The organism is Amycolatopsis sp. NPDC051373, from assembly GCF_040689465.1.
Lineage (GTDB): Bacteria > Actinomycetota > Actinomycetes > Mycobacteriales > Pseudonocardiaceae > Amycolatopsis.
The window spans coordinates 342,146-453,943 of record NZ_JBFBAE010000002.1 but is presented as its reverse complement, the minus strand read 5'-3'; the positions used below and the strand labels follow the sequence as shown (position 1 = coordinate 453,943).

The following is a 111,798-nucleotide window of genomic DNA, read 5'->3' as shown; positions in this document are numbered from 1 at the left end:
GACCCCCGTGAACTCAGTGGTCGGGCGTGACGATGCCGTACTCGTGGATCTTGCGGTAGATCGTCGCGCGCGAGATGCCGAGCAGCTGCGCCGCGCGCGGTTTGTTGCCGTGGGCCTCCTCCAAGGCGCGCACGATCGCGTCGCGCTCGATCGACTCGAGCCCCTTCAGCGGTCGTTTCGCGATGGCCTGATACTCGGCGGGCAGGTCGCTCGGCTGGATCGCGCCGAGCCGCCGGTGCTGCGCGACCTTCTTGAGCACCTGGTAGAGCTGCGCGGTGTTGCTCGGCCAGTCGGCGCGCATCAGCAGGTGCAGCGCCGTCGGCGAGCACGAGAGCCGGCTGCCGCGCGAGAGCTTCGCGAGGAAGAACGGCACGAGCTCGGTGAGGTCGTCGATGTGGCGGCGCAGCGGCGGCACGGTCACCGTGCGCGGGAAGAACGCCAGCGACTCGGCCAGGTCCGGTGTCGTCTCGGCCTCCGGGGCGAGGGTGACCGCGAGCCACGGCGCGTTGGCGCCGTACGCGGTACGCACTTCTTCGAGCACAGCGGAGAACGCCTTCAGCTTCTCGCCGCTGAGCGACTCCAGGTGCTGCACCACGAGCGTGTCGACCGGATCGTCGATCAGGTCGCGCCGGAGGTCGCAGAGCCAGTCGTCCTCCGCCGCCTCGCGCGCGTCGAGCGTGTGCAGCCGGCCGGTCGGGTTGCGCCGCTGGTGCACGCCCTTCGCCAGGCTCAGCTTCCCGGTGCCCGGCTCACCCGCGAGCACGAGCCACTCGCCGCGGCTGTAGCCGGCGTCGACGTCGTGCGTGCAGCGCAGCCACGACGGCGCGGAACCGACCAGGCCCGGCAGGAACATCGGCAGCATCGGCACCGGCACGCCACTCGACTCGGCCTCCGAGACGATCAGCTTCACCGAGAGCACGCCGCCCACGACGTCGTCCTCGTGCTGGCCCGGCACGCGCCGGCAGTGCATCTTGACCTTGCCGCCGCCCGAGAGCGTGACGGTCGCGGTGTTGCGCCGGTACTCCGAAAGCGCCTGCGCGGCGTGCCCGAGCAGGATCGACTGGTCGGCGGAGTTGAGCAGCTGGCGCGCGCTGTCGTTCATCATCACGATGTCGTCGTTGAACGCCATCACGATGCCGGTCGTGCGGCGGCACGCCTGCAGGTAGGACTGGAAGAGGATCAGCTCGCGCAGGTTGCTGTGGGTCAGCAGCGCCTGCTGGATCTGCTCGGCGGTGCTGCGCGCGAGCGCGATCAGCAGCCCGCCCGCGTCCTTGCGCCAGCACGTGAGGTCGACGGCGCCGATCATCTTCCCGGAGATCGGGTGGTGGATCGGCACGCCCGCGCACGCGAGGTTCTCCAGGTGCTCGGCGTAGTGCTCGTGGCCGAACACGTGCGTCGGCTGGTCGTCCTCGAGCGCGGTGCCGATGCCGTTGGTGCCCACGAACTTCTCGCCGTAGCTGAAGCCGGGGACCAGTTCCACCCGTTCGAGGTGGCGGTGCAGGTCGGTGTCTCCGGTGCGCTGGCTCAGCACGGTTCCTGTGGGGTCGGCGAGGATCATGCTGATCGGCTGCCCGTCCAGCTGGTCGCCGAGCCGTTGCATGACGAGTTTCGCGCTGTGGATCAAGGGAGTGTCGAGGTTGACCTCGCCGAGGTAGGGCAGGTCGATGCGATCGGCGGGCACGCGGAAGTGCCGCGACCGCCACCACGAAGCGAGGATCGCTTCGCGGACTTGGTCCGGCTCAACGGTTTCCGACGTCAGAAAGCGGATCCGGGTCCTGGCCAGACCGTCTTCGTCGGGCAGGATCGCGGCCGGATTCGGTGCGACCTGGCGGGCGGGTGGACTCTTCACCACGGCTCGACCTCCTGTCGCTGCCCACGTCGTTGTGTCGCAGTACCGGGTCGTGCCCAGCTTAGGACACGTGTCCAGCGCGGGTCTCACCTTGAGACGCGCTCCTCGCGCGCGTGGGGTTCTCATGGGGGAGTCCGGACGAGCGCGCAGGAGGACCCGAATGGATGAACAAACCGAGGAGACGTACAACCCCTGGACGGTTGTCGACCTGGTGTTCCGCCACCTCGTGGACATCGGACTGCACCCGACGCTCGGCTCCGGCGGCCCGCCCGGTGAGCCGGCCGCGCAACTGCTGCGTGCGCTGGGGATCACGCCGACGGCCGAGGGCGACGTGCGGCTGCAGCACGAGAAGGAGTCACAGCTGGCCGCGCTCCGGGCCGCGATGATGGAGGACGACTGAAAAAATCTCCGCGGCTTGTCTCGTATTGAGACTCGCGGTTCGGCGGGCCGCCCCCTTAATCATGTTCGCAGGACTTCACGCCCCGGTCCGACCGGGTGAACCGGGTACCGCGGTTCGGGCAGGGCGCGCCAGCAGCCGTCGTGGCGCGACGGGTAAGGAGAGACCATGAGCCGCCAGAGCGTGGCGAAAGCCCACCAGAAGATCCAGGAGCTGTCGTGGGAACCGGTGTACCACCAGCCGGTGTCGCACTACGGAACCGATTACACGTTCCACAAGGCCAAGAAGAAGGACCCGCTCAAGCAGGTGCTCCGTTCCTACTTCCCGATGCAGGAAGAAAAGGACCACCGCGTATACGGGGCCGAGGACGGCGCCATCCGAGGCAACATGTTCCGGCAGGTCCAGGAACGGTGGCTGGAGTGGCAGAAGCTGTTCCTGTCCATCATCCCGTTGCCGGAGATTTCCGCGGCGCGGGCCATGCCGCTGCTGTTCCGCACGGTGCCGAACCCGGAACTGCACAACGGCCAGGCGATCCAGATGATCGACGAGGTACGCCACTCGACGATCCAGCAGAACCTGAAGCGCCTGTACATGAACAACTACATCGACCCGGCGGGTTTCAACTCGAGCCTGCGCAACTTCCAGAACGACTACTGCGGCACGATCGGCCGGCAGTTCGCCGAGGGCTTCATCACCGGTGACGCCATCACCGCGGCGAGCATCTACCTCACGATCGTGGCCGAGACGGCGTTTACCAACACGCTGTTCGTCGCCATGCCCGCCGAGGCCGCGGCCAATGGCGACTACCTGCTGCCGACGGTGTTCCACTCGGTTCAGTCCGACGAATCTCGCCACATCAGCAACGGCTACGCCACGCTGTTGATGGCACTTTCCGACGAAAGCAACCACCAGCTGCTCGAGCGCGACCTGCGCTACGCGTGGTGGAACAACCACCGGGTGGTCGACGCGGCCATCGGCACCTTCATCGAGTACGGCACGAAGGACCGCCGCAAGGACCGGGAAAGCTACGCGGAGATGTGGCGCCGGTGGATCTACGACGACTACTACCGCAGCTATCTCGTCCCGCTCGAGAAGTACGGTCTGGTCATTCCGCACGACTTGATCGAAGAAGCGTGGAAGCAGATCTGGGACAAGGGCTACGTGCACGAAGTCGCGCAGTTCTTCGCCACCGGGTGGCTCGCCAACTACTGGCGCATCGACCCGATGACGGACGAGGACTTCGAGTGGTTCGAGTACAAGTACCCGGGCTGGTACGACAAGTACGGCAAGTGGTGGGAGAACTACAGCCGCCTGTCGGTGCCGAACGGGCACAACCCGATCGCGCTGGAAGACGTCGACTACGTCTACCCGAACCGGTGCTGGACCTGCATGGTCCCCTGCCTCGTGCGTGAGGACATGGTCATGGCGGAGGTCGACGGGCAGTGGCGGACGTACTGCCACGAAGCCTGCCGGTGGACCGACGTCGAGGCGTTCCGGCCCACGTACCAGGGTCGCGAGACCCCGAACATGGGCCAGCTCATCGGGTCCCGCGAGTGGGAGACGCTCTACCACGGCTGGAACTGGGCCGATGTGGTGTCCGACATGGGCTACGTCCGGGACGACGGCAAGACCCTGGTCGCCCAGCCGCACCTCGACCTCGACCCGAAGAAGATGTGGACGCTGGACCACCTGCGCCGGTGCCCGCCGCTGCAGAGCCCGAACGTGCTGCTCAACGAGATGACCGCCGAGCAGCGGGCCGCGTTCCAGGACGACTACAACCGCCAGGGTCCGGCGGGACGGCCCGCAAGGGCCGCGTCCTGATCGGACAGATGACCGGTCTCCGCCGGCGATCGGGTGCCGCCTGGACGGTGGTACCCGATCGCCGACGGTGGCGACCCGGGATGTGTGCGAACTCCGGCGTTCAGGCAGGGAAGCGATGGGAAACAAGCACCACGTCCGCTTCGAACCGGTCGGCATCGAGATCGAGGTCGACGAGGACCAGAACATCCTGCGAGCGGCTGCCGAGCAGGGCGTCATGCTCATGCACGGATGCAAGGAGGGGCAGTGCGCCTCCTGCAAGTCGTTCATCCTCGACGGCGACGACGTCGACCACGACCGGTACTCCACGTTCGCGTTGCCCGACTTCGAAAAGGAGGAGGGCTTCACGCTGCTGTGCCGGGCGCACGCGTACGAGGACCTGACGATCGAACTGCTCAACTACGACGAGGAGATGATCCACTCCGGACTGCCGATTCAGGAGGCGGTCGCGGAGGTGGTTTCACTCGAGGAGGTCACGCACGACCTGCGCCGGCTCGTGGTCCGGCTCATCGACGCCGAGTCGTTCAAGTTCTTCCCCGGCCAGTACGTCGACTTCGTGGTCCCAGGACACGAGGCCACCCGGTCGTTCTCGATGGCGAACACCCCCGGCCGGGACTCCCGGCTGCTGGAGTTCGTGATCAGGATCTACCCGGACGGGTTGTTCTCGCACTTCCTGGACACCGCGGTGTCGGTCGGGGACCGGCTCGACGTGTCGGGTCCGTTCGGGGTCTTCACCCTGCGGGACGCGCCCGAGCGGGATCTGGTGTTCCTCGGTGGCGGCGCCGGCATGGCGCCCATCCTCTCGCTGCTGCGGTCCATGGCCGAGCGCGGCATCGAGCGGAAGGCGACCTACTACTACGGCGCCCGCCGCAAGAAGGACCTGTGCTTCGAGAGCGAGCTGACGGCCCTCGAGGACAAGATCCCGGGTTTCCGGTTCGTGCCGGCCCTGTCCGAACCCGAACAAGGTGAGGACTGGGACGGCGAGACCGGCCTGATCACCGACGTGGTGCGGCGGCTCGAGACCGATCTGGGCCGCACCGACGTCTACGTGTGCGGGCCGCCGCCCATGGTGGAGGCGGCCCTGGAACTGCTGCCGGCGCTCGGCGTGCCGGAGAAGCGGATCTACTACGACAAGTTCACCACGACCGGCGATGCGGACGAGACGTGAGTCCGGCTGGGAAACCGACGCAACGACGAGGCCAGTGCCCGACGCGAAGGAATTGGAACCCATGACAACGACGGCTGAACGCAGCGTTCCCAAGCCCGTCTTCACCGATGCCGAGGCGGGCGCCCGCGAGTTCCCGGACTCCGAGGCGAGGCAGTTCAACTACTACACCCCGAAAAAGCGCAAGCAGAGCCACTACGAGGACGTCACCGTCGAGGTGCAGCCCGACCCGCGGCACTACTTGAGCCAGGGCTGGCTGTACGGCTTCGCCGACGGCAAGGGCGGTTACCCGCTGGAGTGGACCGCGCTCAAGGCCTGGGGTTCCGACCGGCCCGTGCCCGTGCGCAGCCCCGGCTCCGGCGGCCAGGGCTACCCGTGGCCGGCCCACGGCTGGCACGAGTTCCGCGACCCCAACGAGGAGTGGGAGCTCACGCTCTACCGCTACAACGCCAACGTGGTGCGCCAGCTCAACCAGAACATCGACGCGGCACGGCAGTCGAAGGCGTTCGAGCAGTGGAACCCCAACTGGGTCAGCTTCGTGTCGCAGCACATCGGCGCGTGGATGCACGTGGACCACGGCCTCGGGCTCTACTTGTTCGCCAACGCCAACCGCCGCGCTCCCACCAACATGCACAACAACGCGATCTCCGTGAACAGCATGCACCGCATCCGCGCGGCGCAGGACCTGGCGCTGTACAACCTCACGCTGTCCGAGGAGATCGAGGGCTTCGACGGCAACGCGCACCTCGCGACGTGGAACGAGGACCCCGCGTGGCAGGGCGTGCGGGAGACCGCGGAGGCGCTCACGGAGATCTGGGACTGGTGCGAGGCGATCTTCGCCGCGAACATCGTGTTCGAGCCGCTCGTGGGCGAGCTGTTCCGCAGCCGGCTCGTGCAGCAGGCGGCACCGGCGAACGGCGACTTCGTGACCCCGACGCTGATCGGTGCCGAGGAGTTCGACTTCTCCGAACGCGACCTGCGCTACACGAAGGCGATGTTCGAGCTGTTGGTCAACGACAGCGAGTTCGCCGACCACAACCGCGCGCTGATGGACCAGTGGCTCGCGGCGTGGGTGCCGAAGTGCCTCTCGGCCGCACGCACGATGCAGCCGCTGTGGTCACAGCCCGACGCGAAGCCCATGCGGTTCGAAGACGGTCTCGACCGCGCCAAGAGCCGCTTCGGCGGCATCCTGTCCGACCTGGGTCTGCAGGCACCGAAGGAGCTGAGCCAGTGACTGTCTTCAAAACCGCGGAAAGCCCGTTCAAGTCCGACAACACCGCGTCGAACATGTGCGGCTTCACCTTGATGAACAACCAGGTCGGCGCGATCATCGCCGAGGTGGTGGGCAAACTCGACAACGTCACCGTCACGCCCCTGCCCTCGATGATCCGCGTGGACGCCGTGGGCCGCATGGACCTCATCTTCGCCGAGGTGGACGAGGCAGCGGGCGAGGAGGAGGGCTGGTTCGACTCGGCGGAGTTCGAGGAGAGCATGTCCACCCACTACGGGCGCATGGTCCACCTCGACGACCGCACGATCATGTTCGCCAACCCCGAGGACGCGGCCGAGTACCTCGACTTCGACCTCGTGGCGCGCAAGTAACGGCACCGATCGCAACACAACAGCACAACTCGGGAGAGCACTCGATTCAGTCCGGGAGGAGCACCGTGTACGAAAAGGACGGCGAAAAGTACTTCGTAGTCGACGGGCATACCCACTTCTGGGATGCCAGCCCCGCCAACTGGGTGTCGGGTCAGGAGGAGTACGCGAAGGGCTGGATCGAGTGCTTCCACGCGTACCAGAGCCTCGGCCCGGCCGAAACCCACTGGCCGATCGAGAAGTTCCAGAAGTACGACGAAGAAACGATGATGTACGACCTGTTCGACGCCGGCCACGTCGACGTCGCCATCTTCCAGCCCACGAGCCTGCGGCAGTGGTACCGCGAAGGGTTCAACACCACTGAGGCCAACGGGGCGCTGGCGGAGAAGTACCCGGGCCGGTTCGTGGTCAACACGAACTGGGACCCGCGAGATGGCGAGCCGGGTCTGAAGGCACTGGAAGAGCGAGTCAAGCGCTGGGGCTGCACAGGTGCGAAGCTCTACACCGCCGAGTGGCACGGCGACTCGCGCGGCTGGAGTCTGAGGGACCCGGAGGCCTCGCGCTACCTGGAGAAGTGCCAGGAGCTCGGCGTGAAGAACATCCACGTCCACAAGGGACCGACGATCTGGCCCCTGGACAAGGACGCGTTCGACGTGAAGGACGTGGACTACGCGGCCACGAACTTCCCGGGGCTCAACTTCATCGTCGAGCACGTGGGGCTGCCGCGGATCGAGGACTTCTGCTTCATGGCCACGCAGGAGCCCAACGTCTACGCCGGCCTGTCGGTGGTCATCGGCGGGCTCATGCACGCGCGGCCGCGGTTCTTCGCGAAGGTGATGGGAGAGCTGCTGTTCTGGGTCGGTGAGGACAAGATGCTCTTCGGCGCCGACTACGCCATCTGGGAGCCGAAGTGGCAGGTGGAAGGCTTCGTCGACTGGCAGATGCCCGACGGCGAGGAGTTCTCCGACTACGGGAAGCTCACGGTCGAGACCAAGAAGAAGATCCTCGGCCTCAACGCGGCCCGCCTGTACGGCCTCGAAGTGCCCGAGGGGCTCGACCTCAAGGCACCCAAGACCGTCGAGGCAGTAGGGGTTCCGTCGCCGTGATGGCGCCCGGTTCCGCCGGCGCGCGCACCGACCAGACCGCCGCGATCACCGCGGCGGTCTGGTCGGCGCTGGGGACCGTGCGCGATCCCGAGCTCGACCGGCCGTTGACCGACCTGGGTTTCGTGGCCAGCTCCACAGTGGACCCGGGTGGGGAGGCGGTCGTCGAGCTGTGCCTGCCGACGTATTTCTGCGCACCGAACTTCGCGTTCCTCATGGTGGCCGACTCCTACGACGCCGTTTCGGCGGTGCCGGGGGTCAGCCGCGCCGTGGTCCGCCTGAAGGACCACTTCGCCGCCGACGTGATCAACAAGGGGGTGGCGGCGCGGGCCGGTTTCGTCGGTTCCTTCGGCGACGAGGCGGCCGACGAGCTCGACAGCCTGCGCGCCGACTTCCTGCGCAAGGCCGTGCTCGCCGGCACCGACCGCGTGTGCCGGTCGATGGTGTCCGGCGGCGTGGCCCGGGAACGCCTGGCGGAGCTCACGCTCGCCGACGCGCCGCCGACGCCGGATCGCGAACGGCTGCGGGAGCGCCGCCGTGAGCTGGGCCTGCCCGGCGGTGACGCGGACCCGCTCGTGCTGGACCCGGGCACGGGCCAGGCCGTGCCGGCGCCCGAGCTGCACCGGCACCTCGGGGTCGCGCGCCTCACGCGCGTGAGCCAGGACGCCAACTCGGGGGTGTGCCGCGGGATGCTGCGCGCCCGCTACCCGGAGGCCAGCAGCATTCCCGAAACGGAGGAGACGCCATGAAGGCGGTCCGGTTGCAAGCTTACCACCAGCAGCCCGTCCTCGAAGAAGTGCCGGAGCCGAAGGCCGCCGGGCCGCTCGACGTGGTGGTGAAGATCGGCGGGGCCGGTGTGTGCCGCACGGACCTGCACATCATCGAGGAGCAGTGGGCCGCGAAATCCGGCGTCGCGCTGCCTTACACGATCGGGCACGAGAACGCGGGCTGGGTGCACGAGGTCGGCTCGGCGGTGACCAACGTGGCCGTCGGCGACACCGTGATCCTGCACCCGACGCCGACGTGCGGGCTGTGCCACGCCTGCCGCGCCGGCAACGACATGCACTGCGAGAACAACGCCTTCCCCGGCATCGACACCGACGGCGGGATGGCCGAGTACCTGCTCACCTCGGCGCGGGCGTGCATCAAGCTCGACCCGGACACGCGCCCCGAGGACGTCGCGGCGCTGGCCGACGCCGGCATCACCGCTTACCACGCCGTGCGCAAGGCGGTGCCGCTGCTGCCCCCGGGCACGGTGTGCGTCGTCAACGGCGCGGGCGGGCTCGGGCACATCGGCATCCAGTCGCTGCGGGCGCTCACCGCGACGACCGTGGTGGTCGTGGACCGCAATGTCGAGGCGCTCAAGCTCGCCGCGGAGCTCGGGGCCGACCACACCGTGGTCGCCGACGGCACCCACGTCGACGCGGTCCTCGACCTGACCGGTGGCCACGGCGCCGAGGTGGTGCTGGACTTCGTCGCCGAGCAGGGCGCGCAGCAGGACGCGTTCGCCATGACGCGCCGTGCCGGCTCGCACTTCGTGATCGGTTACGGCAGCAACATCGACGTGCCGACGATCGACATCATCTCCACGGAACGCAACATCGTGGGCAATCTGGTGGGCACCTACAACGACCTCGTGGAGCTGATGGTGCTCGCGCAGGCGGGCAAGGTCACCTTGCACACCAGGCAGTACCCGCTCGACGCGGCACTCGACGCGCTGGCCGATCTCGACGCCGGCCGCGTGCGGGGCCGCGCCATTCTCGTCCCCTAGCCGATCCGGTCCCATCACACAGGAGGAGCAGCATGGCCAAGGAACTTCGCTTCGGCTCGGAAGCCCGCGACCTGCTGGTGGCGGGGGTGGACAAACTCGCGGAGGCCGTGAAATCGACGCTGGGCCCCAAGGGGCGCAACGTGATCATCGAGAAGATCACCGGTTCGCCCGTGGTCACCAACGACGGCGTGACGATCGCGCGTGAAGTCCACCTGCGCAACCAGTTCGAGAACATGGGCGCACAGCTGGTGAAGGAAGCGGCGATCAAGACCAACGACGTGGTGGGCGACGGCACCACGACCGCGACCGTGATCGCGCAGGCGATCGTGAGCGAGGGAATGCGGGCCATCGCCCACGGCGGCAACCCCGTGCTCGTCAAGCGCGGTATCGACGCGGCGGTGGGCCGGCTCGTCGAGCACCTGGAGACGATGGCGCACCCGGTGAAGTCCGAAGAGGACTACGCGCGGGTCGCGGCGATCTCCGCCAACGACGACGGGGCCGTCGGCTCGGTGATCGCCAAGGCGCTGCACACCGTGGGGGAGAGCGGCGTCGTCACGATCGAGGAGTCGCCGCGCATCGGCATGTCGGTGGAGTTCGTGGAGGGCTTCGAGTTCGACAACGGCTACCTCTCGCCGTACCTCGTCACGGATCCCGGGCGCCTGGAAGCGGTGCTCGACGACCCGTACATCCTCATGTGCAGCGAGAAGATCAGCAACGTGCAGCAGCTGATGCCGGTGCTGGACAAGGTGATGCGCAACCCGCGCCCGCTCGTGCTGATCGCGGAGAACGTGGAGGGCACGGCGCTGTCGATGCTCGTGCACAACCACGTGAACCGCACGTTCCAGGCCGTCGCGATCCGTGCGCCCGGCTTCGGCGACCGCCGGCTGCACAAGCTGGAGGACCTGGCGGCCGTGGTCGGCGGGGCCGTGCTGTCGAAGCACTCGGGGTTCTCGCTGGAGACGATGAAACTCGAGCACCTCGGCCGCGCGAAGCAGGTGCGGGTGACGGAGAACGCGACCCAGATCGTCGGGGGCGCGGGTTCCGCCGAGGCCGTCGAGTTCCGCGTGGGCCAGCTGCGCGCCGAGCGCGACCGCGCGCAGTTCGGGGTCGACGAGGACGTGCTGACCGAGCGGATCGGCGCGCTGACGGGCAAGGTCGCGGTGATCCGCGTCGGCGCCGCGACGCCGGCCGAGCTCAAGGAGCTGCAGCACCGCGTGGAGGACGCGCTCTCGGCCACCCGGGCCGCGATCGCGGAGGGTGTGGTCGCCGGCGGCGGCGCGACCCTGCTGCACGCGGAGAAGGTGCTGACCGGTCTCGACCTCGAAGGCGACTACGCCATCGGCGCCGACATCGTGCGGCGCGCGCTGAGCGCACCGGCAATGCTGATCGCCAGCAACGCCGGGTACGCGGCCGAGGAGATCGTGGAGCAGACCCGGAAGCTCGGCGACGACGAAGGGTTCGACGCGTTGGTCGGACGCTTCGGCGACCTCGTCGAGCTCGGCATCATCGACCCGTTGCGGGTGTGCCGTTCGGCGCTGCAGAACGGCGCTTCGGTCGCCGGCCTGCTGCTGACGACGAACTCGCTGATCGCCGAGGAGCAGACGCCGTGGGGCGGCAGCGCGGCGCTGATGACCGAGTTCGGGCCGCTCGACGAAGGCCTGCACCAGCCCTCGCCCGACGCGAGCACTCCACAGTCGCTCGGGATGGGGCCGTCGGTCGGCTGATCTCCGTTTCGACCACGCAGCTGATCCGGGCCGCTGATCCGGGTTGCTTGACCCCCGCGCACCTCACCCCCGTACGGGTGCGCGGGGGTCTTCCCGTTGAGTGGCACGGAAAGCCGCGAGTGCCCCGGTGAGCGCGAACCGGCCGGGTCCGGTGAACGCGACCACCAGCAACGTCCAGCAGAACAATGCGGCCTGCTCGCCGCCGTTCTGGATCGGCAGCACGTCGTTCGGCGCGTGGACGGTGAAGTAGGCGAAGGCCATCGACCCGGAGCCGATCAGCGCGGCCGCGCGGGTGCCGATGCCGAGGAACACCAGCGTGCCCGCCACGAGCTGGATGAGCGCCGCCCACCAGCCGGGCCACGAGCCGACCTGCGCGGGGGCGTGGGCGCCCAGGAGTCCGAAGAGGGTTTTCACGCCGTGGCACGCGAAGAGGAATCCCACGACGATGCGGAACAGTCCGATCGCGTGGTCGCGGATCGCGTCCAGCCGGTGCATGGTACCTCCACAAAGGACGGTGCCGGGGCGCGGCGGGGCCGACACCCCGGTCGGCTGCCGTAATGGTCCAGACCTATTGGTGCGTGGGACCAGGTATACCGGCTGTGACGTCCGACGCGGTACCTGCGAAAGTGTGGCCTCGCGCGTTCGGGGGTGCTCAGGCGTGCCGCGGTGGCCAGCCGGACTCGAGGAGATCGAATACGGCGTGCATCGCGGCGAGGGGGTCGGGCTCGGTACCGGTGAGGTCGGGGATCTCCAGCACGTAGCGGGCCAATGCCCTGGTCGCCATGTCGGTCGCGGGCACGTCGCTCGCCTCGGCGATCGCTTCGGTCAGCGCGGCTTCGCTCTGGACCCAGAGCTTGCGCGCGTACCCGCGCAAGGCCGGCGTGGTGACGATCAGGGTGCGCTTGCGTTCGTACTCGGGCGGCAGTTCGGCGGCGAACGGCCCGCGGTTCGCGAAGAACCGGCGCAGGGCGGCGAGGACGGACTCGCCCGCTTCCCGTTCGCGCACGGCGGCGACGAGACCTTCACGGCGTTCGGTGCCGTCGTCGAAGATCAGGGCTTCCTTGCCGTCGGGCACGTGGGCGAACAACGTGGCGACGGAGACGTCGGCCGCCTCGGCGATCTGCGCCACGGTGACGTGGTCGTAGCCGTGCTCGAGGAACAGGCGCGCAGCGGCGTCGTCGAGCGCCTGGCGGGTGCGGGCCTTCTTGCGTTCGCGTCGACCGGGGGTGGCGGGCATGAGGCTCACGATAGCTGAAGCGACTCTGAAATTGTAATTACTATGAAATAAGAGTGACTACAGAAATGAGGGCACGCCATGGCCAACCAGTCGACGATCGCGCTGGTGACCGGCGGCAACGCCGGCATCGGCTACTTCGTCGCCGAGCAGCTCGCCACGACCGGCGCCGCCGTGGTGCTCGGCAGCCGCGACCCCGCGAAGGCCGCCTCCGCGATCGGGGCGATCCAGGCGCGAGTGCCCGGCGCTCGGGTCACCTCCGTGCGCCTCGACCTCGCCGACCTGGCCTCGCTGAAAGCCTCGGTCGACGCGCTGGACATGCCGCGGCTCGACGTGGCCGTCCTCAACGCGGGGGTGCTCCTCGAAGGTCCGAAGCGGCGAGAGACCCCGGCCGGCCACGAGCTGACGTTCGGCACCAACCACCTCGGTCACTTCGCCCTCACGGCCCTGCTGTGGCCCCGGTTGTCGGCCGGCCGTGTGGTGACCACGGGCAGCTTCACGGCCCGCTCCGCTCACCTCGACCTCGACGACCTGCAGAGCACCCGCGCCTTCGCGCCGAAGCAGGCCTACGAGCGCGCCAAGCTCGCTCAGATGCTGTTCGGCTTCGAGCTTGCCCGACGTCTCGAGGAGGCGGACAGCGGTGCCCTCAGCGTCGTGGTCCACCCCGGCGGCGCCCTGAACGCCCTGACTCCCTCACGACCGCCGGTGCACTCACGCACCACCGGGCAGCTGCTCCGTGCGGTGCCCGCCGGCGTGCTGCTGCAAGGAAAACACGCGGGCGCCCGGCCGTCCGTGCACGCGGCGCTCGACCCGTCCGTCCGCAATGGACAGCTGTGGGGCCCGCGGTTCTTCGGCCTGCGGGGAAAACCGCGCCTCGAAACTCCGAAAGGACCGCTTGCGGACTCCGCGACCGGCCGTCGGCTGTGGGACCTGAGCGCGGAACTGACGGGCGTGGACCCGGACTTCGTGACCGCGCTCTGACGCGTGATCGGCGCCGGGTGGCGCCCGACGCGCGGTTTGTCTTTCCGCACCGCGACCGTGACGGGCAAGGTACCAGGAGTGGCGGCCCCAGGCGTGGTGGCTCGGGAAACGCCGGTCACCGGGGCGGCCCGGTGACCGGCGTTTCGCGGCAAGGGTTCAGGACGCAGGTGTCACGTCGATGAGGATCTTGCCCGTCGCGCCGTTCTCCGAGGCTTCGTGGGCTTGTGCCGTCTGCTCCAGGGGGAAGCGGTGCAGCGGCAGGCCGCGCTCCTCGCCCAAGCGCAGGGCGCCGTCGGTGAGAGCCGCGGTGACGTCCTCCGCGCCGGCGCGGAGCTTGTCCAGGCCGACGGTGTAGAGGACCAGGAACTGGTAGCGCGAGTTCAGCCACAGGTTGCGGCCGAACTCGAGAGTGATCTTGCCGGTGCCGCGGTCGTCGCCGTAGGCCGCGACGGTGCCGCGGGTGCGCAGGACCTCGGCGTGCAGCCCGGCGTTCGTGCCGGCGGCGACCTCGACCACGAGGTCCACGCCGTCGGGGGCGATCGCCCGGATCTCGGCCGCCAGGTCGCCGGAGGTGTAGCGGAGCGCGTGGTCCGCGCCGGCCGCCCGGGCCAGCGCGGCCTTGGCCTCGGTGCTCACGGTGGTGAGCACCGTCGCGCCGGCCCAGCGGGCGAGCTGGATCGTGGCGTTGCCGACGGCGCCCGCCCCGCCCGTGACCAGGACGGTGCGGCCCGCGAGCGCGCCCGGGGCGAGCCGCGTCGGCCCGTCCTCGGCGACGGTCAGGGCGCGGTGCGCCGTGAGGGCGGGGATGGCGAACCCGGCACCCTCGTCGAAGCCGACCGCGTCGGGCAGTCGCACGAGCCGTTCGGCCGGCAGCACGGTGTACTCCTGCGCCGTTCCGGACGCGGGGGAGTGGGCCGCGGCCAGCAGCACCCACACGCGGTCGCCCGGCGTGAACTCCGTGACACCCGGCCCGACGGCGTCGACCACGCCCGCGCCGTCCTGGTTGGGCACGGCCGGACCCGCGAGCTCACCGGGGCCGCGGCGCGACTTCCAGTCCGTGGGATTCACCGCCGACACCACGATCCGCACCCGGACCTCGCCGGTGCCGGGCTCCGGGACCTCCCGCTCCGACAGCGACAACACTTCCGGCCCGCCGTGGCGGGTGAACGTGACAGCCTTCATCTCTCGTGCAAGCCCGCGCCCCCGCGGGCGTATTCCGCGGCCGCCGGAATTTCCTCCCGCCGGGGCCGCCTCGCCCGGCGCTGTGGCGTGGGGTTTACCCCACACCGGCCGCTGACCGGCCGTGGTGGCTGCTCGATGGCTCCGCGGCCTTCCACGCGCAAGGCTGAAGGCACGAGCCCACACCCGGACCGCTGACGGAGGAGAGAACCATGGCCGCCCTCGAAAAGCCGGACGTGCGCCTCGAATCAGCGGCCCAGGAACTGGCCGGCGCCACAGCGAACCCGCCGTTCCGCTACGAGCTCGGCCCCGAAGCGGCCCGCAAGGTGCTCGACGGCCTGCAGTCGGGCGGCGTGGCGAAGCCCGCCGTCGACGAGGAGCGGCTCACAGTGTCCGCCGCCGTCGGCGATGTCCGGGTGCGGATCGTGAAACCCGACGGCGCCGACGGCACTCTGCCGGTGATCCTCTACGTGGACGGCGGCGGCTGGATCCTCGGCAACGCCGGCACCCACGACCGGCTGGTGCGCGAGCTCGCGACCGGCGTCGGCGCCGCAGTGGTGTTCGTGGAGTACACCCCGTCGCCGGAGGCGCGCTACCCGGTGGCGATCGAGCCGGCCTACGCGAACCCGCAGCGGATGGGTCGCGAGGGCGCCGGCAAGGGCATCGAGGAGGCATACAGGGCCGTCGCGGGCGACTCCGTGGGCGGGAACATGACCGCCGCGCCGGCCTTGATGGCGAAGGAACGCGGCGTCGTCACCTTCGTGCAGCACTCGACGTACTACCCGGTCACCGACGCGGGCATGGACACCGGCTCGTACCGCCGGTTCGAACACGGTCCCTGTCCGGCGGCGAAGGCGATGGCCTGGTTCTGGGACGCCTACCTCCCCGAGCCCGCCCAACGCCGGCAGATCACCGCCGCACCACTGCAAGCGAGCCTCGACCGGCCGGCCGGGCCGCCGCCCGCGTTCCTGCTGGTCGACGAGTACGACGACGTGCTACGCGACGAAGGCCAGGCCTACGCGGCGAAGCTGCGGGACGCGGGCATGGCCGTGACGACAGCGCGCTACGACGGCATCCTCAACGACTTCATGATGCTCGACCCGGTCCGGGACACGCACGCGGCGAAGGCCGCGGCTGCGCAAGCGATCGCGGTCCTGCGGGAGGCCCTGCACTGACAGGGCGTGCCGCCGCCCCCCCGCACAGCGGCGGCACCCGCGGTCCGGCCATTCCCCCCCTCATGGCCGGGCCGCGGCTCGCGGCTCGGCGAGGGTGACCACGCCGCCGCGAGCGTGGGTACGGTGAAGGCCTCCGACACCGTCGGGAGGGTGCCGTGGAATCTCCCCGTGAAGTGCTCGAGCTGATCCTGCACACGGTTCCGCAGCCGGTCTGGGTGATCGACCACGGCGGGGCGATCGTCTTCGCGAATCCCGCGGCCGTGGCCTTGCTGGGCTACGACGACCTGGCCGAGCTGCGCGGGCGGCAGAGCCACGAAACGGTGCACCACCACTATCCCGACGGCTCGCCGTTCCCGGCTTCCGAGTGCCCGATGCTGCGGTCGCGCCAGGCCGGGGAAACCGTGCACAGGGACGAAGACTGGTTCTTCCGGCGGGACGGCTCGATGTTCCCGATCGAGTGGTGGTCGGCCCCGCTGGACCTGCCCGGCGGCCGCGGCGCGGTGCTCGCGTTCGAGGAGACCACGCAGCGCCGTGCGGCCGAGCAGGCGGTACGCGAGCGTGACGCGGCGCAGATCCGCGCGGCCGAGTCGCGCGCCACCGGACGGCGCATCGTCGAGAGCGCGACTGCGGCCCGCCGGCAGCTGGCCCGCGACCTGCACGACGGCGCCCAGCAACGGCTCGTCGCCCTGCTCATCGACCTGCAGCTCGCCCGTGAGGAGTTCGCCGCCGCCCCGGACCGTGTGCCCGGCCTCCTCGAGGAAGCCGTCGAGCACACGCGCGCGGCCATCAGCGAGCTGCGGGAGCTCGCCGCCGGGATCCACCCGGCCGTCCTGTCCGCGCGCGGGCTCCGCTTCGCCGTCGAGACCCTCGCCTCGCGCGCGGCCCTGCCGGTGGTGGTGACCGGCTCGGTCGAGGCGGAGCTCGCGGAGGGAGTCGAGGCGTGCGCCTACTTCGTCACCGCCGAGGCCCTCACGAACGCGGTCAAGCACTCGCGCGCGTCGCAGGTCACGGTGACTCTGGCGGCGAGCGGGCCCCTGCTCACGGTCGAGGTGCGCGACGACGGCGTCGGCGGAGCCGTCGCGGGCGGATCCGGTTCCGGGCTCGCCGGGCTGGCCGACCGCGTCGACGCCCTCGACGGGCGGCTCACGCTGTCCTCCCCACCCGGCGCCGGAACCGTGCTGCGCGCGGAATTTCCCCTCTGAGCACCCGAACTGTGGGGACACCCCCATGGCGGGGCCGGGTGCGGGCGGGGACCCTTGAGCGATGTCGCCCACCGCCCTGATCGTCGACGACGACACCGGCTTCCGGCGCGCGGCCGGGCGTCTGCTGGCCGCTCGGGGCTTCGAGGTCGTCGCCGAGGCGGCCGACGCGGCGCAAGCCAAGGAAGCCGTGCGCACCCACCACCCCGACTGCGTGCTCCTCGACCTCCACCTCCCCGACGGCGACGGCCTCTCGGCCGCCCGCGCGCTCGCCGTGCTCCCCGGCCCGGCGCCCCGCATCCTCGTGACCTCGACCGAGCCACCCGGCTTCGTCGCCGCCGACCTCGCCGCACTCGGGATCGTCGGCTTTGTGGCCAAGGACCACCTGGCGACCGCCGACCTGGCGGCGTTGTTCGGTTTTTCGGCCGCCTGACGGCCGGCGCCTGGTCAGCCTCGTTCGTCGAACGGTTCGTCGCTCCAGCGAGGCCGGGCCGCGACAGCAAGACCAGTGTTTCGGCGACGCGGTCGTGACTCCGTTCCCCCGTCTCCCCGTGATCGTCCACACCGGACTGGATCAGCTCCGGCTCCTCGTCCCACAGCGGCTTGACTCCGGCGAGGGCGGGCGGGAAGGCACGCCCGCCCTCACCCTCACGATCGACTGTCCGGACGCGGGATCGCAAACGCAACCGACATTTCCGGCGCCCTGCCACCAAGGGACGTCAGTTCTGCAGGTACCGCAGCACCGCGAGCACCCGCCGATGCCGGCTGCTCGCCGACTGGTGCAGCCCGAGCTTGCTGAAGATCCCCGTCACGTGGCGTTCCACCGCCGGCACGGTGACCACGAGCTTCTCCGCGATGCCGACGTTCGAGTGGCCCTCGGCCATCAGTGCGAGGACGTCGCGCTCGCGGGGGGTCAGGTCGTCGAGGGGGCTGCCGACGCGCTTGCGCCCGACCAGCCGGGCGATCACGTCCGGGTCGAGAGCCGTGTTGCCCTCGGCGACGCGCCGCACGGCGTCGACGAGCACCGCCGGGTCGGCCACCTTCTCCTTGAGCAGGTACCCGACGCCTTCGGCGCGGTCGCCGACCAGCTCGAAGGCGTAGCGGTCCTCCAGGAACTGCGAGAGCACGATCACCCCGACGCCCGGCTCGGACGACCGGATCTCCAACGCCGCGCGCAACCCGTCGTCGGTCAGGTCCGGGGGCATGCGGATGTCGGTGATCAGCACGTCGGGCCGGCGCGCCCGGACCTGCCGCAGCACGTCCGGCGCGTCCGCGGCCACGGCGACGACCTCGAAGCCGGCGCGTTCGAGGACGCGCACGATCCCTTCCCGGACCAGGGCCTGGTCCTCGCCGATGACCACCCGGATCCGTTCAGCCACCGGCTCACGGTACAGGGGCGCGCCCGTCCGGGCCTGCCCGTGGAACCCGGGCGCCCGGGCGCGAGTGCAGCGCGTGCCGGTGCGGTGACCGGCTGCTGCGCCCCCCCGGATCGACGTGGCGCGCCCCCTTGAGTTTCGGCTAACGACGAGTTACCGTCCGCCTAACCAGTATTCACCTCCCGCAAAGAAGCAGGTGGCCCATGTCCGAAGTGGCGACCAACGCCCCGGCCGGCGTGGCCGGGTCCGCCTACACCCGAAGAGAGCGCGGTCTGATCATCGCGGCCGCGGTCAGCGGCTGGGGGATGGAGTACTTCGACCTCGTGATCCTGTCGCTGGTGGCCGGCGACGTGGGGAAGACGTTCGGCGTCTCCACGGCCGCCGTGGGCGCGGTCTTCACGGCGCAGCTCGCGGCCACCGCGATCGGCGGCATCCTGTTCGGCCCGTTGGCCGACCGGTTCGGCCGCCGTCGCGTGCTCACGTGGACGATCTGGGTGTTCGCGATCGGCACGGGGCTGGGCGCGCTCGCGCCGAGCTTCGGGCTGTTCGTGGTGTGCCGGATGATCGCCGGGATCGGGATCGGCGGCGAGTGGGCCATCGGCTTTGCGCTGCTGAACGAGGCGTGGTCGCCCAAGCGCCGCGGCCTCGCGGGCGGCATGGTGCAGGCCGCGATCTGGCCCGCGTACGCGATCGGTATCTTCGTCGCCGGTGCCGTGCCCAACTGGCGCTGGGCGTTCGCCATCGGCGCGCTGCCGGCGCTCGCCGCGGTCGCGATCCGGCTCGCCTGCCCGGAGTCGAAGCAGTGGCTGGAGCTGCAGCGGGCCAAGGCCGAAGGCCGGCAGGCCGGCACTGTCGTCGCACGGGAGTCCGCGACCGCCGGGCTCGCAATGCTGTTCAAGAAGAACGCGCTGAAGATGGTCGTGCTCGGCACCGTCGTGGTGTTCGGCGCGCAGTACTCCTACTACGTCTACTCGTCCTGGATGCCGACCTTCCTCAAGACCGGCCTGCACCTGGGCGCAGGACCGACGCAGACGGTGCTCTACGTCAGTGCCGCCATCTCGCTCGTCTCCTACATCGCGGCCGGCGCGCTCGGCGACCGGTGGGGCCGGCGCAAGGCACTGCTCGCCTTCGCCTCGGTGCAGCTGGTCGCGTTCATCGCCTTCGCCGTGCTGATCGCCACCGGCGCCGCGACCGGGGCGGTGATCGCGATGTACTTCGTGATCTCGTTCGGGCTGGGCTACTTCGCGGTGTTCGGCACGTGGTTCGGCGAGCTGTTCGCCACGCCGATCCGGGCCACGGGCTCGAGCTTCTGCTACTCGGTGGGCCGCGGGATCGCGAGCTTCGGGCCCGGGATCGTCGGCCTGCTCGCCGCCCGCTACGGCCTCGGCGGCGGCATTTCGACCGGCCTGTTCGCCGTGGCTCTGATGATGATCACCGCGCTGTTCCTGGCCGACCGCTCCGGCCGGGCCATCACAGCTGTGGAATGAGTCGGGAATGAGGAAGGGGAACGACTTGCAGCACCTCTGGAGGGACCACGTCGACGAGCGCCTCGCGCTCGAGGCCCGCGAGTTCACGCGCGAGCACGTGGCCCCGGTCGCGGACGCCCTCGATCGCGACGACCGCTATCCGCTCGACCTCGTGCGGCTCACCGCCGAACGCGGCTGGAACTCGATGACGCTCGACCCGCGCTACGGCGGCGAGGGCCGCCCGATGACCGAGCTGCTCGCCGTGCTGGAGGAGCTCTCGGTCGCGAGCGCGATCCTGGGCATCTCGCTCATCACGATCTTCCAGAGCCAGCGCTGCATCGAGCTCTACGGCGAGGAGTCGCTCAAGGAGCGCTACCTGCCGCGCTACGCCGGTGGGCTGCCCGCGTCGTTCGCGCTGACCGAGGACGGGCACGGCAGCGACATCCGCACGCTCGACACCAAGGCCCACCGCACCGACAAGGGCTGGGTCCTCAACGGCGAGAAGGCCTTCATCACCTCCGGCGCGGCCGCGGAGCTGTTCGTGGTGCTCGCCGAGACCGATGTCGGGGTCTCGACGTTCGCGGTCACCAAGGACACCCCGGGCGTGTCCAGCTACCAGGGCCACGAGGCTGAGACGTTCGGGCTGCGCAACGGCCCGCACGTCAACCTGGTGCTGGAAGACGTCGAGGTGCCCGCCGACCACCTGATCGGCACCGAGGGCCGCGGCCTCAAGCAGGTGATGGTCACCCTCGCCAACTCGCGCACGCTCGCCGCGGGCATCAGCCTCGGCATCGCGCGCGCGGCGTTCGAGGGCGCGCTGCGGTACGTGGACAAGCGCTCCGCGTTCGGCACGAAGGTCCTGGATTTCCAAGGGATCCAGTGGTACTTCGCCGAGCTGGCCGCGCAGATCGACGCGACGCGGCTGCTCACCTACGAAGCCGCGCGCGACCTCGACGCGGGCCGCGACATCGCGCGCTCGTCCTCGTCGGCGAAGCTGCTGGCGGCCTCGCTCGCCACGAAGGTCGCCTCCACGGCGGTGCAGGTGTGCGGTGCCCACGGCACGCGCGAGACCCAGCCGTTCGGTCGGTACCTGCGCGACGCGAAGGCGTACGAGGTGGCCGGGGGATCGGCAGAGGTGCTCAAGAACACCGTCGCGAAGAGCCTGGTCAAGGCCGTCAGGGTGGAGGATCGGTAGATGTTCGCGGCAACACTGAAGCAGCGGTGCGAGACCAGCGGTGACGCGCCGTTCCTGCTGCAGGACGACAAGGTGATCAGCTGGGCCGGGCTGCTCGACGTGGTCACCCGCACCGCGACGCTGCTGCAGAGCAACGGTGTGCGGGCCGGCGATCGCGTGCTGCTCGCCTGCGGCAACACGCCGACGTTCCCCTACCTGTGGTTCGCGCTGCGCTGGCTCGGCGCCACGTGCGTGCCGCTGCACAACCAGGCGACCGGCGCGCACATCCGCCAGGTCGTGGCCGACGCGGGCATCGAGTTCGCCGTCGGCGACACCCCGAGCATCGCACGGCTGGTCGCCGACGCGGGCTTCGACTCCGGGCACACGCTGGGCTTCACCACAGCCGACGAGCTGGAGCACGCCGTGGCCGGCCTGGCGCCGCACCCGATGCACGAGGCGGAACTCGACGCCGAGAGCAGCCTGCTCTACACCTCGGGCACCACCGGCCCGCCCAAGGGCGCGGTGCTCTCCGACGGCGCGTTCCTCGCCGGCGGCCGGGAACTGGCCGACGCGATCGGGATCCGCGCCGACGACCGGATCATGGTGGCGCTGCCGCTGTTCCACACCAACCCGCAGGTGTACGCGGTGATGACCGCGATCGCCACCGGTGCTTCGCTGGCGCTGCTGGAGAAGTTCGAGCCGGCGAAGTTCCTGGACCAGGCGATCCGGTACGAGGCCACGGGATTCACCTACGTCGGCACGATGCTGGCGATGCTCGTGCGCAAGCTGCCCGAGCACATCCCGCCGCACAAGCTGCGCTTCTGCACCGGCGGCGGCGCACCGGTCGGGCTGTGGACCACGATCGAGGACCACGTGGGCGTCGAGGTCCACGAGCTCTACGGCATGACCGAGACCGGCGGCTGGGTCACGGCCAACCGCTCCGGGCAGCGCCGCCGCGGGACCTGCGGTACCGTCCGGCCCGACATGGACCTGGCGATCCTCGACGTGAACGACGTGCCTGTGGCACCCGGCGAGCCGGGGCAGATCTGCGTGCGCCCGCGTGAGGCCTTCGTGCTCTTCGACGGTTACCACGGCAAGGCCGAGCTGACGCTGCAGAAGTTCCGCAACCTGTGGTTCCACACCGGGGACATGGGCGCGGTCGACGACGAGGGTTACCTCGTGTTCCACGGCCGGGCCGACGACATGATCCGCCGAGCCGGCGAGAACGTGCGGCCGGCCGACGTCGAGGCGGCGATCGCCGGGCACCCGGCGGTGGACGAGGTGGCCGTGGTCGGCGTGCCCGACGAGGTCGTGGGCCAGGAGGTCCGCGCCGTCGTGGTGCCGCGCGGCGAGTTCGACCCGCTCGGGCTGCCCGCGTTCCTCGACGGCAAGCTGCCGAAGTTCGCGTGGCCGCGCTACATCTCGGTGCGTCCCGCACTGCCCAAGACGGCGACGCAGAAGGTCCGCTCGGCCCTGCTGCGCACGCACGAATCCGACGACGTCGACCTCCGCGGAGCCCGCCCATGACCGAACCCGTGCTGTTCGAGGTGACCGACGGCGTCGCCGTGCTCACCCTCAACGCGCCGCGCAAGCGCAACGCCATCGACGGCGCGCTGGCCGGCGCGCTGATCGACGCCTGCGAGCGCATCGATGCCGACCTCACGATCGGCTCGGCCGTGATCCAGGGCGCCGGCGGGTACTTCTGCTCGGGCGGCGACCGCGACGAGCTGGCGGCGATCTCGGCCGCACCGGCTTCGGACGAGGGAATCCGCGCCACACAACGGATCTACGACGCGTTCCTCCGCTTCGGCGCGCTGAAGGTGCCGACGGTCGCCGCCGTGCGCGGCGGGGCCGTGGGCGCCGGGATGAACCTCGCGCTGGCCGCCGACGTGCGCGTCGTCGCCGAAGACGCGGTGCTCGCGTCCGGCTTCACGCGCCTGGGGGTGCACCCTGGCGGTGGGCACTACACGTTGCTGACGCGGGTCGTCACGCCGGAGGCCGCGACGGTGCTCGGCGTGCTGGGCGAGTCGGTGGACGGCCGCCGCGCTGTGGAGCTCGGGCTCGCCTACGAGGCGCGGCCCGACGAGGAGGTCGAGCCCCGTGCCCTCGCGCTCGCGGCTCGTGGTGGCAGCGACCCGGCCCTCACTCGGGCGGCGATCCGCAGCCTGCGGGCGGAGGTCGGCCCGCCGGCGTTGAGCTGGCAGGCGGCCGTGCCGCTGGAGCAGAGCGCGCAGCTGTGGTCGTTCGCGCGCAAGGGCTCCGACCGCTGGAAGGGCACCGAGCGCGCGAGCGGCTGAGCCGCGCGCAGAACCTGTGGCCGCGGAACCGGACGGGCGCGGCCGCTGGAGAAGCCGAAGGGCGACCGGCTGAAACACCGATGGCGGGGAAGGACTTTCCGGAGGGGGAGGGTCCACCCCGCCATCGGTGTCCGTCCACTGTGTCTGTTCAAGACAGAGGGTCCGCCTCAGACCGCCACGCTCGTCAGGGCCGCCAGTGCGAGTCCGACTGTCCACTCGGGACGCTCCGGCACCGCCGCGAACCGCCTCGACCGCGCGACGGCGTCGATCAGCTCCATCACCGCGAGGCTTGCGGTCTCGGCCACCGCTTCCTCCACGCCAGGGTTCACCGCCAGCACCGCGCCCACCCAGTAGTCCAGGTAGCGCTTGCGGTCGCGGCGCACGGCTTCACCGAGGTCTTCGGGCACATGGTGCTCCTCGGTCATCCACACCGCGATCAGGTCGCTCTTCGCGATCGCCGTGCGGACGTGCGTGGTCACCAGCCGTTCGAGCACCTCGTGCGGAGTCCCGTCCGAGGCCATCGCCAGCGCGCCGCCCCAGCACAGCTCGTCGGCGATCTCCTCGACCACGGCGGTGAGTACGGCCGCCTTGCTCGGGAAGTGGCTGTAGATCGACGGTCCCGCGATGCCCACGCCCGCGGCGATGTCGTCGATGCCCACGGCGTGGTACCCGCGTTCGCGGAACAGTCTCGCCGCCTCGTCGAGGATCGCGCGGCTGCGCGTGTTCTCCGCCGCGGCCGGTGACTCCCGGTCCACCACGCGGATTTCCGGCAGGCTCTTCGGCGGTTCGGGCGCGAGCAACGTGGCCAGCAGCACGGTTTCCAGCGTCGCCGCGTGGGCTGAGAGGCGCCGCCGCGGCAGCGCGGGCACGCTGTTGAGCAGGCCCAGCGCGGCGCGGATCCGGAACTCCGCCTGGCTCGTGGTCAGTTCTGCCCGTGCGTCCACCAGCACCCGCAGCCACAGGCCGACACCCTCGACGCGCACGGCCACCAGCTCTTCGCGGACCTCGCTCGTGAGGTAGTGGGCCTCCTGGTGCCACAGGCGCACCACGTCCGGGCGCTCCAGCACGACACCGACCACCGAGGTCGCCAGCCGCCGCAGCACCTCGTCGGTTTCGCCGCCTTGGGCCAGCGCGAGCACCTCGCGGTTGCGCCAGGTGAGCACCATCTCCCGGATGGGCTCGGCGAGCAGCCCGCGCTTGTCGGGGAAGTGCTTGTACACCGCGCCGGCGGTGATGCCGACCTGCTCGGCGATGTCCGCCACGGAGACCCCGCCGTAGCCGCGTTCGCGGAACAGCCGGGCCGCGGCCGCGAGCAGCTCGGCGCGGCGGTTGGGACGTGCGGACGGCGAGGACTGCCGCTTCGTCCCGCGAACTTCCGCCCGGCTCACTCGTTCTCCTCATCGCGTCAGCACCCTTCCCACCAGGTTAGCGGGCGCGCGCCGGGATAGCTTCCACAACCGGGCTTCGCCGAGGCGCCACCAGGGCTGCTGGTTCTGGAACTGGACCTGCACGCGCACCTGAACGTCGAGTGGCACGACGAATGTGGTGTCGCTCGCCGACCACGTGCGGGGTGCCCGCGCTCAGGCGGATGAGGACCCGGAAGCCGTAGACCGCCTCGCCGCCCGCGGCGATCAGCAGCGGGGCGACCAGGGCGCAGAAGATCCCGGCGCGCAGGACCGCGTACAGGAGCAGCAAGACGACGCCTGCGGCCAGGAGCGCGAGCCCCGCGGTCGCGCTCAGCCCGACGTCGTCGAGGTGGTGGTTTCAGCCGTCGTTTCGGTGGGTTCCGATGGCGATTCGGTGGTCTCCGCCGGACTGCTCGAAGCTCCGAGCGGGGTGGTCAGGTCGATGGTGTTCGGTTCGAGTTCGTCCCCTTCGCAGTCTCTCCGGTCGCACAGCAGGTGACACCACGGTCACGAGGTTTTCACCACCTCGAGTCCGAAGTGGACCCCAGACCTCGTGGTCACTTGCCGGTGAGTCGCTCCACGAGCGGGGCGAACTCCTCGACGAACGCGCTGTTCACGGTGAAGTACGACACCCCCAGCTCGTCGCGGCGGCGTTCGAGCTCGGCGGCCATGGTGTCGAGGTCCCCGGTGAGCACGGTGAGCGAATCGCGCTCGATGAGGGTTTTCGCGTCGAGGCCGCCGAGGAACCGGCTGATCCACGGCGGCGCTTCGTCGCCCACCACGAAGATGTTGTGCGACAGCTCGAGGTCGTCGGCGCGCGCACCCGCGGCCGCGCGGATCTCCTCGACGTGGCCGGCCATCTCGGCGCGCGTGGTCAGCGCGCCGCCGGCGAGCGTGACGATGTCGGCCTTCGCCGCGGCCAGCCGGCGGGCCTTGGGGCCGCCGGCCGCGATCATCACCGGTGTGTGCGCGGCGCCGTCGAGGCGCCGGACGTGGTCGATGGTCTCGGACACCTGGTCGAGCCGGTCCTGGCCGGAGCCGTAGGGCAGGCCCAGCTCGTCGGCCGCCTGGCGCATCGTGGGCAGGCCGGTGCCGAGGCCGAGCTCGAAGCGGCCGTCGGTGAGCTGCGTGAGGCTGTGGGCCTCCCACGCGGCCGCGCGCGGCGTGCGCAGCGGACTGGCCAGCACGAACGACCCCACCCGCAACTTGGTGGTGACCGCCGCGGCGATCGCCAGCGACGCTGTCGGCGATGGCAGGTTGAGGTTGTCGGGTGAGAGCAGCGTCGAGTAGCCCAGCTCCTCGGCCCGCCGCGCCGTGGCCTGCCACTTCGCGCCGCTGCCGTCGGCCGCCGCGACGACTCCGAACCGGAACGCCTTGTTCGCCATGCAACACCCCCGTAGTCGATGATCCCGATACAACCACCGCCCGGGGTGCGGGTGCCACCACGGCACGTCCTCGCCGGCTCTTGCCGAACCGGCGAGGACGCCGCAGTCAGCCGCGCTGGTACTCCGTCCACGTACTTCGCGTCGAGCAGGCCCCTTGGCCTGCAAAGCCTGCTCGACCAGCAGCACGCTGTCGTGCGCGCCGGGGGTCTGCGTGCTGTCGGCGCGGCGCGGGTCGATCTGCGCGGCCTTGAGCACGGCCTCCATGCTCGCCGCGGGCAGCGCCTGCGTGGCCGCACCGGCCGAAACCGGTGCGGCCACGCCGAGCGCCACCGCCGCGAGCGCAGTCAGTGTGGCGACCTTCCTGAGCATCCCTGTTCCTCTCGTCCGCGGATGAATCCGGGCAAAGAATCATGGAACGGGATACAAGGGACGTACAACTCGAAGGTTCAGGCCGGGTTCAGTCGGCGATCAGCAGCCGGTTCACGGCGAGGGTGACGCCGCGCTCCTGCTGGCGGCGCACGAGCCACCGGCCCGGCGCCACGCCGCTGCCGCCGTGCTCGGGGTGGATCAGGTACGCGGGCGCGGAGTTCTCGAAGAGGGCGATGCCCAGGTTCAACGGGTCGCGGATCGACGGACTCCACTGGCAGGTGTCGGGATCGGCCACCAGTGTGTGCGGATTGCGCCCGTCCACACCGCGCACCAGTTCGACACCGCCGTGCGGCACGGTCTGCCACCACGCGTTGGTGCGCAGTTCGACGGTACGGGCCACGAGGGCGTGCGGGATCACGATCAGGTCGCCCTGGGCCTGCGGCCCGTCGAGCACCGGGACGGCGACCTGGCGTTCGAGGTGGTCCAGCACGTCGAGGCCGGAGCGGTCGAGGAGGTCGGCGAGGCTGACGCCGGTGGTGTCCATTGTGGATTTCGCAGCCATGGTGATCACCTTGGGTGTCTCGAAGGGCTGGAATTCAGAAGAGCGTCAGGTGCGGCGCAGCAGGCCGGTGTACTGGGCTCCGGTGAGCCCGTAGGACCAGCCGGCGGCGTCGACGGGGTCGTCGAACCACGGCGGCACGGACAGTCCGTAGCGGCGGCGCGTGCCGTCGCGTTCCACGGATCCGTTGACGGTGAGCAGCAGCCGGCGCGCGATCATGCCCGGCGCGCGGGGCACGTCGTAGAGCAGCAGTTCGGCGTCCCCGTTGCCCGGGTCCGGTGCTCGCGCGACGAACGTGAGGCCGGCCCGTTCGATGTAGCCGTCCCAGCCGAGGCGCTCGACGGCGCACCGGCGGACCTCGATGTTGCGTTCGGTGTTGACGGCTTCGGCCGTCACGTCTTCGATCACCCACGCCGGCACCGGCGTGCCGTGCCACGCATGAGCGCGCCAGCCGTCGGGGTAGGCGATGGCCGGTCCGTTGGCGGCATGCGTTCGCACCTCGCCGTACGCGGAGCCGGGCACGGGTTCGGTGCGGACCACCACCGGCCGCTCGGTGACCACGCACACGTCGTCACGAGGCCACCACCAACCGCACGAGCGCACGGTTTCGGACCACAGATCGAAAATCCGCTCAGGCTCGCGTCCGAAGTGGACACCGAGCCGGCGGTGGGCGTCGTAGTGCGCCACCCAGTGGGCTTCGTGCTGGCCGTACCAGCCGATCCCGGTCGGCGCGCGCAGTTCGGCCTTGATCGTGCCGGCGACGGAATCGAGGATGCTGCGCCGGACCGACCTGTGGATGCCTGAGTCCAGCAACGAGTCGAGGGAGCCGCGATCGAGCGCTTCCGAGGAATCTTCGGGCAGGACGGACGGTCGCCACGAGTTGTCGGAGAAGCGGATCCTGCGGTTGACCCGGGCGCGCAGATCCGACAACGAGCTGGCCAGGCGGCTTTCCAGCCAGGTCGGCGACCCAGCTGACAGTGGCCGGCTCGGTGGTAGGAGTTTCGCTGCCGCACCAGGGGAATCGACCCACACGAACGTCGGGGGAGGCTGATCGACGAGCTCGTAGAGCGCGCTGATCGCCGCTTCCGCGGCCGGCCGGTCGGCGGGCTCGCAGGACAGGGCGTGGCCGAGCCATTCCGCTCGGGCGGCCTCGGCGAGCTGCCACCGAACCCGTGGCGGGTCAAGGATTTCAGGGTGTTCCAGAGCGCGGGCTCCCGGCCCGCGAGGCGCGGTCATCGCGCGAGGGCGAGCACGCCCTTTCCATCAGACATACCGCGATCATGACAGCGATCGTGGTGACCGCGCAAGCGTTTTGGCCGCCGCCGCGCCGCGTTGGCGAGCGGCGGCGGCCCGGAAGGGTCACTCCGCCCAGGCGGAGTTCTCGATCACGTCGACGAAATCGGTGTGCTTGAAGCCGGGCACGAAGTGCTCCAGCACGTCGGCGTTGACGGTGCCGAACGTCGAGTCGGGACGGTGGGCGAACCCATCCTTGAACGCCTGCAGGATCTGCCGCTTGAAGTCCGGCCGCGGGTGCGCCGCGGTCACGGCCGCGCGGTCGTCGGCGGAAATGCGGTCGAGGTGCAGGCCGAGCACGTCGGTCTCGACGCCCGCGGTGGTGGCGGCGATCTCGGGCGCCATCCGGTAGGGCACCTCCGGCGTGGTGTGCAGCGCGATCGACGTCCACACCAGGTCGGCGTCGGCGGCCGGACGGCCGTGCGCGAGCAGGAACTCCCGGGCCTGGTCGGCGCCGTCGATCTCGAAGCGCTGCTGCTCGCTGCGCCACGGCGGCACGAGACCGGTGTCGTGGAACAGCGCGGCCACGTACAGCAGCTCCGGGTCGGGGTCGATGCCGAGGGCGCGCGCCTGCAGGCTGCCGAACAGGAACACGCGGCGCGAGTGGTTGAACAGCAGCTCGGTGGACTTCTCGCGGATCAGCGACGTCACCTCGGCGACGAGCTCCGTGTCCGGCACGGTGATCCCGGCGATCGTCTCGGTCATCACGACTCCTTGTTTGAAAGCGGTGTTGAAAGCGGGGGTGGTCCTCACAGCCTGTCGCGCGCGGGCCGCTGCGCGCAGTGGCCGGACCGGCCACGAACCCCACCGATAAGGACATCGCTCAGGCGTGCGAGATCCTCCGCAGCACGTCGGTGAACGCCTTGCGCTGCTCCGTGCTCAGCTCTCCCAGCACCGTGTCCTCGGTCTCGGCGACCAGCGGCGCGACCCGGCGCAGCACTCCGGCCCCGTCCCTCGGTGACCCGCAACAGCTTGCGGCGGCGGTTGCCCGGGTCGACGCGCCGCACGACGTAGCCGCGCTCCTCGAGCCGCGCGAGCAACGGCGTGAGCGTGGCCGTGTCGATACGCGTCGCCTCGGCGAGCGCCGCCTGGTCGAGATCGGGGGAGGACCGCAACACCCGCAAGGCGACGTACTGCGGCGGCGTCAGCTCGCGCACGGTCTCTTGCCAGCGCGCGGTGTAGGTGCGCAGCGCCTGGCGCAGCAGGTACAGCGGAGCGTCGTCGAGCGGGCGTTCGCCGCCCTCGGTGTCGTGGTCCGATCCGGTGTCCATGGCTCAAGGCTGCCTCATGCGGCGCGGGCGAACGCGGGCGCCAGGGCGAGGTCCACGGTCGCGCCGCCACTCGCCGGCACCGTCAGCGCCCGCGTCTGCGGCAGGAACCCTTTGGCGACGGCGGTCAGCGTCACGTCACCGGGGGCCAGGCCGGTCAGGTGGAACCGGCCGCGGCCGTCGGTGTCCGATCGCGCCATGACGGCGCCCTGTGGGTCCGTCACGACGAGGACCGCCGCGGGGCTGACGCGACCCGAGATCTCCCCGCCCGGCACGGCCTGTTCCGCTTCCGCGGCTGTGGCGCGGCCGCGTTCTCGCACGTGGCTCAGGAAGGCGGCACCCGCGGACCACGCCAGCAGCGTGAGGACCGGCACAAGCAGGTGGGCGCCCGTGGAAGTAGTCGAGGTCCGACAGCGCGCGCACCGCGGCACCAGGGGGCAGCACGGCCGACACGCACCGCGCCGGCTCCGGCAGGAGGTTCACCCCGAGCACGCCACCGCTGGTCGAGTTGCCGACGGTGAGCAGCAGCAGCGTCGACATCGGGATGCCGATCGCGCCGAACCACGTGCCCAGGGCCTTGGTCGCCAGTGCCGTGGCGGCCGAGAGCAGGCCGAGGGTCAGCGCGAGCGGCGCGAACGGCGCGGGCAGCGCGCCCAACACCGGCCCGGCCAGCGTGGCCGCGACGATCCCGGACAGCACCGCGAACCCCGCGAGCGCCGCCATGCGGTGGCGCAGCCGGACGCGCCGCGCGGCCGCGATGAGGTTCTGCGCCAGCGCGAACGACGCGAGCGTGACGCCGAAGGCCACGTAGAACCCCGACATCCCCTTGCTGTCGAACGCCGAGAGCGGCAGCACATCGGTGATCACCAGCGGCTGCCCCCGGTGCTGCGCGAACGCGCTCACCAGCTTCTCGGCCGCGGACACGGTCGTGGCACCGCTCGCGCCGGCGACGTCCAGCCGCAGGTGCCCGGCCTGGTCCGCCAGCGTCGCGACGGCGTCACCGTGGCTCAGCAGCGCCTCACCCGCCGCCTGGTCGGCGACGGGCACGACGGCCACGGCCGGCCCGGCCGCCCCGGCGAGCTGCGTCTGCAGCTGGGTCCCGGCCACCGCGACGGGCACCTGGTAGGGCCGCGGGCTGCGCTGGAACCCGACGTAGAGGCCGATGAACACGAGCACCAGCAGCAGCGAGATCCTGTGGCCGCCCCGCACCACCAGCGGTGCCGGGCGAGCACGGAAGTCTTCATGTTCGGTTCAACTATTCGTGCACGAATAGTAATGCGGCCGAGCAGGGCGTGACCGCGCGCACACCTCTTCCCGTAGTGAAAACTACCATGTACTGTCAGCTGTCATGAACGCTACAAGGCTGGACGGTCCACAGTGGACGCGGTGACCGTCACCGACTACCACACGGCGGGGGAGCCCTTCCGCATCGTCACCGGTGGGGCGCCGGAGATCCCCGGCGCGACAGTGCTCGAACGGCGCGAGGTCGCGCGGTCGACGCCGGGCATCGACGCGGTGCGCGAGCTGCTGGTGCGCGAGCCGCGCGGGCATTCGGCGATGTACGGCTGTTTCCTGGTGCCGCCGCAAACCGAGGGATCGTTGTTCGGCGTGCTGTTCTGGCACCGCGAGGGTTACTCCACCGCCTGCGGGCACGGCACGATCGCGCTCGGCGCGTGGGCCGTGCGCATCGGCCGCGTCGAAGCGGTGGCCGACGGCGTGACCGAGGTGCCGATGGACGTCCCGTCGGGCCGCGTCACGGCCGCGGTGACGTGCGAAGGCGGCGAGGTGCGGAAGGTGGCCTTCCGCAACGTCGACACGACCGTGCTCGGCCGCGACGTCGAGGTGGCCGCGAAAAGCGGGCCGGTCAAGGTCGATCTCGCTTACAGCGGCGCGATCTACGCGTGCGTGCCGGCTTCCGCGTTCGGCCTCGAAGTGGTCCCCGAGCACCACACCGAGCTCGTGGCCGCCGGCCGCGAGGTCAAGGCCGCGCTCAGCGGCACCGAATGGGCGCGGTATTCCGGAGACAGCCGGCTCAGCGGTGTCTACGGCGTGATCCTCTACGACGACCTCGGCGACACCGCGACCGGGCCGCACCAGCGCAACGTGACTGTGTTCGCCGACGGTCAGGTCGACCGTTCCCCTTGTGGCTCAGGCACTTCCGCTCGGCTGGCGCTGCTCGCGGCCGAGGGCCGGCTGCGCGAGGGCGACGTGCTCACCCACGGCTCGATCATCGGCACCACCTTCACCGGCCGGATCCTCTCGACCGCTGCGGACGGCAGCGTCGCCACGGAGATCGAAGGCACCGCACACCTGGCCGGCGAGAGCGTGTTCACGCTCGACCCGGCCGACGAACTGGGAACGGGGTTCACCCTGCGATGACGAAACTGGCCATCATCGGCGGAGGCAACATGGGCGAGGCGCTGCTCGCCGGACTGCTCGCCGGCACCGAACCGAGGTTCACGGCGGCCGAGGTCGTCGTGGTCGAGCTCGCCGAGGAGCGCGCGGCATACCTGCGCGAGCGCTACGGCGTGGCCACCACGGCGGACGCCGGGCCCGCGATCCGCACGGCGGAAACCGTGCTGCTCACGGTGAAGCCGTACCACGTCGACGACCTGTTCGCCGCGGTCGCGGACGACGTGAACGACAACCAGCTCTTCGTCTCTGCCGTCGGCGGGGTGCGCATCTCGCGCCTCGAAGCGCTGCTGCCGGGCAAGCCGCCGGTCGTGCGCTGCATGCCCAACACGCCCGTCTCCGTCGGCCGTGGGGTGGTGGCGATCAGCGCGGGCACGTACGCGGGCGAGACCGAGCTCGACTACGCGCAGTCGCTGTTCGACCCGGTGGGCAAGGTCGTGCGGGTCGCGGAAACCCGCATGGACGCCATCACCGCGCTGTCGGGCAGCGGTCCGGCGTACTACTTCTTCCTCACCGAAGCGCTGATCGAAGCCGGGATCCTGCTCGGCCTGCCGCGCCCGCTGGCCGAGGAGCTCGTGAAGGCCAACGCCGCCGGCGCCGCCGAGATGCTCCAGGTCCCGGACGCCGACGCGGTGCGCATGCGCGCGGCCGTGACCAGCCCTGGCGGGGCGACGATCGCCGCGATCCGGCAGTTCGAGGAACGCGGGGTGCGCGCGGCGGTGATGGCGGCGATCGAGGCGGCCCACGACCGGGCGGCCGAGATGGGACGCTGAGCCCGGGTCACTCCCGGCCGGGCCGGCGCGCTCGCATGTCGCGGGGCACCAGGGCGGTGCGCAAGGCGGTCAGCAGGTCGATGTTGTCCGAAACGGCCGCTGGGTCCTTGCGCGCCAGCCCGGCCGTTAGGCAGTCGACGACCAGCGTCGCCCCGAGTCCCTCGTGCGTCAGGCCGCTCACGGAGTGCACGGCCGTGAGGACGACGTCGACCTGGTCGCCGAGCGTGGGCCGCAAGGAGTTGGTCACGAGCAGCACGCGCGCGCCGACCGAGCGCGCGTGCTCGACGAGTGTCTTGACGTCGTGCAGGAGCCGGTCGGGCACGCACAGCACCACGACGTCGTTCTCCTTGAGGCGCAACAGGTCGTCGGCGAGCCGGAACCCCGTGGCCGACGTGCTCCAGGCCCGCCGGCCGAGCCGGTGCAGGCGGGTCACGAGGTACTGCATCGGCAGCTCGGACGGGCCGAGGCCGTACCCGAGGACCTCGGCCGCGGAGTCCAGCAGGTCGACGGCCGCGGTGAACTCGGGGTCGGCCAGCAGCCGGCGTGTCTCCGTGAGGCGCTCGACCGACTCGGTCAGCACCTGGTCGAGCAGGGCGTCGGTGTCGCCGCCGGTCCGCTCGATGCGCTCGCGCAGGCGCGTGGCCGGGTTGGTGTCGCCGACGACGTAGCGGCCCACCACGCGCTTGAGCTCCGGCAGGCCGGAGTAGCCAAGGGCCTTCACGGCGCGGACGACCGTCGCGTCACTCGTGCCGCTGAGCACGCCGAGGTCGCCGGCCGTGGACAGCAGGATCGCCTGCTGGTGGCTGCGCAGGTACTCGGCCACGCGCTGCTCGGCCGGCGACAGCCCGGCGAGCCGTTCCTCGACACGAGCGCTGAGCGAGTCGGACTGGTCGTCGTGGGCGGTCACGACCCGACAGCCTACCGAGCAGCGGTTTCGCTCCGCCGCACCGGACGGTCAGTGCACAGTGGACGGTGGCCGGTGCTGAATTTCCAACGCCGCGTTCAGGCGAGCTGCCGGCTGCCCAGCACGGCCCGTACGGCGCGCTCGACCAGGATCGGCACGAACGCCTGGATCGGCGCGTCGGTGAAGCGGGCCCGCTCGCGCTCCACGAGGTCGTGCACGGACTCGGCGCCGACGGTCGCGAAGTCGCGGGTGAGGCGGTCTTCGAGGTGCCCGAACGGGGTGTCCGGCCGGGTGCCGGGCTGCTCCGGGACCAGGGCTCCGAGGGTCTGCGTGCTCATGAAGCCTCCTGGTGTCACCCGATGGAGGTTTCATTGCAGTACACCCAAGTAAACGAAAGGTAAACGAAGGTCGTCGCGACGGTGTCAGCCGGCGGTGCTGTCCTGGGCTGTTGTCCTGGGGCGTCAGCCCGCGGTGGCGGCCGGCAGGCCCAGCAGCGTGTCGAGCTGCTCGGAGGTGAGCAGGCCGGCGTCGACCACGAGCTCGTGGATCGAGCGGCCGGTGGCCGAAGCCTGCTTCGCCAGCGCGCTCGCCGCTTCGTAGCCGATCACCGGGTTGAGCGCCGTGACGAGGCCGATGGACTCGCGGACCTGCCGGCGCAGGTGCTCGGTGTTGGCCGTGATGCCGGTGACGCAGCGGCGCGCCAGCGTCTGCGCGCCCGTACGCAGATGGTGCAGCGACTTCAGCAGCGAGTGGGCGATGATCGGCTCGAACGCGTTGAGCTGCAGCTGCCCGGCCTCGGCGGCGAGCGTGACGGTGGTGTCGTTGCCGATCACCTCGAACGCGATCTGGTTGACCACCTCGGGGATCACGGGGTTGACCTTGCCCGGCATGATGCTCGACCCGGCCTGCACCTTCGGCAGCCGCAGCTCGTTGAACCCGGCCTGCGGGCCCGAGGACAGCAGGCGAAGATCGTTGCAGGTCTTGGAAAGTTTCACCGCCACGCGCTTGAGCACGCCGGACAGCTGCACGAACACCCCGACGTCGGCCGTCGCCTCCACGAGGTCGGTGGCGGTGACGAGCGGCGTGCCGGTGAGCCGCGCGAGGTGCTCGCACGCCAGGCGCGCGTAGTCGGGGTGCGCGTTGAGCCCCGTGCCGATCGCGGTGCCGCCGAGGTTGATCTCCGTCAGCAGCGTCAGTGCTTCGGCCAGCCGTTGCTCGTCCTCGCCGAGTGTCACGGCGAACGCGGTGAACTCGCGGCCCAGCGTCATCGGCACGGCATCCTGCAGCTGGGTGCGCCCGATCTTCACGACGTCGGTGAACTCGCGGCCTTTCTCGTGCAGCGCGCCGCGCAGCTCGGCCATGGCGTCGAGCAGCTCGGTCGCGGCCGCGTGCACCGCGAGCTTCACGGCGGTGGGGTAGACGTCGTTCGTCGACTGGCCGAGGTTCACGTCGTCGATCGGGTGCAGCCGCGCGTAGTCCCCGCGCGGGTGGCCGAGGAGCTCCAGCGCCCGGTTCGTCACGACCTCGTTCACGTTCATGTTCGACGACGTGCCCGCGCCGCCCTGGATCACGTCCACGGTGAACTGCTCGTGCAGCCGGCCGGCCTCGATCTCCTCGCACGCGGCGACGACCGCGGCGGTCTTGTCCTCGGGCAGCAGGCCGACGTCGTGGTTGGCCAGCGCGGCCGCGTGCTTCACGCGGGCCAGCGCGACCACGAGCTCGGGGTGGGTCGAGAGCGGCAGGCCGCTGATCGGGAAGTTGGCCATGGCGCGGCGGGTGTGCACGCCGTAGTACGCGTCGGCGGGCACGGCCAGCTCGCCGAGCAGGTCTGCTTCGGTGCGGGTGGTGGTCATCGGGCACTCCTGGTGAACAACCCGCCGCGGTCGGCGGTCACGGCGCCGGCGACGACCGTCGCCACGGGCCGGTGGGTGAAGGACAGGCCCCCGAACGGGGTGTTGTGCGAACGGCCGGCGGTGTCGGCGGGGTCGACCGTCCAGCCCGCCCGCGGGTCGACGAGGGTGAACGTGGCCGGCTCGCCGACGGCGATCGGGCGGCCGGCGGACGCGGCGATGCCGCCGATGCGCGCCGGGGCGTGGGCCATGCGGTCGGCCACGAGCGCCCAGTCGACGCCGCGGCCGGTGTGCAGCACCTCGGACACCACGGCCAGTGCCGTCTCCAGCCCGGTCATCCCGAACGGCGCCCCGCACCAGTCGGCGGCTTTCGCCTCGGCCGGGTGCGGCGCGTGGTCGGTGGCGACGGCGTCGATCGTGCCGTCGAGCAAGGCGGCCCGCAGCGCCCGGACGTCGCCGGGGGAGCGCAGGGGCGGGTTGACCTTGAATTTCGGGTCCGCGCTCGCGGCCTCGCCGTCGGTGAGCAGCAGGTGGTGCGGCGTGACCTCGGCGGTCACGGCCCAGCCCTGCTCCTTGGCCCACCGCACGAGCGCGACCGAGCGCGCCGTCGACACGTGGCAGACGTGCAGCGGCGCCCCGGCGTCGGCGGCGAGCACGATGTCGCGCGCCACCACGGTTTCCTCGCCCGTCGCCGGCCACGGCGGCAGCCCGGTGCGCTCGGCCGCGCGGCCCGCGTTGATCTGGCCGGCGCCGGCCAGCGGCCCGGACTGGGCGTGCTGGGCGAGCACCGTGCCGGTCCGCTTGGTCACCTCGAGGGCGTCGCGCACCAGCACGGGATCGTCGACGCAGCGGCCGTCGTCGGAGAACAGGCGCGCGCCGGCCGCGGCCATGGCTTCCAGCGGTGCGAGGCGTTGGCCGGCAAGGCCTTCGGTGATCGCGCCGACGGCGTGCACGCGGCAGGGAGCGGTGCGCTCGGCCAGGTCGAGCACGTGGCGGATCCGCTCGGGCGAGTCGGTGACCGGGCTGCAGTTGGCCATGGCGAACACGTCGGAGTACCCGCCGGCCGCCGCCGCGGCGGTGCCGGTGGCGATGGTCTCGGCGTCCTCGCCGCCGGGCTCGCGCAGGTGCGTGTGCAGGTCGACGAACGCGGGCAGCAGCACGAGACCGTCGGCGTCGAACCGGTTCGGCTCGTCGGCGCCGCCGCGGGGACGCAGCTCGGCGATGCGGCCGTTGCGCACCACGAGGTCGATCGGGGTGCCGCCGAACGGGGCCACGCCGGTGAGCACCGCGTGTCCGAGCGGGGTCTGCGTGAGCGGGCTCATGCCCTGTCCTCCAGCCGGAACACGGGGCCGTCCTTGCAGATCAACGGTGATTCCTCGGGCCCGCCGCGGGTTCCGGTGGCGCAGCCGTGGCAGTAGCCGAGGCCGCACGCCATGTGTGCTTCCAGCGACACCTGCACCTCGGCGCCCCAGCGGTCGGCCAGCTCGCGGCACAGCCACGCCAGCCGGTCGGAGCCGCACGTGAGGATCCGCTGCGGCGGCGCACTGTCCAAAGTAGAGGTCAACTCCGCCCGCAGGCGCTCGATCTCGCTGGTGCCCTGGGCATCGGTCACGGTGAGCACGCGCTCGGCGCCGCACTCGTGGTAGAAATCCGCGCCGATCACGGCTTCCGGCGTCCGTCCACTCGCGACGGCGATCAGCTCGGTGCCGCTGCCCGCGAGGTCCTGCGCGACGGTGGTGAGCGAGCAGGTGCCGATGCCGCGTCCGACCAGCAGCACCCGCGTGGTGTCGGCGGGCACGTGGAACCCGCGGCCGAGCGGACCGACCACGAGCATCGTCTCGCCGGCGGAGAACGTGGTGAGCTTGCGCGTGCCGTCGCCGACCACGCCGTAGACGACCTCGATCGTGCCCGCCTCGGCGTCCCGGCGGTAGATCGCCATCGGCCGGGGCAGCACGGGGCCGCGTTCTCCTTGGCGCGCGGCGGTGAGCATCACGAACTGCCCGGCCGTCGCGGTCCGCGCGATGCTCGGCGCGTGCAGGCGCAGGTACTGGTAGCGGTCGGCTTCCGGACGGTGCTCCAGCACTTCCGCGTGGTGCCACGTCGGGGTCGGGAGCACGGCGCCGGTCGCCGGCAGGGGCGTCACGTGGTCGCGGACGGCCCGGGTTTCGGTGGTGGTCATGACTGCTCCGATCCCGCGACGGGGAACGCGGTGTCGAGCCGGACGAGGCTGTGGGCGAGCACTTCGGTGCCGACAACGACGTCGGCGAGGTCGGTCCACTCGTCGGGGCTGTGGCTCACGCCATCGCGGCTGGGCACGAAGAGCATGCCGGTCGGCGTGACGTGGTTGACCATCTGCGCGTCGTGGCTGGCGCCGCTGGGCAGCACGCGGTGCGCGAAGCCGAGCTCGGCACACGTGGCCGCCACGACGTCGGTGATCCGGCGGGGCAGCAGCACGGGGGACGCGTCGGCGAGGGTGCGGGCGGCGAAACCGATCCCGCGGCGCGCGGCGAGGGCGTGGGCGCGCTCGACGATCTCCGCGGCGGTCTGGCGCTGGCGGTCACTGTCGACGTCTCGGACATCGACGTGCAGCTGCGCCTGTCCGGCGATCGTCGTGATGGAGCCGGGCGCGGAGTCGAGCCGGCCGACGGTCGCGCGGGTGCCGTGGTGACGGCTGTCGGTGGCGATGGCTTCGATCAGCAGCACGATTTCGGCGGCCGCGGCGAGCGCGTCGGCGCGCTGGTGCATGGGCGTGCCGCCGGTGTGCGACGCGCGGCCGGTGAGGTCGAGGCGCAGCCGGGTGCTGCCGGAGATGAGGTCGACGACGCCGAGCGGCAGACCCGTCGACTCGAGCACGCTGCCCTGCTCGATGTGCAGCTCCAGGAACGCGGCCCAGTCCGCGGGGCGCCAGCGCGCGCCGGCCGCGCCCGCGGGGTCGAGGCCGACCGAGCGCATCGCGTCGGCCAGGCTCGTGCCCTGGGCGTCGAACTTGGTCTCGAGGTCCGAGGCGTCGGTGAGCCCGGCGACGACCCGGCTGCCGGTGCACGCCTGGCCGAAGCGCGCGCCCTCCTCCGCGGCGAACACGACGAACCGCACGGGATGGGCCAGGCGCACGTCGTGCTCGGTGTAGAGCCGCGCGGTCTCCATGGCCGCGACCACGCCGGCGATCCCGTCGAACGCGCCCGCGTTGGGCACGCTGTCGAGGTGCGAGCCGGTGCCGAGCGCGGGCGCGTCGGCCACGGTGCCGGGGAGTTCGGCGATCGTGTTGCCCACGGCGTCGGTGCGCACGTCGAGGCCGAGCCCGCTGACGTGCTCGGCGAACAGCGCGTGCGCGCGGCGTTCGAGCGGGGTGTGCGCGAGCCGGGTCACGCCCGGCCCGGAGTCCGGTTCGGACAGTGCGGCGAACGTGTCGAGCCAGTGCGCGATCCGGTCCGGGTCGGCGCGCAGCCGGGTGTCCACAGTAGACGCTGCGGCCGCGGTGGACGCGGTCATCGTGGCTCGCCCGGCAGCTCGGTCAGCAGCGCCGCCGTCGGGGTGCCCGTCACCTCGGCGAGCGCGGGCGTGGCCAGCACCGCCGCCACCGCGACGACTTCGGCGCGCGCGGTCGCGGCGAGGTTGAGCAGCGTCCGCAGCCGCGCGGGTTCCCACGCGGTGCCGACCAGCGCGATCCGCGTGCCGGCGGTGACCGGCGGGTGGAAGCCGACCACGCCTTCGAGCTCGGACGCGCGGGTCACCGTGGCGCCCAGCTCCCGGGCGACGACGTGGGCGAGCACGGCGTCGTCGGCGCCGTGCCACACCGCGACCTGGTCGAGGGTCTGCTTGGTGAGCAGCTCCGCCAGCGCCGCGCCGACGACTTCGGTGGCGGCGGGATCGGTGGGCGTGTCGAGCGAGGGGCCGTAGGTGTCGGGGCTGACGCCGAGCTTGCGCACCGCGGCGCCGGCGTCCTGGACGGGAGTGGTCATGACAGGTTCTCCGAAGGGGTTCGAGTGCCCGCGAGGGTTGGGGTGCCGTCGGCCGCGAGCACGCTGAGCACGACGACGGGCTCGGCGCCCGCCGCGCGCACGCGGTCGGCCAGCGCGGCGGCGGTGGCGTCGGCCGAAGTCTCGGCCGGGTCGTCGGCGATCGGCGTCACGACGGCGACGCGGTCGCCCCGGTGCACCTCGCCGGCGTCGACCGCGAACGGCAGACCGGTGTGCAACGCGAGCGCCGTGGTGACCGCGACGGCGTCGGCCGTGCCCGTGGTGACCAGCCGATCGGTCGCCGTCGGCAGTTCCTCGGCGAGCAGCGCGGCCGCCCGGCGCAGGATCGACGGCCGCGTGGTGAACGCGGCGCCGATCGCCGTGAGATCCGCGCGCAGCTCGCCGCGCCGCCGCTCGGCGTCGAGGAACACGGTGGTGGTGTCGGTGGCCGTGGCCAGGTCGTCCTCGAGGCTCATCGGGCGCTCCTCGCCGGTCCGCCGACTGCCGTGGTGGGCTCGGCGCCGGCGAAACCGAGCTCTGCGGACAGTTCCCGCGCGGCGGTGAGGACGGCGTCCGTCGCCACCGTGCGCGCGGTGCCCTCGCGCATGCGGTTGCCGGCCGCGGCCAGCGTGACGCTCGCGGCCACCGCGCCCGTGGAGGTGAAGATCGGGGCGGCCACGGCCCAGACGCCGCGATCGAGCTCGTCGTCGCAGATGTCGTACCCGCGGGCCCGCACGAGGGCGAGGTGCTCCACGAGTTCGTCCACTGTGGTCGGCGTGTCCGGGGTGAACGCGTCGAGCGACTGGGTTTCGAGCACCCGCCGGGCCGCGGGTTCCGGCAGGTAAGCCAGCAGCGAACGGCTCGACGCGGCGGCGTGCAGCGGCATCTCCTGCCCGATGCGCACGAACAGCCGCAGCGGGTGGCGGCCCTCCACCAGCGCGACGCACACCGCGCGGGCGCCGATGAGCTCGGTGAGGAACACCGTCTCGCCACTCGCTTCCGCGGCGTCGACCACCGCCTGGTGCGGGTTGGCCAGCAGTGCCGTCCGGTGCGGCGCCGGCTCGCCGAGCTGACGCGCGGCCGGGCCGAGGAAGTAGCGCTTGTTGGTGGGGGAGCGGGTCACGAAGTTCTCCTCCATCAGCGTGGTGAGCACGCGGTGCGCGCTGCCCACGGGGATGCCGAGCTCCTCATGCAGCTCCTGGAGCGTGGCGCCCTTGCCCTTCGTCGCGAGGGCCCGCAGCACGGACAAGGCGCGGATGACGACCTGCATGGTTCTCCTTTGTTCGACCGTGCCGCTCAGGCGAGCTGCTCGGCGCGACGATCGGGGATGAAGATCATCGCGACCATGTCGAGCAGGTAGATCACGGACAGGACGCCGATGGCGAAGCCGAAGCCGTAGCTCGCGGCGACGAGCGCGACCACGATCGGCGCGAACCCGCCGACCGCGCGGCCGAGGTTGAACAGCACGTTCTGCGCCGTGGACCGGATCGCCGTGGGGTAGAGCTCGGCCATCAGGGCGCCGTAGCCGCCGATCATGCCGTTGGCGAACGCGCCCATGATCGCGCCGCCCACCATCAGCGCCCACGGCGACGACAGCTGGCTGTACCCGAGCACCGAGAGGGCGGCACCGGCCTGGAAGAGCCAGAAGGCCTTGCGGCGCCCCAGTTTGTCGGCGACCTCGCCGAACGCGAGGATTCCGACGCCCATGCCCACCACGGTCACGGCGGTCCACACCCCGGATTTCGTGAGGCTGTAACCGAACTGCGTGGACAGATAGGTGGGCAGCCAGATCATGATGCCGAAGTAGCCGAAGTTCTGCACGGACGTGAGCACGAGGACGCCGATCGTCGCGCGGGTGGTGGGTCCGTCGGCCACGAGCAGCTTGAGCGGCACCTTCGGCTTGCCCTGCTGGAGCTCGCGGTGGCGCGTGAACTGCTCGGGCTCGTGCAGCCGCGAGCGGAACACGATGGCGACGATCGCGGGGAACGCGCCGAGCAGGAACAGCCCGCGCCAGCCCCACGCGTTGAGCACCGGAGCGGAGACCAGCGCCGCGAGCAGCACCCCGGCCTGCCAGCCGAGCCCGACCAGCGACGTCGCGCGGGCGCGCTTCTTCGCCGGCCACGCTTCGGCCGCGAGCGTCATGCCGATGCCGAACTCGCCGCCGATGCCGACGCCGGCGAGGAACCGGAAGACCGCGATCTCCCAGTAGCTCGTGGAAATCGCGGTGAGCCCGGTGAACACGGCGAAGAAGATCACCGAGTACGTCAGCACCTTCACCCGGCCGATGCGGTCGGACAGGATCCCGAACGCGATCCCGCCGACCACGGCGCCGATCAGCGTGATGGTGGCCAGCGATCCGGCTTCGGCGCCGCCCAGCCCGAGGTCACCGGAGATGGCGGAGAGGGCGAACCCGAGGATCAGCAGGTCGAAGCCGTCCATCGCGTAGCCGAGCGAAGACGCGAACACCGCCTTGCGGGCGTAGCGCGTGGTGGCCTTGGCGGCGGGGGTGTCTTCGGACGTGGCGGGTGGTGCGGTGCTGCCGGCCAGGGTTTCGTCGGACATGGTGTGGAGCTCTCCTCACGGCATTGGGGGAAGGGGGAAAGACTGGGGGAAGTGGTCAGGTGCGCAGGGTTCCGATGAGCTCGTGGACGGCGCCCGCCCCGAGCTCGGCGCAGTGGCGGGCGAGGTCGCGCACGATCTCGGCCATCGCGTAGGGGCGGGTGAACGTCGCGGTGCCGACCTGCACGGCGGTGGCGCCGGCGATGAGGAACTCGACGACGTCACGGGCGCTGCTGATGCCGCCGCAGCCGACGACCGGGATGTCGACGGCACTCGCCGCCTGCCACACCAGCCGCAGCGCGAGCGGTTTCACGGCCGGGCCGGACAGGCCGCCCACGCCGTTGCCCAGCACCGCGCGTCGCGAGCGTACGTCGACGGCCAGGGCGGGGAAGGTGTTGCTCACGGTCACGGCGGTCGCGCCCGCCCGCTCGGCGGCGCGGGCGATCTCTCCGATGTCGGTGACGCCGGGCGTGAGCTTCACGAGCACCGGCAGTTCCGTGCGCGCCACCACACCGGCGACGACGGCCTCGACCGCCGCGGGGTCGGCGCCGATGGCGAGCCCGCCGTGTTCGAGGTTGGGACAGGACACGTTGACCTCGAAGGCCGCGCACTCCGCGCCGGCCAGCTCGTCGGCGACCTGCCAGTACTCGTCCACGGTCAGCCCGCCGACGCTGGCGATCACCGGGACGCCGAACTCGCGGTAGCGCGGCAGCACGTCGTGCACGAACCGGCTCGTGCCCGGGCTGGGGATGCCGACGCTGTTGAGCATGCCGAGCGCGCATTCCGTCAGCCGGTGCGACGGGTTGCCGGAGCGGCGCTGCGCGAACACGGTCTTCGTCACGACGGCGCCGAGCTCCCGCACCGGCAGCAGGGGACCGAGCTCGGGCCCGAAGCAGCCGGACGCGGGCATCACCGGGTTGGCGAGCGTGAGCGGGCCCAGGGGCACCGAGAGGTCGACGGCCGATCCGGGCGAGGTGGCGAACAGCCGGTCGCGGTCGTCGCGGCCGGTCGTCCGGTCCAGCACCTCCGTCATGCGGAATCACACCCTCCATCGAACGAAAACAGAGAAGTGAGGATGAGTCCGGCCCAGCGCGGTGTCAAGGCAGCGGCGGCCCCGCCCGTCGCCGGAGGTCAGAGCCGGTTTTCACGACACGGCGGCGTGAGCACGGAGTGTTTCCGCGAGGTGGAAAAGGGCCCTCCGCGATACCGGAAGGTTCTGCAGGTCAGCGCCGGATTCGGCGATTTCGGCGGCCGCTTGTGGCCCGCGCCGACAAATGTGCGAATGCGAACACGGGTACGGAGCCCTGGCGCCGTCGCGAGTGGACGGTGTCTACTCGAGCCACTCCGTGACGAACCGGTCGTTCTCGTGGATGTGCACGGCTTCGTAGCGCTCGGGCCCGAGGACCACGAACTTGTGCGCTACCCCGGCGGGGACCGCGAGCACGTCGCCCGCCCGGCCTTCCCGCTCGGTGTCGCCGATCGTGAACAGGGCGCGGCCGCGCTGGACCACGAACGTCTCGCGGTAGGGGTGGCGGTGCAGCCGCGGGCCGGACCCGGCGACGTCGGTGCTCTCGCGGATGATGGACACGCTCGCACCGACCTCGTATCCCTCGACGTTGCGCGTCAGCGCGGCCGTCTGGTCTTCGGTGCTGGTCGAATCGGTCATTCCGACCACGGTAGCCCCGGGCCGGCGAAGTCGGGACCGGATTCGGTCTGTTTCGCCGTCCGCCGGTGGTCGTAAGGCCAGGACATCCGTGAAGGGAGCAAGCTGTGGATCTTGTGGAGCAGTACTTCGTGGCCCAGGACGGCTTCGGCAAGGTGGTGGCCGAGGTGCCGGCGCAGCGATGGGACGCATCGTCGCCGTGCGCGGCGTGGACGGTGCGGGACATCGTGGGCCACGTGCTGTGGGGCCGCCACCGGCTGTCGGCCTGGGTGACCGGCGCCGACTACCCGGAGACCGGGGGGGAACCCGGCGCGCCGAACCCCGGGGTGCTCTGCGCCGGGGATCCGGCGCGGGAGTGGCGCGGGGCGTTCGAGGCGACCGCCCCGGCTCTGACCCGTGACGGGCTCGCGCGGGCCACGTCGATCGACGACGCCGCGGGTGCGCCGCTCACGACGCTGCTGCCGGCGTTCGTCTCCGACGCGCTCGTCCACACCTGGGACATCGCGCAGGCCGTCGGTCTCACGGTCACGCTCGACCCGGCGGTGGTGCAGGCGACGGGCGAGTGGGTCCGGTCGATTCCGTTGCAGCGGCCGGAGTTCTTCGGGCCCGAGCTCACGCCGCCGGCGGACGCCGACGAGACCACGCGGCTGCTGGCGTTCCTGGGCCGCGCGGCCTGAGCGCCGGCGAGGTCAGGCGGGCGGCTGCGGCCCCCGCTTGGCCTGCCACGGCCACGCGCCGGAGATCTCGACCTCGAGCGCGAAGCTCAGCACGGTCCGGATCAGCACGATCAAGCCGAGGACCAGCACGTTCTCCAGCGACGCGTCGACGATCACGGTGCGGATGATGTCACCGGCGATCAGGATCTCGAGCCCGAGCAGGATGACGCGGCCGAGGTGCACCCGCAGCTGGTCGTAGCTGCCGCGGCGCCGGGTGGCGTCGGCGACGAAGCGCACCAGCACCACCACGAGGCCGATGGCCATGATGCCGACGCCGAGGCCTTCGATCACGGAGGCGACCGTCTCGAACGACTCGGTGAAACTCATCCGCGAGCCCCTCTCCGAGGCGGACGTCGGGGAAGGTCCGCGGCTCCCGGTCGGAACGTACGAACCGCCGCGACGGACTGTCAAGGCCCTCGCGGCGGCGGTGGTTCACGGGAAGCTGCCGGTGATCTGCGGTTTTCGGATTCGGTGGGGACGTTTCCGGCGAGGCGTGCGCCGGATCGGCGAAAATGGCCGCACGTCTTCGCCGGATCAGTTTTAGGCCTTCGCCTTTGTGCGACCACCGCGGGCGCGTGACTTCGAGCCTGAGGCGCGGCTGTTTTCGTAGGCGGTGACCACGTCGGTGGGAATGCGGCCGCGTTCGGAAATGCTCCAGCCGTTGTCCGCGGCCCACGCGCGGATGCTGCGCGAGCGTTCGCGGTCCTCGGGCGTCGGCGTGGCCGAACCGGCGCCACGGCGGACCTTGCGGCCGCCGGTCCGGCGTGAGGCGGCGATGTAGCGGGCGAACTCTTCACGCAGAGTTCCCGCGTTCTTGTCGGAGAGATCGATTTCGTACTGAACGCCGTCGAGGCCGAAGGGCACGGTCTGGTGCGCGACCCCGCCGTCGATGTCGTCCACCATCTGGACCAGGACCTTGTGCGCCATGGCGGGTGAATCCTCCTCGAACGTTTCCGGAAGCCGCGTTTTCCGTGGCTTGTGAAGAACTGTAACATCGATCCACAGTGGAACGCAGTATTGGGAGTGACCGAAATCCCGTGTCGGTCCCGATTATTTTCCGACATTTCCCCTCGGATGCGGGGAATGGTCAGCGGTGGTACCCGGGCGCGCGGGCGGTGGTGGCGCGCACGACGAGCCGCGTCGGCAGTTCCGTGACCACCCGGCCGGCCGGGTCGGCGGCAGAATGGGCCAGCAGCAGGTCCACCGCGTGGTTTCCGGCCGCGGCCAGCGGCATGGCGACGGTGGTGAGCGGCGGAGCGGACACCGCTGCGTACACGAGGTCGTCGAAGCCGGTCACGCTCAGCTCGCCCGGCACGTCGACCCCGCGGTCGCGCAGGCGCGCCAGCACGCCGAGCGCCATCACGTCGTTGTAGGCGAGCACCGCGGTGACTCCGGCGGCGAGCGCCTGGTCGGCGGCGGGCGCGCCGTCCTCGTACCGCGGAGCGAACGGCCCGAGCTCCACGATCTCGATGCCGTGCTCCGCGGCGGCCGGACGCAGCCCGCGCAGCCGTTCGTGGTTGGACCACGAGCTGTCGGGGCCGTTGAGGTAGGCGCAGCGCCGGTGCCCGAGCCCGGCCAGGTGCGCCACGACCTCGCGCATCCCGCCGGCGCTGTCCATCACCGTGGCGCCGATCCCGGCCACGCGGCGGTTGAGCAGCGCCAGGGACGTGAGGCCGTCGAGCTCGGTGATGGTGGCGTCGTCGATTCCCGGCGAGCACAGCAGCACGCCGTCGGCCTGCTTCGCCAGCGTGCGCACCAGCTCCTGCTCGGTGGCCGGGTCCTCGTCGCTGTCGCCGACCAGCACGGCGTGGCCGGTCTCGCGCGCCCGCGCCTGGACGCTCTTGAGCACGCCGGTGAAGAACGGGTTCCCCAGATCCGGCACCACGATGGCGATCGCGCCGGTCTTGCCGGTGATGAGGCTGCGCGCCGCCGGGCTCGGCCGGTAGCCGAGCTCCCGCACGACCGCGAGCACCCGGTCGCGCGTGGCTTCGCTGACGCGGTCGGGCGAGCCGAGCGCCCGCGACACCGTGGCCACCGACACCTCTGCCCGCCGTGCGACATCCCGGATCGTGATCCGCACGGTTCTCCTCCGCCCACCGCCGCGGCGCGGCTGGCCACGATTGTAGGGCCGGGCCCGCCGCGCCCGGCTGTGACCTGCGCCCCTGCGGCTCCTGCTCTTCCCGGCCGGCTCACCACGCGGTAGTCATCCGATGAATCGATGAAGGGGCTCTAGCAGGTCGCCCGAGTCATGGTGCTCCAGTCGGGTTGCCTTGCCACGAACTTGGGCAGAGGTCTCGACAACAGAGGTCAGACATCCTATGTTTTGGGTCGACCGCCGCCGCCATCCTCTGGAGGTCGCAGACATGGACGTCTCCCGCAGAACAGTCCTCGGCGGCGCGCTCGCCGGGATCGCGGCGAGCGCGGCGGGGCTGGGCCCGGCCGTCGCCTCGGCCGCGAGCCACCCGCCGCCGGGCGGCGACGATTTCGACTGGGCCACCTTCCTCGCCACCGCGGACCTGCGGTGGCAGCGGATGCCGGCCGCGTGGACGGAGGGGCCGTTCCTCGGCAACGGTTTCCTCGGCTCGGGCATCTACGCCGAGCCGGGCAAGAACGCGGTGCGCTTCAACGTGCAGCACAGCGAGGTGCAGGACCACCGGCCGCAGTACGGCTCGCTGTTCGGCCTCGCCCGGCTGCCGATCGGGTACTTCACGCTCGAACCCGTCGGCGCGATCACCGGCGTCGACTGGCGTCTGGACCTGTGGAACGCCGAGCTCACCGGCACGATCACCACGGCCGCGGGCAGCCTCGCGCTGCGCGCGATCGTCCATACCGGACAGCCGGTGCTCGCGGTCGAGGTGCGCCCGACCGAGGGTGAACGCGGGTTCCGCTGGGTCTTCCACCCGGCCGAGGCTGTGAGCCCGCGCGCCGACCCCGTCTGGAAGAAGGCGCCGCCCGAGGGCTACGTCGCGAACCCGCCGGCGACGATCCGCGCCGTCGGCGACAGCCACGTCGCCGAGCAGCCGCTGCTCGCCGGCGGCGAGCACGTCACCGCCTGGCGGGAGGTCACCCGCGGCGGCGCGCGGACGCTCTACACCTCGGTCGCCTGGTCGCACCCCGACCGCACGTCCGCCGCGCGGGCGCTGTGGTCCGTGCGCACGGCCGCGGGGTTCGGCGCGCTCGCGCGCGAGCACCGCGGCTGGTGGCACGACTACTACCGGCGCAGCTTCGTGTCCATTCCGGACACCCGGCTGCAGAGCTTCTACTGGATCCAGCTTTACAAGATCGCCTCGGCCGCGCGGCGCGAGGCGCCGGTGATGGCGACCTCGGGCCCGTGGCTGGAGAACACGCCGTGGCCGGCCACGTGGTGGAACCTCAACGTGCAGCTCGAGTACTGGCTCATCCACGGCTCGAACCACCTGGAGCTCGACGCCGTGAGCCGGGCGCTGGACCAGTACCGCGGGCACCTGTCGAGCCAGGTGGGCGCGCCGTATCAGGGCGACTCCGCCGGCATCCCGCGCACCACCGACATGACCCTGTCCAACGGCGTCTCCGACGCGAACAGCGGCTTCCCCGTGGGCGTGCCCGGCCAGGACACCCCGACCCCGGAGGTCGGCGACCTCACGTGGGCGCTGCACAACGTGTGGCTGTCCTACCGGCACACGCTTGATCACCGCCTGCTGCGCGACACGCTGTTCCCGTTGCTGCGCAAGGCGATCAACTACTATCTGCACTTCCTCGCGCCGGGCCCGGACGGAAAGCTGCACCTGCCGCCCACGTTCTCGCCCGAGTACGGCGTGAACGCCCCGGACTGCACCTACGACCTCGCGCTCGTGCGCTGGGGCTGTCGCACCCTGCTCGACACGGCGCGTGAGCTGCGCGTCGCCGACCCGCTCGTGTCGCGCTGGCGGCAGGTGCTGGCGACGCTCGCGCCCTACGCCGTGGACGGGAACGGCTACATGATCGGCGCCGGCGTGCCGTTCGCGAAGTCGCACCGGCACTACTCGCACCTGCTGCAGGTCTACCCCTTGTACGAGATCACCTGGGAGCAGCCGGAGAACCGCGCGCTGATCGAGAAGTCGCTGGCGCATTGGGTCGGGTTCGAGGGCGCGCTGCAGGGCTACACCTTCACCGGCGCCGCGTCGATCTCGGCTTCGATGCGACGCGGCGACCAGGCCGCGGCCTACCTCGACCAGCTGCAGAGCCGGTTCATTCAGCCCAACACGATGTACGAGGAGTCCGGCCCCGTGATCGAGACGCCGCTCTCGGCGGTGAAGTCGATGCAGGACATGCTGGTGCAGAGCTGGGGCGGTGTCCTGCGGCTGTTCCCCGCCGTCCCCGCGACGTGGGGCGACATCTCCGTGCGTGACTTCCGCACCGAAGGCGCGTTCCTGCTCAGCGCCGCCCGCGAAGGAGGCAGAACGCGCTGGCTGAAGGTCCACAGCGAAGCCGGCGCCCCCTGCGTGCTGCGGCCGGGCATCGACGGCGCGCTCGAGGTCACCGACGCGCGGGGCCGGGCGAAGCGCTGGCGCACCCTGCCCAACGGCGACGTGCAGGTCGAGCTCGCGCGCGGCGAGGAGGCCTTCGTGTATCGCGCGGGCGACCGGCCGGACTTCGCGGCGCGGCCGGTGGCTTCGAACGGACCGAGCACTCCGTGGGGGCTGCCGGCCTGACCCGGGCGCCGCCGGTGGGTCTCGGGCAGGATGGTTTCCGAGTCCGACGACGCCGACCACGAGAGGGCACAGTGGACACTCGCAGGACTGCCGTGGTGACCGGGGCCGGGCGCGGGATCGGGGCCGCCGTCGCGGAGCGGCTGCACGGGCTCGGCCACCGCGTTGCGCTGCTCGACATCGACCCCGTCAGCTCGGCTGCGAAGGCGCGGGAGCTCGACGCCTCCGGCGCCACGGCAGCAGCGTTTGCCGTCGACGTGCGGGACCCGGCGGCCGTGCGGGCCGTCGCCGAGCAGGTGCGGCGGGCGTTCGGCGAGCCGGAGATCCTCGTGAACAACGCGGCCCGTACGCGGAGCCGGTCGGTGTGGGACATCGAGGTGACCGAGTGGGACGACGTGCTGGCGACCAACCTGCGCAGCGTTTTCCTGCTCACGCGCGAGCTCGCGCCGGCCATGCGCGAGCGAGGGTGGGGCCGCGTGGTCAACCTCGCGTCGCTGGCCGGGCAGCAGGGTGGGCTGGTCGCGGGCGCGCACTACGCGTCGTCGAAGGCGGGGGTCCTGGTGCTCACCAAGGTGTTCGCGAAGGAGCTCGCGGCCTCGGGCGTCACGGTGAACGCCGTCGCTCCGGCGGCCACGCGGACACCGGTGATGGACGAGCTGGACGCCGGGCAGCTCGAAGCTGCCGAGGCCGCGATCCCCGTGGGCCGGTTCGGGCGCGCCGAGGAGGTCGCGGACCTCGTCGGCTACCTGTGCGGCGAGAACACCGGGTACATCACCGGGGCCACGTTCGACATCAACGGCGGCCTGTTCATGCGGTGACTCACATGCTGCGCAGCACCGACACGACCGTGCCCAGCACCACGGCCCGGTCGCCGTCGATCACGTCGTAGGCCGGGTTGCGGGGCTCGAGGTACACGTGGCCGTTGCGGCGCCGGTAGACCTTCACTGTCGCCTCCTCGTCGATCATCGCGGCGACGATCTGGCCCGAGTGCGCCTCGGACTGCTGGCGCACCACCACGATGTCGCCGTCGCAGATCGCGGCGTCGATCATCGAGTCGCCGCGTACGCGCAGGCCGAAGACGTTGCCGCGGCCCGTGAGCCCGCGCGGCAGCTGCAGCATCTCGTCGAGGTGCTCCTCGGCCGAGATCGGCGTGCCGGCGGCGATGTGGCCGACGACCGGCACCGCCACGGAGTCCTCACCCTGCTGCGGCTCGGCCGTGCCGAGGAACGCGCGCACGTCGATCGGCCGCGACATCGAGCTGCTGCGCCGCAGGTAACCCTTGTCCTCCAGGCTCGCCAGGTGCTTCGACACCGACGACGACGACCGCAGCCCCACGGCCTCGCCGAGCTCGCGGCTGCTCGGCGCGTAACCGTGGCGGACCACCCAGTCCCGGATCGTGACCAGGATCTGCTGCTGGCGAAGCGGCAGGGACGAGGCGTCGAGATGGTCGAAGGTGTCGTCGTAGGTGGTCACCCGCCGAATCGTAGAGGTAGGCGCCGCGCGCGCCGGGGACCGGTCCGGTGCGTCGGCGAAGTCGCCCGGCCGGGGAAGCACCCGAGAGGACCGCCTCGTGCGTGGGGAAAGTAACCGAACGTCCACGGAGGGGCGTGCACCCCACAGGCCCCGGTCGGCGACGCCTGCCTGGCGATCGTCGATCCGACCCGGCACGGGTCGGCGTCGTCGGACAACATGTCGTGCGCCTTCGGCACCGGCACCTGGTTCGAGATCAAGCCCGGGCCGACGACCGACGTGCGCGTACCTGCGGTTTCGTGACGCTCGTGGCCGGGGTCCGGGCTCGGCTGGTCCCCGGCCACGAGGTCGTCGAAAATCTTCCCGATGGGTTTGTCGAATCGTGAGCGGGGCCGTTCGACGCGTCGGTGTGGGCCGGTCAGCGCTTCCGGGAAGAATCCGGATCCCGGCCCGAGGGACAAAGGAGCGGACATGCGGTTTCTCATGATGCACCGGCTGTCGGAGAGCGACTCGTCGGCGTGGAACCCCAGCCAGGAGTTCATCGCCAAGATGGGCGAGTTCATCCAGGACTCGGCCGAGAAGGGCATCCTGATCACGGCGGAGGGCGTCCACCCGTCGGAGAAGGGCGCGCTCGTGCGCAAGACGCGCGGCGGTGCCATCAAGGCCACCGACGGCCCGTTCACCGAGGCCAAGGAGGTCATCGGGGGCTTCGCGCTGCTGAACTTCGCGAACCGCGAGGAGGCAGTGGAGTACGCGAAGACCTACGCGGCGCTCTACGCCCACGCTCGCGCGGTCGGGGGGCGCCTGGTGGTCGTGTTCCCCGCGCCCCCCACCGCGTGCCCCCCCGGCCGGTCCGCCCGCGCGGGCGGACCGGCCCGGTCACCGGTACGAGGGAGCGAACACCGGCACCAGCGCCGGGTCGTTGAACGACGTGATGCGCGCGATGCGCCCGCCGCGCACGGTCAGCACCTGCACGCCGTACGGCTCGTCGGGTCCGTCGCCGGTGCGGTGGTGCACGACGAGGGCCGGCTGGCCGTTGGCGCGCGTGGGCGTCATCCGCCAGCGGCCCGGGCGCAGCACGCGCGCGGCGAGGAACCCCGTGACGGCGTCGCGGCCGGTGAACCATGTCGGGATCGGCGGCATCTCCAGCTCGACGTCGGCGCGCAGGAGACGGACCAGCGCTTCGGCGTCGGCACGGGTGAACGCGTCCACGTAGTTCTCGAGCAGCGCCCGGTCGGTCTCGCCGGTCGGTTCGGTCATCTCGTCCTCGATGGGTCCGGCCTCGGCGAGGTGGGTCCGCGCGCGGCGCAGGGCACTGTCGACGGCCGCGGTGGTCGTGTCGAGCAGCTCCGCGACCTCGGCAGTGGGAAACGCCAGCACGTCGCGCAACGTCAGCACCGCCCGCTGCCGCGCGGGCAGCAGCTGCAGCGCGGCGATGAACGCGAGCCGCACCCCGGCCCGCGCCGCGGCGGCCACGGCCGGGTCCCCGGCGCCGAACTCGGGGGCCGGCTGGAGCCAGGCGAGGAACGGCTCACGAGAGGCCACCGGCACCCGGTGGTCGTCGGCCGGCGCGCCCAGGCCCGACGGCAGCGGCCGCCGGGCCCGGGTCGCCAGCGCCGTCAGACAGGCGGTGGTGGCGATCTTGTACAGCCAGCGCCGCACCGACGACCGGCCCTCGAATCCGCCGAACCCCCGCCAGGCCCGCAGATACGTCTCCTGCACGAGGTCCTCGGCGTCGTGGATCGAGCCCAGCAGCCGGTAGCAGTGCGCGAGCAGCTCCGGCCGGAACGGCTCGGTCAGCGCGCTGAACTCAGCGTTCGACGGCATGGCCTCTCCCGTGGTGCGCGGGAGTCCACTGTAGAGGCCGCTCACGGCAGCGGGCGCACGCCGGCACCGCCGACCACGTGCTCCGGCCCGGCGGTCTCGTCGGCCGCCAGCTCCAGCACGGCCTTGGCCACCTGCTCCGGCGTGAGCACCGGCTGCAGACTGTCGATGAACGCGTCGCGGGCCACGCCCTGGCGGGCCGCGTAGGCGGTGACGCCGGCCGAGCCCACGCCGGCCGTCGGCGTGAGCTGGGGGAGCAGCGTGAGGAAACGCAGGCCCAGCCCGGCGCGCTCGGCTTCGTCGGCCGCGTAGCCGCGCAGGTAGCGGACCGCGGCCTTGGCGCTCGCGTAACCGCCGCTGAGCGGCGACCCGGCCAGCGCCGCACCGCTCGACATCGACACGACCACGCCGCCGGGCGCGAGCGGCTCGCGCAACGCCGCGCGCGTCCACTCGAAGACGTGCCGCGTGTCGGTGTGCCAGTTGCGGCTGAAGGTTTCCCAGGTCTGCTCCTGCACCGGCGCCATGTGCGGCGTCGCGCCGGCGTTGAGCACGAGCAGATCGGGCCGGTAGTCGCGGAGCACGACCGCGGCCAGCGTTTCGTCGGTCGCGTCGGCGGCCAAGGGCGTGAAGAGCTCGCCGGCCTCGTCGCGGACGGCGAGCAGGTCTTCTTCACTGCGCGCGATCCCGACGACGCGCGTGCCGGCGGCCACGAGCGCGACGGCGATCGCGCGCCCGAACCCACGGCCGGCTCCGGTGACGACGGCGGTCTGGAAAGACATCGGACACTCCCGGGTGGTGAGGGAACTCGGTCCGCATCAAGACCGCCCGGCGCCGCGAAAACCGTCGGCCTGTTGCTGTGTCTTGGGTCACAGCAGGCTCGGCGGTGCGGGTTCCGCGCCTCCGTGAGAACCGTCTTCTCGAGGCCGAAGCTACCCGCGCCGTCCTTGGCCTTGTCGACGAGATCGTGGTCGGTGAACAGGTCGGCGCCGGCCGGAACCTGGGCGGTGGGGTCGACGCCCGCACTGACCTTGTCGAACGGCCCCGCGGCTTTCGCGGCGCCGGCGGCGGCCTCGCCGACCCCCCGGGCGCCGGGGACGAGGCCGATCGTGTCGCCGCCGGGGCCGAGTCAGACGTTGGGTTGTCGTAGCTGTCGGTGCCGATCATGTCGATCGCGTGCGCGGCGAGCGCGGTCGCGCCGGCCAGTACCGCGACGGGCAGCGCGGCCACGCCGACGCCGGGGATCAGGGCCGGCCCGCCCGCGACGGTGGCCACCATGCCCGCGACGTCGCCGACCTTGCCCAGGAGCGTGTCGGTGTCGGGTGCTTGGGCCGGCGCGTGCCGGCCTTGCGTCTTTCCCGCGACGAGCGCCTGCGCCGCCTGGGTCACGAGCTGTTGCTGCCTGGCCTTCCCCGCGGCGCCGTAGGCCGGGTTCGCCAACTGCAGGTGCAGCGTCGGGTTGACCGCGATCGTCTGCGCGATGGCCGTCTTGACCTCCTTGAGGGTCCGCGCGTAGCGATCGGCGAGCTGGGCCTGCTGCTCGGGCGCTCTGCTGCTGTTCCTGAGCGTCACGGCGTGCGCGGCCACGCTCCGGCCCATCGCACCGCCGGCCTCGTCACGCCAGGCGCGCTCCGGCGCCTGGCGCTGGTCGGCCGGCTCGGTGCCCGCCTGGGCCCGCCGGTTCCCCGCCCCGCGCCAGTTTGCGGCGAGCTCGGTGACGTCGTCCTCGTCGTCGGGCGGCCACTCGTCCGCGAGCTGCTTGACGGCGGCCCACGGCTCGTTGTCGGGCTCCGCGATGGCCACGGCTCACTCCTGCCCGAACGCGTCGCGGAGGGCAGTGTCCGCGAGCGCGTAGCCGGCGATCGCGGCGTACCCGGCGTCGGCGAGGGCCTTCACGCCCTCCTCGCTCAGCTGCTGCGCGCTTGATCGCCGCCCGGACGCCGTCGCCGTCGAGGTGCGCGCCGGCGGAGTCGAATGCCATGTTCGTTGTCTCCCTTCGGTTCCGGGGCAGCGGGGAGCGAGGTCGAGCTCCACCACGTCACCGCGCGCGGCCACCTTCACGAAAACCAGGCCGTCGCCGGACTCGGCCTCCTCGACGACCGCGGCGAGCTCGCGCTGGATCCCGCGGACCTCCTCGGCCGGCCGCTCGACCGCGACCGGTTCGTAGCTCAGCACCCGGTTCTCGTCCATCGCAGCCTCCGCTCGTGGGGCCGTCGCGACGAAGCCTGGCGTGCGCGGGCGGCCCGGTGAGGGGGCGTGGCACCTTCCGGCCGCCGGATCGTATAACGACCTATACAACATCCTTTGTGGACACCCGCGCTCCGCCGTCGGTCTCCCAGTCATAGACGACCGTCGTCCGGAGGACGACGTCCTGCAGGGACCGGCGGTGGGGGCTCACGATCACCCACAGCAGCCCGATCGGGAAGACCACGCAGAACAGCGCCCGGGCCGCGGCGCGGACCCAGCCCAGGCGCCGGCCGCGGCCCAGGACGCGGAGGCCGAGCAGCGCGGCGCCGTAGCTGCGGCCGATGGTGGCCCAGCTGACCGTGAGGTACACGATCGCGACGGCCGCGGACATCCCGCCGGCCAGTGCCGGCGGTGCCGCGGGCCACCGGAACGACAGCGGCGACGCCGCGAACAGCGCCGCCACCACCGCGAGGTAGCCGCCGACCGTGAGCAGCCCGGTCACGGCCGCGTCGAGCACGGCGGCGACCAGGCGCGTGACGAAGCCCGCCGGCCCCTCAGGCGGGCCGGTCACCACGGCGCCGCAGCACGCGGCCGACCACGCGGGCCACGGCGTCGTCGGCGTTCACCCCGGCACCCCGCACGCCCCGGATCGCTTCCCCCGCAACGGTTCCGCTGGACTGCCGCACGACCTCGGGCAGGTCCATCGCGGCCACGAGGTCACCGAAGTCCAGTGTGGACACCACGGCCGCCATGTCGACCTCGGCGAGCACGGCGTCGAGGTCCACGTGCTCGCCGATGAGCTTCGGCACGTCGACCGCGTCGAGCACGACCGCGGCGGCCGCGGTCACCACGTCCCGCACCGCGCGGCGCGCCACGTCCTCGGGCACGGCGGCCGTCAGCACGGCCCAGCCCGCCCGCCGCAGCGGGGTGGACGCCCACCAGCCGGCCTTGAGCGCCACCGCGCCCAGCCCCAGCACCGCGCCGACGCGGTCGGGCTCGTCGTTCACGGCGTCCCCTTTCAGCCGGTCGCCGCCGGCCGGTCGCCGGGGACGTCGAGGAACTGGATCACGGCGAGGACCACCAGCAGCACGAGGGCGATCAGCAGCACCGCGAGCCCGCTCGGCCGATCGAGGAACAGGAACACGAGCACGGCGATCGCGACGGCACCGGCGCGCAGGGCCACGCGGTAGGAGTGCACCCACTTGCCGAGGCCGGTGGCGCGCAGGCCACTGCGCGAACGCAGCCACGTCAGTCCCTTGACCACGCCCTGGCGGATGTGCACGGCGGTCGACGAAGGACCGGCGAGGAAGGCGCCGAGCGCCACCACGATCCCGACCGCGAACAGGGTTCTCAGACCGTCGCGCAGGAACCGCAGCACGATGTCGAACGCCGCCGAGACCGGCGCCGCCGAGCGGCTCGGGACCGCGTCGACGACGATGGTGCGCCCGATCGCGAGCCCGATCGCGAGGACCAGCATGCTGAACGCGAACCCGAGCGCGGCGCCGATGAGCGCTCGCCGTTTGTGCTGGGCGACGTAGACGCCCGCGGCGAGCAGCACGATCGCGATCCACGGCAGCCACGTCGCGAGCCGGTCCGAGGTGGTGTACCACGAGCGCGCTTTCACCAGGCCGGCCGCGTCGGCGACCTCGATCGTCGGGTGGACCTCGGGGATGCGGTTCACGATGGTGAGCCCGTCGGCGGCGAGCTGCTGCTTCGCGTCGTCGATGAACGGCGCGAGGTCGAGCACGACCTTGTCGCCCTGGATCGCGATGGCCGACGCCGACCCGTCGAGCACAGCGACCGCCTGCTGGTGGGCTGTTCGGATCACGCGGTCCCAGGTCTGCGCGATCCGGTCGCTGGCGACGAGGGTCGCGACACGGCCGTGCACGAAGCTCTGCACGCCCGACGCGAGCGGACCGGTCAGGGCCTCCAGCCGGTCGGTGACGGCCGGCGGGACACCCTGGGCCGCGAGCGCGCCGACGGCGTCGGTCGCGATGGCCTTCACGTTGATGTTCGTGAAGATCGCCTCGGTGACCCGGTCGGTCACGGCCGCCTGCACCGCCGGGTCGCGGATCAGCGGGCTCATCGTGGCGGTGAACCGGTCGGTGTCGGAGATCTGGTTGTTCACCCACACCGACGCGAGCGCGAGCGGCGCGAGGATGCAGCCGAGCACGATGAGGATCGAGGACACGATCGGCCGCCAGCTGACGTGGCGGCGTTCGCGGGTGGCCCGAAGCCGGGCCACTTCGAGCCGCAGTTGTTCCAGCTCGGCCCGCTCGTCCGCGGTCGGCTCGGTGAAGTGGTCTGTGCGCTCCGACATGACCGGCCCGGTCCGATCAGCTCGACATCATCTCCCGCAGAGCGGCTTCCTGCTCTGCGGACAGGTTGGACTGCAGCAGCTCCGGCTTGTGGCCGCCGGCCTCGATCGCGGCCTTCACCTTGTCGACCACCGCGTCGCTGGACATGAGGAACAGGGCCGAGGTGCCGGGGGTGATCTTGTCGCGTACGGACTTGATGAAGTCGTCGTCGATGCCGACGTCGGTCAGCGATCCGGCGAGCGCGCCGGTGGCCGCGCCGATGGCGGCGCCGATGAGCGGCATCAGGAAGATCAGGCCGAACAGCATGCCCCAGAACATCCCGCTCATCGCGCCGCCGGCGGTGAGGTTGCGCAGCTGGCGGGTCTTCGGCTTCTTGGCGTCGGGTTTCCAAGACACGGTGGCCGCGTCGTGGATCGCGATCAGTTCCTGCTTGGCCAGGCTCCGGAGGGTGTCCACCGCGTTGTCGGCTCCGTCGGGGCTGTCGAACTTCCACACCGTCAGCGTCGTCATCGTGCTCTCCTGTCGGGTTCGCGGGCTGCGCCGACGCCACCGTCGCCCGGCGCGGCCCCGTCCGCCTCGCCCCTGCGGGGTGAGACCCGCCGCCGCACCGCCGCGGCCCCCAGCCGCAGCTCGGTGCGCCGCACCGCGTCGTGCCGGGCGGCCTGCGCGCCGGCGTCGAGCGCGCGCACGAGGGGTGAGCAGGGGCTGTGGCGGGCGCGGATGCCGGTGATGCGCTCGGCGAAGTCGGTCGGGCGGCCGTCCGGGGTCGTGCGCATGTCGCAGAACCACAGGGCGTCGCGCAGCACGGTGCGCTCGTCCGGGTAGCGGGCGAGGTCGGCCCAGAGTCCGCGCTCCTCGGCGATGAACTGGGCGGCCGAGTGCTGGGCCACAAGGTTGACCAGCCGGGGCGGTGCCGACACCGCGACGAGGAACCGGGCGCCGTCGAGCGGATGGTAGCCGGACACGACGAGCCCGGGCGCGTAGCCGATGTCGTGCAGGAGGGCGGCCGCCACGAGCAGCTCTTCCTCGCCGGCGCGCAGCAGGCTCGGCCCGACCTGCCGCCCGCACTTCGCGACTCCCTGCACGTGCTGCCACCGCCGGGGCAGTTCGTGCGAAAGGTGGCGCTGCGCGAGGCGCCAGGCCCACGCGATCAGCGGGCCTCGAGGGCGCGTCGCCGGTTCAGCGGCGGCTGGGGCGGGTTCGGAGTGCGTCGGGGGCATGTGCGACCAGCGCCCAGATGACCAGCACGTCGAGGGTGAGCACGACCAGCGCCCAGAACGGCGCGGCGGGCAGGAAAGTCAGGTGCGCCAAGGCGCTGAGCCCGGCGATCGCGATGCCGGGGTAACGGGCCCAGCTCGCCCGCGCTAACAGCCCGAGCCCCGTGACCACCGCGGCCACGCCGAGCACCAGGTGCACCCAGCCCCAGCCGGTGAGGTTGAACAGCAGGGTCCCGTGCGCGGTCACGGCGTAGTACTGCGGGTCGAGCAGTGCCGTGAGCCCTTCGACCAGGGTGAAGCTCCCGAGCAGGAGCATCATCGTGGCACCGAAGAAAATCCAGCGGGCCCAGCCGGACTCCTCGTCGGCAGGGAACTCCTGCGCGGGTGCGGCCGGGCGCACAGCGTGATCGCTCATGGTCGGGTCCCTTCTCCTGGCCGCGGACATCTTCGACGGCCGGGCTCGCGGGCGCTTCGCCCGGTGCGGATGAAGCCCTCCATTCCGGACGTCAGCGGGCCGGCCGTCCGGCGAGCACGCGGAACAGCACGCGCAGCGCCTCGCCCATGCCCTTGGGTGAGGCCGCCGCGGGGGCGATGCCGGGCGCGTCCAGCGGCACGCGGACGCGCAGCGCGCCGGGCAGCGTGCGGAACCGCAGTGGTGGTTCCAGCCGAAGCGCCTCGCCGTCGACGCCGATGTCCACAAGGGACTGTCCCGAGCTCACCACGAACTCCTCGGCCTGCCACTCCCGGTAGCCGGGGTAGCGGGCGAGCTGGCCGGTGAGCTCCGCGGTGACCAGCGCCGGCAGGTCGCGCGCCCGGTCGACGCTCACGGTGACGATGCCGAGCGAGCCGCTGTCGAGCCGTTCGCGCGAGCCGAAGCCGCTGAGGCGGTCGAGGCGATAGGCGCCGTTGGACACGAGCACGATGTCGGCCGGCGGGCGGTTGTCCTCGCCGGGCACGCGGTACTGGAGGTCGAAGTGCTCGGAGTCGGGGCCCAGCAGCTGCGGCAGCTGACCGGCCACTGTCGACACCTTGGCGTCGCGGTAGCCCGGAGACTGGACCACCGTGGCGTACACGCCGAGCGAAGCGTTGTTCACGAACACCCGGTCGCCGATCAGCGCGAGGTCGATGCGGTGCTCGGCCGCTTCGCCGTACGCGTCGAGGGCGGCGGTCACGTTCTCGCGGTCGAGCCCGAGGTCGAGGGCGAGGTGGTTGCGCGTGCCGGCGGGCACGCACACATACGGCAGCCCGTGGCGGCGCGCGACGTCGGCGACCAGCGCCTGGGAACCGTCGCCGCCGGCCATCCCGAGCACGTCCGCGTGGTTGGCGGCCTCTTCGGCGAGCTCGCGCAGGTCGTCGCCGCGGCGCAGCACGACAGGGGTGATGCCGCGTTCGCGCGCCTCGCGTTCGAGGTCGAACTGCGCCACCTTCCCGCCGCCGGAGCGGGGGTTCATCAGCAGCACGCCGTGGCGCGCGGGCCCGACGCGGTCGGCCCGCACCCGCCGGGCCAGGTCGCGGCCGATCGCCACCCGGGCGGCCAGGGCCGCGAGCACCGTCAGCCCGAGGACCAGCGGCAGCACCACGAATGTGCGCAGGTCCGGCAGCAGGGCGATCGCAGCGAGCGCGAGGACCGCCACGATGGTGAGCACGATCCGCGCGAGCCCGTGGCGGACCAGCGCGGCCCAGGCCGCGATCGTGGCGATCACCAGCAGCACGACGGCGAGCACCAGCTGCCCCGGGCTCCTGACCGCGGCGATGACCGCCACGACGATCGCGGCGGCCAGCGCGAGAAGGGCGCCCAGAGCGCACGCGCGCCGGGCCAGCGACGGAGCAGGGCCGGTCATGCGCCGACCCTGCGTGGGCGGGCGGCCCCGTGTCGTCACCCCGTCCGGATGATGCTTCGTCTCACCCCGTGCGGGGGAGGAAAGGCGCTCGCCGGCGGGTGAAGCTGCCCCGATGGTGCTCACCTCACGACGTTCGACGGCCGAATCCCGGGAAGACCGGATCGCGCGGGGCAAGGCGGCCCGTGCGGCCGCTCCGCGGTCGAGCCACGCCGGGTTCACGCGCGAACGCGGCCGCCCGGATCCGCTGGAACTGCTCGCGCGCCAGGACGAATCGCGGGTCGAGGAGCTGCTGCCGATCCGCTACGGGCGCATGGCGGTGTCGCCGTTCACCTATTTCCGCGGTGCCGCGCTGCCGATGGCGAGCGACCTGTCCGGCACGCCGGTGAGCGGGCTGCGGGTCCAGGCTTGCGGCGACGCGCACCTGATCAACTTCGGCGTGTTCGCCTCGCCGGAACGCAAGCTCGTGTTCGACATCAACGACTTCGACGAGACCCTGCCCGGGCCGTGGGAGTGGGACGTGAAGCGCCTCGCGGCGAGCCTCGAGATCGCGAGCCGGCACAACGGGTTCTCCGCCCGCCAGTGCCGCGGTGTGGTGGTCGCGACGATCGCGCAGTACCGCAAAGCGATGCGGGAGTTCGGCGAGCGTACCGCGCTCGACGTCTGGTACGCGCACGCCGACGTCGGTCAGGTGGAGGCCTTGTACGCCCATCGCTTGGGCGGGCGCCGGCGCCGGATGATCGAGAAGGGCATGGCCTCGGCTCAGGCGCACGACAACCTCGGCGCCCTGCGCCGCTTCACGTCGGTCACCGACGGCAACGTGCAGATCAAGCCCGACCCGCCGATCGTGCTGCCCCTGGAGGAGATGGCGCACACCAAGAAGGCGGTGGACGAGGTACGCAAGCAGCTGAACTCGATCCTGCAGGCCTACCGCGCCACACTGGAACCCGAGCGGCGCGTGCTGCTCGACCGCTACCGGATCGTGGACATGGCGCACAAGGTCGTGGGTGTCGGCAGCGTCGGCACGCGGTGCTGGATGGTCCTGCTGCTCGGCAACGACGACCGCGACCCGTTGTTCCTGCAGGCGAAGGAAGCCGGCCCGTCGGTGCTGGAGGAGTTCGCCGGGCCCAGCGACTACGACAACGCGGGGCGCCGTGTGGTCGTGGGCCAGCGGCTGATGCAGACGGTGAGCGACATCTTCCTCGGCTGGGTCCACGTGACCGGTGCCGACGACCGCCCGCGCGACTTCTACCTGCGCCAGCTGCGCGACTGGAAGGGCTCGGCCAACGTCGAGACGATGGACCCGCACGACCTGCGTACCTACGGCATGCTGTGCGCGTGGACGCTCGCGCGCGCCCACGCCCGCACCGGCGACAGCGTCGCGATCGGCGCCTACGTCGGCTCCGGTGACTCGTTCGACCAGGCGATCGCCGAGTTCACGCGCGACTACGCCGACCAGAACGAGAAGGACCACGCGGCGTTGACCGAGGCCATCAAGACGGGTGCGGTCAAGGCCGAGTCCGGGCGGTGAAGGCGCGGCAGCTGCTCGGCCCGGGTGTGCTGCGCCCCGTGCTGACGGTGGCGACGCTCATCGCCGTGTACTACCTGCTCCCGGTGGACCGGCAGCTCGACGCTTGGACGATCGTGGGGCTCGTCGTCGGGGTCACGCTGGTCGTGGTCCTGGTCGTGGTCGAGGCGCGCGTGATCCTGCGCTCCATGCGCCCGGCGTTGCAGGGGATCCAGGCGCTGGCGCTGGTGGTGCCGCTGTTCCTGCTGGTGTTCGCCAACGTCTACTACGTGCTGCAGTACAACGTGCCGCAGAGTTTCAGCGCGCCGCTGAATCGCACCGACTCGCTGTACTTCGTGGTCACGGTGTTCGCGACGGTCGGGTTCGGCGACATCGTGCCCGTGACGCAGGCCGCGCGACTGCTGGTCACGGCGCAGATGATCGCGAACCTTCTGGTGGTCGGCGTCGCGTTGCGGGTGCTCCTGACGGCCGTGCAGCGCAGCCGTTCGCGGTTACCGCCTGGCGGGCTTCGGGATCAGCAGCGCCGTGACCACCCCGATGAGGCCGAGGCACACGAGCATGATCAGGGCGATGCCGAACGGCCCGTTGCCCGGGACGGCCGCGCCGGCGAGCACGGAGCCGACCAGCGCCGTGCCCAGTGACGAGCCGAGGTTCGACACGCTGCGCGAGACGCCCGAGATGTCGCCCTGCGCCTCTTCCGGCGAGCTCGACTGCACGAGGTTGACCGACGCCGTCAGCATCACGCCGACCCCGATGCCCATCAGCAACAGCCCGGGCGTGAACGTCCAGACGCTCGAGTCTTCCCGGACCAGCACCAGCATCAGCACCAGGCCCAGCGTCGTGGAGCTGAAGCCGGCCCGGATCAGCCTGCGCAACGAGTGGCGCCGCGACATCCGTCCCGCAAGGGCCGACGAGGCGAGGATGCCGATGGTGGCGGGCACGAGCACCAGCCCTGTCTCGATCGCGTTGAAGCCGCGGATCTGCTGCAGGAACACCGACGTCACGAAGAACGCGCCCTGCATGACCAGCCACTGCAGCACCTGGGTGACGAGCCCGAGGTTCGACGCCTTGCTGCGGAAGATCTTCAGCGAGAACAGCCGGGCGCGCCCCGCGTGCTCCACGCGCCGCAGGTGCAGGAAGAAGATCGCCAGCAGCACGACCCCGATCGCGACGTAGATCCACACCGGCGACATGCCGCCCTTCGGGATCACCACCGTGCCACCGACCGTGAAGTCCTCCCGCGACTTGAGCCACCCGTAGGTGGAGCTCTGCAGCACGCCGAAGACCACGAAGAACAGCCCGGCCGCCGACAGCACCGCGCCCCACACGTCGAAGTGCGGCGGGCGCTCGGCGATCGGCGGGTCGACGATGCGCAAGGCGAGGACGATGATCAGCACGATCACGGCCACCTGGAAGAGGAACGACGCCCGCCAGCCGAGGTAGCTCGTGATCAGACCGCCCAGCAGTGGCCCCGCCGCCGCGCCGAGCCCCGCCGCCCCGCTCACGATCCCGAAGTTGCGGGCGCGGGCGCTCACGTCTTCGAACACCACCGTGACCAGGATGTAGATCGGCGGGATCAGCAGCGCCGACCCGATGCCCTCCAGCAGCGAGTACCCCACGATCAGCAGCCCGATGCCCTGCGCGAACGACGAGAGCAGCGCGCCCGAGCCGTAGATCACGAGGCCCGCGATGAAGCAGACCTTGCGGCCGAGGAAGTCCGTGAGCTTGCTGCCGGGGATCATCAACGCGGCCATCGTGAGCGTGAACAGCGTGATCGCCGTCTGGATGCTGATGACCGACGTGCCGATGTCGTCGGCGATCGTGCTGATCGCCACGTTCATGTTCGTCGCCGCGTAGCTCGCGATGAACTGCCCGAGCGCGAGCGGCACTACGACGGCGGAAGCGGAGACGCTCTTCGATCCCGTGGCCATCGGGGGCCCCTCTCCTCGATGCCCCACCTTGCGAACCCGCGTCTTCGACGGCATCACCTGCTGCGGATGACCCGCCGGAGCCCGGCTCGCCGGACGCCGGCACCGGGCGGGCACTGGGGCCGCCCGAGGGTTCAGGGTGTGAAGACCATCCGCTCGCCGGGGTCGGACGGGGCCGTCCAGGCGCTCTCGACGTCGGCGAGCGGGACGGCCCTCGCGGCGGTGGTGAAGGTGCCGGCCGCGAGCTCGTCGAGCAGGGACGGCAGTTCGGCGACGATGCCGGCGGCGGTCAGCGAACCCTGACCGCTGCCCATGATCCGCAGGTTCGCCGCGCGCAGCAGGGCCGAGGGCAGGGTGACGTCGGCGCCGGCGGGGGAGCCGATCTGCACCCAGGCCAGCGGTTTGCTGCGCTCGGCGCGGTGGGTGACGAGTGCCCGCATCGCGAGCTCGGCCGGGGCGCCCCAGGTGTAGTCGAGCACGACGTCGACGTCAGCGGCTAGCTTGTCCGCTTCTGCTGTCGCCACGACGTAGGTCGCACCGAGCGAGGTGAGCAGCTCCAGCCGCCGCGGATCCCGCCCGACCGCGATGACCTCGCCGGCCCCGAGGTGCCGCGCGACCTCCACCGCCAGCCGCCCGGCGTTGCCCGTCGCGCCGAGCACCAGCACACTCTGCCCCGGCTCGAAATCGACCCGTCGCCGCAACGCCACCCACGACGACATCGCCGGGTTCATCGCGGCCGCGACCACCACGGCGTCGGGGCCGGCGGGCAGCTCCACCGCGCGCCGCGGATCGACCACCGCGCGCTCGGCCATCGTCCCGGGCACGTCGTCGCCCGCGACGAAGTACACGCGTCGCCCGTCGGGCAGCCGGCCGACCCCGTCGACACCCGGGACCATCGGCAGCCGCCCGTCGCTGGTGTAGTGCGTGCCGCCCGCGCCGGACCGCACGCGTGGGTGCAGGCCGGCCGCGAGCACCTCCGCCAGCAGGTGCCCGCCGGCGGCTTCGGGCGTGTCGAACTCTTCGTAGCGGGGCGGCCGTTCGAACGACCGCACGACAGCTGCGTACACGGCGGTTCTCCTTCGGTTTAGTACGTGGAACAAACCAAATCAGTTTGCGCCACGTACTACGTCAAGTACGCTGTCGCCCATGGAGCAACCACTGGACCTGGGCATCGTCGACGGCCTGGCGCAGCTTTCCTTCCTGGTCCAGGGCGAGCTCGTCCACGTCGCCGCCGAGCACGGACTGTCGCTCGTGCAGCTGCGCCTGCTCGGCATCCTGCGCGACCGCACGCCGGGCATGCAGGAGCTCGCGCGGCACCTCGAGCTCGACAAGTCGAGCACCACGGGCCTCGTCACCCGCGCCGAACGCCGTGGCCTGGTCCAGCGCACCCCGGCCCCGCACGACGGCCGCGGCGTGCTCGTGTCGCTCACCCCTGAGGGGCACGCCCTGGCACGCGAGGGTGCGGCGGAGGTGGGGCGCCGGCTGGAGGCGTTGACCGCAGGACTTACCGAGGTGCAACGTTCCCGCTTGGCTCAGCTGGCCAGTTTCGTGGTGGCCGCGGCGGGATGACGCGCGTCGCGGGAACCGACTTGCCGATGGTTACCGCTGGACCGCCGCGACGAGCCCGATTGGATGGGCGGCGCAGTGCCGCGAGTGGCTGCCGGCGCGCGGGGATGCGCTCGGCTCGGGCCTCGCTGTCCGGAGGCACTGCCGAGGCGGCGAGCCGCGATGAGTCGGCCGCTGATCCTCAGGCGCCGATGCCTTCGAGCACCGTCGCCACCACGTCGTCGACCGACGGTGCCGGGGTCGGGCCCGTGTGGGGGACCAGGGCGGAGAACACCGTCTCGTGGCACGCGCCGACGAGCAGGGCCGCGGCGGCGTCGAGGCGGGCGGCGGGGGAGAGCCGGCCCAGGTCGCGTTCCGCGTGGAGGTAGGTCAGCAGGCGGTCGCGCCATTCGGTAGCCGTGGCAGTCAGGGACGCGAAGCGCGTGAGCACCGCCGGGTGGGCGAGCAGGCCGGCGAACGTGGGGAGGATGGCGCGGTGCAGGGCGAGCCCGTAGGTGAGGTGCGCGCGCAGATTGGCCTCGACCGTGCCTTCGCCGGGAGCCGGCAGGTCGCCCAGCTCGCGTTCGGCGTCGCGGACGTGGGCGCGCAGCGCGTGCGCCAGGAGTTCTTCCTTGTCGGCGAAGTGGTTGTACAGCACGCCGTCCGCGACGCCGGCGCGGCGGGCGATCGCGCGGACGGTCAGCTTCGCCGCGCCTTCCTCGGCCATGAGCGCGCCGGCTGTCGCGATGAGGTGCTCGCGCAGGCTGCGGTCCCCGTCGCGCAGGGCGGCTGCTGTTCTCGGTGACATCTCCGCCATCGTATTCACCGGGTGGCGGTGACGAGCCACGCCGCGCCCCGCAGCCGCACGGCGCCGGGTTCGGCGAACGGGCGCAAGGCCTCCACCAGCGCAGTTTCGGCGCCCCGCGCATGATGCCGAACCGGGCCCCAGCCGGCGATGAACCCCGCCGCGTCGGCCACGTCGCGGCCCCAGACCTGGTCGGCCTCGACCCGCGTGCACGTGACGTCGTGGAACCCCGCCTCCGCCAGAACCGAGCGCGTGTGCGCGGGATCGGCGAGCGACGTCGGCCCGCTGCCCGAAGGCAGTGGCGCCAGTGCGCCGAACACGGTCCCGAGGTCGGTTCCTGCCAGCTCGGTCAGGCACACGAACGTGAGTCGCCCGCCCGGCCGAAGCGCGTGGCGCACGCCGGCGAAGGCCGCCACCGGATCCGCGTAGAACATCACCCCGAACCGGCTCAACGCGACATCGAACGAGCCCTCGGCGAACGGGAAAACCTGCACGTCACCCTGCTCGAACATCACGTTCGCGGCACTCCGGGCCCGTGCCGTCGCGAGCATCGGCCCGGACAGGTCGACGCCCAGCGCCCGGCTGGACCCGGACCGCGCCGCCGCGAGCCGCGTCAGCTGCCCGGTGCCGCACCCGAGGTCGACCACGTCGTCGCCCGGACCGACCGCGGCCAGCAGAAACGGGTTGAACCCACTGTTCACCGCGTCGTAGCGATCGGCGTGCTCCGCCCAGTGCCCACCCTCGTAGCCGTTCCACGCCTCCGCCTGCGCCGTGTTGACGATCCCGGTCATGAGCTCCTCCTCGAGCGTTGTGAACACACGTTCATGAACAAGTGTTCATCATGACCCGCGGTGCCGGAGACTGTCAACCGGTCCGATGTGGACGGTCATGATCACGTCAGCGATTCGTAAGGCTCCGCCACCTCGGCCTCCGAGCTGATCTTGGTTACCGTCGGCCGGACATCCGATCACGACGAAGGGGGAGCCCGTGGTTTCTCGGGTCACACTGGGACGACACGCCGAGGCCGTGGGCGGGCTCGGCGTGCGCTACGGGCTCGTGCTGGTCGTCGCGTGGATTGCGGTGCTCAAGCTGACGGCGTCGGAAGCCATGCGCATCCAGCAGTACGTCTCGCACAGCCCGTTCCTGAGCTGGACGAACCACGTTCTGGACCCGCAACCCCTCGCGATCGTCCTCGGCGCGGTCGAGTTCGCCGCGGCCGTTCTCATCGCCGCCGGCCCGTGGGCGCCCCGGGTTTCCGCTGTGGGCAGTGCGCTCGGGATCCTGATTTTCCTGACCACGCTCAGCTTTTTCCTCACCACCCCCGGCGTCGGCGACGCGGCCGCGGGCGGCTTCCCCGCGCTGTCGCCGGTCGGCCAGTTCCTGCTCAAGGACGTGGTGCTGCTCGGCGCGTCGATCTGGACCCTGGGCCGGTCGCTGAACCTTGAGGAGTCCTAAGTGGACGAGTAGTTCCGCCCCTTCCAGTCGGCACCACGGCCGGTGAAGTGCCGGCGCGCCGAATCGAGCGTCATCAATGTGTACAGCAACGCCGTCACCGGCAGCAGCGCGCCGAGCACCGGCCACTGCCGGTAGTAGCGCGCGATCGGCACGAACGTCGCCGCCATCAGCACCCACGCCGCCAGCGCCGGCCACGACGGGCCGGCGAACGTCAGCACGGGGGGAGCGAGGAACACCAGAGCCAGGCCGACCACGGTGCCCGCCAGCACGAGCGGTGAGTGTCGCAACTGCGTGTACGCCGTGCGCGCCACCATCTGCCACAGATCGGAAAGCCGCGGGTACGGCCGGACACTGTGGACGTTCATCGCGAACCCCAGCCACGTCCGCCCGCCCGCCGCGGACACCGCGCGGGCCAGGGCGACGTCGTCGATCACGGCGCCGCGGACGGCCGCGAGACCACCGGCGCGTTCGAGGGCCGAGCGGCGCAGGAGTACGCACCCGCCGGCGGCCGCGGCCACCCGCGAGCGCGGGTTGTTCACGCGCCGGAACGGGTAGAGCATCGCGAAGAAGTACACGAACGCCGGCACGATCAGCCGTTCCCACGGCGTTGCGGTGCGCAGCACGGCCATCTGCGACACGAGGTCGTGCTCACCGCACGCCGCCACGAGGGTTTCGAGCGAACCCGGGCCGTGCTCGATGTCCGCGTCGGTCAGCAGCACGAAATCCACCGCGCCCGCCTCGGCGACGCCACGCGCGGCCGCCCACAGCTTGCCCGTCCAGCACGGCGGCAACGGATCCGGCGTCACCACGGTCAGCGGTAACGTGCCGGGTGCACCGCCGAAGCGCCGGGCGAGGTCGCCGGTGCCGTCGGAGCTGTCGTCGTCGACGAGGATCACGCGTGCCTCGCCCGGATACTGTTGCGCGAGCAGAGCGGGCAACGTCGTCGGGAGCACGGCCGCCTCGTCGCGCGCGGGCACCACTACCGCCACCGACGGCCACTCGGCCGGCCGCGCCAACGGCGGCAACCGCTGGTCCGTTCGCCAGAACCAGCCGTGGCCGAAGGCGAGTCCCAGCCACACCACGAGCGTGAGCCACCCGAGCACCGTCAGCACTCCGCGGATCCTAGCGCCGCGATCAGGCCTTGGCTCGACGACAGCATCGGTCAAGACCCATCGGACGACTGACCTCTCTCTAGCTGGAAACTCCAGTCCCGAGTGAACGGCGCCAACCAGGTGCAAACACAGATTCCGCGGGAAGACAGGGAACGGACAGCCGAGCGCACCTCCTCCGAGTAGGTCTAGACATCCGATGGATCACGCACCTAGTGTGCTGGGCGATCCACCCGCTCTTCGGCGGCCGCCACCGGGGCACGCGGCCGCGCGGACCCGTCAGGAGGAGCACGTGCCGATCTCGACGCGCCGGAACGCCGTTCTGGCCGCACTGTTTTCCCTCGCCGTGGCCGGATCCACGGCCACGCCCGGTGCCGCCGCACAGCCGGACCGCGGCTGCACCGGACCGATCAAGACCGCGGCGATCATGACCGTCCAGCCGTGCGACGACATGGACCGCGTCCTGGCCAAGGCCGCCGCCGTCGTGCCACGGCCCGGCCAGCTCGCCTGGCAGCAGCGGCCCGTCACCGCGTTCACGCATTTCGGCATGAACACCTTCACCGACCGCGAATGGGGTTCGGGCGCCGAGAAGGAGTCGACGTTCGCGCCACCGGCCGTGGACACCGACCAGTGGATGCGCTCGCTCAAGGCCGCCGGCGTCACGCAGGTGATGCTCACCGCCAAGCACCACGACGGTTTCGTGCTCTACCCGACCCGCTACACCGACCACTCCGTCGTCGCCAGCCCGTGGTGGCTCAGCGCGGGCTGCACCGACCCGAAGGCCGACGCCGCCCGACAAGCCGCGCAGGCCACGCACTCGCAGGACCCGTCCGCCTTCTGGCAGGCGCGCGACGCGGGCTGCACCAACCCGCGCGGCGACATCCTGCGCGACTACGTGGATTCCGCGCGCAAGGCCGGTCTCGAGGTCGGCGTCTACCTCTCGCCCGCCGACGGCGCCGAGCTGCCCGCGACTTTCTTCGCCGACGAGGTCAAGCGGATCGAGGCGAAGGTCGCCGCCGGCCAGTCGCTGTCCATCGAGGAACAGGCCACCTACGACGACCGCGCGAGCGCCCCGCAGGGCCAGGGCCGCTACGGCACCGGCAGTGCCGTGACCGAACGGACGATCCCCACGCTGGTTGCGCACGACGACCGAGCCGCCGCGCTGGCCGCCGGGAAGCTGCCGCGCTTCAGAGTGAACGAGGACGACTACAACACCTACTACCTCAACCAGCTCTACGAACTGTTCACCCAGTACGGCCCGATCGACGAGCCGTGGCTCGACGGCGCCAACCCGTGGCGCGACCGCGGCGTCAGCGAGAACTACGACTTCACCACCTGGTTCTCGATGATCCACGCGCTTTCGCCGAACACCGTCACGTTCGCCGGGCCGGCCGGCGTGCGCTGGGTCGGCAACGAGGCCGGCCAGGCGCGGACCACGGAGTGGAGCCCGCTGCCGACGACCGGCGACCCGAACACCGCGCACAACGAGGAACTGTTCCTCGGCGGCGCGACGGCCACCGACCTCGGCTCGCGCCAGGTGCTCGCCGACCCGTCCGTGCGCTTCCTGCAGTGGGCGCCGGCCGAATCCGACGTCTCGATCCGCCCCGGCTGGTTCTTCCACGCGGGAGAGCAGCCGAAAACCGCCGCGCAACTCGTCGACATCTACCGGCGCACAGTGGGCCGCAACTCCTCGCTGCTGCTGAACGTGCCACCCGGCCCGGACGGCGAGTTCGCCCCCGCGGACGTCGCGGCTTTGGCTGCCTTCGGCCAATCCGTCGCCGCCACGCAGGTGAACCAGGCCCACGCGCGGCCCGGCGACAAGGCCGTCGCCGCGGTCACCGACGGTTCGCTGACGACGTCCTGGACCCCACCGCACGGTGCGCTCGCGGGCACACTCGACGTGCCGCTCGCCCGGCCCGCGTCGTTCGACCAGATTCGCCTGGGCGAGGACATCAGCCGCGGCCAGCACGTGGAGGGCGCGACCGTGCAGGCCGAGGTCGACGGCGCGTGGCAGACGCTCGGCACCGTCACCACCATCGGCTACAGCCGCCTGGTCACGCTGTCGGCACCCGTGACGACCAGCCACCTGCGCGTGGTGATCACCCAGGCGCGGGCCACGCCGTACCTCTCGACCTTCGCCCTGTACCGCACCGTGGCACCGGCCGCCTGACCCGAGGGATCCCTTGATGACTTCACGAAAGCGCCACCTGGCCGCCGTGCTCGCGGCCGGGGTTTCGCTCGCCGCGCTCGTCACGCAGCCCGCGGCGGCCGCGCCCGACCACCCCCAGCCGCTACCCGTCGTCACGCCCACACCGCAGTCACTCGCCCGCGACTCGGCCGACGTCGCCGTGCCCGACGAAGTCGTGCTCGTCATCGACGGCACCACCGACGCCGCCGCGAAAGACCTCGTCACCACGCTGTTCCGCGAGCACGGCGCGCGCAAGGTCACCACAGTGGCCGGAGAACCCCGTCACGGCCACGCGCTGGTCGTCCGCCTCGGCGCCGGCACCACCGCACCGGCCCAGGCCGAGGGCTACTCGCTCACCACCACGCGCGGCGAGATCGTGATCGCCGGGCGCGACGGCTCGGGCCAGTACTACGGCGCGCAGACGTTGCGGCAGCTGTTCGTCCGGTCCGGTCACGGCTGGGCCATCAGCGGCGTGGCCGTGCGCGACTGGCCGAACATGGCGTTGCGCGGGTCGATCGAGGGCTTCTACGGCCCGCCGTGGAGCACCGCCGACCGGCTGCGGCAGATCGCGTTCCTCGGCGAGGTCAAGGCCAACACCTACGTCTACAGCGCCAAGGACGACGCCTACCTGCGCGCGCAGTGGCGCGATCCCTACCCCGCCGACGAGCTGGCCACCCTCGGGCAGCTGGTGCGGTCGGCGACCGAGCACCACGTCGACTTCACCTACGCGCTCTCGCCCGGCGTGTCGATCTGCTTCTCCTCGCCCGACGATCTCGCCGCGGTGAAGGCGAAGCTGCAGTCGGTGTACGACCTCGGCGTGCGGTCGTTCTCGATCCCGTTCGACGACATCTCCTACACCAAGTGGAACTGCGCCGCCGACCAGACGGCGTTCGGCGCGCCCGGCCAGGCCGCGGCGGGCAAGGCCCAGGTGTCACTGCTCAACGCGATCACGAGTGGCTTCGTCGAGACCCACGACGGTGCCCGTCCACTGCAGACGGTGCCCACCGAGTACAGCGACCTCAAGGACTCGCCGTACAAGACCGAGCTGCGCGAGAACCTCGACCCGTCGGTGGTCGTGCAGTGGACCGGCACGGACGTGGTGCCGCCGAGCGTCACCACCGACGAGGCGCAGCAGGTGTCCACTGTGTACGGCCGTAAAGTGTTCCTCTGGGACAACTACCCCGTGAACGACTACGAGCAATCCGCCGGCCGCCTGCTGCTCGCGCCCTACGCCCAGCGCGAGGCCGGGCTTTCGCAGTACCTCAACGGGATCGTCGCCAACCCGATGAACCAGGAGGCGGCCAGCGAGGTCGCCGAGTTCGGCGCCACGGACTTCGCGTGGAACGACGCGGGGTACTCGCCGGAGCGGTCGTGGCCGCAAGCGCTTGCGCGGCTCGCGGGCGGCGACGCCCGGGCCACGGCCGCGTTGCAGGTGTTCGCCGACCTCGAGCACCTGGCCCCGACGTTCGGCCCGACGCCGTGGCAGCCGCAGGCCCCGGTGCTGGCGGCGAAGACGAAGGCGTTCTGGCAGCGGTGGAACGCGGGCGACCACCGGGTGGCCGACCTGCGGGAGTACGCGGTGCAGATCCGCGATGCCGCGAAGGTGATCCGCGGCGGCCGGGTGGAGAGCGCGTTCGTCGACGAGGCTTCGCCGTGGCTCGACGCGACGGCTCTGTGGGGTGGCGCGATGGTCGACCAGCTCGACGCCCTCGCGGCCGCCGGACGTGGTGACGCCAAGGCGGCGCAGCGGCTCACCGCGTCCGCCGACGATCTCGTCGCGCGGGCCCAGGCCGTGAAGACGGGCGACACCAACCGATGGGGGGTGCGGCAGGCGCTCGTCGGCGACGGGGTCCTCGACGCGTTCATCACCCAGGTCCGGGCCGCGACGCTCGGCTGACCCCGAAGGACGGAGAGCTTCGTGAGTGCAGTGAGCAGGAGGAGTTTCCTCGGCGGGGTCGCCGGGCTGGCCGTGGCGAGCACGGTGTTCGCCGGGCCCGCCGACGCGGCGGGTCGTGGGGGACTGACCGTGTCCGGCGAGCAGTTCCTGTTGGACGGCAAGCCGTTCCAGATCATCTCGGGTGCCGTGCACTACTTCCGCATCCACCCCGACCAGTGGCGCGACCGGCTGGAGCGGCTGCGGGCGCTCGGCCTGAACACGGTCGAGACGTACGTGGCGTGGAACTTCCACCAGCCGAAGCCGGGCCTGCCGGACTTCAGCGGCCGGCGCGACCTGCCGAAGTTCATCCGCACCGCCGGCGAGGTGGGCCTGCGGGTGATCGTGCGGCCGAGCCCGTACATCTGCGCGGAGTGGGAGTTCGGCGGCCTGCCCGCGTGGCTGCTTGCCGACCGCGACCTCGAACTCCGGTGCGCCGATCCGAAGTACCTCAAGGCCGTGGACGCGTGGTACGACCACCTCGTGCCGCGCCTGGCCGCGCTGGAGGCGCACCGCGGCGGGCCGGTGATCGCCGTGCAGATCGAGAACGAGTACGGCAGCTACGGCAACGACACCTCGTACCTGGCGCACCTGCGCGACAGCCTCCGTTCGCGCGGGTGCACGAGCCTGCTGTTCGCGGCCGACGGCGCGTCGGACTTCTTCATGCGCTTCGGCTCGCTGCCGGGCACGCTCGAAGTCGGCACGGGCGACGGCAATCCGGTGCCGAGTCTCGAAGCGCTGAAGAAGTTCCAGCCCGGCAAGCCGGTGATGATGGCGGAGTTCTGGGACGGCTGGTTCGACCACTGGGGCGAGCAGCACAACACCCGCGACCCGCAGCAGATGGCGGGCTACATCGACACGGTGCTCGCCTCGGGCGCGTCGGTGAACCTGTACATGGCGTGCGGCGGCACGAACTTCGGTTTCACGAGCGGGGCCAACACCTCCGGCACGACCTACCAGCCCACCGTCACGAGCTATGACTACGACTCGCCGGTGGGGGAGGCGGGCGACCTCGGCGCGAAGTTCACCGCGCTGCGGGCCGTGATCGGCAAGTACACGAAGCTGCCCGACGGGCCGATCCCCGGCCGTTCACCGCGGCTGGCGCCGCAGACGGTGAAGCCGGACGCGACGGCGTCGCTGCTGGAGTCGCTGCCCGCGTTGTCGAAGGTCGTGCGCTCGCCGCAGCCGTTGCCGATGGAGAAGCTCGGCCAGGTCACGGGGCTCATCCACTACCGGACGAAGGTGCAGGGCCGGCACAACGGCACCCTGAGCATCCACGGCCTCGCCGACCGTGCGCTGGTCTTCGCCGGTGGCAAGCAGGTCGGCGTCCTCGACCGCAACACTCCCGACGCCACGGTGGACCTCGTGTTCGAGGAAGCGGAGAACCAGCTCGACATCCTCGTGGACACCATGGGCCGGATCAACTACGGCCCGTACCTCGCCGACCGCAAGGGCATCGACGGGTGGGTCGCCATGAACACCCAGCAGAAGCTCTTCGGCTGGGAAATCCGGCCGTTGCCGCTCGACGATCTGTCCACAGTGCACTTCACCGCGGATGCTCCGGGCGTGGGTCCGGCCTTCCACCGGGCCACGGTGACGATCGGGGCGCCCGCCGACGGGTTCGTCGCGCTGCCGGGCTGGGAGAAGGGCATCGTCTGGCTCAACGGCTTCAACCTGGGCCGCTACTGGAGCCGCGGTCCACAACGGACTCTCTACGCCCCGGCGCCGTTGTGGCGGCGGGGGCGCAACGAGCTCGTGGTGCTGGAGCTGCACCAGCCGGGGGAGACGCTCGAGATCCGCGCGGAGACCGATCTGGGGTGAGACCCGGCCGCTGAGATGCAGGTCACATTCACTCGTGTCACAACTTCGCGCGCCCACCCGTCAAGAGTGCGTAACCAGTGGAAAAGGGCGAAGGAGCAGACCAGTGGAAGCACGACTCAACCTCTTCGAGAACGCGGTCGCCGGTAAGTTCATGAAGTACCTCAACGCGGCGAACAAGCCGATCTCGGACTCGGGCCTTCCCGCCGCGACGCAGGAGCTCGTGAAGCTGCGCGCCAGCCAGATCAACGGCTGCGGCTTCTGCACCGACATGCACTACAAGGAAGCTGTGGCCGCGGGCGAAGAGCCCACGCGCCTCAACCTCGTCGCGGCCTGGCGCGAAGCCACGGTCTTCACCGGCGCGGAGCGCGCGGCCCTCGAGCTGGCCGAACAGGGCACTCGGATCGCCGACGCCGCGGGCGGCGTCAGCGACGAGGTCTGGCAGCAGGCCGCTAAGCACTACGACGAGGACCAGCTCACCGGCCTCACCATGCTCATCGCCCTCATCAACACCTACAATCGCATGAACGTCATCACCCAGCAGCCGGCGGGCCACTACGAGGTGGGCATGTTCGGCTGACCCCGGCTCGCCGCCGCTCCCACCGCCACGACGCCCCAGGCACCGGACCTCCGGAGCCTGGGGCGTTGTGCTGTCCGAGGCCGGATCGCTCGGTTTTGTCCCCCGTGTCCAGCACAGGCGAACCCTCCCGCGTGTCGCCGTCCCACCGTCCGCGCCACTGAGTCTCCAGCCACCCTCACTTGTCAGGACGGTCACCCGTCCCGCACCCTCCCACCTGCACGGATTCCCCGGGAACCGGCTCGCGCGGCGCTCACGAGGCGCCGCGCACTGTGATCCCCAACGAAATCGTCCCCACAATCTTGTACGAGATTGTTAACAATCGTGTATGGTCCCCGTCTGCCGGAGCGCGCGGGCTCCGAGCCGGGTCGCCGAGGATCCGGTGCTGCGCCGAACCGCCGGTTCACAGGAGGTCACATGGACATCATCGACTCGCACACCCACGTCATCTCCCCGGACGCGGGCCAGTACCCGGTCGACCCCATCGGCGGGAAGCAGAGCGAGTGGTCGAAGGCGCACCCGGTGGACATCGACGGCCTCGTGCGGGCCCTCGACACGGCGGGCATCGCGCAGGCGGTGGTCGTGCAGGCGTCCACGGTGTACGGTCACGACAACCGCTACGTCGCCGAAGCGCTGCGCCGCCACCCCGACCGCTTCGCGGGCGTCTACTCGATCGACGCGATGGCTCCCGACGCCGTCGAAAAGATCGACCACTGGCAGGGCCTCGGCCTCTCGGGCTTCCGCCTGTTCACCACCGGCACGACCATGCCCGGCCAGGCCGACTGGCTCGGCCACGAGGACTCGTTCCCCGCCTGGGCCCACGCCGAGAAGCACGACATCCCGGTGTGCCTGCAGATGACGATCCAGGGTCTGCCGAAGCTGCGCAAGATCCTCGACCGTTTTCCGCGCGTGCGCGTGCTGCTCGACCACTGCGCGCGCCCCGACCTGTCCGACGGACGTCCGTACCGCCTGGCCAAGGACCTGTTCGACCTGGCCGCCTACCCCGGTGTGCACCTCAAGCTCACCCACCGCGCGCTGGCCGCGTCGGCGAAGGGCGCGTCCACGACCGAAGACTTCCTCACGGACCTGGTCTCGGCCTACGGCGCCGCCCGCATCGCGTGGGGCTCCAACTTCCCCGCGGCCGACGGCGTGCTGCCCGACCTGCTGGCCGAGGCCCGCGAGACGGTCTCGGTGCTGCCCGAAGCCGACCTCGACCAGATCTTCGGCGGGACCGCCGCCGCCTTCTACCCGTCGCTGAAGGGTGCGAGCCGTGCCTGAGCCCACGATCCTGCGGACCGTCCTCGCGGACTACCCGCACACCCGGCCGCTCAAGAACGGTGAGGTCACCAGCCCGTCGGTCGAGCTCGACTTCACCGCGGTTTCGCCGGTGCACAAGGCGTTCGCCCCGATGGTGCGCGACGAGGCCTACGACCTGAGCGAGCTGGCCATCGTCACGGCACTGCAGGCGATCGCGTACGGCCGCCCCGTGGTGCTGCTGCCGGCCGTGGTCGCGTCGCGGTTCCAGCGCGGCTGCCTCATCGCCCACGCGTCGCGCCCGGTGGACCCGGCCGAGCTCAAGGGCAAGCGCATCGGCGTGCGCGCCTTCACCCAAACCACCGGCATGTGGGTCCGCGCGCACCTCACCGAGGACTTCGGCCTCGCCTCGCGCGACATCCACTGGCTCACCCGCGACGGCGCCCACGTCGCCGAGTACGAGGACCCGGACTTCGTCGAGCACGGCGTCGGCGAAGCGAGCCTGCCCGACCTCCTGCGCGAGGGCCGCATCGACGCCACCATCCTCGGCAACGACCTGCCTGAAGGCGACGAGTTCGTGCGGGTGATCCCCGACGCCGCCGCGCGAGACGAGCAGTGGTGGCGCGAGCACGGCTTCATGCCGATCAACCACATGGTCGTCGCGGGGGAGTCCGTGAGCCGCCGCGACCCCGGCGCGGTCCGCGAGGCGTACGAGCTGCTGCGCCGCGCCGACGCGACCGTCTCGCGGCCCGACGGCGCGCCGGTCCCCACGGTGTTCGGCTTCGAGCGGCTGAGCGGGCCGATCGAGCTGATCGTGGAGGCGTGCCTCGAACAAGGCCTGCTACCGCGCCGCCTCGACGCCGACGAGGTGTTCGAGCCGGCGCGCCGGATCCTCGGTTAGCCCCCAGCTTTCCCTACCGGAGATTCAACGGAGAAACCGGAAGACGATGAGCGAAACCACGTCCGCGGGCGCCCCCGGGCAGACCCGCAAGCGCAAGCCGTTCTACCAGGACCTGACCTTCCAGGTCCTCGCCGGCGTCGTCGCCGGCGTGCTCGTGGGCGCGCTCGCGCCCTCGGTCGGCCACCACGTCGACTTCCTCGGCGACATCTTCATCCACCTCATCCAGATGGTCGTCGGCCTGATCATCTTCTGCACGGTCACGCACGGCATCGCCAGTGTGCGCGACCTCGGCAAGGTCGGCCGCATCGCGGTGAAGTCCATTGTGTACTTCGAGGTGATCACCACGATCGCACTGGTGATCGGTCTCGTGGTGGTCAACGTGCTCAAGCCCGGCATCGGCATGAACATCGACCCGTCGTCACTGCACGCGCCGGCTTCGGCGGCGCCGGCCAAGTCGGAGGGCTTCGACGACTTCCTCGTGAGCCTCGTGCCCACGTCGGCCGTCGACGCGTTCGCCAAGGGCGAGATCCTGCAGGTCCTGGTGTTCTCGGTCCTGTTCGCCTGCGGTCTCGCCGCGCTGGGCGAGAAGGCGCAGCCGGTGCTGAACATCGTCGGCACCGTGCAGCAGTCGCTGTTCTGGATCATCAAGAAGGTCATGCGGCTCGCGCCGTTCGCCGCGTTCGGGGCCATCGCGTTCACGGTGTCGAAGTACGGGCTGAGCACGCTGTTGCCGTTGGGCAAGCTGGTCGGGGTGTTCTACCTGATCGTGGTGCTGTTCTTCGTCCTCGTGCTCTGGCCGGTCTCGCACTACGCCGGGGTCAGCCTGTGGAAGGTGCTGCGCTACTTCCGCGCGGAGCTGGTGCTGGTGCTCGGCACGAGCTCGTCGGAAAGCGTGTTTCCGCAGCTCACGGCGAAGCTCGAAAAGCTGGGCGTGGACGAGCCGGTGGTGGGGCTCGTGCTGCCCACCGCGTACAGCTTCAACCACGACGGCACGTGCCTGTACTTCGCCGCGGTGAGCGTGTTCCTGGCTCAGGCCACCGGCACGGACCTGAGCTGGCAAGCGCAGCTGGGCCTGCTGTTCGTGTTGCTGCTGACGTCCAAGGGCGGCGCGGGCGTGTCGGGTTCGGCCATCGCGGTGCTGGCGCTGACGTTGGCGGCCACGCACACGATCCCGGTCAGCAGCATCGCGCTGGTGCTGGGTGTCCACAGTGTCCTGTCGGCCGCGTTCGTGTTCACCAACATCGCGGGCAACTGCGTGGCCACACTCGTCGTGGGCAAGTGGGAGAAGGCGATCGACCGCGTGACACTCCATCGGGAGCTCGACGCCGGTTACGTCGCGGCGTGACGAATCCGGGGCGGGGTTGCGCGCAGTGCCCCGCCCCGGGTTCAGGCGTCGAACGAACCGTGGCGGCCGGCGCCGTGGGCGAAGCGGGTGGCGCCGGCGACGGTGTCGCTCGACAGGGAGACCAGGCCGTGGCCGAACTCGTTGGCCAGGGCGGATTCTTCGGTGGCGCCGTGTTGTTCGAGCACCGACGCGCGGTCCTCCCGCAGGCAGGTCTGCGGGAACGCGGCGAGGCTGTTCGCGAGTTCCACCGCCGCCTCGAGTGCCTGGCCGGCGGGGACGACGCGGTTGGCCAAGCCCATGCGCAGCGCTTCGTCGGCGGCGACCGGGCGGCCCGTCAAGATCAAGTCCAGCGCGTGGCTCTGGCCGATCAGGCGCGGCAGCCGCACGGTGCCGCCGTCGATCAGCGGCACGCCCCAGCGCCGGCAGAACACGCCGAACACAGCGGTTTCGTCGGCCACGCGCAGGTCGCACCAGATCGCCAGCTCCAGCCCGCCTGCCACGGCGTGGCCGCTGACCGCGGCGATGACGGGTTTGGTCAGACGCAGCCGCGTCGGTCCCATCGGACCGTCGCCCGAGGGTTCGGTGCGGTTGCCCCGGCCTTCGCTGACGGCTTTGAGGTCGGCGCCCGCGCAGAACGTGCCGCCGGCGCCCTGCAACACGGCGACGGAGGCGTCCTCGTCGGCGTCGAACGCGCGGAACGCGCCGGCGAGTGCCTCGGCCGTGGCGCGGTCGACGGCGTTGCGCCGTTCGGGCCGATCGATCGTCACGATCGTGACGGGGCCGCGCTTCTCGACCAGGACGTTCATCGGTCCTCCCACAGGGGATCACGCAGGGCGCGGCGCAGGATCTTGCCCACCGCCGACTTAGGGATCGCATCGACCACGTGCACGCTCTTGGGCACCTTGTACCCGGCGAGCCGGCCGCGCACGTGCGTGCGCAAGTCCTCTTCGGACACTGTCGCTCCCGGGCGCAGGGAGACGAACGCCGTCACGGCCTCGACCCACGTCGGATCGGGCGCGCCGACCACGGCGGTCTCGGCCACGGCCGGGTGCGTGGCCAGCGCGTCCTCGACCTCGCGCGGGTAGACGTTGTAGCCGCCGGTCACGATCATGTCGCTCGCGCGGTCGACCAGGTACAGGTAGCCGCGCTCGTCGGCGCGGGCCAGGTCGCGGGTGCGGATCCAGCCGTCCACGAGCGTCTGCGCGGTGAGCTCGGGCGCGTCGAGGTACCCGCTCATCGTGAACGGCGCGCGCACGCGGATCTCGCCGATCTCCCCGTGTGGCACGGGACTCCCGTCGGGATCGGTCAGCAGGAGCTCCGCGTCGACGGCGGGGTGGCCGCATGAGCCGAGCAGGTCGCTCTGCAGGTGGTCGGCTTTGCCGAGCACCGTCTGGCACAACGGAGCCTCGGTTTGGCCGTAGTACTGCACGAACTTCGGCCCGAAGCGGTCCAGCGCTTCCTGGATCAGCGGCTTCGGCATGGGGCTGGCCCCGTAGACGATGGTGTCGAGCTTGGCTGCCGAGTCCAGAGTGGACCCGGCGAGCAGCAGGCCGAGCATCGTCGGCACGAGGTTGACGTCGGTGACGCGGTGCCGGGTGATCGAGTCCGGATAGGACTCGGGGTCGAAGCCCGGCAGCACGACCGCGCGGCCGCCGCGGATCCAGTACGGCAGCACGAAAGTCCCGCTGGCGTGGATGAGCGACGCGGCGTGCAGCATCGCCGAGTCGCGGTCGGGGGAGAGGAGGTTGGCGAGGATGTTGGCGGTGATCGCGGCGTAGCCGGCCTGGGTGTGCTGCGCGGCCTTGAGCGTGCCGGTGGTGCCGGACGTGTAGAGGGCGAGCATGACGTCGTCCGGGGCGACCGGGACGCGCGGATCGGCCGCCGGAACGCGGTCCAGTTCGGCGACGAGGTCGAGGTCCTGGGCGCGTTGCCGGTCACCGAGCCCGGCCAGTCGCAGGCCGTCGAGGGCTTCGGCGAGTGTCGCGGCCCGTTCGGCCAGCGGCTTGCTGTACACGAGCAGGGCCACGCCGGATTCGGCGAGCATCCGGGTCTGCTCGGCCACGGCGAGGCGGGCGTTGAGTGGCACCCTGGTCACGCCGGCCTTGAGACAGGCGAAGTCGAGCGGAATGGACCACTCGCCGTTGTCGACCAGCAGCCCCACTCTCGTGCCGCGGTCGGCGCCCGCGGCGAGCAGGGCGTTGGCGAGGCGGCTGGCGCGCTCGTCGACTTCGGCGAAGGAGAACTCCCGGTCGCCGATGACCACGGCCGTGCGATCCGCGAAGCGCTGGGCACCCCGGCGCACCAACTCCACAGCGAGCATGCCCGGAGGTTTTCACAGTCCGTCTGGACTGTCAACGAGAACGGTAGGCTACCCGGGTGACCCGCAGCGAACAACGAGCGCGCACTCACCAGACCCTGCTGGACGCCACCGTCAGGTGCCTGGTGGACTTCGGCTACGCCGGCACGACGACGCAGCGCGTGCAGGAGCGGGCGGGGGTGTCGCGGGGTGCGCTGCTGCACCACTTCGGCTCGAAGGCGGACCTGTTCGTCGCGGCGATCCACTACATCGCCGAGCAGCAGCTGGCGCAGGTTCGGCTCGCCGGCGCGGATTCGCGGCGGCAGCTGGTGACGGCGTTGCGGGAGGCGATGTCGGGGCCGTTGTTCCTGGCGGGGCTGGAACTCTGGCTCGGCGCGCGGACCGATCCGGCGTTGCGGGCGGCGTTGCTGCCCGCGGAACGCGAGCTGGGGCGGGAGCTGCGGTCGGCGTTCGAGTCCACAGGAGACGATCGCGTCGGTTACGAATCGCTGCTGATGGTGTTGCGGGGCCTCGCGCTCACCAGCATCCTGCGCGACGACACCACGGTCGCCGACGCCGTCGTGGACCGGTGGTTCGACCGCCTGGGCTGAGTTTCAGCGCGACCGCAGGTGGTCCCGCATCGTGCGGGCGACCCGAGCCATCAGGATCTCCGCCTCCGGCTGGATCGCCGCCGGCACCCGCGACTCGGTGAGCGCGGCCACCGCGAATACCTGCCCGTCGGCGTGCTCGGCCACGCCGACCTCGTGCCGCAGGTTCAGCAGCGTGCCGGTCTTGGCCGACCACTTCGTCGAGTCGGACCCGAAATCCGGCGTGAGCCGCTGGCGCAGCAGGTTGTGGGCCATGAGATCCCGCGTGCGCGCCGCCACCTCGGTGTCTATTTTGGACGGCCGCCACAACGCCTCCAGCAGTGCGACATACGCCCGCGCCGACCCGGCACTGGCCCGGCTGACGTCCAGCTGCGACACCGGGTGCCCCCGCCCGGCCGTGCCGGCGCGAATGGCCAGCGCGTGGGCGAGGTGCACCTCGCCCGGCTCGAACCGTTCCGCGGGGGTGTCGGCCAGCTCCGCCGTCGCGTGCCGCACGGAGACACCGTCGATGCCCCACTCGCGCAGCATCCGCGTGACCTCGGCCGGCGGCGTGAGTTCGAACAACGCGTCGGCTGCGGTGCCGTCGCTGACCGCCACGCTCAGGTAGAGCAGATCGTCGATCGCCACGCGCGCCGGGTGGCGGAAGCGCGCCAGCCCGGCCGGCCCGGCCGTGGTGACCCGCCCGGGTTCGACCTCCAGCTGCGTCGCGCCGTCGAGTTCACCCCGCCGGATGCGCTCCAACGTCGCCGCGGCGAGCGGCACCTTGACCAGCGAGGCGCTGGGGAACTCCAGGTCCGCGTCGAGGCCGATCTCCTGGCCGGTGTGGAGGTCGCGGACGAGAAACGAACCGCGCAGGCCGCCGTCGTCGAGTTCCTCGCGGAGGTCGCGGAGCAGGGATTCGGTGTTCACACGTTCTCCTCGTCGGGGGCGCCGAGGCAGCGGGCGATGGCGGGGCGCAGGCGGGTGCGCAGGTGGTGGGCGTCTTCGCCGAGGGCGGCGGCGACGTCGAAGCCGCGGGCGAGGGGGCCGTTGCCGAGGGGGCGCCAGCCCAGGCCGAGCTCGGTGGCCTGCGTGGGGGAGCACAGGAGCAGGTCGGCCGAACCGTAGACGGCGGCCGCGGCGGCCGTCAGGGAACCGGCGACGGAGACCTGGGCGGGTCGCAGTCCCACGGCGTCGCGGACGCGGAACACGCGGTCGCGGATGTGGGGCACGTCGTCCTCGGGCTGGATCCACACGCGGCGGCGCTCGGCTTTGGTGGCGCGGCCGGCGCGCAGCGTCTCGAGGTGGACCACGGGTGGGAGCTGCTGGCGTTCCGTGGCGGCGACGCCGAGCGGCACCGTCCACACGGCATCGGTCTCGGGCACTGCGACGAGGGCGGCGCGCACCTCGTGCGTGCGCACGAGCTCGGCCCGCTCGCCGGGTGGCGCCGGGCGGAACTCGAGGAAAATGCCGAGCGCGCGGGCCTCGGCGCCGAGCTCGGCGAGGTCGCGGGTCGGGCAGGTGTCGGGCACGGCGAGACGCAGGGGACGCAGTTTGGCGCGCTTGGCGTCGTGCTCCATGGCGTCGGCCAGGTGGACGAGGCGCCGCGCGGACGGCAGCATGTCGCGGCCGAAGGGCGTGAGCTGGGCCCGCCGCGTCGCGCGGTCGAAGAGGCGCTCGCCGAGGTGGCGTTCGAGCGCGGCGATCCGGCGGCTCGCCACGGGCTGGGGGATCCCGGCCACCGCCGCCCCCGCCGTGAAGCTCCCGGTTTCGCTCACGCCGACGAACGCGCGGCAGCTTCCGATCAGGTCCACGACCACACTGTATGCCCATTGCGCATGGAAGTGCCCACTTCTGTCTTGGACAGCATGAGCGGCCTTGGTGAGACTGCGGATGTCGATCACTTCCGAAGGGGGGACCCGGTGTTCAGCAAGTCTGTGGTGGTGGCGGCGGTGGCTGTGGTGGCGTTGGCGGGATGTGGCGCGCCGCCGGCTCCGCAGGCTCTGCCGCCCGCCGTACCGCCCGCCACCTCCGCTTCGCCGACGGTCTCGAACCACGACTTCGACGACCTGGAGCGGTCTTTCGGCGCCCGGCTCGGCGTGTACGTCGTGGACACCGGCTCGGGTCACGAAGTCGCCTACCGCGCCGACGAGCGCTTCGCCTACGCATCGACGCACAAGGTGTTCAGTGCCGCGGCCGTGCTGCAGAAGGTGGGGATGGCGGGGCTCGACCGCGTGATCAAGTACGGCCCGAGTGACGTCGTCGCGGATTCGCCGATCACCCGGAAGCACGCGGGCGCCGGCATGACGCTGAGCGCGATCATGGACGCCGCCCTGCGCTACAGCGACAACACCGGCGGCAACATGCTCTTCCGCGAGCTCGGCGGGCCGGCCGCGCTGAGCACGTGGCTGCGCTCGATCGGCGACACCACCACCCATGTCGACCGCATCGAACCCACCCTCAACGAAACCGCCCCCGGCGACCTGCGCGACACGACCACCCCGCGCGCCTGGGCCCGGTCGCTGCGCACGGTGGTCCTCGGCGACACGCTGCCCGCGCCCCTGCGCACGGTCCTGACGAACACCATGCGCGCCAGCACCACCGGCACCCACCTCGTCCGTGCGGGCGTCCCCGCCGGCTGGCAGGTCGCCGACAAATCCGGCACCGCCGACCACGGCACCCGCAACGACATCGCGATCGCCTGGCCCCCGGGCCGCGCGCCGATCGTTTTCGTGGTGTTCTCCGACCGCCCCGCTGCCGACGCCCCCACGGACGACGCCCTCGTCGCCCGCGCCGCGGCGGCCGCGGTGAAGGCGCTGGGATGAGACGTTCTCCTGGGGGAGTCTTGAGGTTTAGCCTGTCCACTGGGGACCCCGCGGGCCGGCGGCGTGACGTCGGCTACCGCGTGATCACCCGTCTGCTCGCCTTCGTGTTGTGGCCACTGGCCTCCCTGGTGGCTCCGGGCCTCGGGCGATCCGTTGCCTGCTCCTGGGCGCTCAGGATCCGCTTCCCGGCCGAGGACCTCACCGGGCTGTCACCCGGCACCCACGCGGCTTTCGTCGCGGCCCGCACCACCGCCCTCTGGCGCCACGGCACCCTCCTCGGCCTCACCTCCGGCCACCGCGACGCCGGCACCCAGGACCGCCTCTTCACCGCGGAGGTCCGCCGCACCGGCTCGGTGGCCCGGGCCCGCAGGCGTGCCCTGCCCCCGGCGAACTCCCGCCACGTCACCGGCACGGCCCTCGACATCCGCCCCCGCGACGGCGCCCACTGGCTCGAACTCCACGGCGCGGCTCACCACTTGTACCGCGTCTACGACAACGAATGGTGGCACTTCGAATACCATCCCGAGGGCCGCCCACGCCGAGTCCCGCACCCCGGGTTTTCCCTGGCGGAATCGGAAACATGAGGGGAATTCCCGTGGCGGACCGACGTCGCATGACCCGGCGGGCCCTGCTCGCCGGAGTGCTCGCGGCACCGATCGCCGGTTGCGTGAACCCGGTCCCACCACCGAGCCCCGCACCACCACCGAAAACGACAACAACCCCACCGCCGACCGCGCGACTCGAAGCGCTCGAACGCAAGTACAGTGCCCGCCTGGGTATCCACGCACTCGCCACCGGCAGTGGAGCCACCCTGGACTACCGGCCAGACGAGAGATTCGCCTTCTGCTCCACCTTCAAGACCTTCGCGGTCGCCGCCGTGCTGCAAAACCACCCACTGTCCTACCTGGACACACAAATCCACTACACGAAAGCCGACGTCAACTCCGTCTCCCCGATCACCCAGGAACACACCGGCACCGGGATGAGCGTGCGGCAGCTGTGCGACGCCGCGATCCGGTACAGCGACGGGACGGCCGGCAACCTGCTGATGCGCGACGCCGGCGGCCCGGCCGGGCTCACGGCGTACCTGCGTGGCCTGGGTGACGCCACCAGCCGCATGGACCAGTACGAGCCCGACCTCAACCGCGATCCCGTCGACGACCCCCGCGACACCACCACCCCGCGGGCGCTCGCCGCCGACCATCGAACGATCGTGCTCGGCAAGGCGCTCCCCGCAACCAAGCGCGCGCTTGTCGAGGACTGGCTGAGCCGCAGCACCACGGGCGCGCAGGCCATCCGCGCGGGCGTGCCCGCCGAATGGCGCGTGATCGGCAAAACCGGCCACGGCGACTACGGCCGGGTCAACGACGTCGCCGTCCTCAGGCCACCGGGCGCAGCCCCACTGGTCTTCGCGATCATGTCGGACCGCACGGCTTACGACGACGAACCGCGGTACGCCCTGATCGCCGAAGCCGCGAAGTACGTCGCCCAAATGCTGCGCTGACTCAGCTCCAGCGCGACCGGAACTCGTCGAGCACCCGGCGTTCCCGTTTCGTCGGACGGCCCGCGCCGCGCTCGCGGTGCGCCACCGGGATCGCGGCCTCCGGGGGCGGCTTCGGAGTGCGGTCGATGATGCACTTCGCGGCTTCGGGCGCGCCGACGCGTTTCTGGATGACCTGGACGACCTCGACAACGCGGGTGGTCTGGCCGATGCGGGCGCGGACCTCGTCGCCGGGGACCACGGTGGTGGCGGGTTTGGCCGGGCGGTCGTTCACGCGCACGTGCCCGCCCCGGCACGCGGCCGCGGCGTTCGAGCGCGTTTTCGCCAGCCGTACGGCCCACAGCCAGCGGTCCACCCTGGTCGACTCCACGGGTCCATCATGCCCCAGCCGCCGGTCAGCCGCGGCGCATAGGCCGCGCCGCCGACGTGCCCAGCACGCGCCCGACCACCCAGGCCAGCGCGTCGGCCGTACGGGCGGGCGTGTCGGACGGCTGCATCACGTGGCTGAGCACGGTGCGCACCACGAGGTCGATCACCACGGTGATCTGCTCGTCGTCCAGCGGCGGCTCGTACGTGCGCACGCGCTCGACCAGCATCGTCTTCGCCTCGGTCAGCAGCGAGCCCGCGCGCGTGGTCAGCAGCGGCAGCAGTTCCGTGTCCGTGCCGTGGGTCGCCGACGCGATGGCGCGCAGCAGCGTGTTGTCGTCGGCGAGATCGAGCACGGCGCGGATGGCCTCGTAGATCGCCTCGACCAGGTCGCCGGGATGCCGGTCGAACGCGGTGCGCACGACCGCGAGGAAGCGGGCCAGCTCGTGGGAGATCATCACCTCGGCCAGCGCAGCCTTGGAGCCGACCTCGTTGTACACGGTCTGGCGGCTCACGCCCACGGCCTCGGCCAGCCGCGCCATGGTGACCGCCGACCAGCCCTCGCTCGCGGTCAGCTCGATGGCCGCGGTGACGATCGGTTGCCGGTGCTGGCCGCCCTCGGGCGGTGCGGCCCGGAGTGCCCCGCTCATGATCGTCATCCTAGGCCGCCTCCCGTGTGGTCCCGGCAAGCTGGAGAACGCATCCTCAGTCCCGCACCTTCAGCGCCAGCACCGGGCACGCGTCGGCCGCGGCCGTCACGTCCAGGCGGTGCCGCTCGGCGGGGCTCTCCTCCAGGAGCACCACCGTGCCGTCGTCACCGACCTCGAAGAAGTCCGGCGCCATCGCCTCGCACATGCCGAACCCGGCGCACAACTCGCGGTTCGCCTCGATCCGCATCACGCACCCACCCTTCCTGGAGCCACGAAGTCGACCTTCTCGCGTACGCCGCAGTCGGGGCAGCACCACGAGTCCGGGATCGCCGACCACGGCGTGCCGGCCGGGAAACCCTCGCGCGGATCACCGCGCTGTTCGTCGTAGACATAGCCGCAACCGGGGCACATCCCGCCTTCGGCCGCGTCGCCGCGGGTGTCGGCGGTGATCGGCGCTTCGGCCGTCACGCGGGTGCCGTACCGGGCCAGAACCTTGCCGCGTTTGCGCGGCTGGATGTTGGCGTGGGAGATGTCGCCGTCGAAGTGGGCCAGCACGCGCGGGTCCATCACGCGTCGCCACAGCGGCGGCACCAGCGCCAGCACGATCATCCCGGCGTACCCGGTGGGCAGCACCGGCGATTCGGCGAAGTCCCGCAGCGTCTGGTAGCGGCGCGTGGGGTTGGCGTGGTGGTCGCTGTGGCGCTGCAGGTGATAGAGCAGCACGTTGGTGGCGATGTTGTTGGAGTTCCAGCTGTGGCTCGGGTCCACGCGCTCGTGGCGGCGGCGATCCGGCGGGCCCACGCGCCGGCGCAGCATCCCGTAGTGCTCCATGTAGTTCACGACTTCCAGCAGCGAGAAGCCCACCACGGCCTGGATCAGCAGGTACGGCAGGATCCCGGCTCCGAGCCACACCAGCATCGCGGCCCACAGCACGGCCGACATCAGCCACGCGTTGAGCACGTCGTTGCCGATGCGGAACGGGTGCTTCGCACGCCGGGCGTAGCGCTTGCGCTCCAGTCGCCACGCCGACTTCAGCGAGCCGCCGACCGTACGCGGCCAGAAGCGGTAGAAGCTCTCGCCGACGCGGCTCGAAGCCGGGTCCTCGGGTGTGGCCACGCGGACGTGGTGGCCGCGGTTGTGCTCGATGTAGAAGTGGCCGTAGAAGCTCTGCGCCAGCGCGATCTTCGACAGCCAGCGCTCGTGGCTCTCCTTCTTGTGCCCCAGCTCGTGGGCGGTGTTGATGCCGATCCCGCCGATGCACCCGATGGAGGCGGCCAGCCCGATCTTGTCCACCACGCTCAGGTCACCGCGCCCGATCAGCCAGAACGCCGCCACGAACCCGACGTACTGGATCGGCAGGAAGAGGTAGGTGATCCAGCGGTAGTAGCGGTCGTTTTCCAGCTGTTCGAGCACGTCGTCGGGCGGATTGCCGCGGTCGAGCCCCGCGACCAGGTCGATCACGGGCACGATCACGAGGATCACGATCGGCCCGACCCAGAACCACACGCCCCAGCCGGTGGCCGCGTGCAGCCCGATCGCCAGGAACGCGAGTGAGGGCACCACGAGCCCGATCAGCCACAGGTACCGCTTGCGGTCCGTCCAAGACTCGGTCGAACCGGCGGGCACCGTCCCCGCGACTTCGCTCATCTCGTCCTCCTCCGTCAACGACGCTGTCCGACGTGGTTGACAAGACGGTAAGTGATGTACACCCAGCTTGACAAGTCGAAGAGAAATGTAAAGTACGGCTCGCGTGACCGCTGCCGGGTTGTGACCGCACTGTCCGCCCCGGGTGTACCGCGTCCACTGTGACCCCTCATTCGTTCGAGGTGAATTTCTCCGCGGCCCATTCCGGTGCACCTGGGCTGAGTGCTCATTCGCGAGTATTTCGTCGCGTAAGCCCGGTGAATTGCCGCCGAACGCGTCAGTCCGGTTCTCGAATGTCGTAATTCGGCTTCGGTGGTGGCTCGGCCTCTTCGGGGGTTACCCGCATGGTCTATCGCCCGATTCGATTTTTCGCCGTCTAATCATTCAGCCACATCCTCGAGGGAATGAGGTTTCATGTTTCGAAGAATTGTTGTCGCGGTTGCAGTTCTGGTCCTCACCGGGCTTGCCGTGACGCCTGCGTCGGCGCAGCCGGCGGCTCAACCGCCGGTGGCGGCCGGCACGAGCAGTTGTGCCGCGATCCGCGCCTTGCTGCCGATCGCGGGCGACGGGAACTATGTGCTGAACACCGGGTCCCACCTCGTTCCCGTCTATTGTCACGACATGGCCGGGACGCCGCGGGAATACATCACGCTCACCCCCCAACTTCTCGCAATACACAGTCGGTGGCGTGACACGGGGCACGAATGTCCGCACCACGTTCACCCGGGTGCGGATCGACCCGGCGACCCTGCTGGTCGACATCAACGACGTCACGTTCGCCACCAGCACCGGATCGGCCGTGCAGCCGGGGCCCTTCGTCATCGAGTCCATGCCTTACGCGGTGGCCGGGTCGTGTGACCACGCGGCCAGTGGCGTCGGCCGGGTCGACCTCGGTGGCACGGCCTTCGTGCTGGCCGCCACGTGGGTCGTCGGCGGGTTCGAACCGGAGGGCGGCGCCACCCTCAGCGCCGACGGCCGCAGCGCCGACCTCGCGGGTGGCGGCTACTGCGGCTCGATCACTCCGGCGCCCGCCATCTACAACCCCGTCAACCCTGCCGTTCCCGACTTCCACCTCCAGCTCGCGTGCGGCCCCCACACGCTGGTCGACGTGCTGCTCGGCCGGGCGTGCGTGACCTCGCCTGAGCCCGGCCGATCCGGGTGGGCCGTGCCACGCGGTTCGCCCGGGCGCGGGTGCCCGGCCGGCGGCGTAGGTTCGGACGATGAGCGACTGGTCCTCGGGCGAGGCCTACGAGCGGTACGTCGGACGGTGGAGCCGCCGCGTCGCCGCGGCCTTCCTCGACGGCACGATCGTGCCGCCCGGGGCGCGCTGGCTCGACGTCGGCTGCGGCACCGGTGCGCTGGCGTCGGCGGTGCTGGCCACGGCCGATCCGGCCGGCGTCCTCGGCGTCGACCAGGCCTCGCCGCTCGTCGCCCACGCCCGCCGGCTGGCCGCCGACCCGCGGGCGGCCTTCGTGGTCGGCGACGCGCAGGCCCTGCCCGTGGCCGCCGACGCGTTCGACGCCGCCGTGAGCGGGCTGGCGCTCAACTTCGTGCCCGACCCGCACCGGGCGGTCGCCGACTGGGTCCGGGCCGTGAAGCCCGGGGGAGTGGTGACCGCATACGTGTGGGACTACGCCGAGGGCATGGAGCTGATGCGCTGGTTCTGGGACGCCGCGGCCGAGCTCGACCCGGTCGTCGCGGACCTCGACGAAGGCCGCCGTTTTCCTTTGTGCCGCCCGGATCCGCTGAGTCGACTGTGGACGGAGGCGGGCCTGACGGGCGTGGTCGTGCGCGCGATCGGCGTCCGCACCGCGTTCGCCGGCTTCGACGACTACTGGCTGCCGTTCCTCGGCGGCCAGGGCCCGGCGCCCGCCTACGCCGTGCAGCTGTCCGAAGACCACCGCCGAGCCCTGCGCGACCTGCTGCGCGCCCGGCTGCCGATCGCCGCGGACGGCACGATCACCCTGACCGCGCGGGCGTGGGCTGTGCGGGGCAGCGTGCCGCACCGCTGACTCGCCGGAAATCCCGTGTTCTCAAGCTATTCTCGGTTTCGTGGGCGGACGGCGGGTCGACTGGGCGGCGTTGCGGACCCCGCGGGACGAGGTTCCCGCGGAGGGCCTGCGCGAGCGCAAGAAGCGCGAGACGCGTCGCCTGCTGTTCAACACCGCCACGGAACTCTTCCTGGCGCGCGGCTTCGACGCCGTGCGCGTCGCCGACGTCGCACAGGCCGGTGGCGTGTCAGAGAAGACCGTCTTCAACTACTTCCCCGCCAAGGAATCCCTCATCCTCGACCGGCCCGACGCGACCCTCGCCGCTATGCGCACCGAGCTCGGCGACCCGGCCCGCACGCCCGTCGAGGCCGTGCTGCGCATCCTCGCCGGCGAGCTGGCCGCGGTCACCGGCTGGCTCGCCGACCAGCGCGACCGCCGCGCCGCGGGAGCGGGGTTCCGCCGCTACGGCGAGCTGATCCGCTCCACGCCGGCGCTGGCCGCCTACCAGCGCGATGTCCTCGACGAGCTCGCCGACGGCGCCGCGCAGCTGCTGGCCGTGCGCGCGGGCCTGGCCACCGCCGACCCGGAGCCCCAGCTCGCCGCGACGGCGCTCGTCGGGCTGTGGCGCGTGCAGTTCGGCAGCCTCGCCAAGCACGTGGACGCGGGCCGCACGCCGGCACGGATCCGCGGCGCCGTGACCACCGACGTGCTGCGCGCCGCCCGGCTGCTGGAGTCGGGCCTCGGCAGCTTCGCGCGCACCCGGCGTCCGGCGGTGAAGGACACCTCGAAGGACGCCGCCACAAGACCACAGGGGTGAAGCCCCGGCCGGGAAAAGACCGGCGAGTACGAAACCGGCACGGACTTCGCGCCGCACGAGTTCCGGCGCCCCAACGTCCAGAGTGGCCGCCAAAGGCGGAAACTCGCACGCTCACCCGGGGTTCGCGCGAAGTTTCTGTGACTGTAAGTTTACGGCGACCCCGCAGCGTGTGACGGTGGGAGCGGGTCATCCGGCAGGTTCACGACGGCGAGTAATTCTTGATTGATTCCAGAAGCTGCGGCACACTGCCAGGCGTGCCAACGACTTCGGACTTCGAGCGCATGCTACGCGGAGCGGCTCTGCGGGTGACGCGTCCTCGGATGGCGGTGCTGTCCGCGGTGCACGATCATCCCCACGCCGACACCGCGTCGCTCATCGGTGCCGTGCGCGCGGATCTCGGCGAGGTGTCCCACCAGGCCGTCTACGACGTCCTGGGCGCCCTGACCTCCGCGGGTCTCGTGCGGCGGATCGAGCCCGAGGGCTCGGTCGCGCGATACGAGGCACGGGTGGGGGACAACCACCACCACGTCGTGTGCCGGTCGTGCGGTGCGATCGCCGATGTCGACTGCGCGGTCGGCGCCGCGCCCTGCCTGACCGCGTCCGACGACCACGGTTTCGTCATCGACGAGGCCGAGGTCATCTACTGGGGCCTGTGCCCCGACTGCAACACCGTTACCCACACTGATTCCCGGAAGGATTCCCGTGTCTGACACCCCCAACGCCGAAGTCGGCGAGATGAACGTGGAGAGCGCGGGCGGGTGCCCCGTCCACACGGGGCGCTTCGCGCACCCCACCGAGGGCGGCAGCAACCGTGACTGGTGGCCGAACCAGCTGAACCTCTCGATCCTCCGGAAGCATTCGGCCGTGGCGAACCCCATGGACGAGGACTTCGACTACGGCAAGGAGTTCCAGACCGTCGACCTCGACGAGCTGGCGCGCGACGTCGACGCGGTCCTGACCACTTCGCAGGACTGGTGGCCCGCGGACTTCGGCCACTACGGCGGCTTCATGATCCGCATGGCGTGGCACAGCGCCGGCACCTACCGCATCGAAGACGGCCGCGGCGGCGCGGGCGCCGGCATGCAGCGCTTCGCGCCGCTGAACAGCTGGCCGGACAACGGCAACCTGGACAAGGCCCGCCGTCTGCTGTGGCCGGTGAAGAAGAAGTACGGCAAGAAGATCTCGTGGGCCGACCTCATGGTCTTCACGGGCAACCGCGCCCTGGAGACCATGGGCTTCAAGACCTTCGGCTTCGCCGGTGGCCGCGCCGACGTGTACGAGCCCGACCAGGACGTGTACTGGGGCCCGGAGCGCACCTGGCTGGGCGACGAGCGCTACACCGGTGACCGCGAGCTCGAGGCGCCGCTGGCCGCCGTGCAGATGGGCCTGATCTACGTCAACCCCGAGGGCCCGAACGGGAACCCGGACCCGGTGGCCTCGGGCCGCGACATCCGCGAGACCTTCCGCCGCATGGCGATGAACGACGAAGAGACCGTCGCGCTGATCGCCGGAGGCCACACCTTCGGCAAGACCCACGGTGCCGCCGACGCCGACGAGTTCGTCAGCGCCGAGCCCGAGGGCGCGCCGCTCGAGGAGCAGGGCCTGGGCTGGAAGAACAGCTTCGGCTCGGGCAAGGGCCGCGACGCGATCACCAGCGGTATCGAGGTCACCTGGACCCCGACCCCGACCAAGTGGAGCAACTGGTTCTTCCACAACCTGTTCACCTACGAATGGGAGCTCGAAACCGGCCCCGGTGGCGCGAACCAGTGGAAGCCGGCGAACAACGCGGCCGCGAACACCGTGCCGGACCCCGAGACCGGTGAGCTCAACCGCGCGCCCGGCATGCTGACCGCGGACCTCGCGCTGCGCTTCGACCCGATCTACGAGCCGATCTCGCGCCGCTTCTACGAGAACCCGCAGGAGTTCGCGGACACCTTCGCCCGCGCCTGGTACAAGCTGACCCACCGCGACATGGGCCCGGTCCAGCGCTACCTCGGCGCGCTGGTCCCGGACGAGGCCCTCATCTGGCAGGACCGCGTGCCGGCCGTGGACCACGAGCTGGTCACCGACGCGGACGTCGCGGACCTCAAGGCCAAACTGCTCGACTCGGGCCTCACCGTGGCGCAGCTCGTCTCCACCGCGTGGGCGTCGGCCTCGACGTTCCGCATCGGTGACAAGCGCGGCGGCGCCAACGGTGCCCGCCTGCGCCTCGAGCCGCAGCGCGGCTGGGAAGTCAACAACCCCGACGAGCTGGCGCAGGTGCTGACCACGCTCGAGGGTGTCCAGGAGGCCTTCAACGGCGCCCAGTCGGGTGGCAAGAAGATCTCTCTGGCCGACCTGATCGTGCTGGGCGGCGCCGCGGGTGTCGAGAAGGCCGCGAAGGACGCGGGCGTCGAGATCACCGTGCCGTTCACCCCGGGCCGCACCGACGCGACGGCGGAGCAGACCGACGCCGAGTCGTTCGTGCCGCTCGAGCCGAAGGCCGACGGGTTCCGCAACTACCGCGGCAAGGGCAACCGCCTGCCGAGCGAGTACCTGCTCATCGACCGCGCGAACCTGCTCGACCTGAGCGCGCCCGAGATGACCGTGCTCGTGGGTGGCCTGCGCGTGCTGGGCGCCAACTACCAGGCGTCGAAGCAGGGCGTGCTCACCGAGACGCCGGGCGTGCTGACCAACGACTTCTTCGCCAACCTGCTCGACATGGGCGTGGAGTGGAAGACGGTGTCGGAGGACGGCGAGGCCTTCGAGGGCCGCGACCGCGCCACCGGCGAGGTCAAGTGGACCGGCAGCCGCGTCGACCTGCTCTTCGGGTCGAACTCGGAGCTGCGCGCCGTCGCCGAGGTCTACGCCGCGGACGACGCCAAGACGAAGTTCGTGAAGGACTTCGTGGCCGCGTGGGACAAGGTCATGATGCTGGACCGGTACGACCTGATCTGAGTGTGACGCGGGGGCCCTCGGGCTCCCGGTGACGTCGGAGAAGGGGGCGGGGACCGCGGGTCTCCGCCCCCTTTCTTGTGCCCGGAAAACCGCCGAGCCGCAGGTCGCGGCTGTCGTGTGGGCTCTCAGGTCACGGTGTGGTGTACCGCTGGTTGACACGGCGGCTCTGCGGGGTGCACTATCGTGATTAATCCCGTTGGAAACGTTTCCAACTCTCGGATCGCGAACTTGGAAACGTTTCCAAATCGTGAGCCGACACAGACCACTACCGAGGTTTGAGCGACGATGACGTCAACACGGGCCACGCTGATCCAGGTGGCCGAGCGCGCCGGGGTGTCCCTGGCCTCGACCTCCCGTGCGCTGCACGGGGCGGGCGCGAGCAAGGCGATGGTCGAGCGCGTCCGGGCCGCCGCCGAGGAGCTCGGGTACAGCGCCGACGCGATCGGCCGGTCGCTGCGGATGAAGAAGACGTTCCAGGTCGCGTTCGCGGTGGCGGACATCGGCAACCCGGTCTACGTCGAGATGATGCGGGCGATCCACGAGGTGCTCGCGCCCCACGGCTACCGGGTGGTCGTCATGTCGACAGGGGACACCTCCGACTCCACGATCGAGCTGGTGCGCAGCCTGGGCAGTGGCTTCGTGGACGGCATGATCGTGAGCCCGCTGCGCACTGACGACGGCCTGATCACCGAAATCCAGCAGGCTCCCGTGCCGGTCGTGGTGATCGGGCGCGCGATGGACGACCGCGGCATCAGCTCCGTGTCCACCGACTCCGCGGGCGGGATCGGCGAAGCGGTGCGCCACCTGCGCGCCATCGGGCGCCGCCGCATCGGCTTCCTCAACGGTCCGGTCGACACCACGCCGGGTGCCTCGCGCCAGCGCGGTTTCGACACCGCGGTCAACGCCGGTGACCTCGCGGCCGAGCACATCGAGCGCGAGACCGCCGAGGACTTCACCGTCGGCGCCGGCCTCGAGGCCGCCCGCCGGATCCTGGCGCGAGTGCCCGAGGGCGCACCGCAGCTCGACGCGCTCGTCGCGGCCAATGACCTGCTCGCCATCGGCGCCATCCGGGCCGTGCGGGAGCTGGGCCTGTCCGTGCCCGAGGACGTCGCCGTGACCGGCATGGACGACACCGAGATCGGCCGCGTCTTCCAGCCCAGCCTCACCAGCGTGTCCCTCGGCGCGAGCGAACGCGGGCGCGCCGCGGCCCGGCTGATGCTGCAGCTCGCCGACGACCCCGACCAGCCGGCCCAGCAGGTGTCGGTCGGCGCGGAGCTCGTGGTGCGCGAATCCACCACAACGGCCACCGAACGGGGTGCGCGATGACAGTGCGGCTTGTACTCATGCGGCTTGTGCCGATGAAGAAGGGCCCGGCTGCCGGCCGGCCCTCCGCCGACGAACGGCCGGCGCCCGGGACCACCGACCCGACGGTGACCACCGGGACGACCGGAACCGAGCGAGGTGACCGATGACGACCCCGTCGCTGACCGAGCCGAAGCGCGGCGCCGCGCAGCCCCCGGCCCCGCGGTCGAAGAAGCGCGTGAAGCCGATGGCGCGCACGCGCCGGCGTGAGGCGATCGCGCTGGTGCTGCCGTCGTTGATCCCGATCCTGGTGCTGAGTGTGGCCCCGCTCGTGGTCGGCGTGTTCCTCGCCTTCACCAACGCCCGCCTCGTGCGCCACCCCGACTACAGCTTCGCCGGCCTCGACAACTTCGCGCGCCTCGGTGGCAACGCCTTGTTCTGGGACTCGCTGCGGATCGGCATGATCTGGACCGTCGGCGTGACGCTGCTGCAGCTCGCGGCGGCGATGGGCCTCGCGCTGCTGCTCAACTCCGGCCTGAAGCTGCAGGGGCTCACTCGGGTACTCGCGCTCGTGCCGTGGGCGATGCCGCCCGTGGTCGTGGCGATCATGTGGCAGATGATCTACTCCGCCAACGGCGGACCGCTCAACGCGTTCCTCGGCGCGGTCGGTCTGCCGAGTGGCATCAACTGGCTCGGCGACTTCTCCACGGCGCTGCCGGCGGTGATCGTCGTCGGCGTGTGGGTCGGGATGCCGCAGACCACGGTGACGCTTCTGGCCGGGCTGCAGCAGATCCCCGGCGAGCTGCTGGAAGCGGCGGCGGTCGACGGTGCGAGCGCGTGGCGGAAGTTCACGGCCGTGACGTGGCCGGCGATGCGCCCGATCGTCACGTCGATCACCTCGCTCAACTTCATCTGGAACTTCAACTCGTTCTCGTTGGTCTACGTGCTCACCGCCGGTGGGCCGGGCGGCAAGACGATGGTCCCGGTGCTGTTCATCTACCTGGAAGCCTTCAAGAACCGCGAGATCGGCTACGCCGCGGCGATGGGACTCGTCGTCGTGATCGTGGTGGTGCTGATCCTCGCCGTGTACCTGCGGTCGCAGTTCCGCACCGAAGACCGCGCGGAAAAGGGGCGTTGAGCCATGCGCTTGCTCGTTCGTCCGGCCCAGTACGTGGCCCTGGCGCTCTACATCCTGTTCCTCGGGTTCCCCCTGCTGTGGCTGATGTCGGCCTCGGTGAAATCCTCGGGTGAGCTCAACTCGCTCACGGTCAACCTGCTGCCGCAGGAATGGCACTGGGAGAACTACACCGAAGCCCTGACGCGCCAAGGACTTCTGCACTCGGCGTGGAACAGCCTGCTCGTGGCGCTGGCCTCGACGGTGCTGTCGATCATCATCTCCGTGCCGGCGTCCTACGTGCTGGCCCGGCTCAAGGGCAAGGTCCGCATCGCCGGCGTCGGCTGGATCCTGGTGAGCCAGGTCTTCCCGGTGGTGCTGATCATCCTGCCGCTGTTCCTGATCCTGCGGACGCTCGGGCTGGCCGACAACCTCGTCGGGCTCACGCTCGTGCACACCACGTACATGCTGCCGTTCGCGTTGTGGATGCTGCAGGGGTACGTGGCCGCGATCCCCACGGAGCTCGAAGAAGCGGGCGCGATGGACGGCGCGAGCCGGTTCACCGTGCTGCGCACGATCGTCTTCCCGTTGCTGATGCCCGGCGTCGTGGCGACGGCGATGTTCAGCTTCGTGTCTTCGTGGAACGAGTTCTTCTTCGCCCTGGTGCTGTTGCAGTCGCCGGAGAACTACACGCTGCCGATCACGTTGAACACGTTCGTGGGCGGCGAGGGCAGAACGGCCCTCGGACCGCTCGCTGCCGGCGCCGTGCTCGCGGCGATCCCCAGCATCGTCTTCTTCAGCATCCTGCGCCGGAAGCTGACCAGCGGGCTCATGGCCGGGGCGGTGAAGGGATGACCCCGCACCCGCCGGCGAGCCCGGAACCGCAAGCCCCCGAAATCCCATTCCCCCAACAGAAATCCCCGAAAGGTCGGTCGATGAAGACACGACGCCTGCTGGCCGCGGCCAGCCTGATGGTCACCGCCCTGCTCGTCGCCGCGTGCGGCAGCGGCAGCGGCGACGCGAGTGGCCCCGTCACCCTCACGTTCCAGTCCCTGTCCGACCAGCCGGCCGCGATCGCCGAGACGCAGAAGATCGTCGGCTCCTGGAACACCGCGCACCCCGACGTGCAGGTCAAGATCGTGCAGGCCGGCTGGGACAGCGTCTACGACAAGCTGATCACCCAGTTCAACGCCGGCACCGCGCCGGACATCGTGCACTACGAGGCGGCGGGCATCGAGCCGTTCGCCGAGGACGACTACCTCGCCGACCTCACGCCGTACCTGTCGCAGGCCAAGCGCGACGACTTCCAGAAGGGCGTGCTGGACTCGGTGACGTTCGGCGGCAAGGTCGTCGCGTACCCCACCGAGGTGCAGTCCTATGTGGTCTTCGCGAACAAGAAGCTGCTGCAGCAAGCCGGCGTGACCGTGCCGACCGGCAAGACGATGACCTGGGACCAGCTGCGCCAGATCTCCAAGGCCACGACCAAGGGCGGCAAGTACGGCCTCGGCTGGGGCCTGTCGAGCCCGACCGCCGCGTTCGTCGCGCTGGCCCCGGGCTTCGGTGGCAAGTACTTCCAGGGCACCGGTGACCAGGCCAACCTGACGGTGGGCGAGGGCGAGCAGGCGCTGCCCAAGCTCGTGAACGAGATGGCGTACCAGGACAAGTCGATCCTGCCCGTCACGCTCACGCAGTCGGGTTCCAAGGCGCTCGCGCCGTTCTACGCCGGCCAGATCGCGATGACCGTGCAGGGTTCCTACCAGGCCGCGAACATCGCGAAGGACGCGCCGAAGGGCTTCGACTGGGTCGTGCTGCCCCCGCTCGCCGGCCCGGCCGGCCCCGCGCAGGCCGCGAGCCCGCAGACGCTGTCGGTGAACAAGGACTCCAAGCACGTGAAGGAAGCCGCGGACTTCATCGACTACTTCACCAGCACCGACAACCTGGCCGCGATGAACGAGGCCGACGCCCTGATCCCGCCCACCAACTCGGCTCGCCAGGCGCTCGCGACGAAGCTCGCCGGGAAGACCGGCTGGGACCAGATCCTCGCCTCGGGCCAGTACATCACGTCGGCGCCGTACCTGTTCGCGAGCAAGTACCCGCAGTGGAAGGACACCATCGCCACGCCGGCGTACCAGCAGTTCCTCGGACAGAAGATCGACGCGAACGGCCTCGCCACCCAGCTGCAGAACGGCTGGAAGAGCGTCACCACCAACTGAAGTACGGACTGGAGCGGATTCTCTTGACCTGGCTGGAAGACCGGGCGGTCGCGGTGATCACCGGCTCGGCCGTGGGCGACGCCCTCGGCGGTGCCGTCGAAGGGTGGACCCCCGAGCAGATCGAAGAACGCCACGGCGGCCGTGTGACCGGCATCGTCGGGCCCTGGTACCCGAACTGGCGCGACGCGCGTCCCATCGCGCCTTACCACAAGGGCGACGGGCACATCACCGACGACACCCTCATGACACAGGCGCTCGTGGAGGTGTACGCGAAGCGCCGCGACCACCTCGACGCGTTCGCGATGGCCGAGGACCTCGTGCCGCTGATGATCGGCGAGCCGCGGTGGGTGCCGGAGCTCGAATCCACGGCACTGCTGCTGCAGCGGGTGTTCCTGGCGGAGAAGTGGATCGTCGCGCGGCTCCACTACGGACACGTGGACCCGCGTGAAGCCGGTGTGGGCAACGTCGTCAACTGCGGTGCGGCGATGTACATCGCACCGGTCGGCGTGGTCAACGCGGGTGACCCCCGCGGCGCCTACGCCGAGGCGATCGACCTCACCGGCGCGCACCAGGCCAGCTACGGACGCGAGGCGGCCGGCGTGCTGGCGGCCATGATCGCGGCCGCGGCCGCCCCGGGCGCGACGCTCGACGACGTCGCCGCGGCGGCGCTGGAGCTCGCGCACGACGGCACCGCGGAAGCGCTTCGCGCGGTCGTGGCGGCCTTCGGTGCGACGGCCGCGGCGCCGACTTCCGACGAGGAGGAACGCGCGCTGGCGCGTCGAGTGCGGGAGGTCGTGGCGCCGTTCGACTCGGTGGGTCCGGAGTACCGGCAGATGTCGATGGACGCGCGGCGCCCGTCGCGCACCAAGTCCATCGAGGAGCTGCCCGCGGCGCTGGCCTTCGTGCTCGCGCACCGCGGCGACTTCCGCGGTGCCGTGCTCGCGGCCGTGAACTACGGCCGCGACGCGGACTCGATAGCCGCCATGGCCGGGGCGATCTGCGCCGCGCTCGGCGGCACCGGCGTGGTGCCCGCCGAGTGGCTCGACCCGATCAGCGAGGCCAGCAAGATGGACATCGCGGCGACCGGCCGGCTGCTGGCCTCGGCCGCGGCGGACATCATGCGGGCCGACCGTGAGCGGGCGCAGGCCCGGGTCAAGGCGCTCGACGGGACCCTGTCGGCACTCGTTTCGGAGGCCTGAGCGTGAGGCTGACCTGGGCCCAGCCCGAGGACCTGCTGGCGCACGAGCTCGTCCAGTCCTCTGTGGAGGGTCGCGACACGGCGGACGTGCGGATGCGCTGGGTGGCGGCGGGCGGCGACCCCGTCCCCGCCGTGAGCGGCGCCGGGCCCAACCCGGCGCCGCCCGCCCTGCGAGCCCTGGCGCGCACGCTGCTCGGCGAGCTCGCGGCCGTCCCGGCCTCGCCGGCGCCCGACGAGCCGGACGACTGGAACGCGATCGTCGCCACGCTGCCTGCCGCGCCGGACCTGCCGTCGGGCCTGCGTGACGGGCGGGTGCTCGGCGCGTGGACCGGACGGGCCGCCGGGTGCCTGCTGGGCAAGCCGGTGGAGAAGATCCCGCGCGAGGGCATCGAGGAGATCCTTCGCGCCACGGGCCGGTGGCCGCTCGAGAAGTGGTTCACCGCCGTCGGGCTGCCCGCGGACGTCGCGGCGCGGTGGCCGTGGAACAAGCGCTCGGCGCCGACGTCGCTCGAGGAGAACATCCACGGCATGCCCGAGGACGACGACCTCAACTACCCGATGCTCGCGCTCACGCTGCTCGAGACGCGCGGGCGCGGGTTCACCACCGAGGACGTCGCGCAGCTGTGGCTCGACAACCTCCCGGCCGGGCGCGTGTTCACGGCCGAGCGGGCGGCCTACCGCAACATCCTCGACGCCCGCCCGGTGCCCGAGACCGCGACGCACCTCAACCCGTTCCGCGAGTGGATCGGTGCGCTGATCCGCACGGACGTGTTCGGCTGGGTCTCCCCGGGCGACCTGCGCGCGGCCGCGCGTCTCGCGTGGACCGACGCCCGCCTGAGCCACACCCGCAACGGTGTCTACGGCGCCATGTGGGCCGCGGCCCTGGCCTCGGCGGCGATGGTGTGCGACACGGTGGACGAGGTGCTCGATGCCGCGGCCACGGTGATCCCGCCGGGCAGCCGCCTCGCCGAGGCGGTGCGCCTCGGCCGTGCGGCTGCTTCGTCCGGTGACCTCCGCACCGGCCTCGACCGCCTCCACGCCGCCTACGGCGACCTGCACTGGGTTCACGTGCTCGGCAACGCGGCCGTGATCGCTTACGCGCTGGCCAAGGGCGCCGGCGAGTTCGGCCCGAGCGTCTCCATCGCCGTCACGGCGGGCTGGGACACCGACTCGGCCGCCGCCACGGTCGGCGGTGTGGTCGGCGCTCTGCGCGGCGTGCCGGGAATCGGCGAGCAGTGGGTGACGCCGTTGGACGGCCGCATCGCGACGTCCCTGCCGGGCGGCGAGCAGAAGATCACCGACCTGGCGGCTCGGACGGTCGCGCTCGCGGAGCGTGTGTCGTGAGGGCGCGCCGGTTCGCGGTCCCGGCAGGGATCGTGGGTTGCCGGGAGCGTGTGTCATGAGGGGAAGTGTCGTGGTGGTCGGGTCGGCGAACGTCGACCTGGTCGTCGACGCGCCGCGGCCGCCGCGGGCCGGGGAGACGATCCTCGGCGGGCGGCTGCGGCGCAGCCCCGGCGGCAAGGGTGCGAACCAGGCGGTGGGTGCCGCGCTGGCCGGGGGAGCGCACACGACGTTCGTGGGCGCGCTCGGCGAGGACGAGGCCGGGGACCTGATCCTGCTGTCGCTGGGCGGCGCGGGTGTGCGGACCGACCTTGTCGCGCGGACGAAAGCGGCCACGGGCACGGCGTTCATCACCGTGTCGCCGGACGGCGAGAACGCGATCGTCGTCGCGCCGGGTGCGAACGAGCGCGTGCGGATCGGCGAGGTGGAAGCCGCGCGGATCGCGGCGGCCGACGTGGTCTTGGCACAGCTGGAGATCCCGCTCGCGGTCGTGCGCGCCGCCGCGGCCGCGCGCAAGCCGGGCGCACTGTTCGTGCTCAACGCCGCGCCGTCGCGGGAGCTGCCGGCCGACGTCTGGGCCGCGCTCGACGTGCTCGTGGTCAACGAGCACGAGGCCGCCGACCTCGGCGGCCTCGAAACCCTGCTCGGCCGTGTGCCCGCCGTCGTGGTCACGCTCGGCGGCGACGGCTGCCTCGTCGCCGAACGCGACCGGGAACCCGTGCGGGTGCCTGGGATCCGGGTGACCACAGTGGACACCACCGGGGCCGGCGACACATTCTGCGGAGTGCTCGCCGCGGGCCTCGCCGAGGGCCGGGCGCTCGCCGACGCCGCGCGGCTCGCGTGCGTGGCCGGCGCGCTCGCCGTCACGCGGCCCGGTGCGCAGGCCGCCGTTCCCACCGCTGAAGAGGTCGCGGCTTTCGCGGCCGGAGAAAAGGTGCGATGACCACCCCGTTCGACCCGCTCGTGCCGCGCCCGATCGACCGGCCGGCCGAGGTCGCTCTGACCCCGCTCACCGCCGAGCAGCTCGCGGCGCTCGACGAAGCCAAGATCTTCGCCGCGCCGAGCGACCCCGCCGACCGGCCCGCGTGGCGCGCCCGCCTGCGCGAGTGGCGCGAGGATTCCCGCCGTCGCCACGACTACACCGGCGAGGCCTACGAGCGCCCCGGCGCCGCGTGGGCCGCCCGGTGCCACACCGTCGCGCAGGTCTGGCTGTGGGACGAGCTGCTGTACTCCTTCGCCGAGCACAAGTTCACGCCCGAGGTGTTCCTCGCCGACGCCCGCGAGCGATTCGGCGGCCTCGACGCCGTGGTGCTCTGGCACGCCTACCCCGTGATCGGCCTCGACGACCGCAACCAGTGGGACTACTACCGCGACGTCCCCGGCCTGGCCGAGCTCGTCACGGCGCTGCACGACGCCGGCCTCCACGTGTTCGTGGACTACAACCCGTGGGACGTGGGCACCCGCCGCGGCGCGGACGACCTCACCGAGCTGGCGGCCCTCGTCGCGGACTTCGAAGCCGACGGCGTCTTCCTCGACACGCTCAAGAAGGCCGAGCCGGGCTTCGTCGAACGGCTCGAAGCCGCGCGCCCCGGGATTGTGCTGGAGGGCGAGTCGAAGCTGCCGGTCGAGCGCATCGCCGACCACACGGCGTCGTGGGCACAGTTCTTCGCCGACTCGCCCGTGCCCGGCGTGCTGCGCGCGCACTGGTACGAGCGGCGCCACATGCAGCACCACGTGCGCCGCTGGCACCGCGACCACTCCGAGGAACTCCAGTCGGCGTGGCTCAACGGCGTCGGCGTGATGGTGTGGGAAGTCGTGTTCGGCGTGTGGGTCGGCTGGTCGGCCCGCGACGCCGCGACCGCGCGGCGCATGGTGACCGTGCAGCGCGCGGCCGGCGACCTGCTGCTGGGCGGCGAGTGGACCCCGCTTGCCGAGCTGACGCCCGAGGCCGAGGCCGCCGGCGTCTATGCGTCCAGCTGGGAGCTCGACGGTGTGACACTGTGGACATTCGTCAACCGCGGCGAGACGGACTACACCGGTGAGCTGCTGCCCGCCGGGCCCGGCAAGGTCCTCGACCTGCTCGGTGGTGTGCCCGCCCGTGGCATCGGCGCGGTGCTGCACCTGGCCGACGGCACTCCCGAACCCGCGTGGCTGCCGGAACTGCTCGACGCGGTGAAGTCCGCGCCCCACGACGCCCACTCCCGTTTCCCGCACCGGATCGCGGAACGGGTAAGTCCACAAAGGACTCACGGTGAGCCCGAAGTGGACGCCGTCACGGTGCCGGCCGGGCCGTACGTGCTGACCGTCCGCTACCAGGCCCGCGAAACCGGCATGTACCAGGGCGCGCCCTACGTCGACGAGTGGAAGCCCCTCCCGCCGCGGCTGCACGACGCCCGCACCCTCCAGCGTGACGGCTCGCTTGCTACCCCGGTCGCGGTGGCGGCCATCGGGGTCACCAACGCGCAGTTCGCCGAGTTCCTCTCCGCCACCGGCTATCGGCCCGCGTACGGGCACCGGTTCCTCGCGCACTGGATCGACGGCGTGCCGAGCGATCCCGACGAGCCCGTGACCTTTGTGGACCTCGACGACGCCCGCGCCTACTGCGCGTGGCGCGGCGGACGGCTGCCCACCGAGGACGAGTGGCAGCTGGCGGGGGAGACCGGCGGCCTGAGCCGCGGCGAGCCTGCCGTGTGGAACTGGACCGAGAGCGAGCACTCCGACGGGCGGACCCGCTTCGTGATGCTCAAAGGCGGCAGCGACTACCGGGCCGAGGGCTCCGAGTGGTACATCGAGGGCGGCCGCCACGCCCCCGACGTCAGCGTGAAGCTGTTGCTGCCCGGATTGGGTCTCGCGCGCGCCGCGACGGTCGGGTTCCGCTGCGCTTGGGAGGTGACGGCATGACGACGTCGCGGGATTCCGCCGGTGGCGCCCTGGCCGGGTTGCGGGTGGTGGACGCGTCCACGCTCTTCGCCGGCCCGATGGCCGCGATGCACCTGGGTGACATGGGTGCCGAGGTGACCAAGGTCGAGCACCCGAGCCGCCCCGATCCGTCGCGCACGCACGGCGTCGCCAAAGACGGGGTGAACCTGTGGTGGAAAACGCTCGGGCGCAACAAGCGGACCATCACCGCGGATCTCAGCAGTGAAGGTGGCCGTGAGGTGTTCCTGGCGTTGGCCGGCGAGGCCGACGTGGTGATCGAGAACTTCCGCCCGGGCACCCTGGAACGCTGGAACCTCGGCTACGACGAGCTTTCCGCCCGCAACCCGCGGCTCGTGCTCGCGCGCGTGACCGGGTTCGGCCAGTTCGGCCCGTACCGCTCGCGCCCCGGCTTCGGCACCCTCGCCGAGGCGATGAGCGGGTTCGCCGCCACCACGGGCGAGCCGGACGGCCCGCCGACGCTCCCGCCGTTCGGCCTCGCCGACGGCGTCGCCTCCCTGGCCACGGCCTACGCGATCATGGTCGCGCTTTCGGCTCGTGCCACCAGCGGGCGCGGGCAGGTCGTGGACACCGCGATCATCGAGCCGATCCTCGCGATGCTCGGCCCGCAGATCACGCGGTGGGACCAGCTTCAGACGGTGCAGCCGCGCACGGGCAACCGGTCCATCAACAACGCGCCGCGCAACACCTACCGCACCGCCGACGGGCAGTGGGTCGCCGTGTCCACCTCCGCGCAGTCGGTGGCCGAACGCGTGGTGCGGCTCGTCGGTAGGCCCGACCTGGCCGACCAGCCGTGGTTCGCCCGCGGCGCCGACCGCGCGCAGCACGCCGACGAGCTCGACGACGCCGTGGGCGGCTGGATCTCCCAGCGCAGCCGCGCCGAGGTCGTCGCCGCGTTCGAGGAGGCACAGGCCGCCGTCGCCCCCATCTACGACGCCGCCGACATCGTCGCCGACCCCCAGTTCCGCGCCCTCGGCACCATCCACGAGATCGACGACCCCGAGCTCGGCCCCATCCTCATGCAGGGCCCGCTCTTCCGCCTTTCCGGCAACGACGGAGTCATCGGCTTCACCGGCCGCCCCCACGGCGCCGACACCGACACCGTGCTGAAGGAACTGGGCTTCTCGGCCGAGCGCATCGCCGAACTTCGGGCGGGGGGAGCGGTATGAGCGCCACCCCGCCGTTGACCTTCCTCTACGCCCCGGCCGACCGGCCCGATCGGGTGGAGAAGGCGCTCGCGTCGGAGGCCGACGTGGTGCTCGTGGATCTCGAGGACGCCGTCGCGCCGGCGCACAAAGCCGAGGCGCGCGAGAACGTCGTGCGGCTGCTGGCCGGGCTGCCCGAGGGGCGCCGGGTGCAGGTGCGCGTAAATCACCCCAGTACGCCGTGGCACGAGGCGGACGTCGCGGCGCTCGCGGGGCTGCCGGTGGCGGTCGGGGTGCGGATGCCGAAGGTGGAGGCGGCCGAGGAGGTGCTGGCGCTCGCGGCGGCGTTGCCGGGGCGGGAGCTGCACCCGTTGATCGAGTCGGCGCTGGGGGTGGAGCGGGCGCTGCAGATCGCGACCGCGTCGCCGCAGGTGGCGTCGATCGGGCTCGGGGAGGCGGATCTGCGGTCGGACCTGGGTGTGGACGACGAGGCCGGGCTCACGTGGGCGCGCAGCCGCGTGATCGTGGCGGCGCGGGCCGCGCGGCTGGCGCCGCCGGCCATGTCGGCTTACACCAACGTGCGCGACCTCGACGGGCTCGCGGCGTCGTGCCGGGCCGGGCGCGCGCTCGGGTTCCGCGGGCGCACGGCGATCCACCCGGGCCAGCTCGCCACGATCCGCGCCGCGTTCCTGCCGAGCGCCGAGGAGGTGGCGCGGGCCAGCGAAGTCGTCGCGCGCGTCGCCGACGCCACGGCGGCCGGGGTCGGAGCGATCGCGCTGGCCGACGGGACGTTCCTCGACGTCGCGATGGTCGAGCGTGCACGCACGGTGCTGGCGCTGGCCCAGCCGGACCCGGCGTAAGCGATCTCGAACACAGGAAAGCCCGCCCCGTCTTCGACTACTCTGGCATCGACGAGTCCGGAGGGAGGGGCCATGACCGACGAGGAGCTCGTGGTCGAGTTCGCGCTGCGGCGCCTGGACAACCCCGACCTCGAACTGGAGGAGATCGCGGCGCTGGTCGTCCGGCGGCTGGGACCCGAGCGCATGCTGGAGTTCGCGTCGCAGAACCTCGCCACGCGCGGTGAGCTGCGCGCGGCGATCTTCCCCTCGGCCGTCGAGCACGTGCTCCGCGTGGTGCTGACCCTGCGTGGTCGCAGCGACTAGGGAATGTCTGACAATGCCTTGGTCCAGGTGACCACGGCATGCAGGACGACCGCGGATCGGTAAACGATGGCGAGCTTGTCGTAGCGGGTGGTGGCCAGACCACGCCATTGCTTGAGCAGGTTGAAGCGACGTTCGATCACGTTGCGGCCCCGGTAAGCGACCGAGTCGAACGCGGGTGGGCGGCCACCACGGGAACCCCGGCGTTCGCGGTGCCCGGTCTGACCGGCAGGTTCGGGAATCACCGCGACAATGCCACGAGCACGCAGATGCCTGCGGATCGCGCGGGAGGAATACGCCTTGTCGCCGCGGACGCGGTCGGGCCGGGTACGTGCCCGACCGCGTCCGACCCGCCGGACTCAGCCGAGGTTGTTGATGCCGAGGGAGAAGTCGAAGTTCCCCACGCCGCAGCGGGCCAAGCCCATCGTCAACACGCCCGCTCCCTCGACCCAGTGGGCCATGCTCAAGTCGCCGGTGTCCCGCGGGCGCAGTCCGAGGCTCTCGATGAACGTTGAAACGCTCGCCTTGGCTTGCGCATCGTCGCCGGCCATGAACACGTCCGCGGGGCCGCCTTGGGCCAGGACGTGGCGGAAAAGGGTGTTGAACGCCTTCACGACATGGGCGCTCGCGGGCGCGGCCTCGGCCACGCTTTGGGCGATGGAGGTGTTGTGGGGGACGGCCAGCCCGGTGCCGGTGGCGTTGAAGGGGTTGGTGATGTCGACGATGATCTTGCCGGCCAGCGCGTCCCGGAACTCGCGGACGACAGGCACGGCACTGTCGAACAGCACCGCGAGGACGACGATGTCGCCGGCCGGGGCGGCACCGAATGTCCCGGCCGTGGCGCCGCCGCCGAGGGTTTTGGCCAGGGCCGCGGATTTGGCCGCGTCGCGTCCGATCACCTCGACGGTGTTGCCGCCCGCCACCGCGAGCGTGCCGATGGTACGGGCCATGTTTCCCGTACCGATGAGGGTGATGCTGCTCATGACGTGTGCTCGCTTCTGTGTGAGTCAGATGGCGGTTGCGCCGCCGTCGGTAACGAGTTCCAGGCCGTTGACGTAGCTGGAGTCGTCGGAGGCGAGGAAAAGGGCGACGGTGGCGATTTCTTCGGGGCGGCCCATCTCTCCGCGGGGGATGAGGGACTCGAACGCGGCCTTGGTGGCCTCGTCGAACAGTTCTTCCTGTTTGGCGGTGGCGACCTGGCCGGGGGTCAGGACGTTGACCCGGATATTGCGATCGCGCAGTTCGTTGAGCCAGACGCGCGCCCAAGCCTGCTGGACGGCTTTGCTTCCCGCGTAGAGGCTCCAGCCGGGGAAGGCGCCGAGTGAGGCGTTGGATCCGGTCATGAAGATCGACCCGTTGTCGTTGATCAGTGGCAGTGCCTTCTGGACGGTGAACAGGGTGCCGCGCGCGTTGAGCCAGAAGGCGCGGTGGAACTGTTCCTCGGTGATCTCGCCGAGGACGGCGGGTTCGCCCGTCCCGGCGCTGGCCCACAGCACGTCGATCGAGCCCTTTTCGCGCTTGACGGTGTCGTACAAGCGGTCCAGGTCGTCCAGGTCGGCTGCGTCACCCTGCACGGCGGTGACGTTGCGGGCGATCAGCTTGACCGCGTCGTCCAATGCTTCCTGCCGACGAGCCTGGATGAAGACGTGAGCTCCTTCCTCGACGAACAGCTTGGCGCCGGCCAGTGCCATGCCGGTGGATCCGCCGGTGATCACCGCGACCTTGCCATCGAGCTTTCCCACAACCACTCCAGTTCACTTGCTGTGCCGATGTTATGTACACCGATCTGCGTACTTAACGTATCGAACAGGCGCGCGGCGTGCAAGCTATGCACACCGATCGGTACCGAAGTGGGCTACGCTGGGCGCGTGACAGAGTTGGAGAAGGGGCCGCGAGGACTGCGCCGCGGCAGGGGCGCACGAGAGCGCATCCTCAGCGCGTCGCAACAACTGTTCCGCGATCAGGGCATCAACTGCACCGGCATGGACCAGCTCTGCGCAGTGGCGGAGGTATCCAAACGCACGCTCTACCAGCACTTCGCCGGCAAGGACGAGCTGATCGCCGAATGCCTGCACCGATTCGATCCCGACATCCTGCCCGAAGTGTTCGACCGCACCGACCTCACACCTCGCGAACGACTCCTTGCCGTGTTCGACGTGCACGCGCCCCTGTGCCCGTTCATCCAGGCGGCCGTCGAAATCCCCGACCCGGGGCACCCGGCACGCGTATACGCCCGCGACTACAAGAAAGCCTTTGCCGCCCGGCTCACCGAAACCGCCCGCGAGGCCGGCGCCACCAATCCCGAACAACTCGGCGAGCAACTGGCGCTGCTCCTGGACGGCGCCGCCGCCCGCACCCGAGTCCTCGACACCGACGTGTTCACCACCGCCGCCGCCATCGCCGCCGTCCTCATCGGCAACGCCATTCCCGCGACAGCCCGGCGGTGACTGCAGAAGTCGAAGTTGTCCGCGTTAAGCCGTGTTGCTGACTCGGTGTTCAGCCAGTGGAGGGTGGCGGCGAGGCAGAGGGCGGCGTGGTAGTCACGGGCGGTCTTGTCTGACCTCATCGCGATGCCGTGCCGTTGTTTGAGTTTGTTGAAGCACCGCTCGACGACGTTGCGGCCCTGGTAGCACTCGCTCACACGCCGGCTTCAGCCCACCGGTCGAAGTTCTTGAACACCGTGTTCCCGAACTGGTCCGGCAGGTCCCGCCACGGAGCCCGGTGCGACAGCCACCGCCTCGACCGCCTGACGACGATCAACGGGCGGACGAGCGATCGACTTCGGCTGGGGAAAAAGCCGGAGCCTTCCGGCGCAGCCACGCCCAGGGACTGCGCCCGCCTGTGAAGGCCCACAGTGCGATCACCGGGTCCGTCAGCGCGCACCCGAAGGACGAGTCCGCCGCGAACGGCAGGATCGGCGCGCCCTTGAGGTGGTGGACGACGTCCCACGCCGTGTGCAGCAGCCAGCCGATCCCGATGATCGTCCACGAGTCCAGTCCGCGGAAGGCGACCAGCGTCAGCACGGCGCAGAACACCACTTCCCACACTCCCAACCCGCCGCCGGACAGGTAGGCCGCGCCCGCGCCGGCGACCATCAGGGCGTTGAACCTCCGCCGCTGCGGCTCGGGGATCAGGGACGAGAGCAGCACGTACACCAGGCCGATCGCGATCGGCAGCAGCACTTCGGTCATGGTCGTCACGCTAGGAAGCCCGGAGCGCGCCCACTACCGGCCTCCGTGCCAGACAGCAGCGGATTCCCGCCAACCGACGGGAATCCGCTGCTGCGTACCGGGTTCAGCGCGGCTTCGGCGCGGCATGTCGACGGCGTGGCCAGAGGGGCAGCCGAGCGCCCTGCCGGGTGACGTAGATGCCCGGGATGAGGCCGAGCGCCGGGCTCAGCGCGCCCGTGGTTTCGATCTCGGCCGGGGCGGTGGTCTTGGTGCTGGTGTGAGTGGACATGACTTCCTCCGGGTGTCCCGAGTGGACAGGTCTCTTGTGGACGGTGCTCAGGCCGCGGCGGTCTCGAACGCCGCCGCGGGGGCGAAAGCGGCCGCGCGGGTGCGGGCGCCGGTGATCACGGTGGTCAGCGTCGCGAGGTCCTGCGGGCCGTCGTGGCGCTGGTCGTTGACGAAGAACGTCGGGGTCCCGGCCACGCCGCTGAGGTCGGCCGACTCGACATCCCGCTCGACGTGGCCGGCGAAGCGGCGGCGCAGCAGGTCGTCGCGGAACCGGTCGACGTCGAGGCCCAGCTGCTCGGCGTAGCCGACGAGGGCGTCGAAGTGCAGGTCGGTCTGGTTGCCCAGCAGCAGGTCGTGCATCGGCCAGAACGCGCCCTGCGCGCCCGCCGCCTCGGCCGCCTCGGCGGCCAGCTGTGCGTGGGGGTGGATGTCGTGCAGGGGCAGGTGGCGCCACACATAGCGGATGTCGGTGTTCTCGGCCAGCAGCTCGCGCGCGGTCGGCGCCGCCATGCCGGTCCACGGGCACTCGAAGTCGCCGTACTCGACCACGGTCACCGCGGCGTCCTCCGGCCCGCGCACGTGGTCGCGGCTCAGGTCGACCGGAGCGACGAGGTCGGTCAGCAGGGGAGCGTCGCCGAGCAGCGCGCGGGTCCGCACCTCTTCCGGCAGCGCGGCCGTGACCTTCTGCACGAGGAAGGTCAGCAGCGTCGCGCCCGCCGCCGCGGCGAGGACACCGAGCTTCGCCTCCGCCAGCTCCCGCCCGGTGAAGGCGAGGTCGGCGATCAGCAGCGACACGGTGAACCCGACGCCCGCCATCGCGCCGCCGCTCAGCACGCCGGCCCAGCCGACCTGCGGCCGCAGGGCGCCGCCGCTGAGGCGGGTCAGCAGCCACGAGGTGCCGAACACCGCGACGGGCTTGCCCAGCACGTAGGCGAGGAAGATCCCCACGGTGATCGGTGCCGTGACCGCGCTCGCCAGTACCTCGGTGTTCACGGTGATGCCGGCGTTGGCCAGCGCGAACAGCGGGACGACGACGTAGCTCGTCACGCGGTGGAAGGCGTGGCGCAGCCGGGCGTTGGCCGACAGCGTCGCGCTCAGCCGCTTGCTCGCCGAGCTGGCCGTCTCCGCGGTGGGCTGCTCACGGAACAGGCGCACCAGCGTGGTCGCCTCCTCCAGCGAGTCGCGCTTCGGCACGTACGCCGACGTCGCGAGCCCCACCGCCAGACCGGCCACGACCGGGTCGATCCCGCTGGTCAGCAGCGCGCCCCACACCGTCAGCGCCAGCGCGGTGAACACGGGCTTGCGGTAGCGGTAGTCGAGCCTGCGGCTCGCCAGCACCCCGGCGTACGCGGCGGCGGCGATCCCGACGGCCATGAGGTCCACATGCCCGCTGTAGGCCAGCGCGATGACCACCAGGGCCACGATGTCGTCGACCACGAACACGGTGAGCACGAACGTGCGGATCCGCTCGGGCGCACCGCGCCCGACCACGGTGAACACGCCCAGCGCCAGCGCGGTGTCGGTCGACATCGCCGCGCCCCAGCCGTGCGCGCCGGGCCCGCCGCCGTTGAGCGCCAGGTAGATCAGCACGGGCACCGCCATGCCGGCCAGCCCGGCGACGGCGGGCAGGATCAGGCGGCGCCGTTCGCGCAGGTCGCCGAGGTCGAACTCGCGCCGCGCCTCCAGCCCCACCACCAGGAAGAACAGCGTCATCAGGCCGCTGTTGACCCAGTCGCGCACCGGCAACGCGGCGCTCAGCGGCCCGATCTGCACGCTCAGCACCCAGTTCCAC

112 protein-coding genes and 6 pseudogenes (1 of these 118 running past the window's edge) are annotated in these 111,798 nt (G+C 71.3%); 57 read left to right on the top strand and 61 right to left on the bottom strand.

Annotated elements, in window-relative coordinates:
- Window positions 1-13 precede the first annotated feature (13 nt).
- Window positions 14-1,849 carry a helix-turn-helix domain-containing protein gene (locus tag AB0383_RS05850; protein ID WP_364182736.1) on the bottom strand — a complete coding sequence of 612 codons (1,836 nt, stop codon included), beginning with the start codon at window positions 1,847-1,849 and terminating at the stop codon, window positions 14-16.
- Window positions 1,850-2,009: 160 nt separating this feature from the next.
- Between AB0383_RS05850 and AB0383_RS05845 the strand changes: the two genes are divergently transcribed.
- The 9 genes from AB0383_RS05845 to groL all read left to right on the top strand — a co-directional run bounded on the left by AB0383_RS05845 (window position 2,010) and on the right by groL (window position 11,426).
- Window positions 2,010-2,249 carry a hypothetical protein gene (locus AB0383_RS05845; RefSeq protein WP_360595636.1) on the top strand — a complete coding sequence of 80 codons (240 nt, stop codon included), beginning with the start codon at window positions 2,010-2,012 and terminating at the stop codon, window positions 2,247-2,249.
- Between the two features lie 165 nt (window positions 2,250-2,414).
- Complete coding sequence (locus tag AB0383_RS05840; RefSeq protein ID WP_364182733.1) at window positions 2,415-4,067, top strand: methane monooxygenase; 1,653 nt, start codon at window positions 2,415-2,417, stop codon at window positions 4,065-4,067.
- Between the two features lie 115 nt (window positions 4,068-4,182).
- On the top strand, window positions 4,183-5,232 hold the full coding sequence (locus AB0383_RS05835) for a 2Fe-2S iron-sulfur cluster binding domain-containing protein (protein WP_364182731.1): 1,050 nt from the start codon (window positions 4,183-4,185) through the stop codon (window positions 5,230-5,232).
- A gap of 61 nt (window positions 5,233-5,293) precedes the next feature.
- Window positions 5,294-6,463, top strand: coding sequence for a toluene hydroxylase (locus AB0383_RS05830; protein WP_366185469.1), 1,170 nt, complete (start codon window positions 5,294-5,296; stop codon window positions 6,461-6,463).
- Window positions 6,460-6,831, top strand: coding sequence for a propane 2-monooxygenase effector subunit MimD (gene mimD, locus AB0383_RS05825; protein ID WP_366185467.1), 372 nt, complete (start codon window positions 6,460-6,462; stop codon window positions 6,829-6,831). Before AB0383_RS05830 ends, mimD begins: the two co-directional genes overlap by 4 nt.
- 65 nt (window positions 6,832-6,896) lie before the next feature.
- Entirely contained in the window at window positions 6,897-7,934 is a 1,038-nt protein-coding gene (locus AB0383_RS05820; protein WP_364182722.1) for an amidohydrolase family protein, read from the top strand.
- On the top strand, window positions 7,934-8,680 hold the full coding sequence (locus AB0383_RS05815) for an iron-sulfur cluster assembly protein (protein ID WP_364182719.1): 747 nt from the start codon (window positions 7,934-7,936) through the stop codon (window positions 8,678-8,680). Before AB0383_RS05820 ends, AB0383_RS05815 begins: the two co-directional genes overlap by 1 nt.
- Complete coding sequence (locus AB0383_RS05810; protein WP_364182716.1) at window positions 8,677-9,702, top strand: NAD(P)-dependent alcohol dehydrogenase; 1,026 nt, start codon at window positions 8,677-8,679, stop codon at window positions 9,700-9,702. Before AB0383_RS05815 ends, AB0383_RS05810 begins: the two co-directional genes overlap by 4 nt.
- A gap of 32 nt (window positions 9,703-9,734) precedes the next feature.
- On the top strand, window positions 9,735-11,426 hold the full coding sequence (groL, locus tag AB0383_RS05805) for a chaperonin GroEL (protein ID WP_364182713.1): 1,692 nt from the start codon (window positions 9,735-9,737) through the stop codon (window positions 11,424-11,426).
- 63 nt (window positions 11,427-11,489) lie between these two features.
- Here groL and AB0383_RS05800 read toward each other — a convergent pair whose 3' ends face one another.
- Both AB0383_RS05800 and AB0383_RS05795 read right to left on the bottom strand, forming a co-directional pair.
- The gene (locus AB0383_RS05800) at window positions 11,490-11,921 is read right to left on the bottom strand and encodes a DoxX family protein (protein WP_364182710.1); all 432 of its coding nucleotides are present in this window, start codon (window positions 11,919-11,921) and stop codon (window positions 11,490-11,492) included.
- Between the two features lie 157 nt (window positions 11,922-12,078).
- The gene (locus tag AB0383_RS05795; RefSeq protein WP_364182707.1) at window positions 12,079-12,663 is read right to left on the bottom strand and encodes a TetR family transcriptional regulator; all 585 of its coding nucleotides are present in this window, start codon (window positions 12,661-12,663) and stop codon (window positions 12,079-12,081) included.
- 78 nt (window positions 12,664-12,741) lie between these two features.
- Here AB0383_RS05795 and AB0383_RS05790 point away from each other — a divergent pair, with 78 nt between their 5' ends.
- Window positions 12,742-13,641, top strand: a complete 900-nt coding sequence (locus tag AB0383_RS05790) for an SDR family NAD(P)-dependent oxidoreductase (protein WP_366185463.1) — start codon at window positions 12,742-12,744, stop codon at window positions 13,639-13,641.
- Between the two features lie 156 nt (window positions 13,642-13,797).
- Here the strand turns inward: AB0383_RS05790 and AB0383_RS05785 are convergent, their stop codons facing one another.
- Window positions 13,798-14,823 (bottom strand): NADPH:quinone reductase, encoded by a 1,026-nt coding sequence (locus AB0383_RS05785; protein WP_366185461.1) that lies wholly within the window; start codon window positions 14,821-14,823, stop codon window positions 13,798-13,800.
- Between the two features lie 209 nt (window positions 14,824-15,032).
- Here AB0383_RS05785 and AB0383_RS05780 point away from each other — a divergent pair, with 209 nt between their 5' ends.
- The 3 genes from AB0383_RS05780 to AB0383_RS05770 all read left to right on the top strand — a co-directional run bounded on the left by AB0383_RS05780 (window position 15,033) and on the right by AB0383_RS05770 (window position 17,627).
- The gene (locus AB0383_RS05780) at window positions 15,033-15,995 is read left to right on the top strand and encodes an alpha/beta hydrolase (RefSeq protein ID WP_364182698.1); all 963 of its coding nucleotides are present in this window, start codon (window positions 15,033-15,035) and stop codon (window positions 15,993-15,995) included.
- A gap of 155 nt (window positions 15,996-16,150) precedes the next feature.
- Window positions 16,151-17,197: a PAS domain S-box protein gene (locus AB0383_RS05775; protein WP_364182695.1), complete on the top strand. Its 1,047-nt coding sequence runs from the start codon at window positions 16,151-16,153 to the stop codon at window positions 17,195-17,197.
- Between the two features lie 61 nt (window positions 17,198-17,258).
- On the top strand, window positions 17,259-17,627 hold the full coding sequence (locus AB0383_RS05770; RefSeq protein ID WP_366185458.1) for a response regulator: 369 nt from the start codon (window positions 17,259-17,261) through the stop codon (window positions 17,625-17,627).
- Between the two features lie 286 nt (window positions 17,628-17,913).
- On the opposite strand, the gene AB0383_RS05765 is transcribed toward AB0383_RS05770, so the two are convergent.
- Window positions 17,914-18,561, bottom strand: a complete 648-nt coding sequence (locus AB0383_RS05765) for a response regulator transcription factor (RefSeq protein WP_366185532.1) — start codon at window positions 18,559-18,561, stop codon at window positions 17,914-17,916.
- A 212-nt stretch (window positions 18,562-18,773) separates the two neighbouring features.
- On the opposite strand from AB0383_RS05765, the gene AB0383_RS05760 reads away from it, so the two are divergent.
- The 4 genes from AB0383_RS05760 to AB0383_RS05745 are packed head-to-tail and all read left to right on the top strand — an operon-like array spanning window position 18,774 to window position 23,507.
- Window positions 18,774-20,057 (top strand): MFS transporter, encoded by a 1,284-nt coding sequence (locus AB0383_RS05760; RefSeq protein WP_220239315.1) that lies wholly within the window; start codon window positions 18,774-18,776, stop codon window positions 20,055-20,057.
- Window positions 20,058-20,064: 7 nt separating this feature from the next.
- Window positions 20,065-21,231, top strand: a complete 1,167-nt coding sequence (locus AB0383_RS05755; protein ID WP_366185455.1) for an acyl-CoA dehydrogenase family protein — start codon at window positions 20,065-20,067, stop codon at window positions 21,229-21,231.
- Window positions 21,232-22,737, top strand: coding sequence for an AMP-binding protein (locus tag AB0383_RS05750; RefSeq protein WP_364182686.1), 1,506 nt, complete (start codon window positions 21,232-21,234; stop codon window positions 22,735-22,737).
- Window positions 22,734-23,507, top strand: coding sequence for an enoyl-CoA hydratase/isomerase family protein (locus AB0383_RS05745; protein ID WP_366185453.1), 774 nt, complete (start codon window positions 22,734-22,736; stop codon window positions 23,505-23,507). The genes AB0383_RS05750 and AB0383_RS05745 overlap by 4 nt, the downstream gene beginning before the upstream one ends.
- A gap of 167 nt (window positions 23,508-23,674) precedes the next feature.
- On the opposite strand, the gene AB0383_RS05740 is transcribed toward AB0383_RS05745, so the two are convergent.
- Window positions 23,675-24,895 (bottom strand): TetR family transcriptional regulator, encoded by a 1,221-nt coding sequence (locus AB0383_RS05740; protein ID WP_366185451.1) that lies wholly within the window; start codon window positions 24,893-24,895, stop codon window positions 23,675-23,677.
- A 157-nt stretch (window positions 24,896-25,052) separates the two neighbouring features.
- Here AB0383_RS05740 and AB0383_RS05735 point away from each other — a divergent pair, with 157 nt between their 5' ends.
- Window positions 25,053-25,412: a hypothetical protein gene (locus tag AB0383_RS05735; protein ID WP_366185449.1), complete on the top strand. Its 360-nt coding sequence runs from the start codon at window positions 25,053-25,055 to the stop codon at window positions 25,410-25,412.
- Window positions 25,413-25,470: 58 nt separating this feature from the next.
- Here AB0383_RS05735 and AB0383_RS05730 read toward each other — a convergent pair whose 3' ends face one another.
- From AB0383_RS05730 to AB0383_RS05695, 8 genes and pseudogenes are all read right to left on the bottom strand, one after another.
- The gene (locus tag AB0383_RS05730) at window positions 25,471-26,298 is read right to left on the bottom strand and encodes an LLM class flavin-dependent oxidoreductase (RefSeq protein WP_366185447.1); all 828 of its coding nucleotides are present in this window, start codon (window positions 26,296-26,298) and stop codon (window positions 25,471-25,473) included.
- 122 nt (window positions 26,299-26,420) lie between these two features.
- Window positions 26,421-26,667 (bottom strand): annotated as a pseudogene (locus AB0383_RS05725) (peptidoglycan-binding protein); the annotation flags it as partial.
- A gap of 88 nt (window positions 26,668-26,755) precedes the next feature.
- Window positions 26,756-27,229 carry a hypothetical protein gene (locus AB0383_RS05720; RefSeq protein WP_366185445.1) on the bottom strand — a complete coding sequence of 158 codons (474 nt, stop codon included), beginning with the start codon at window positions 27,227-27,229 and terminating at the stop codon, window positions 26,756-26,758.
- Window positions 27,230-27,274: 45 nt separating this feature from the next.
- Window positions 27,275-28,462 (bottom strand): DUF6745 domain-containing protein, encoded by a 1,188-nt coding sequence (locus tag AB0383_RS05715; RefSeq protein WP_366185443.1) that lies wholly within the window; start codon window positions 28,460-28,462, stop codon window positions 27,275-27,277.
- 123 nt (window positions 28,463-28,585) lie between these two features.
- Complete coding sequence (locus AB0383_RS05710; RefSeq protein ID WP_366185441.1) at window positions 28,586-29,224, bottom strand: HD domain-containing protein; 639 nt, start codon at window positions 29,222-29,224, stop codon at window positions 28,586-28,588.
- A 44-nt stretch (window positions 29,225-29,268) separates the two neighbouring features.
- Window positions 29,269-29,790 (bottom strand): MarR family transcriptional regulator, encoded by a 522-nt coding sequence (locus AB0383_RS05705; protein WP_366185439.1) that lies wholly within the window; start codon window positions 29,788-29,790, stop codon window positions 29,269-29,271.
- Between the two features lie 14 nt (window positions 29,791-29,804).
- Window positions 29,805-29,987, bottom strand: a complete 183-nt coding sequence (locus tag AB0383_RS05700) for a carboxypeptidase-like regulatory domain-containing protein (protein WP_366185437.1) — start codon at window positions 29,985-29,987, stop codon at window positions 29,805-29,807.
- A complete protein-coding gene (locus AB0383_RS05695) occupies window positions 29,926-30,996 on the bottom strand; it encodes a hypothetical protein (protein WP_366185435.1) in 1,071 nt (356 codons plus the stop codon). The genes AB0383_RS05700 and AB0383_RS05695 overlap by 62 nt, the downstream gene beginning before the upstream one ends.
- Window positions 30,997-31,173: 177 nt before the next feature.
- On the opposite strand from AB0383_RS05695, the gene AB0383_RS05690 reads away from it, so the two are divergent.
- The gene (locus tag AB0383_RS05690) at window positions 31,174-32,166 is read left to right on the top strand and encodes a proline racemase family protein (RefSeq protein WP_366185433.1); all 993 of its coding nucleotides are present in this window, start codon (window positions 31,174-31,176) and stop codon (window positions 32,164-32,166) included.
- Window positions 32,163-32,972, top strand: coding sequence for a pyrroline-5-carboxylate reductase (proC, locus tag AB0383_RS05685; RefSeq protein WP_366185431.1), 810 nt, complete (start codon window positions 32,163-32,165; stop codon window positions 32,970-32,972). Before AB0383_RS05690 ends, proC begins: the two co-directional genes overlap by 4 nt.
- Window positions 32,973-32,979: 7 nt before the next feature.
- Here the strand turns inward: proC and AB0383_RS05680 are convergent, their stop codons facing one another.
- From AB0383_RS05680 to AB0383_RS05625, 12 genes are all read right to left on the bottom strand, one after another.
- A complete protein-coding gene (locus AB0383_RS05680; protein WP_366185429.1) occupies window positions 32,980-33,879 on the bottom strand; it encodes a MurR/RpiR family transcriptional regulator in 900 nt (299 codons plus the stop codon).
- A 95-nt stretch (window positions 33,880-33,974) separates the two neighbouring features.
- Complete coding sequence (locus AB0383_RS05675) at window positions 33,975-34,214, bottom strand: three-helix bundle dimerization domain-containing protein (protein WP_366185427.1); 240 nt, start codon at window positions 34,212-34,214, stop codon at window positions 33,975-33,977.
- A gap of 123 nt (window positions 34,215-34,337) precedes the next feature.
- Window positions 34,338-35,729 (bottom strand): aspartate ammonia-lyase, encoded by a 1,392-nt coding sequence (locus AB0383_RS05670; protein ID WP_364182651.1) that lies wholly within the window; start codon window positions 35,727-35,729, stop codon window positions 34,338-34,340.
- A complete protein-coding gene (locus tag AB0383_RS05665; protein WP_366185425.1) occupies window positions 35,726-37,048 on the bottom strand; it encodes a dihydroorotase in 1,323 nt (440 codons plus the stop codon). Before AB0383_RS05665 ends, AB0383_RS05670 begins: the two co-directional genes overlap by 4 nt.
- On the bottom strand, window positions 37,045-37,905 hold the full coding sequence (locus tag AB0383_RS05660) for a dihydroorotate oxidase electron transfer subunit (RefSeq protein WP_366185423.1): 861 nt from the start codon (window positions 37,903-37,905) through the stop codon (window positions 37,045-37,047). The genes AB0383_RS05665 and AB0383_RS05660 overlap by 4 nt, the downstream gene beginning before the upstream one ends.
- A complete protein-coding gene (locus AB0383_RS05655; protein ID WP_366185421.1) occupies window positions 37,902-39,215 on the bottom strand; it encodes a Zn-dependent hydrolase in 1,314 nt (437 codons plus the stop codon). The genes AB0383_RS05660 and AB0383_RS05655 overlap by 4 nt, the downstream gene beginning before the upstream one ends.
- A complete protein-coding gene (locus AB0383_RS05650; protein WP_366185419.1) occupies window positions 39,212-39,685 on the bottom strand; it encodes a hypothetical protein in 474 nt (157 codons plus the stop codon). The genes AB0383_RS05655 and AB0383_RS05650 overlap by 4 nt, the downstream gene beginning before the upstream one ends.
- Window positions 39,682-40,158 (bottom strand): hypothetical protein, encoded by a 477-nt coding sequence (locus AB0383_RS05645; RefSeq protein WP_366185417.1) that lies wholly within the window; start codon window positions 40,156-40,158, stop codon window positions 39,682-39,684. Before AB0383_RS05645 ends, AB0383_RS05650 begins: the two co-directional genes overlap by 4 nt.
- Window positions 40,155-40,952 carry an IclR family transcriptional regulator gene (locus tag AB0383_RS05640; RefSeq protein ID WP_366185415.1) on the bottom strand — a complete coding sequence of 266 codons (798 nt, stop codon included), beginning with the start codon at window positions 40,950-40,952 and terminating at the stop codon, window positions 40,155-40,157. Before AB0383_RS05640 ends, AB0383_RS05645 begins: the two co-directional genes overlap by 4 nt.
- A gap of 26 nt (window positions 40,953-40,978) precedes the next feature.
- Window positions 40,979-42,244, bottom strand: a complete 1,266-nt coding sequence (locus tag AB0383_RS05635) for an MFS transporter (protein ID WP_366185413.1) — start codon at window positions 42,242-42,244, stop codon at window positions 40,979-40,981.
- 55 nt (window positions 42,245-42,299) lie between these two features.
- Window positions 42,300-43,274, bottom strand: a complete 975-nt coding sequence (locus AB0383_RS05630; RefSeq protein ID WP_366185411.1) for a dihydroorotate dehydrogenase — start codon at window positions 43,272-43,274, stop codon at window positions 42,300-42,302.
- A 297-nt stretch (window positions 43,275-43,571) separates the two neighbouring features.
- Window positions 43,572-43,907 (bottom strand): cupin domain-containing protein, encoded by a 336-nt coding sequence (locus AB0383_RS05625; protein WP_364182628.1) that lies wholly within the window; start codon window positions 43,905-43,907, stop codon window positions 43,572-43,574.
- A 104-nt stretch (window positions 43,908-44,011) separates the two neighbouring features.
- On the opposite strand from AB0383_RS05625, the gene AB0383_RS05620 reads away from it, so the two are divergent.
- A complete protein-coding gene (locus AB0383_RS05620) occupies window positions 44,012-44,581 on the top strand; it encodes a TIGR03086 family metal-binding protein (protein ID WP_366185408.1) in 570 nt (189 codons plus the stop codon).
- A 12-nt stretch (window positions 44,582-44,593) separates the two neighbouring features.
- On the opposite strand, the gene AB0383_RS05615 is transcribed toward AB0383_RS05620, so the two are convergent.
- The 3 genes from AB0383_RS05615 to AB0383_RS05605 form a co-directional block, all read right to left on the bottom strand.
- Window positions 44,594-44,947: a DUF1622 domain-containing protein gene (locus AB0383_RS05615; RefSeq protein WP_366185406.1), complete on the bottom strand. Its 354-nt coding sequence runs from the start codon at window positions 44,945-44,947 to the stop codon at window positions 44,594-44,596.
- A 213-nt stretch (window positions 44,948-45,160) separates the two neighbouring features.
- Entirely contained in the window at window positions 45,161-45,547 is a 387-nt protein-coding gene (locus tag AB0383_RS05610) for an Lsr2 family protein (protein WP_366185404.1), read from the bottom strand.
- A gap of 160 nt (window positions 45,548-45,707) precedes the next feature.
- Window positions 45,708-46,700 carry a LacI family DNA-binding transcriptional regulator gene (locus AB0383_RS05605; RefSeq protein ID WP_364182617.1) on the bottom strand — a complete coding sequence of 331 codons (993 nt, stop codon included), beginning with the start codon at window positions 46,698-46,700 and terminating at the stop codon, window positions 45,708-45,710.
- Window positions 46,701-46,983: 283 nt separating this feature from the next.
- On the opposite strand from AB0383_RS05605, the gene AB0383_RS05600 reads away from it, so the two are divergent.
- Both AB0383_RS05600 and AB0383_RS05595 read left to right on the top strand, forming a co-directional pair.
- Window positions 46,984-49,290, top strand: coding sequence for a Tat pathway signal sequence domain protein (locus AB0383_RS05600; RefSeq protein ID WP_366185401.1), 2,307 nt, complete (start codon window positions 46,984-46,986; stop codon window positions 49,288-49,290).
- Between the two features lie 95 nt (window positions 49,291-49,385).
- Window positions 49,386-50,105 (top strand): SDR family NAD(P)-dependent oxidoreductase, encoded by a 720-nt coding sequence (locus tag AB0383_RS05595; RefSeq protein ID WP_366185399.1) that lies wholly within the window; start codon window positions 49,386-49,388, stop codon window positions 50,103-50,105.
- 1 nt (window position 50,106) lies between these two features.
- Here the strand turns inward: AB0383_RS05595 and lexA are convergent, their stop codons facing one another.
- Window positions 50,107-50,760 carry a transcriptional repressor LexA gene (lexA, locus tag AB0383_RS05590; RefSeq protein ID WP_366185397.1) on the bottom strand — a complete coding sequence of 218 codons (654 nt, stop codon included), beginning with the start codon at window positions 50,758-50,760 and terminating at the stop codon, window positions 50,107-50,109.
- Between the two features lie 468 nt (window positions 50,761-51,228).
- Between lexA and AB0383_RS05585 the strand changes: the two are divergent.
- A pseudogene (locus AB0383_RS05585) lies at window positions 51,229-51,534 on the top strand (YciI family protein); the annotation flags it as partial.
- 102 nt (window positions 51,535-51,636) lie between these two features.
- Here AB0383_RS05585 and AB0383_RS05580 read toward each other — a convergent pair.
- From AB0383_RS05580 to AB0383_RS05530, 11 genes are all read right to left on the bottom strand, one after another.
- On the bottom strand, window positions 51,637-52,584 hold the full coding sequence (locus AB0383_RS05580) for an RNA polymerase subunit sigma-70 (protein ID WP_364182601.1): 948 nt from the start codon (window positions 52,582-52,584) through the stop codon (window positions 51,637-51,639).
- 41 nt (window positions 52,585-52,625) lie between these two features.
- Window positions 52,626-53,360 (bottom strand): SDR family oxidoreductase, encoded by a 735-nt coding sequence (locus tag AB0383_RS05575; RefSeq protein ID WP_366185394.1) that lies wholly within the window; start codon window positions 53,358-53,360, stop codon window positions 52,626-52,628.
- Window positions 53,251-54,381, bottom strand: a complete 1,131-nt coding sequence (locus AB0383_RS05570) for a hypothetical protein (RefSeq protein ID WP_366185392.1) — start codon at window positions 54,379-54,381, stop codon at window positions 53,251-53,253. Before AB0383_RS05570 ends, AB0383_RS05575 begins: the two co-directional genes overlap by 110 nt.
- A gap of 3 nt (window positions 54,382-54,384) precedes the next feature.
- The gene (locus tag AB0383_RS05565) at window positions 54,385-54,768 is read right to left on the bottom strand and encodes a YbaB/EbfC family nucleoid-associated protein (RefSeq protein ID WP_366185390.1); all 384 of its coding nucleotides are present in this window, start codon (window positions 54,766-54,768) and stop codon (window positions 54,385-54,387) included.
- Window positions 54,769-54,868: 100 nt separating this feature from the next.
- Window positions 54,869-55,336 carry an RDD family protein gene (locus tag AB0383_RS05560; RefSeq protein ID WP_366185388.1) on the bottom strand — a complete coding sequence of 156 codons (468 nt, stop codon included), beginning with the start codon at window positions 55,334-55,336 and terminating at the stop codon, window positions 54,869-54,871.
- Window positions 55,320-55,772, bottom strand: a complete 453-nt coding sequence (locus AB0383_RS05555) for a hypothetical protein (RefSeq protein WP_366185386.1) — start codon at window positions 55,770-55,772, stop codon at window positions 55,320-55,322. Before AB0383_RS05555 ends, AB0383_RS05560 begins: the two co-directional genes overlap by 17 nt.
- A gap of 11 nt (window positions 55,773-55,783) precedes the next feature.
- Complete coding sequence (locus tag AB0383_RS05550) at window positions 55,784-57,085, bottom strand: hypothetical protein (protein WP_364182580.1); 1,302 nt, start codon at window positions 57,083-57,085, stop codon at window positions 55,784-55,786.
- A 16-nt stretch (window positions 57,086-57,101) separates the two neighbouring features.
- The gene (locus AB0383_RS05545; protein ID WP_354874595.1) at window positions 57,102-57,593 is read right to left on the bottom strand and encodes a DUF1269 domain-containing protein; all 492 of its coding nucleotides are present in this window, start codon (window positions 57,591-57,593) and stop codon (window positions 57,102-57,104) included.
- Window positions 57,590-58,168: an HD domain-containing protein gene (locus AB0383_RS05540; protein ID WP_366185383.1), complete on the bottom strand. Its 579-nt coding sequence runs from the start codon at window positions 58,166-58,168 to the stop codon at window positions 57,590-57,592. The genes AB0383_RS05545 and AB0383_RS05540 overlap by 4 nt, the downstream gene beginning before the upstream one ends.
- A 94-nt stretch (window positions 58,169-58,262) precedes the next feature.
- A complete protein-coding gene (locus tag AB0383_RS05535) occupies window positions 58,263-58,715 on the bottom strand; it encodes a hypothetical protein (RefSeq protein ID WP_366185381.1) in 453 nt (150 codons plus the stop codon).
- Between the two features lie 91 nt (window positions 58,716-58,806).
- Window positions 58,807-60,141: a diacylglycerol kinase family protein gene (locus tag AB0383_RS05530; RefSeq protein WP_366185379.1), complete on the bottom strand. Its 1,335-nt coding sequence runs from the start codon at window positions 60,139-60,141 to the stop codon at window positions 58,807-58,809.
- A gap of 112 nt (window positions 60,142-60,253) precedes the next feature.
- Between AB0383_RS05530 and AB0383_RS05525 the strand changes: the two genes are divergently transcribed.
- Both AB0383_RS05525 and AB0383_RS05520 read left to right on the top strand, forming a co-directional pair.
- Window positions 60,254-61,669 (top strand): DUF2252 domain-containing protein, encoded by a 1,416-nt coding sequence (locus AB0383_RS05525; protein ID WP_364182567.1) that lies wholly within the window; start codon window positions 60,254-60,256, stop codon window positions 61,667-61,669.
- Between the two features lie 185 nt (window positions 61,670-61,854).
- A pseudogene (locus AB0383_RS05520) lies at window positions 61,855-62,082 on the top strand (potassium channel family protein); the annotation flags it as partial.
- Between the two features lie 75 nt (window positions 62,083-62,157).
- On the opposite strand, the gene AB0383_RS05515 reads toward AB0383_RS05520, so the two are convergent.
- Both AB0383_RS05515 and AB0383_RS05510 read right to left on the bottom strand, forming a co-directional pair.
- Window positions 62,158-63,597: an MFS transporter gene (locus tag AB0383_RS05515; RefSeq protein ID WP_366185376.1), complete on the bottom strand. Its 1,440-nt coding sequence runs from the start codon at window positions 63,595-63,597 to the stop codon at window positions 62,158-62,160.
- 131 nt (window positions 63,598-63,728) lie between these two features.
- Window positions 63,729-64,661 carry a zinc-binding alcohol dehydrogenase family protein gene (locus tag AB0383_RS05510; protein ID WP_366185374.1) on the bottom strand — a complete coding sequence of 311 codons (933 nt, stop codon included), beginning with the start codon at window positions 64,659-64,661 and terminating at the stop codon, window positions 63,729-63,731.
- Window positions 64,662-64,740: 79 nt separating this feature from the next.
- On the opposite strand from AB0383_RS05510, the gene AB0383_RS05505 reads away from it, so the two are divergent.
- Complete coding sequence (locus AB0383_RS05505; protein WP_366185372.1) at window positions 64,741-65,163, top strand: MarR family transcriptional regulator; 423 nt, start codon at window positions 64,741-64,743, stop codon at window positions 65,161-65,163.
- Window positions 65,164-65,341: 178 nt separating this feature from the next.
- Here the strand turns inward: AB0383_RS05505 and AB0383_RS05500 are convergent, their stop codons facing one another.
- Together AB0383_RS05500 and AB0383_RS05495 are read right to left on the bottom strand one after the other, a co-directional pair.
- On the bottom strand, window positions 65,342-65,947 hold the full coding sequence (locus AB0383_RS05500; RefSeq protein WP_366185370.1) for a TetR/AcrR family transcriptional regulator: 606 nt from the start codon (window positions 65,945-65,947) through the stop codon (window positions 65,342-65,344).
- 14 nt (window positions 65,948-65,961) lie between these two features.
- Window positions 65,962-66,735 (bottom strand): methyltransferase domain-containing protein, encoded by a 774-nt coding sequence (locus AB0383_RS05495; protein ID WP_366185368.1) that lies wholly within the window; start codon window positions 66,733-66,735, stop codon window positions 65,962-65,964.
- A gap of 196 nt (window positions 66,736-66,931) precedes the next feature.
- Here AB0383_RS05495 and AB0383_RS05490 point away from each other — a divergent pair, with 196 nt between their 5' ends.
- Complete coding sequence (locus AB0383_RS05490) at window positions 66,932-67,399, top strand: DUF417 family protein (RefSeq protein ID WP_364182550.1); 468 nt, start codon at window positions 66,932-66,934, stop codon at window positions 67,397-67,399.
- On the opposite strand, the gene AB0383_RS05485 is transcribed toward AB0383_RS05490, so the two are convergent.
- Window positions 67,396-68,511: a glycosyltransferase gene (locus AB0383_RS05485; RefSeq protein WP_364182547.1), complete on the bottom strand. Its 1,116-nt coding sequence runs from the start codon at window positions 68,509-68,511 to the stop codon at window positions 67,396-67,398. The two genes, AB0383_RS05490 and AB0383_RS05485, sit on opposite strands and share 4 nt — an antisense overlap.
- A gap of 289 nt (window positions 68,512-68,800) precedes the next feature.
- On the opposite strand from AB0383_RS05485, the gene AB0383_RS05480 reads away from it, so the two are divergent.
- The 7 genes from AB0383_RS05480 to AB0383_RS05450 all read left to right on the top strand — a co-directional run bounded on the left by AB0383_RS05480 (window position 68,801) and on the right by AB0383_RS05450 (window position 78,524).
- A complete protein-coding gene (locus tag AB0383_RS05480; RefSeq protein WP_366185366.1) occupies window positions 68,801-70,678 on the top strand; it encodes an alpha-L-fucosidase in 1,878 nt (625 codons plus the stop codon).
- A gap of 16 nt (window positions 70,679-70,694) precedes the next feature.
- Window positions 70,695-72,593 (top strand): beta-N-acetylglucosaminidase domain-containing protein, encoded by a 1,899-nt coding sequence (locus tag AB0383_RS05475; RefSeq protein WP_366185364.1) that lies wholly within the window; start codon window positions 70,695-70,697, stop codon window positions 72,591-72,593.
- A 21-nt stretch (window positions 72,594-72,614) separates the two neighbouring features.
- The gene (locus AB0383_RS05470) at window positions 72,615-74,450 is read left to right on the top strand and encodes a beta-galactosidase family protein (protein ID WP_366185362.1); all 1,836 of its coding nucleotides are present in this window, start codon (window positions 72,615-72,617) and stop codon (window positions 74,448-74,450) included.
- 103 nt (window positions 74,451-74,553) lie between these two features.
- Window positions 74,554-75,027: a carboxymuconolactone decarboxylase family protein gene (locus tag AB0383_RS05465; RefSeq protein WP_364182536.1), complete on the top strand. Its 474-nt coding sequence runs from the start codon at window positions 74,554-74,556 to the stop codon at window positions 75,025-75,027.
- A 414-nt stretch (window positions 75,028-75,441) separates the two neighbouring features.
- Window positions 75,442-76,302 (top strand): amidohydrolase family protein, encoded by an 861-nt coding sequence (locus tag AB0383_RS05460; RefSeq protein WP_364182533.1) that lies wholly within the window; start codon window positions 75,442-75,444, stop codon window positions 76,300-76,302.
- A complete protein-coding gene (locus tag AB0383_RS05455; protein ID WP_364182531.1) occupies window positions 76,295-77,179 on the top strand; it encodes a hypothetical protein in 885 nt (294 codons plus the stop codon). Before AB0383_RS05460 ends, AB0383_RS05455 begins: the two co-directional genes overlap by 8 nt.
- A gap of 46 nt (window positions 77,180-77,225) precedes the next feature.
- On the top strand, window positions 77,226-78,524 hold the full coding sequence (locus AB0383_RS05450; protein ID WP_364182528.1) for a cation:dicarboxylase symporter family transporter: 1,299 nt from the start codon (window positions 77,226-77,228) through the stop codon (window positions 78,522-78,524).
- A gap of 41 nt (window positions 78,525-78,565) precedes the next feature.
- On the opposite strand, the gene AB0383_RS05445 is transcribed toward AB0383_RS05450, so the two are convergent.
- Window positions 78,566-79,330 (bottom strand): crotonase/enoyl-CoA hydratase family protein, encoded by a 765-nt coding sequence (locus AB0383_RS05445; RefSeq protein ID WP_366185358.1) that lies wholly within the window; start codon window positions 79,328-79,330, stop codon window positions 78,566-78,568.
- Window positions 79,327-80,844: an AMP-binding protein gene (locus AB0383_RS05440; RefSeq protein ID WP_366185356.1), complete on the bottom strand. Its 1,518-nt coding sequence runs from the start codon at window positions 80,842-80,844 to the stop codon at window positions 79,327-79,329. Before AB0383_RS05440 ends, AB0383_RS05445 begins: the two co-directional genes overlap by 4 nt.
- 56 nt (window positions 80,845-80,900) lie before the next feature.
- Here AB0383_RS05440 and AB0383_RS05435 point away from each other — a divergent pair, with 56 nt between their 5' ends.
- Entirely contained in the window at window positions 80,901-81,431 is a 531-nt protein-coding gene (locus tag AB0383_RS05435) for a TetR/AcrR family transcriptional regulator (protein ID WP_364182519.1), read from the top strand.
- Between the two features lie 3 nt (window positions 81,432-81,434).
- Here AB0383_RS05435 and AB0383_RS05430 read toward each other — a convergent pair whose 3' ends face one another.
- Window positions 81,435-82,337 carry a serine hydrolase gene (locus tag AB0383_RS05430; RefSeq protein WP_364182516.1) on the bottom strand — a complete coding sequence of 301 codons (903 nt, stop codon included), beginning with the start codon at window positions 82,335-82,337 and terminating at the stop codon, window positions 81,435-81,437.
- Window positions 82,334-83,227, bottom strand: coding sequence for a LysR family transcriptional regulator (locus AB0383_RS05425; RefSeq protein ID WP_364182514.1), 894 nt, complete (start codon window positions 83,225-83,227; stop codon window positions 82,334-82,336). The genes AB0383_RS05430 and AB0383_RS05425 overlap by 4 nt, the downstream gene beginning before the upstream one ends.
- 102 nt (window positions 83,228-83,329) lie before the next feature.
- Here AB0383_RS05425 and bla (AB0383_RS05420) point away from each other — a divergent pair, with 102 nt between their 5' ends.
- From bla (AB0383_RS05420) to bla (AB0383_RS05410), 3 genes are read left to right on the top strand one after another with little or no spacing between them, the layout of a single operon-like run.
- Window positions 83,330-84,232 carry a class A beta-lactamase gene (gene bla, locus AB0383_RS05420; RefSeq protein WP_364182511.1) on the top strand — a complete coding sequence of 301 codons (903 nt, stop codon included), beginning with the start codon at window positions 83,330-83,332 and terminating at the stop codon, window positions 84,230-84,232.
- A gap of 20 nt (window positions 84,233-84,252) precedes the next feature.
- A complete protein-coding gene (locus AB0383_RS05415; RefSeq protein ID WP_364182508.1) occupies window positions 84,253-84,816 on the top strand; it encodes a D-alanyl-D-alanine carboxypeptidase family protein in 564 nt (187 codons plus the stop codon).
- 11 nt (window positions 84,817-84,827) lie between these two features.
- Window positions 84,828-85,736 (top strand): class A beta-lactamase, encoded by a 909-nt coding sequence (gene bla, locus AB0383_RS05410; RefSeq protein ID WP_364182505.1) that lies wholly within the window; start codon window positions 84,828-84,830, stop codon window positions 85,734-85,736.
- Between the two features lies 1 nt (window position 85,737).
- Here bla (AB0383_RS05410) and AB0383_RS05405 read toward each other — a convergent pair whose 3' ends face one another.
- The 4 genes from AB0383_RS05405 to AB0383_RS05390 are packed head-to-tail and all read right to left on the bottom strand — an operon-like array spanning window position 85,738 to window position 88,396.
- On the bottom strand, window positions 85,738-86,103 hold the full coding sequence (locus tag AB0383_RS05405) for an RNA-binding S4 domain-containing protein (protein ID WP_364182502.1): 366 nt from the start codon (window positions 86,101-86,103) through the stop codon (window positions 85,738-85,740).
- A 25-nt stretch (window positions 86,104-86,128) separates the two neighbouring features.
- A complete protein-coding gene (locus AB0383_RS05400) occupies window positions 86,129-86,758 on the bottom strand; it encodes a TetR family transcriptional regulator (protein WP_364182499.1) in 630 nt (209 codons plus the stop codon).
- Between the two features lie 46 nt (window positions 86,759-86,804).
- Window positions 86,805-86,996 carry a ferredoxin gene (locus AB0383_RS05395; RefSeq protein WP_364182496.1) on the bottom strand — a complete coding sequence of 64 codons (192 nt, stop codon included), beginning with the start codon at window positions 86,994-86,996 and terminating at the stop codon, window positions 86,805-86,807.
- Window positions 86,996-88,396 (bottom strand): fatty acid desaturase, encoded by a 1,401-nt coding sequence (locus AB0383_RS05390; protein WP_364182493.1) that lies wholly within the window; start codon window positions 88,394-88,396, stop codon window positions 86,996-86,998. Before AB0383_RS05390 ends, AB0383_RS05395 begins: the two co-directional genes overlap by 1 nt.
- Before the next feature lie 411 nt (window positions 88,397-88,807).
- Here AB0383_RS05390 and AB0383_RS05385 point away from each other — a divergent pair, with 411 nt between their 5' ends.
- From AB0383_RS05385 to AB0383_RS05305, 17 genes and pseudogenes are all read left to right on the top strand, one after another.
- Entirely contained in the window at window positions 88,808-89,251 is a 444-nt protein-coding gene (locus tag AB0383_RS05385; RefSeq protein ID WP_366185351.1) for a GON domain-containing protein, read from the top strand.
- Window positions 89,142-89,363, top strand: a pseudogene (locus tag AB0383_RS05380) (hypothetical protein); the annotation flags it as partial. The gene AB0383_RS05385 and the pseudogene AB0383_RS05380, both read left to right, overlap by 110 nt.
- 250 nt (window positions 89,364-89,613) lie before the next feature.
- Window positions 89,614-90,405 carry a methyltransferase domain-containing protein gene (locus tag AB0383_RS05375; protein WP_364182489.1) on the top strand — a complete coding sequence of 264 codons (792 nt, stop codon included), beginning with the start codon at window positions 89,614-89,616 and terminating at the stop codon, window positions 90,403-90,405.
- Window positions 90,406-90,445: 40 nt separating this feature from the next.
- A complete protein-coding gene (locus tag AB0383_RS05370; RefSeq protein WP_366185349.1) occupies window positions 90,446-91,201 on the top strand; it encodes a TetR family transcriptional regulator in 756 nt (251 codons plus the stop codon).
- A 254-nt stretch (window positions 91,202-91,455) separates the two neighbouring features.
- On the top strand, window positions 91,456-91,911 hold the full coding sequence (locus tag AB0383_RS05365; RefSeq protein ID WP_220239390.1) for a Fur family transcriptional regulator: 456 nt from the start codon (window positions 91,456-91,458) through the stop codon (window positions 91,909-91,911).
- Window positions 91,904-94,138: a catalase/peroxidase HPI gene (gene katG / locus AB0383_RS05360; RefSeq protein WP_364182483.1), complete on the top strand. Its 2,235-nt coding sequence runs from the start codon at window positions 91,904-91,906 to the stop codon at window positions 94,136-94,138. The genes AB0383_RS05365 and katG overlap by 8 nt, the downstream gene beginning before the upstream one ends.
- Before the next feature lie 285 nt (window positions 94,139-94,423).
- Entirely contained in the window at window positions 94,424-95,464 is a 1,041-nt protein-coding gene (locus tag AB0383_RS05355) for a LacI family DNA-binding transcriptional regulator (protein ID WP_366185346.1), read from the top strand.
- A 142-nt stretch (window positions 95,465-95,606) separates the two neighbouring features.
- On the top strand, window positions 95,607-96,578 hold the full coding sequence (locus tag AB0383_RS05350; RefSeq protein WP_366185344.1) for a sugar ABC transporter permease: 972 nt from the start codon (window positions 95,607-95,609) through the stop codon (window positions 96,576-96,578).
- A gap of 3 nt (window positions 96,579-96,581) precedes the next feature.
- Complete coding sequence (locus tag AB0383_RS05345; RefSeq protein WP_364182474.1) at window positions 96,582-97,409, top strand: carbohydrate ABC transporter permease; 828 nt, start codon at window positions 96,582-96,584, stop codon at window positions 97,407-97,409.
- A gap of 80 nt (window positions 97,410-97,489) precedes the next feature.
- On the top strand, window positions 97,490-98,767 hold the full coding sequence (locus tag AB0383_RS05340; protein WP_366185342.1) for a sugar ABC transporter substrate-binding protein: 1,278 nt from the start codon (window positions 97,490-97,492) through the stop codon (window positions 98,765-98,767).
- A 23-nt stretch (window positions 98,768-98,790) separates the two neighbouring features.
- Window positions 98,791-99,966, top strand: coding sequence for an ADP-ribosylglycohydrolase family protein (locus tag AB0383_RS05335; protein WP_366185340.1), 1,176 nt, complete (start codon window positions 98,791-98,793; stop codon window positions 99,964-99,966).
- 2 nt (window positions 99,967-99,968) lie between these two features.
- Window positions 99,969-101,309: an ADP-ribosylglycohydrolase family protein gene (locus tag AB0383_RS05330; RefSeq protein WP_366185338.1), complete on the top strand. Its 1,341-nt coding sequence runs from the start codon at window positions 99,969-99,971 to the stop codon at window positions 101,307-101,309.
- Between the two features lie 55 nt (window positions 101,310-101,364).
- Window positions 101,365-102,249: a ribokinase gene (locus tag AB0383_RS05325; RefSeq protein ID WP_366185336.1), complete on the top strand. Its 885-nt coding sequence runs from the start codon at window positions 101,365-101,367 to the stop codon at window positions 102,247-102,249.
- Window positions 102,246-104,207, top strand: a complete 1,962-nt coding sequence (locus tag AB0383_RS05320) for an SUMF1/EgtB/PvdO family nonheme iron enzyme (RefSeq protein WP_366185334.1) — start codon at window positions 102,246-102,248, stop codon at window positions 104,205-104,207. The genes AB0383_RS05325 and AB0383_RS05320 overlap by 4 nt, the downstream gene beginning before the upstream one ends.
- A complete protein-coding gene (locus AB0383_RS05315; RefSeq protein ID WP_364182458.1) occupies window positions 104,204-105,412 on the top strand; it encodes a CoA transferase in 1,209 nt (402 codons plus the stop codon). Before AB0383_RS05320 ends, AB0383_RS05315 begins: the two co-directional genes overlap by 4 nt.
- A complete protein-coding gene (locus AB0383_RS05310; RefSeq protein ID WP_366185332.1) occupies window positions 105,409-106,248 on the top strand; it encodes a CoA ester lyase in 840 nt (279 codons plus the stop codon). Before AB0383_RS05315 ends, AB0383_RS05310 begins: the two co-directional genes overlap by 4 nt.
- A 72-nt stretch (window positions 106,249-106,320) precedes the next feature.
- Complete coding sequence (locus tag AB0383_RS05305) at window positions 106,321-106,551, top strand: hypothetical protein (RefSeq protein ID WP_220239402.1); 231 nt, start codon at window positions 106,321-106,323, stop codon at window positions 106,549-106,551.
- Here AB0383_RS05305 and AB0383_RS05300 read toward each other — a convergent pair.
- The 3 genes and pseudogenes from AB0383_RS05300 to AB0383_RS05290 form a co-directional block, all read right to left on the bottom strand.
- Window positions 106,548-106,868: pseudogene (locus AB0383_RS05300) on the bottom strand (transposase); the annotation flags it as partial. The gene AB0383_RS05305 and the pseudogene AB0383_RS05300 sit on opposite strands and share 4 nt — an antisense overlap.
- Before the next feature lie 39 nt (window positions 106,869-106,907).
- Entirely contained in the window at window positions 106,908-107,531 is a 624-nt protein-coding gene (locus AB0383_RS05295; RefSeq protein ID WP_366185330.1) for an NAD(P)-binding domain-containing protein, read from the bottom strand.
- Between the two features lie 24 nt (window positions 107,532-107,555).
- A complete protein-coding gene (locus AB0383_RS05290; RefSeq protein WP_366185328.1) occupies window positions 107,556-108,290 on the bottom strand; it encodes an SDR family oxidoreductase in 735 nt (244 codons plus the stop codon).
- Between AB0383_RS05290 and AB0383_RS05285 the strand changes: the two genes are divergently transcribed.
- Complete coding sequence (locus AB0383_RS05285) at window positions 108,195-108,995, top strand: TetR/AcrR family transcriptional regulator (protein ID WP_366185326.1); 801 nt, start codon at window positions 108,195-108,197, stop codon at window positions 108,993-108,995. The genes AB0383_RS05290 and AB0383_RS05285 overlap by 96 nt on opposite strands.
- A gap of 77 nt (window positions 108,996-109,072) precedes the next feature.
- Here the strand turns inward: AB0383_RS05285 and AB0383_RS05280 are convergent.
- The 4 genes and pseudogenes from AB0383_RS05280 to AB0383_RS05265 form a co-directional block, all read right to left on the bottom strand.
- A pseudogene (locus tag AB0383_RS05280) lies at window positions 109,073-109,177 on the bottom strand (IS5/IS1182 family transposase); the annotation flags it as partial.
- 127 nt (window positions 109,178-109,304) lie between these two features.
- Entirely contained in the window at window positions 109,305-109,739 is a 435-nt protein-coding gene (locus AB0383_RS05275; RefSeq protein ID WP_366185324.1) for a DUF6010 family protein, read from the bottom strand.
- Between the two features lie 103 nt (window positions 109,740-109,842).
- Entirely contained in the window at window positions 109,843-110,007 is a 165-nt protein-coding gene (locus AB0383_RS05270) for a hypothetical protein (protein ID WP_366185322.1), read from the bottom strand.
- Between the two features lie 47 nt (window positions 110,008-110,054).
- Window positions 110,055-111,798, bottom strand: partial view of a Na+/H+ antiporter NhaA gene (locus AB0383_RS05265; protein WP_366185320.1) — the 3' portion only. The gene runs 221 nt beyond the window's last position; 1,744 of the gene's 1,965 nt are visible here — the last part of the coding sequence; its start codon lies beyond the right edge, outside the window; the stop codon is at window positions 110,055-110,057.

Bases quoted from the DNA above. Each gene is read 5' to 3' on its own strand.
- proC (WP_366185431.1), top strand. From the start codon at position 32,163: ATGACGAAACTGGCCATCATCGGCGGAGGCAACATGGGCGAGGCGCTG.
- AB0383_RS05495 (WP_366185368.1), bottom strand. From the start codon at position 66,735: ATGACCGGGATCGTCAACACGGCGCAGGCGGAGGCGTGGAACGGCTAC.
- AB0383_RS05715 (WP_366185443.1), bottom strand. From the start codon at position 28,462: ATGACCGCGCCTCGCGGGCCGGGAGCCCGCGCTCTGGAACACCCTGAA.
- AB0383_RS05400 (WP_364182499.1), bottom strand. From the start codon at position 86,758: ATGACGATCATGAGCGGGGCACTCCGGGCCGCACCGCCCGAGGGCGGC.
- AB0383_RS05770 (WP_366185458.1), top strand. From the start codon at position 17,259: ATGTCGCCCACCGCCCTGATCGTCGACGACGACACCGGCTTCCGGCGC.
- AB0383_RS05500 (WP_366185370.1), bottom strand. From the start codon at position 65,947: ATGTCACCGAGAACAGCAGCCGCCCTGCGCGACGGGGACCGCAGCCTG.
- AB0383_RS05660 (WP_366185423.1), bottom strand. From the start codon at position 37,905: ATGACCACCACCGAAACCCGGGCCGTCCGCGACCACGTGACGCCCCTG.
- AB0383_RS05665 (WP_366185425.1), bottom strand. From the start codon at position 37,048: ATGAGCCCGCTCACGCAGACCCCGCTCGGACACGCGGTGCTCACCGGC.
- AB0383_RS05390 (WP_364182493.1), bottom strand. From the start codon at position 88,396: ATGAGCGAAGTCGCGGGGACGGTGCCCGCCGGTTCGACCGAGTCTTGG.
- AB0383_RS05315 (WP_364182458.1), top strand. From the start codon at position 104,204: ATGACGACGTCGCGGGATTCCGCCGGTGGCGCCCTGGCCGGGTTGCGG.
- AB0383_RS05705 (WP_366185439.1), bottom strand. From the start codon at position 29,790: ATGGACACCGGATCGGACCACGACACCGAGGGCGGCGAACGCCCGCTC.
- AB0383_RS05650 (WP_366185419.1), bottom strand. From the start codon at position 39,685: ATGACCACTCCCGTCCAGGACGCCGGCGCCGCGGTGCGCAAGCTCGGC.
- AB0383_RS05305 (WP_220239402.1), top strand. From the start codon at position 106,321: ATGACCGACGAGGAGCTCGTGGTCGAGTTCGCGCTGCGGCGCCTGGAC.
- AB0383_RS05795 (WP_364182707.1), bottom strand. From the start codon at position 12,663: ATGCCCGCCACCCCCGGTCGACGCGAACGCAAGAAGGCCCGCACCCGC.
- AB0383_RS05635 (WP_366185413.1), bottom strand. From the start codon at position 42,244: ATGTCCGACGAAACCCTGGCCGGCAGCACCGCACCACCCGCCACGTCC.
- AB0383_RS05845 (WP_360595636.1), top strand. From the start codon at position 2,010: ATGGATGAACAAACCGAGGAGACGTACAACCCCTGGACGGTTGTCGAC.
- AB0383_RS05535 (WP_366185381.1), bottom strand. From the start codon at position 58,715: ATGAGCGATCACGCTGTGCGCCCGGCCGCACCCGCGCAGGAGTTCCCT.
- AB0383_RS05645 (WP_366185417.1), bottom strand. From the start codon at position 40,158: ATGAGCCTCGAGGACGACCTGGCCACGGCCACCGACACCACCACCGTG.
- AB0383_RS05630 (WP_366185411.1), bottom strand. From the start codon at position 43,274: ATGACGGAGGTGCTGGACCGGACGACCGGCCGCGACGACCGCGACCGG.
- AB0383_RS05325 (WP_366185336.1), top strand. From the start codon at position 101,365: ATGAGGGGAAGTGTCGTGGTGGTCGGGTCGGCGAACGTCGACCTGGTC.
- AB0383_RS05615 (WP_366185406.1), bottom strand. From the start codon at position 44,947: ATGAGTTTCACCGAGTCGTTCGAGACGGTCGCCTCCGTGATCGAAGGC.
- AB0383_RS05525 (WP_364182567.1), top strand. From the start codon at position 60,254: ATGGTGCTCACCTCACGACGTTCGACGGCCGAATCCCGGGAAGACCGG.
- AB0383_RS05275 (WP_366185324.1), bottom strand. From the start codon at position 109,739: ATGACCGAAGTGCTGCTGCCGATCGCGATCGGCCTGGTGTACGTGCTG.
- AB0383_RS05460 (WP_364182533.1), top strand. From the start codon at position 75,442: ATGGACATCATCGACTCGCACACCCACGTCATCTCCCCGGACGCGGGC.
- AB0383_RS05375 (WP_364182489.1), top strand. From the start codon at position 89,614: ATGAGCGACTGGTCCTCGGGCGAGGCCTACGAGCGGTACGTCGGACGG.
- AB0383_RS05270 (WP_366185322.1), bottom strand. From the start codon at position 110,007: ATGTCCACTCACACCAGCACCAAGACCACCGCCCCGGCCGAGATCGAA.
- AB0383_RS05340 (WP_366185342.1), top strand. From the start codon at position 97,490: ATGAAGACACGACGCCTGCTGGCCGCGGCCAGCCTGATGGTCACCGCC.
- AB0383_RS05440 (WP_366185356.1), bottom strand. From the start codon at position 80,844: ATGCTCGCTGTGGAGTTGGTGCGCCGGGGTGCCCAGCGCTTCGCGGAT.
- AB0383_RS05580 (WP_364182601.1), bottom strand. From the start codon at position 52,584: ATGCCGTCGAACGCTGAGTTCAGCGCGCTGACCGAGCCGTTCCGGCCG.
- AB0383_RS05295 (WP_366185330.1), bottom strand. From the start codon at position 107,531: ATGAGCAGCATCACCCTCATCGGTACGGGAAACATGGCCCGTACCATC.
- AB0383_RS05640 (WP_366185415.1), bottom strand. From the start codon at position 40,952: ATGCAGGTCGTCATCCGCGCCTTGTCCGTGCTGCGGGCCCTCGCGACG.
- AB0383_RS05730 (WP_366185447.1), bottom strand. From the start codon at position 26,298: ATGGCGAACAAGGCGTTCCGGTTCGGAGTCGTCGCGGCGGCCGACGGC.
- AB0383_RS05785 (WP_366185461.1), bottom strand. From the start codon at position 14,823: ATGAAGGCTGTCACGTTCACCCGCCACGGCGGGCCGGAAGTGTTGTCG.
- AB0383_RS05780 (WP_364182698.1), top strand. From the start codon at position 15,033: ATGGCCGCCCTCGAAAAGCCGGACGTGCGCCTCGAATCAGCGGCCCAG.
- AB0383_RS05515 (WP_366185376.1), bottom strand. From the start codon at position 63,597: ATGGCCACGGGATCGAAGAGCGTCTCCGCTTCCGCCGTCGTAGTGCCG.
- AB0383_RS05610 (WP_366185404.1), bottom strand. From the start codon at position 45,547: ATGGCGCACAAGGTCCTGGTCCAGATGGTGGACGACATCGACGGCGGG.
- AB0383_RS05320 (WP_366185334.1), top strand. From the start codon at position 102,246: ATGACCACCCCGTTCGACCCGCTCGTGCCGCGCCCGATCGACCGGCCG.
- groL (WP_364182713.1), top strand. From the start codon at position 9,735: ATGGCCAAGGAACTTCGCTTCGGCTCGGAAGCCCGCGACCTGCTGGTG.
- AB0383_RS05530 (WP_366185379.1), bottom strand. From the start codon at position 60,141: ATGACCGGCCCTGCTCCGTCGCTGGCCCGGCGCGCGTGCGCTCTGGGC.
- AB0383_RS05445 (WP_366185358.1), bottom strand. From the start codon at position 79,330: ATGAACGTCCTGGTCGAGAAGCGCGGCCCCGTCACGATCGTGACGATC.
- AB0383_RS05355 (WP_366185346.1), top strand. From the start codon at position 94,424: ATGACGTCAACACGGGCCACGCTGATCCAGGTGGCCGAGCGCGCCGGG.
- AB0383_RS05450 (WP_364182528.1), top strand. From the start codon at position 77,226: ATGAGCGAAACCACGTCCGCGGGCGCCCCCGGGCAGACCCGCAAGCGC.
- AB0383_RS05750 (WP_364182686.1), top strand. From the start codon at position 21,232: ATGTTCGCGGCAACACTGAAGCAGCGGTGCGAGACCAGCGGTGACGCG.
- AB0383_RS05790 (WP_366185463.1), top strand. From the start codon at position 12,742: ATGGCCAACCAGTCGACGATCGCGCTGGTGACCGGCGGCAACGCCGGC.
- AB0383_RS05840 (WP_364182733.1), top strand. From the start codon at position 2,415: ATGAGCCGCCAGAGCGTGGCGAAAGCCCACCAGAAGATCCAGGAGCTG.
- AB0383_RS05745 (WP_366185453.1), top strand. From the start codon at position 22,734: ATGACCGAACCCGTGCTGTTCGAGGTGACCGACGGCGTCGCCGTGCTC.
- AB0383_RS05670 (WP_364182651.1), bottom strand. From the start codon at position 35,729: ATGACCACCACCCGCACCGAAGCAGACCTGCTCGGCGAGCTGGCCGTG.
- AB0383_RS05505 (WP_366185372.1), top strand. From the start codon at position 64,741: ATGGAGCAACCACTGGACCTGGGCATCGTCGACGGCCTGGCGCAGCTT.
- AB0383_RS05800 (WP_364182710.1), bottom strand. From the start codon at position 11,921: ATGCACCGGCTGGACGCGATCCGCGACCACGCGATCGGACTGTTCCGC.
- AB0383_RS05700 (WP_366185437.1), bottom strand. From the start codon at position 29,987: ATGGCGCGATCGGACACCGACGGCCGCGGCCGGTTCCACCTGACCGGC.
- AB0383_RS05710 (WP_366185441.1), bottom strand. From the start codon at position 29,224: ATGACCGAGACGATCGCCGGGATCACCGTGCCGGACACGGAGCTCGTC.
- AB0383_RS05575 (WP_366185394.1), bottom strand. From the start codon at position 53,360: ATGTCTTTCCAGACCGCCGTCGTCACCGGAGCCGGCCGTGGGTTCGGG.
- AB0383_RS05625 (WP_364182628.1), bottom strand. From the start codon at position 43,907: ATGACCGATTCGACCAGCACCGAAGACCAGACGGCCGCGCTGACGCGC.
- AB0383_RS05350 (WP_366185344.1), top strand. From the start codon at position 95,607: ATGACGACCCCGTCGCTGACCGAGCCGAAGCGCGGCGCCGCGCAGCCC.
- AB0383_RS05395 (WP_364182496.1), bottom strand. From the start codon at position 86,996: ATGCGGATCGAGGCGAACCGCGAGTTGTGCGCCGGGTTCGGCATGTGC.
- AB0383_RS05565 (WP_366185390.1), bottom strand. From the start codon at position 54,768: ATGGACGAGAACCGGGTGCTGAGCTACGAACCGGTCGCGGTCGAGCGG.
- AB0383_RS05815 (WP_364182719.1), top strand. From the start codon at position 7,934: ATGGCGCCCGGTTCCGCCGGCGCGCGCACCGACCAGACCGCCGCGATC.
- AB0383_RS05830 (WP_366185469.1), top strand. From the start codon at position 5,294: ATGACAACGACGGCTGAACGCAGCGTTCCCAAGCCCGTCTTCACCGAT.
- AB0383_RS05385 (WP_366185351.1), top strand. From the start codon at position 88,808: ATGTTTCGAAGAATTGTTGTCGCGGTTGCAGTTCTGGTCCTCACCGGG.
- AB0383_RS05600 (WP_366185401.1), top strand. From the start codon at position 46,984: ATGGACGTCTCCCGCAGAACAGTCCTCGGCGGCGCGCTCGCCGGGATC.
- AB0383_RS05720 (WP_366185445.1), bottom strand. From the start codon at position 27,229: ATGGCTGCGAAATCCACAATGGACACCACCGGCGTCAGCCTCGCCGAC.
- AB0383_RS05545 (WP_354874595.1), bottom strand. From the start codon at position 57,593: ATGACGACGCTGACGGTGTGGAAGTTCGACAGCCCCGACGGAGCCGAC.
- AB0383_RS05310 (WP_366185332.1), top strand. From the start codon at position 105,409: ATGAGCGCCACCCCGCCGTTGACCTTCCTCTACGCCCCGGCCGACCGG.
- AB0383_RS05655 (WP_366185421.1), bottom strand. From the start codon at position 39,215: ATGACCGCGTCCACCGCGGCCGCAGCGTCTACTGTGGACACCCGGCTG.
- AB0383_RS05345 (WP_364182474.1), top strand. From the start codon at position 96,582: ATGCGCTTGCTCGTTCGTCCGGCCCAGTACGTGGCCCTGGCGCTCTAC.
- AB0383_RS05810 (WP_364182716.1), top strand. From the start codon at position 8,677: ATGAAGGCGGTCCGGTTGCAAGCTTACCACCAGCAGCCCGTCCTCGAA.
- AB0383_RS05835 (WP_364182731.1), top strand. From the start codon at position 4,183: ATGGGAAACAAGCACCACGTCCGCTTCGAACCGGTCGGCATCGAGATC.
- AB0383_RS05755 (WP_366185455.1), top strand. From the start codon at position 20,065: ATGAGGAAGGGGAACGACTTGCAGCACCTCTGGAGGGACCACGTCGAC.
- AB0383_RS05760 (WP_220239315.1), top strand. From the start codon at position 18,774: ATGTCCGAAGTGGCGACCAACGCCCCGGCCGGCGTGGCCGGGTCCGCC.
- AB0383_RS05550 (WP_364182580.1), bottom strand. From the start codon at position 57,085: ATGTCGGAGCGCACAGACCACTTCACCGAGCCGACCGCGGACGAGCGG.
- AB0383_RS05475 (WP_366185364.1), top strand. From the start codon at position 70,695: ATGACTTCACGAAAGCGCCACCTGGCCGCCGTGCTCGCGGCCGGGGTT.
- AB0383_RS05675 (WP_366185427.1), bottom strand. From the start codon at position 34,214: ATGAGCACGCAGACCCTCGGAGCCCTGGTCCCGGAGCAGCCCGGCACC.